A 113,329-nucleotide genomic window follows, 5' to 3' on the forward strand; every position below is an offset into this window, starting at 1 on the left:
GCGCCTGATCGGCTTCGACGGCAACTGGTACACCCTGATCGCGCTGTCGCTGACGCCGTACGCGGTGGTCGCGGGCCTGCTCGCCGGTGGCCTGGCGCTGGCCTTCCGGCGCTGGTGGACCGGTGGGGTCGCGCTGGTGCTGTCGATCGCGCTGGCCGTCCTCGTGGTCCCGCGGCTGTCCGCGAGCGAGCAGCGCGAGGTGCACGGCAAGACGCTGCGCGTGCTCTCGTCGAACCTGCTCTACGGCCAGGCGGACCCGAAGGCCGTCGTCGACCTGGTGCGCGAGCAGCGGATCGACGTGCTGAACCTGGTCGAGATGACGCCACGGGTGGTCGACGGGCTGACCGCGGCCGGGCTGTTCCAGCTGCTGCCGTACCGGGTGCTGCACCCGGCGCCGGGCGCGTTCGGCTCGGGGATCGTGTCGCGCTTCCCGCTCAAGGAGGTCAACCTGACCGGCGATTCGGCGGCCAAGCAGCCGGGCGCGCAGGCCGACCTCGGCGACGGCGTGGTGGCGGAGATCGTCGCCGTGCACCCGATCTCCCCGGACGTCGACACCCCGCAGTGGGAGCGCGAGATGAAGGACCTTTCGCGCGCGGCGGGCGAGCACGGCCTGCGCATCCTGGCGGGCGACTTCAACGCGACGCTGGACCACGCGGCGTTCCGGACCGTGCTGTCCCGCGGCTACAACGACGCGGCCGAGGAGCACGGCTCGGCGCTGACCCCGACGTGGCCCTCGTCGCTGCCGGTGGTGACGATCGACCACGTCGTCGTCGACAACCGCGCGGCGGTGCTGGACTACCGGGTGTTCGACGTCCCGGGCAGCGACCACCGGGCGGTGTTCGCCGAGGTGCGCCTGCCTTAGGCCAGCAAGGCGGTCAACGTCTCCAGCGCGCCGGCCGCGATCGAGACGCCGTGGTTGTGGCGGATCTCGGGTTCGCGCGGGTTGATCCGGATCAGCGCCCCGGTCGCCGCGCTGGCCAGTTCGCTGTAGCGGCGGACCGTCGGGACCGCCCGGCCCGCGCCCAGTTCCACCACCACGAGGTCGCGTGCCGTCCGGCGCCACGCCGTCAGCTCGTCGAGCTGGGCCTGGCTGCGGTGCGGGAGCCAGTCGTAGTCGCCGAACATCAGGATGTTCGGCCGGGCCAGCCCGCCGCAGCGGGGGCACGACGGCAGCGGCGGCACCGCGCGCATGGTCTCTTCGTCGATGTCGACGTCGAGGCCGGCCGCGGGCCAGATGTCCGTGGTGCAGCCGGCGAGGCACTGCAGGTGGTGGATCGAGCCGTGCGCTTCGGCGACGTGCTCGAAGCCCGCCTCCTGGAACTGCCCGTCCACATTGGACGTGAAGACGCGGGTGCCGCCGGGCGGGGCGACGCCGAGCAGCAGCCGGAACCCGTCGTGCGGCACGGTTTTCCGGTACAGCGAAAGCCGGTGCCCGTAGAAACCCCAAGCCAGCTCGGGGTCTTCGGCGAAGTGGCGCGGGTCGGCGAGCTCCTCGAACCGCAGCCCGAGCCGGGCGTACGGCGGGTACTCGCGCCAGAACCCTTCGCCGCCGCGGAAGTCCGGGAGGCCGGAGTCGACGCCCATGCCGGCGCCGGCGCAGATCAGCAGCGCGCCGGCGCCGTCGAGCAGCTCCGCGGCACGAGCGAGGTCACTCACCCGGCTGCGAACCGAGGACGACCTCGAACTCCAGGAGGTTCGCCCCGGTGGACACCGGCTTGGCGCGCTCGCCCGAGTGCGCCGCCGCGGCCGGGCCGCCCTTCGCCCACGCCTGGTAGGCCTCTTCCGTCTCCCACTTCGTGTACACGAAGTAGCGCGTCTCGCCGGAAACCGGGCGCAGCAGCTCGAATCCGAGGAACCCGGGCTGCTGGTCGACCGCGTGCATGCGGGCGGCGAAGCGCTTCTCCAGCTCGGGGCCGGCGCCTTCGGGAACTTCGATCGCGTTGATCTTCACGACACTCATGGGTGACAGCCTAGTTGGCCCCGGCATGTGATCCGTGCCACTGTGAAACCCATGGGGAGCACCGAGCGCGACCTCGCCGCCGACTTGCAGCGCATCATCCGGGCGACCGCCGACTCCGTGGCCGGGAGCGGGGGCAACGAGCTGATCGACCGCGTCACCGGGCACGTCGGGCCGCTGCCCGGCGTGGTGGTCGTGACCCGCAACTGGCCGATGTGGGAGCACGCGAACATCCAGCGCGGCGTCGACGCCTACCTCGCCGAACACGGCACCGACGTCGGCTGGTTCGGCATCGCGGGCGGCCAGCGCACGCACGAGGACCTGATCGGGATGCTCGTGATCGCGCGCAAGCAGGGCACGTTCGAGCTCGGCTCGGTCGACTACACGACGACGGCGACCGGTCCCGAGGAGGCGACTGAGGCCGTGCAGCTCGGGCTCGTCGGCACGCGGGCACCGGGCGGCGAGCCGGTGCTGCTCGCGATCCGCGGCGCGAACCCGCAGTGGGGACAGATGGAGGCGCGGCTCGAGGTGCTGGCGACGTCGCGGGCGATCGCGACGGAGGTGCGCGACCGCGTCGAGCGCGTGATGGCCCGGCACGACGTGCTGCGCGGGCAGGTGCTGGCCTTCGGCGCCAGCGAAAACCGCGGCAACGACCTGCTGACGTTCCTCCCGCGGCCCACGCTGACCGGCGAGGAGGTGGTGCTCCCCGAAGGCGTGCTCGAAGCGATCGAGCGGCACACGGTCGGCATCGCCGAGCACGGCGAGCGGCTGCTGGCCGCCGGGCAGCACCTCAAGCGCGGCCTGCTGCTGCACGGCCCGCCCGGCACCGGCAAGACGCACACCGTCCGGTACCTGATGAGCCGCCTGCCGGACACCACGGTGATCATCCTGACCGGCACGGCGATGCGGTTCGTCGCGAAGGCGGCGGCGCTGGCGCGGCGGCTGCAGCCCAGCGTGGTCGTGGTGGAGGACGTCGACCTCATCGCCCAGGACCGCAGCTACGGCCCGGACGCGCACCCGCTGCTGTTCACCCTGCTCGACGCGATGGACGGCGTGGGCGGCGACGCCGACGTGACGTTCCTGCTCACCACCAACCGCGCGGGCGCGCTGGAACGCGCACTGGCCGACCGCCCGGGCCGCGTCGACCTGGCGGTGGAGATCCCGCTCCCGGACGCGGCGGGCCGGGAGGCGCTGCTGCGCCTGTACGCGCGCGGGCTGAAGCTGACGGCGGACCTGGCCCCGATCGTGGCGGCGACGGAGGGCGTCACGGCGTCGTTCGCGAAGGAACTGCTGCGGCGCGCGTCGTTGCTGGCGCTGGCTTCGCGGCCGGAGGACGAGGTCGTGGTGGGTGACGAGGAGCTGACGGCGGCGCTGCGGGAGATGCAGGACGCGCGGAGTTCCTTGACGCGGTCGTTGCTGGGCAGTTCAGCTGCGCAGTGAGCCGGGGAAGAGGTCGGCGTGACGAACGCACCGGATAGTTGGTCACCTGCGGACAATCCGTACGCGATCGCGGTTTCCGAAGCGTACTGGTGGCTGCAGTGCGTAGAGCTGAACGAAGCTCGAATCCATGAGGATGATGACCCACGGACTGCGTTCAGCTCACGCCAGATCGACGCTCGTCAGCTGGTCGTGGCCTTGTGGGAGCTGTGCATGGCGGAGAAGCTGCAGCAAACGGCCTTGCGGGAATTGAAGATGGAGTTGGCGGTGATCGCCGAGCTGAGCCGTGCCCGGGTGGCGTTCGACGAGGCTGTTCCCGGCCTCCAGCAGATGCGGAACGGTTTGCTGCACTTCGACCAGTGGACCCGCGGCGTCGGCGAAGGACCGCAGAAGAAGGAGGTCAAGGCGGGGGCGGATCCGCGGCTCGTCGCGAGCAAGTACTCGCGCTTTGGCTACGACCCGGCCAACGATGAAGTCGAGTTTGGGCCGTACTCCTTCCGAGTAGCCACTGCGGTCGAAGCCGCGAAGGATCTCGTTCGTGCTATCCATCGTGCGGCGCAAGCGGTCGACTTGCGTGCAGCCGCCGAATTGCGGACTCGGACGATCGCGGCAATGACGGCTTCGTCCATCCAGACGGAAGGAACTATTCGGGTATCGACCGGCGTGGATACCCGAGTTTGGGTATCGCTGGCCGCCACTGCTCCGGAAACCAATCGTGAGGTGCTGGCCGAGCAGGTGATCGGTGTGCTCGTGGAGGCCGGATTGCGACTTGTGTCGTCTATGGAACCGCAAAGCGACAATCCGGCGGAGCGCTTGCGGAGCGGCGAGTCCCTCTGCGTTGAGTCGGTCGATTCGACGCCACGACCCGAGATCGCCAAGTAGTTCAGCTGCGCAGTGAGCCCGGGTAGAGGTCGGCGTCCGCGGGGAGCGTCGTGCCGTGGAACCACGCGGCGAAGAACTCCTTCAGGTTCTTGCCGCTGACCTGTGTCGCCATCGTCTCGAAGTCCGCCCAGGCCGCGTTGGCGTGCCGGTACCGGGACGGCCATTCCTTCAACAGCCGGTCGAACGCCGGGTCGCCGATCTCGCGGCGCAGCGCGTGCAGCGCCAGGATTCCCTTGTTGTAGACGCCTTCGAACTCGTGGCCCTGCCCCATCGCGACGAGCTTCTGCGCCCAGAAGTCCGTGCTGCCATGGGTGATTTCGATCGCCGCGCGGTAGCGGTCGTCCAGGTTCTGGCCCTCGCGCTCGGCCCACAGCCACTGCGCGTACGACGCGAAGCACTCGTTCAGGCAGATGTCGGACCAATCGCGCAGCGAGACCGAGTCGCCGAACCACTCGTGGGCGTTCTCGTGCACCAGTGTCGGCAGGTCGGCCCACTTCGCGTACGTCGGGCGGGTCTGCGTCTCGAGCGAGAAGTGGACGTCCTCGTTCAGGAAGATGCCGCCGGCCGCCGATTGCGGGTACGGGCCGAACTTGCCGCTCAGGAAGCCGAGGACCTCGGGCAGGCGCTCGCCGATCGCGCGGTGGCCTTCGGCGCCGGGGGCGTACGCCGAGACCACCGGGGTGCCGTCCGGCAGTGTCGACTTGTCGACGCTGAACTTGCCGATCGCGATCGTCGTCAGGTAGCTCGCCACCGGGTTCGGCTCGGTCCACGTGCCCGGCGGGCCTTCCCGGCCGTTCGAAATGACCGTCCACCCGGCCGGGACATGCGCGGTGAGCGTGAAGGTGGCCTTGTCGCGCGGGGTTTCGTTCACGGGGTACCAGAACGCGGCCGAGTGCGGCTCGCCGACCATGAACGCGCCGCCGTCGGCCGAGTGCTGCCAGCCGTTCTCGCTGCCGCCTTCGTGCGGGGTCTTCGCTGGGTCGCCGCCGTAGCGCACCCGCGTGCGGAACGTCGTCCCGGCGCGGATCGGCGACGACGGCGTGATCACCAGCTCGTGCGCCTTCTCCCGGCTGAAGCGCGCCGGCCGCCCGTCGACGTCGACGCCGCGCACGTCCAGCCCGCGCAGGTCGAGGTCGAAGCGGCTCAGGTCCTGGGTCGCCTGAGCGGTGATCGTCGTGTCGCCGTCGAGGTGGCCGCTCGGCGGGTCGTAGGTGACGCCGACCTGGTAGCCGAGGGCGTCGTAGCCGCCATTGCCGTCGTCCGGGTAGTACGCGTCACCGCCGCCGGACGCTCCCGGCGTGGCGTGCAGGGGCGGGGGCTGGGGCACGCCGGAGACGGCGTCACCGCTGCAGGCCGCGGCGAGGATCACCGCGGCGCAGACGGCGAGGGCAGCGAGTCGGCGGCGCATACGACCACCATAGGTGATGGATTGCGATCACTTGGTCACGTTCCGCACCTGCGGTTTTGTGGTTAGGTGGCCGCGTGCTCTGTTTCGGCGGCACGGGCGTGCCGATCGTTCTGCTCCACGGCCTGATGGGCCGCGCGCGGACGTGGTGGCGGGTCGCGGAGTGGCTCCGGCCCTACGGCGCGGTGTACGGCTTCGACGCGCGCGGCCACGGGAGCGCCCCGCGGGTCGGGCCGTGGACGACCGAGCGGTTCGCCGACGACGTCGCCGAAGCGCTCCGGACCCTGGACGCGGGCCCGGCCGTGCTCATCGGCCACTCGATGGGCGGGCTGCACGCGTGGGCGACCGCCGCGCGGTACCCGGAGCTGGTGCGCGCGGTCGTGTCCGAGGACTTCGCGCCGGACCAGCGCGGCCGGACCGTCGAAACCTGGCGCGGGTACTTCGAGAGCTGGCCGGTGCCGTTCAAGTCCCTCGACCGCGTCCGTGAGTTCTTCGGCGACGCGGGCGAGTACTTCGCGGACTGCGTCGAGGAACGCGAATACGGCTACCACCTGGTCTCGGACCTCGAAGACCTCTACGTCATCGCGGCCGAATGGGGCCGGCGCGACTACTGGGACCTCGTCGACGCCATCCGCTGCCCGCTGCTGCTGATCGAGGGCGAGCACACGGCGATGCCGCCCGGCCAGCAGGCCGCCGTCGCCGCGCGGGTGCCGGGCGCGAAACACCTCGTGGTGCCGGGTTCGGCGCACCTGCCCCACGACGAAGCCCCGGAGACCTACCGCGGCGCGGTGGAAGCCTTCCTGTCCGACGTCTTACTGCGCTAACCCGCATCTTTCTCGGCGAAAGATGCGGGTTTGGCACCCAAGTGGGGGAGGCTAGATTTGGGAAAGGTCGGATCGCCAAGCGGCGGCCGAGCGGCCGGCCGGGACGATCAGCGGCCAGACGTCGGCGCCGAGGAAGCCGGTTTCGCCGGCCGCCGCGGTGCACGTGTCCCGCTGGAGACCGGCCCGGGCCGAGAGCGCCGCGACTGCGTCCTTTGTGGACTGCCCGAAGACGCCGTCGGTCGGCACGTCGAAGCCGGCCGAGCGCAGGAACTCCTGCGCCAGCTGGACCTTCCTGCCGGTGGCGCCGGGCTTGAGCAACGGCCATTCCGCCTCGCTGCGCGCGACCGAGACGCCGAGTACGCGGCCCACCGCCGTCCGTAGTTCCGGCAGCCGGTCGTAGAGCACCTGGCCGGGGCATTCGGTCGAGTTGAAGTCGCGGTGGCCCTTGATGAACTCGGGCGAAATGCCGTACTGGTGGGCGATGTAGGCGACCAGGCCGACCAGCGAGTCCCACAGCGCCTGCGGCACGTCGACCGTGCTGTAGAGGCCCTCGTTCTCGATGCCGATGACCTCGCTGTTGTGGTTGGCGACGTTCGCGCCCTGGACGTGCTGGGTGCCGCCGCGCAGGATTTCCAGGCTGCGGTGCCTGCCCTCGGTGACGAACCCGCCGCGGCTGTTCGTGAACTGCTGGCCGCTGTCGATCCAGCCGTTCTTGTCCATGTGCAGGTTCTGGATGTACCGCGCGACGTAGAACGCGCGCGCCAGCGAGAAGTCGTCGTTCATCGGCGGATCGACGGCGTGGTGCACGACGATGTAGGTCGGCTTGTGGTTCTCCACCACGATCGTGCCCGAGGGGGGCCGCGCGCCCCACTCGGAGCAGCCGTGGATCGTCGGTGTCGGCACGGCCGCGGCGGCCGTCCCCGTGGTCGTCATCCCCAGTGCGCCGGCCGCCGTAGCGGTCACCCCCGCTTTGAACAGGGTCCGGCGGTCAACAGTGACCATGCGGAGAACGGTAACTCCGGAACGCGTCGACGACAACTATTGACCAACTTTGGTCGTAGTGCGTCAGTGTTCACCCGGCAGCGCGAAGAGACCGTCGCGGGTCTGTTCGAGGAGGCCGTCGACCAGCAGTGAGTCCAGGCAGCGGTCGCGCTGCCCGGCGTCGTGCCAGACGAGGTCCAGCTTCGCCTTCTCGACCGGCCCTTCGCTGCCGCGCAGGACGTCCAGCAGCCGCCCGCGGACCTGCCGGTCGGTGCCGGCGAACTTCTGCACCGGCTTGGCCGGGCCGGCGTACTCCGGACGGCCGGCCAGCTGCCACGCACATTCGTCGTAGACCGGGCAGTCCGCGCACTTCGGCGCGCGAGCGGTGCAGATCAGCGCGCCGAGCTCCATGATCGCGGCGGAGAACTTCGCGGCGGGCGCGTCTTCGACCGGCAGCAGCGCTTCGACGTCGGCCATGTCCCGGGTGTTCGACGCGGGCCCGGCGTCCCCGGCCCCGTGCACCGCCCGCGCGACGACCCGCCGCACGTTGGTGTCGACGACGGGCGCGCGCCGCCCGTAGGCGAACGCGGCGACGGCGCGCGCGGTGTAGGCGCCGATCCCGGGCAGCGCGAGCAGGGTGTCCACATCGGACGGCACGACGTCTCCGTGGTCGCGGGCGATCACCCCGGCGGCTTCGTGGAGCCGCAGCGCGCGGCGCGGGTAGCCGAGCTTCCCCCAGGCGCGGACGACCTCGCCCTGCGTCGACGCGGCCAGCGCCGAGGGCACCGGCCAGCGCGCCATCCACTCGTGCCAGATCGGCTGCACGCGGGCGACCGGCGTCTGCTGCAGCATGATCTCGCTGACCAGCACACCCCACGCCGAGCAGTCCGGTTCGCGCCAGGGCAGGTCCCGGCCGTGCGCGGAGAACCAGTCGAGCAGTACGTCAGCGTCCACAGCCACGCCGGGAGGCTACTTCGCGTGCTCCGGCAGCTCGCGAGCGACCTCGTCGGGCGACGGCATGGCGGCGATCTCCGCGGCGATCGCGCGGGCCGCGTCGCGGCAGGAGGACGCCTTCCGAGCTTGTTCGGCGACGGCGTCCGCGCTCAGCTCGCCCGGCAGGAGACGCAGCGCGGCACCGGCGTCGACGAGCGCCGCGGCGTTGGCGAACTGGTCGGCGCCCTGGGGCAGGACCAGCTGCGGGACGCCGGCGGCGAGCGCGCCGAGCGTCGTGCCGCTGCCGCCGTGGTGCACGACGAGGTCGGCACGTGGCAGCAGTTCGGCCTGGTTCACCCACGCCCGGGCCGTGACGTTGCCCGGCAGGCCGCCGAGTTCCTCCGGGCGCACCCGGCCGGTGGCGACGACGACGTGCGTGCCGAGGGCGGCCATGCCGCGGATCGCCGTGGTGAGGACTTGCGGGGTGCCGAACGCGGTGCCGAGGGTCAGGTAGACCAGCGGGCCGCCGGCCACCGGTGGCGCCGGTTCCGAGAAGGGGACCGGGCGCAGGGCGATCCGGTCGGCGGTCGCGAGGAAGTCCGCGTCCTGCAGGGACGGCGGGCAGATGTCCAGGTGGCGCCCGCCGTCCGGCCGCGTGAGCCCGATGCCTTCGGGGAAGAGCCTGCCGAAACCGTGCCAGAGGACGGGGATCCCGGCGCGCCGCCCGGCTGCGGCGACCTCCGGGACACCCCACCCGGCCACGACCAGGTCCGGCCGCAGCCGAGCCAGGTCGGGTACGTGTGACCGGCCGACGCGAGGGCCGCGAAGAGGACGCGCAAGGCTTACTGGACCTCGGTGAGCCGCCCGGTCTTCACGTCGTAGACGAAGCCGCGCACGGTCTCCGTGTGCGGCAGGTAAGCGCTGCGGCGCACCCGCTCCACCGACGTCCGGACGCTGTTCTCGACGTTGCGGAACGCCTCGACCGACCAGGTCGGGCGCAGGCCGGTGTCGCTCTCCAGCTCGTCCTTGAAGTCGTCCTCGGTGACCATCGACAGGCCGCACTCGGTGTGCTGCACGATCAGCACCTCGCGGGTGCCGAGCTTGCGCTGCGAGAGGGCCAGCGAACGGATCATGTCGTCGGTCACGACGCCGCCCGCGTTGCGGAGGACGTGCGATTCGCCCTGCAGGAGGCCGAACAGCTCGAACACCCGGATCCGGGCGTCCATGCAGGTCAGGATGGCCACCTGGAGCGACGGCTTCGGGGACGACCGGTCGCCGGGCGTGACCTCGCCGAGTTCCTGGTTGCGCTTGAGCAGTACGTCGATCGAGGTCATCGGTCACCTTCCGGCCAGTGGCCCCGCGGCGCGGGCTTGTCCCCTCCATTGGACCGGCCGGCGCGCGATCGAGCAATGCACTACGAGCAATGTCACGGCGTTTTCAGCCGCCGAACCAGGGCTCCTCGACCGTCCGCGGCGGCGCCGACGTGCGCCCGACGCGCAGTTCGGTGGGCAGCGTGATCACCTTCGGCGCGCTGCGCTCGGCCGAGCCGAGCAGCAGGCGACCGGCCATCTTGCCCTTTTCGAGCACCGGCTGGTGGACCGTGGTGAGCCCGATCCGCTCGGCTTCGGCGATGCCGTCGAAGCCGGTGACGGTCAGGTCCTGCGGCACGCGCAGGCCCCGCCGCTCGGCCTCGGCCATGGCGCCGAGCGCGAGGATGTCGGAGGTGCAGATCACGGCCGTGATCTGCGGGTACGCGTCCAGCAGCTGGCGGGCGGCGGACGCGCCGTCGTCCACGGTGTGGTCGAAGCGCTCGACCACCGGGACGCCCGCCCAGTCGACGCCGGCCGCCGAGAACGCCACGGCCAGTGCTTCCAGGCGGGTGCGCTGCACGTGGAAGTGCGCGCCGCTCTGCCGGGTCGCGGACACGAAGTCGTCGTTGCGCTCGCGGGCGAGCCGCATGCAGATGACGCCGACCTGCCGGTGGCCGAGTGAGACGAGGTGCTCGGCGATCTTGCCGACGGCCGCCGCGTCGTCCGGGCCGACGCGGTCGATGCCCTCGATGCTCGGCTGGTCGATGATCACCGTCGGCACCGGGCGCTCCAGCACGGCGGCCAGGTGCGGGTCGTCGTCCGGCACGGAGTAGACGACGAAGCCGTCGACCCCCGCGCGGTGCACCGCGGCGACGTCCTCGCGGCCCGGGCTGGCCGGCACCAGGTGCAGGCCGACGCCGGCGTCTTCGCAGGCCAGGGCCAGTCCTTCGAGCACGCCGACGGCGGCGGGGTCGCGGAAGGCGTAGGAGAGGTTCTCGGTGAGCAGCAGCCCGACCGCGCCCGCCTTGCGCGTGCGCAGGGAGCGGGCGACCGGGTCGGGTCCGGGGTAGCCGAGCCGCCGCGCGGTCTCGAGGACGCGGCGGCGCAGTTCGGGGGACAGCTGGTCCGGCCGGTTGTAGGCGTTGGACACCGTGGTCCTGGACACACCGAGCTCCGCCGCGAGCGACGCCAGCGTCGCCTGCCTCCGGGTGCGAATAGGACGTCCCATCAGCAAACCGTAACGGTTCAGATCGTTTTGTTGAAGAGACACCCCGGGTGGTCGATGTCTCGATCCGCATGCATGAAGTCGCATACACCAAAACCGGATCGGATGGCCAGGAAGTCATCCGGATGGGGTAAGCTGAATCTGACAACGGTTTCCATTAGCGTCTGCAGGAGAGTTCTCGATGAGTTCCCGCCGCACCAGGAGCGCGCTCGCCGCCGCTTCGGCCCTGTCCGTGCTCGCCCTGGCCGCGTGCTCCGGTGGCACCGCCGCCGAGGGCGGTGGGCAGTCCGGCGGCGCCGACAAGATCAAGGTCGTGGCCTCGACGGACGTCTGGGGCAGCGTCGTGAACGCCGTCGGCGGCGACAAGGTCGAGGTCAAGTCGGTCATCCACGACCCGTCGGCCGACCCGCACTCGTACGAGACCACCGCCGACGACGCCCTCGCGGCGAAGGACGCGAAGCTGCTCCTGTCCAACGGCGGCGGGTACGACGAGTTCTTCGACAAGCTCACCGGCCAGGCCGGGGACGCGAAGAAGCTCGTCGCCTACGACATCGCCGCGACCGGCGACGAGAACGAGCACGTCTGGTACGACCTGCCCGGCGTCGGCAAGGTCGCCGACCAGGTCGCGGCGCAGCTCGGCGAGCTGCAGCCCGCGTCGAAGCAGGCGTTCAACGACAACGCGGCCGCGTTCAAGGCGAAGGTCGGCGAGCTGGAGAAGCGCCTCGGCGAGCTGGGCACCACGCACCCGGGCACGAAGGTCGTCGTCACCGAGCCGGTCGCGCACTACCTGCTCCAGAGCGCGAAGCTGACGGACGCGACGCCCAAGGCGTTCTCGGACGCGGTGGAGAACGACACCGACGTCCCGGCCGGCGCGGTGAACGAGTACCAGCAGCTCATCGCCACCAAGCAGGTCAAGGCGCTGATCAACAACGCGCAGACGGTGACCCCGCTGACCCAGGACGTCGTCGGGCAGGCGAAGGCCGCCGGCATCGGCGTCGTGGACGTGACCGAGACGCTGCCGCAGGGTGTGACGGACTACATTGTCTGGATGACCGGGGAAGTCGACGAGCTGGCGGGGGCGTTGAAGTAGTCATGTCTCCCGTCTCCGACGACGTACGCCCCGCGGTCCGGGTCCGCGGGGCGGGTTTGGCCTTCGGTTCCCGGACCCTCTGGTCGGGGCTGGACCTGGTCGTCGAGCCGGGCGAGTTCCTCGCCGTCCTCGGCCCGAACGGGTCCGGCAAGAGCAGCCTGCTGAAGGCGCTGCTCGGCATGCAGGGCCTCTCGGCAGGCACGGTCGAGATCGCGGGCGGGCGCCCGGGCGGCGCGAACCGCAAGATCGGCTACATCCCGCAGCAGCGCGCGATCGACGAGTCGCTGACGCTGCGGGGCGTCGACCTGGTCGGGCTGGGCCTCGACGGCCACCGCTGGGGCCCCGGCCTGTTCGGCATGGCGGCCCGGCGCCGTCTCGTCGCTTCGGCGATCGACGCGGTGGGCGCGACCCGGTACGCGAAGCAGCCGGTCGGGCGGTTGTCCGGTGGCGAGCAGCAGCGGCTGCGGGTGGCGCAGGCCCTGGTCGGCGACCCCGAGGTGCTGCTCTGCGACGAGCCGCTGCTGTCCCTCGACCTGGCGCACCAGCGCGCGATCAGCGAGCTGATCGACCGGCGCCGGCGCACGGCGGAGACCGCGGTGCTGTTCGTGACGCACGAGATCAACCCGGTGCTGCCGTTCGTCGACCGGGTGCTGTACCTGGTCAACGGCCAGTTCCGGATCGGCAAGCCGGACGAGGTCATGACCACGGCGACCCTGTCCGAGCTGTACGGGACCCGCGTCGAGGTGCTGAAGGTGGGCGGGCAGATCCACATCGCGGGCGCGCAGAGCGCGTTGTGCGAGGAGGAGCCGCACCACCACGAACACGACGTCGAAGAGCAAGTGGGCTGAGTCTTGGATCTGTTCGACTTCGGCAAGACGTGGGAGCTGATCACGGAGCTCTCCGGCGTGCAGACCGCCCTGCTGGCGGCGTTGATCCTCGGTCTGGTGGCCGGGATGCTCGGCCCGCTGATCGTGATGCGGCGGATGTCGTTCGCGGTGCACGGCACGTCCGAGCTGGCGTTCACCGGCGGCGCGGCAGCCCTGCTGCTGGGGATCGGCGTCGAGTACGGCGCGCTGATCGGCGCGGTGGTGGCGGCGCTGCTGCTGGGCATCCTGGGCGCGCGCGACGCGGACCGCGACTCGGTGATCGGCGTGATCCTCTCGTTCGGCCTCGGCATGGGCGTGCTGTTCCTGTCCTTCTACAAAGGACGGTCCGGGAACAAGTTCGGGATCCTGACCGGGCAGATCATCACGATCGACTCGACGAACCTGACGTTGTTCGTGGTGTCGTCGGTGGTCGTGCTGGCGGTGCTGGCGGTGGTCTACCGGCCGCTGCTGTTCGCCTCGGTGGACCGGAACGTGGCGGTCGCGCGCGGGGTCCCGGTGAAGACGCTGACGGTGGTGTTCGCGCTGCTGGTGGGCGTCTCGACGGCGTTGAGCGTGAAGGTCGTCGGGTCGCTGCTGGTGGTCGCGTTGATGGTGACGCCCGCCGCGGCGGCGGCCCGCGTGACCGCGTCGCCGTGGAAGGCCACGGTGCTGTCGGTGGTCTTCGCGGAGGTGTCGGCGATCGGCGGGATCGTGCTGTCCCTGGCGCCCGGCCTGCCGGTGAGCGCGTTCGTGACGGCGATTTCGTTCTTGATCTACGTCGTGTGCCGGGTGATCGCCTGGCAGCGCGACCGACGGACGCGGGTCCGGGCGGTCGACCCGGCCCCGGACCTCGTCGCGGCAGCTTGATTGCGCGGCTTGCCCGCCATGGAGCGGTCGAGTTAGGTAACCCGAGCGGGGGACGACGCGACACGCCACCCCTTGGGTCCCGCGCGCGCGCCGACCCCTACATGTAGTCTCTGGGTATCGGCGGCTCGATCATATGGTCGAGCTGCCGCTGGCGGTCTTCGACGCACAGCTCGATCCGTCGCGTTACCGGCAGTGCGCCACCCCTGGGGCACTGCCGGGATTCGTACCCAAACAAAAAGTCCGAACCCCCGGCCAGGGGTTCGGACTTACCGGTGAGCGCGCTCAGCCAGTAGCTTTCGAACTAGACACTTGAAAGCTAGTCTCCCGCTTGGAGAGAGTCAAACCGGAGCTATCCGGATGTGACTGGTTACACGACACAAGCTCGTGCACGGCGCGCTCCTCCCCAAGGAGAAGCGATATGACCAACAACGCCGCCGAAGTCGGCGGGTTTCAGTTCCTTGACTTCATCGTGGCAGGACCGCGACAGTCGACGCGCGTGGTGACCGACCAGAAGGAGCGTTATCTCGGCCAGCAGGGGCCGGGGTGGATTTACTACGGGGACCTCTACGCCGGGCTGCGGGTTGCAATGGGCTCAGTCAACCCCCGAGCCAAGCTCGAGCAAGTGGTTCGGCACGCCGCGGCTGCGGACGAGAGTCGGGGACGTGCGTACGAGGAGGCGGTGGCCGGATTTTTCCGGCTCCTGCCGAAGGCGTCGACTGGCATTCCGGTCAAGCTGGAACGGTGGCAGGACGACGACCTCACCGTCGTGATGCGGCGAATGATCGGTATCCGGCAGGCAGGCGGAAAGCAGCTATTTGTCGCCCCTTACGTGAAGGCGACTGCTCTCGATCAGAATGGTGCCGACGTGCTGTTGTACCTGATGGAGAGCGTCCTCGATCAAGCGTTGCCTGGCGCTACTCCAGTGGTGTGGGATCTGCGACAGGGGCGAGAGTTCAAGCTTCGACGCAACACCAACCGGACGGCGTTGGAACAGCACGTTCGTGCTCAGGCCAAGGCGTACATGTACGTCTGGAACACCGCCGCGTAGTGCTCGAGCCTTGTGGGCCGGCAGCGCGCTGCCGGCCCACAAGGGGTCAGCCGAGCATCAGCAGGACCTGCAGCTCACCCACGACGAACCCGATCACACCGCCGACGGCGATGAGCTTCCACTCGTCCTGCCGGAACGCGGGCCGCAGGAGCCCCTCGAATTCGAGGGGCGTCAGCGCCAGCATCCGCTGCTCGATGACCTTCGCGACGTCCATCGCCTCGGTCAGGTAGCCCTCGGCGTACCGGGCCGTGTCGGGCAGCTGCTCCAGCGCCTTCAACGCCGCCGCGTGCTTCATCTCCTTCAGCCGCGTGCCGCCGACCGTCCAGGAGAGGGGCATCTGCTTGTCGACCGCGTCGGAAACGAGGTGCTCGACCAGCGCGGCCAGGCGGTCGGCGCGGGGGCCGCGCAGCACGGCGTCCAGCAGGTTCTGGACCGTCAGGACCTCGGTCGCGATCAGCTCGCCGTACTGCCGCGCCACCTCCGCGCGCCGCCGCTGGAACTTGCCCTGGAAGATCACCCGCCCGACGCGGACCGGCTCGCGCGGGACGAAGATCAGCTTGATCGCCAGCCAGTCGGTGAACAGCCCGATCGCGCCGCCGAAGATCGGGAGCACCCACGGCTCGCGCGTGAACGCCCAGACGATCGTCTGCACCAGGCCCAGCCCGAAGCCGAAGTAGATGCCCATCCGCGCGATGAACGCCATCTCCGGGCGGGACGTCTCGCGGATCAGCCGCACCAGCAGGGCCTTGTCGCGGGTCAGGCGCTGGACCGTCATGTGCTGGACGTCGAGAACCTCGTCGAGGTGCTCGCGGACGTCGTCGAGGAACTCCCGCACCAGCTTCGGCGCCGACGCCTGGACCTGCTTGATCAGCATTTCCTGGGCCAGCGTCGGCATGACCTCCCACAGCCGCGGGTGGTGCTCGGCGAGCACCTCGCGCGCGATGTGGTCGACCGCGCGCAGCAGCGGCTGCTCCAGCTCGGTCGTGATGATCACCGGGTCGATCCGGTCGAGCACTTCGCGCAGGTCGAGGAGGTTCTCGGTCAGCAGCTCGGTGGCGACCGCCGCCATCCGGCCGCCGTGTTTCGGGACGACGCCCTGCCAGCCGAGCAGCGGCGGGATCCCGATGAACTCCAGGGGCCGGAACATCATCTCGATGGCCACGCGCTTGGTGACGTAGCCGATCAGCGCCGCGATGAACGGCATCGCCGCGTACACCGGCCAGTGCCGGGCGAGGTCGTGCAGGACAGCGTCCACCCCGACCTCCCTCGCAGTCCCGAGAGCGAAACCGTACCGGCTAGCCCAGCAGCGCGAGCACCTGCAGTTCGCCAACGAGCCCGCCGATCACCGCGCCGACCGCGATCAGCTTCCACTCGTCCTGCCGGAACGCCGGCCGCAGCAGCTGCTCGAACTCGAGCGCGCTCAGCTTCCGCATCCGCTCGACGATCGTGTTGCGCACGTCGAGGGCGTTGATCGCGTAGTTCTCCGCGTACCGGATCGTCTCCGGGACGCGCTCCGCGGCCTTCGCCGCCGCCGTCTGCTTCATCTCCTGGAACTTCTTCGTGCCCACGGCGATGGCGACGAACGGCTTGACCACGCTGGCCTGCGCGTCGATCGTCTTCTGCACCTCGCGGGTGATCATCGCGAACAGCTTGTCGGACTTCGGCCCGCGCAGCACGGCCTCCAGCAGGTTGGGAATGGTGATGATCTCGCGCGCGATCATGTCGCCGTAGTCGGCGGCCACCTGGTCGCGGCGCTTCTGGAAGACGCCCTGCCAGGTGTAGACGCCGAAGAACCGGCGCGGCTCGCGGGGCAGGAAGATCATCTTGAGGGCCAGCCAGTCGGTGAGCCAGCCGATGCCGAGGCCGAACAGCGGGAGCACGATCGGCGACTTCGTCAGCGCCCACACGACCAGCTGCACGCAGCCGAGGCTGAACCCGAACCAGATCCCGGAGCGGGCGATGAACCGCATCTCCGGCCGGGAGATGTCGCGGATCAGCCGGTTCAGCAGCGCTTTGTCGCGGACGAGGTTCGTCACGACCATGTGCTTGAGGTCGAGGACGTCCTCGATGTTGTCGGCGATCTCCCGCATGATCTTGGTGATCGCCTTCGGCGCTTCGGCCTGGACGCGCTTGAGCAGCAGCTGCTGAGCGCCGTTCGGCAGGACCTCCCACAGCCGGGGTTGGTAGGTCTCCATCACCTCGCGGGTGACGTCCTCGACGACGCGCAGCAGCGGCTGCTCGATCTCCTTCGCCACCTGCGCCGGGTCGAGCCGGGCGAAGATCTCCTTGGGGTCGACGAGGTTGGTGGTCAGCATCTCGGTGGCGGTGGCCGCCATGCGCTCGGCGTTGGCCGGCAGCACCCCCTGCCAGCCGAAGGGTTTGACGCCGACGAACTCGAGGGGCCGGAACATCATCTCGATGGCGACGCGCTTGGTGACGTACCCGATCAGCGCCGCGATGAACGGCATGGTGACGTACACCTGCCAGTGCGTGCCGAAGTCCACCCGCGCACGCTATCGGCCCGTGATCAGTGCAGCAGGAGCAGCACCTGGAGTTCACCCACCAGGCCACCGATGACCGCCCCGACGGCGATGAGCTTCCATTCGTCCTGCTTGAAGGCCGGCCGCAGGATCCCCTCGAACTCGATGGGCGTCAGCTGCTGCATCTTCTCGACGATCGTGTTCCGGACGTCGAGGGCGCCGGTGGCGTAGCTCTCGACGTGCTTCACCGTTTCGGGGAGGTACGCGATGACCTTCTCCGCCGCCGCGCGCTTCATCTCCTGGTACTGCCGGCCGCCGATGGTGAGCGCGACGAGCGGCTTGGCGATGCTCGCCTGCTGGTCGACGGTGCGCTGGACCTCGCGGGTGATCATCGCGAACAGCTTGTCGGCGCGCGGCCCGGTGAGCACGGCCTCCAGCACGTTCCGCACGGTGAGCACCTCGTCGGCGATCAGCGCGCCGTAGTCGGCGGCGACCTCCTGGCGGCGCTTCTGGAACATGCCCTGCCAGCGGAAGAAGCCGAACCCGCGCGGCTCGCGCGGGTAGAAGATCATCTTGAGCGCGAGCCAGTCCGTGACGAACCCCGTGACGAAACCGAAGATCGGCATGATGAGCGGCTGTTTGGTCAGCGCCCACGCGACGAACTGGACGAGCCCGATCACGAACCCGAACCAGATCCCGGACCGCGCGATGAACTTGAACTCGGGCGCGGCGACCTCGCGGATCAGCCGGCAGGTCAGCGACTTGTCGCGGACCATCGCCCCGATGAGCATGTCGTTGACGTCGAGGACGTCGTCGATGTTGGCCGAGACCTCCCGCATCAGCCGCTTGACGACGGCCGGCGCCTGCGCCTGTACCTGCTCGACGAGCAGCCGCTGCGCCCGCGCCGGCAGCAGTTCCCAGAGGCGCGGCTGGTAGGTCTCCATGACTTCGCGGGTGACTTCTTCGACGGCCTTGAGCAGCGGCGGTTCGAGCTCTTTGACCATTTCCTCCGGATCGAGCCTGCTGAAGATCTCCTGCGGGTCGACGAGGTTTCGGGTCAGCAGGTCGACGGCGGTGGTGGCCATCCGCCGCGCGTTCGCCGGGATGACGCCCTGCCAGCCGAGGAACGGCCGGATCCCGACGAAGTCGAGGGGCCGGAACATCATCTCGATCGCCACCCGTTTGGTCAGGTAGCCGATCAGGGCGGCGATGAGCGGCATGGTGGCGTAGACGTGCCAGTGCGCGCCGATGTCCGCGAGGATCGCCTGGATGTCCACAGTGGCCTCCTCGCGTCAACCGCTGGTCAACAACGGTCAGGATGCCATGCGTCACCGGGGGTTCCAAAATCCGTGATGCATCCGTTTGGCGGTACGTGCGGACGGTCCCCGGCTCACTAAGGTGTGCCGATGGTCGCGCCTGAGAAGCCCCAGTCCGCCCCGAAGACCACCCAGTTCGCGGTCGGTGTCCGCGGCTACAACCAGCGCCAGGTCGACGAGCGTCTCGCCGAACTGACCAAGGAGATGCGCGAAACGTCGCGCAGCCGCGACGAAGCCGTCGCGACGTCCTCGGACCTCTCGAAAGCCCTCGCGTACGCGCAGAAGGAGCTGGCCGAGACGAAGGCCGCCCTCGCGCGGATGAGCTCGAGCCCGTCCGGCGCCGGCGCGATGGCCGAGCGCGTCCGCATGATGATGCAGCTCGCCGAGGAGGAGATCGCCGACCTGCGCGCGGCCGCCGAAGCCGACGCGGCGTCGACCCGCGACCAGGCCGACAAGTACGCGCACGAAACCCGCCGCACGGCCGACAAGCTCGCGAAGGACGCGGAGGAAGAGCGCGCCCGGCTGCTGTCGGAGGCGAAGGGCGAGATCGAGAAGCTGAACGCGGCGGCGGGCGCGAAGCGCGTCGAGCAGGCCGCGGCGGCGGAGCGGGCCCGCAAGGAAGCGGACGCGAAGGCCGAAGCGGCGGCGGCTGCGGCCCGCCAGGAAGCCGACCGGGTGGCTTCGGAGGAGCTGGCGCGGAAGAAGAAGGCGTTCGAGGACGAGGTCGCGCGGAAGCAGCAGGAGACGGAGTCGGCGTTGCGGTCGGCGCGGGCTCAGCAGGCGGAAGCCGATCAGAACCGGAAACTCGCGCTCGATCTGCGCAAGAAGGTCGCCGAGCGGATCGCGGCTACGGATGTCGCGGTCCAGGAAGCCATGCGGCTGCTGGCTCCGGTGGAGGAGGCTTCGGGGAACGGGGACCGCAAGCCCAGCCCGGCTCCTTCTGCTGCTCCGGCTCCGGCTCCCGCGGCGAAGACGCCTACCTCGGCTCCGGCGGCCAAGGGCTGAGCAGCGGACGCGACCCGCGGAGTTTTCCTGGCCCGGCTCGGCGTCTCGTCGAGGCGCCGGGCCCACTCCGTTTCCGGGGCTCGCCGAGGTCGCGAATGACTCATTGGCGACACTGCAAAGCCCACCTCAGCTCCGACGGCGCAGGCCAGCCGGAGTTGTCCACAGTTCCCGCGGACCCCGCCGAGTTGTCCACAGATTTCCGGAACCGCCGTTTTGGCAGGTAGGAGCCGATAGACTGGACAAGGGCCGCCCCCCGGAGGAGGGCGGGGGCGTGTCTGGACCAGAGTGGTGTGCATGATCCTCGAGACCGAGCGGGCCACCGTGTGCGCGTACGCCCGCCGGATGGTCGGTGACGGCCTCGTCGTCGGTACTTCCGGGAACGTGTCCGTGCGGGCCGGTGACCTCGTCGCCGTCACGCCGACCGGGGTCGCGTATTCGAGCATGACGCCGGCGGACGTCGCCGTCGTCGATCTCGGCGGGCAGGTCGTCGACGGCACGCTCAAGCCGACCAGTGAGCTGCCGATGCACCTGTCGGTCTACTGGGACGTGCGCGACCCGGACGGCGAGCCCGTGACCGCGGTCGTCCACACGCACGCGCCGCACGCCACCGCCGCGTCGACGCTCGTGCGCGAGCTGCCGCCGATCCACTACATGATCGCCACGATCGGCCCGTCGGTGCGCGTCGCGCGCTACGCGACGTACGGCACCCCCGAGCTGGCCACCGCGGTGCTCGAGGCACTGGACGGCCGCCGGGGGTGCCTGATGGCCAACCACGGCACGCTCACCTACGGCGACGGCCTGGAAGCCGCCTACCACCGCGCGCAACAGCTCGAGTGGGCGTGCCGCGTGTGGCTGCTCGCGCAGAGCGCCGGCCGGCCGAGCCTGCTCCCGCCGCCCGAGGTGGCGAAGGTCGTCGACCGGCTGCGCGGCTACGGGCAGGGTTAGGACGCCAGCGCGTCGACCTCGTGCACCGCGTCCAGCAGCTCCACCACCGTCGGGTCGTCGACCGCCTCCTTGATGCACTGCCACAGCTGGAGGTTCGCCGTCGCCCAGCGCGAGTACGTCGCGGCCGCCTCCGGGTTGTAGAAGTAGTAACCCTCGTCGTGGACGTCGCACTGCTCGCCGACGATCTTGTTCGCCAGCTCGCGCAGGCTCAGCCCGTTCTCGCGCAGGTACCGGTGGGCCAGCACCACCGGCGTCACCGGGAGCGCCTTGAACAACGTGTCCGCGTCGCTCAGCGCCTGCGCCTCCAGCGAAATGTCGCGGCCGCGGGTGGCCATTTCCGCTTCGTCGACGATCTCGTCGATCCACCGCGAAACGTGCGGCGGCACCCCGCATTCGGCGAGGATTTCCAGACGGAGGTTCCGGCCCGCCGACGCGGGTGAGTTCCGGAGCACCAGGTAGTTGACGTCGTGCACGAGCGCGGCCACTTCGACCACGGCGGGGTCGGCCCCGTTGTGGCGGGCGAAGCCACCTGCTTTCGCGCGGACGAAACTGACGTGGTGCCAGCCGTGGAACTGCAGCCGCTCGGCGTACTGGCGGCAAAGCCGGTGGACCCGGTCTTCGACGACGTCGACGATCACGTGGTCGATCGTGCTTTCCTGCGTGCGCATACACCTCTCCCATCCCGGCCGTGGTGTTCAGACGGGTGGAGTAATGGTAAGCGCCGCTGACGCCGGTGTGTAGCTAGATGCGGTCGGCCAATTCCCCCAATCGGCTCTCCACCGGAACGTGACGATGCCCGATTCCGCTGGCCGGATCGAAAGAAAGGCTGAAACTGCTCACGGGCCGTGATTTCACGAGGAAAGTCATCGTCCCGGCGGCCGCTTCGGGGATCCGGTGGAACTCGTCGGCGAGCATGGTGGCGCAGTCGCCGGCCTGGCACAGGGCCCGGCGGCGCAGCCGCGCGGACGCGATCAGCCCGGTGCCGGGGTCGATCGTCGTTTCGTACCTTTCGTGGAAGTAGTCACCACGGAGAATGGTGGTGCAGAAGTGGTACCTGTGGTTGTGCACCGAATCGGCGTAGCCCTCCCGCCAGTCCTCCTGCGCCTTGTATTCGTGCAGCCAGAAGGAAAACGGGTCGGCCGGCGAATCCAGCAGGCACCAGGCGAAGTGCGTGGTCGTTTCTCTGGACGAGCGCAGCACCTTCGTGGCCTGCGCGCCGGACAGCGTGCGCAGCTGGGTCCGCAGTTCGTCGCGCAGGCCGGATTGCGCGGCCCACGGCCGGAACCAGCCGTCGACCGCGCGCCATTCGGTGGCGAGCGGGAACTGGGCGGTGCGCAGGCGCGTGGCCAGTTCGGAGAGGGGGGACAGGCGGGTGAGCAAGGTCAGCTCCCTAGCTCGGCGACTTCGGAGAACTCCGCGCGGAAGGCGTGGAACTTGGCCTCCAGCTCGCGGAACTGCTCCTCGGACAGCGGGGATCCGGTGATCTTTTCGAACAGCGCCAGGAAATCCGTCCGCGTCGTCGCGGACGTGATGCGGAAGTGGCGGCCGGTCCGGGACTGCGAGACGCGCACGAATTCGGCGCGCTCCATGTTGTAGAGGAAGGAACCCTCGGTGAACCGCAGGGACCGCGGGTACAGCTTCGTGGCGCCGCGGACGTCGCTGTAGAGCGACACCCACACGCTGTCGTCGAACAGCTCGAGCCGGTCCAGCGGCGGGTCGGCGACCACGGTGATGTCGACCGACGCGCAGCGGCTGCGCGCCAGGAAGAGGCCGACGAGCCCGATCCGGATCTCTTCGTCGAGCCGGGTCTGGATTTGTTCGGAGTCGACGTCGCCCGCCTCACGGCGCAGCAGGTAGCGGGCGCGCCCGCTGATCGAGCTGGCGTCACGCGGGTCGGCGATGACGGCCCGGAGTTCGCGTTCGGTGCGGGAGAGCAACAGGCGGGCGGCCGCGTGGCGCCCGGAGAAGCCGCGGAAGAAGTACTGCCGGGTCGCGTTGAGGTCGGCCATCAGCAACCGGTTGAAGCCGGGGTCGGGGTCGGTGGTCGCCTCGAACACGTCGGTGGGGAAGAACTCCTTGTTGAGCGCGCGGTATTCGGCGCTGAGGTCTTCCAGCGCGCGCCTGCTTTCCTCGATCACTGGAGTCACCAGCGCTTTCTGCGAAGCGCTGGCGGTGATCAGCGTGGTGCCGAACCCCACGATCGCGGAGATCAGGGTGCCGGTGCCCAGCGACGTCACCAGGTTCTTCCCGGTGCCGGGGTCCATCAGGCCGGCGAGCCACAGGCTGAGGCCGGCGACGACGACGAGCACGGTGAGGAGCAAGCTCGTCCTGGTCCAGAAGATCTCCTGCAGTGGGGTGCGGCGGCGGGGTCCGCCATCCGCGGCCACTTGCTTCACCTCCCTCGAACCACCCGAACGGACGAATGCAAATAGTGTCTGTTCGAGTGCGCGGAGTCACTTTACGCGCCTGAGGGGGCCTGCGAAATAAGAAGTTCGGGGGACAGCGCGGGCCGCGGAACGTCACTCTCGGCAATAATTAACCAGATCTCCCAGTTTCCCGAAAACGCCGGGAAACTGGCGTCAGAGCGTGGCCGGGAGGCCGTTTTCGTACCAGCCGGGGCCCGGTCGGACGGTCATCAGGAACTCGACGACGACCGGCGCGGGTGCCGGGTGGATCTCCCGGAGATCGCGCTCGCCGCGTGCGGTGTCGACCGGCCAGGCCAGTTTCTCCTCGTCGAGCGAAAACTCCCCGCGCGCGCCCGTGCGGTTGCCGCGGGCGTCCAGGCGCGCCCATTTGCCGTGCAGGTACACGGCATTCAGCCCGTGCAGCGCGGAGAGCTCCTGGTAGCAGAATCCGGCCGGAATCCCTTGTGCCCGAAGCAAAGCGGCGAGCAGGTGCGCCTTCGCGTAGCAGATCCCCACGCGCTCGCGGAGCACGTCCGACGCGCGCCAGGTGACACGCGGATCCCGCGCGTCGATGACGTGTTCGACTTCGTCCCGCACGAACCGGAACGCGGCCTCGGCGGGATCTTCGTTCGTGGCCCGCAAAGCGTCCACTCGCGCGCGGATCAGCGGGTGCCGGTGGTCGACGACGTCATCGGCGGCGAGGTAGTCGCTGAGCCGATCGGAGGTGGGCGACGGAACGGGACTCATCCGGCCATCGTGACAGGTACGGCCATTCGGGCGAGACCTGTTTTTCGCCGCGGACACACTCCGCGTCCGGCGATTACGGAACGTAGAAATCGGGCGGGAACCCGGTCCAGCACAGTTCGGCGGGCAGGTGACTCTGGTCGTTGTAGGTCAGCAGCGCGGCGGGCCGCGCCGGCGAGTACCGGATGACGGTGAGGGCGGCGTTGGCGTGGTTGAGCGCGAGCCACCGCCACGGCGGCGCGTCCTGCGACGCGCGGACGAGCCACCCGACGAGGAAGTTGTGCGTGACGAGAACTTCGTACCGCGGCTCGGTTCCCGGCACCGGCCCGCTGAACCGACGTTCGGCCTCGGCGGCGAGTTCTTCGTCGGCGGGCGGGAGGCTGCGGGCGAAGGCCAGGAGGACACCGGCGGCGGTTTCGGGGAGTTCCTCGCGCTTGGGCACGTAGGGAACGAAGTCACCGGCGGCTTTGTGCTCGTGGACGGGGACACCGGGAAGCTGCGTGGCGATGAGCGAGGCGGTCTGGGTGGTGCGCGGGAGCGGACCGTGGTGGATGGCGGTGACGGGAACGTCCCGGAGGCGGCGTCCGAGGAGGACGGCTTGGCGTTGGCCGGCTTCGGTGAGTTCGCCGGACGGGGTCGCTTCGCCGTGCCGGGTGAGGAACAGGTACCGCGTGGTCAGCACGGGCCTCAGGCTTTCACGTCCCGATCTTGCGGCTCAGCGGCGGGTAACGCGCCGCCGTGGCGCGCGACTTCTTAGTGCGCACAACGTGCCGTGAGGTGGTGGTCGGAATGCCCGGACCGGAGCACATCGAGGCAGCCGAGTTGGTGTTCCACGTCGATTCGCCGTTCACAGTCGACCTCGGCCGGTGGCGGCTGACCCTGCCCGAACAGTACGAAGGCAGGTACCGGGACGACCGCTCGGCTCTGCTGATGGAGCCGGGTGGCCTCCGCCTCCTCCAAGACAACCTCAAAGAGGATCTCTCCGGGCTGCTCACCGAAATAGCGGGACCGGAGTTCACGGTGTCGGGCGTTCGCTTCCGCTCGGCGGGCAGCTTCGAGATCGTGGTCGTCGTCGTGGCGGCTTACGAGGTGCTCAAGAACGCGGTGGAGGTCGTGGAGACCCTGGGGAAGGTCGTGGCCATCGGGCGCCGGCTGGTGCGCGGTGCGCTCACCAGCTTTGGCCTGCAATACGGCCGCGTGGAGACCAGAATGCGGCTCACCGCGCCGGCCTCACCGCAGACCGGCCTGGTCCGGCAGCGGGCGAGCCTGGAAATGCGGCTCCTCGTCGCCCTGGTCGCTTCGAACTTCCTGGCCGTGGCGGCCGTGCTCGCCGTCCTCATTCTGCGCTGACCACGCGGCTCACATCACGGGGACGAGGGTGCCTTCGGGGCCGTGGGTGGGGACGAACTGGGCCTTCAGCCTGATCGGGGCCGGGTGCGGGACCAGGACCATCGAGGCGAACGGCGTGATCGTGTGCTCGTAGCCGCTGTTCGTGTGGAGGTGGGCGCTCACGTGGACGTTGCGGTCCGCCGGGATCTCGAACGTGACCGAGCCCCAGGAGACGATGTATTGGCGGCCGTCGATGCTGGCGATGGGGGCGTATGCGCGGACTGTGTGGCCGAGGTGGGGGATTTCGAGGGTGAGGAGGCGGCGGGGGCCGGTGTGGTTGTCCACGTACGGGATCACGCCGGGGACTTTGGCCAGGTCGACGGGGTCGGTCATGGGGGGATTGTCCCATCGCGCGAGCCGGCGCGAGGGTCAGAACTGGTAGTACAAGAACGGGCTGAACGTTCCCGTCGCGATCAGGATTGCCGCGTACAGCAGGCCTGCCGTCATCACTCCGATGCGCAACGCCGTTGCCGGGCGGCTGCGGGACGACTCCAGCAGCGGGCCCGTCACCGGGTGGGCCGGGAGCAGGAACACCGACAGGGCCGCCAGCAGCAGCACCAGACGCTGGTTCGTGAACGCCTGCTCCACCCCTGCGCCGAGGCCCTCGAAGTCCGGGATCAGCATGTGGCCGATCATCGACAGCGCGTGGCCCAGGTCCGCCGAGCGGAAGAACACCCAGCCGAACACCACCAGCAACATCGTCAGGGCACGGCGCAGGTGACGCTTCCACGGGACCGCCGGGTCCAGGTCGAGGCCGAAGCGGCGCTCGATCACCAACAGGGCTCCGTGGTAGCAGCCCCACACCAGGAACGTCCACTGGGCGCCGTGCCAGAAGCCCGTCAGGACGAACACGATGCAGAGGTTGCGGTACGTCTGGGCCGCTCCGTTCCGGTTGCCGCCCAGGGGGATGTACACGTAGTCGCGGAACCAGCGGCTGAGGCTCATGTGCCAGCGGCGCCAGAACTCCGTGATCGTCACCGACGAGTACGGCCGGGCGAAGTTCTCCGGGAGGCGGAAGCCCAGCATGCGGCCGAGGCCGATCGCCATGTCCGAGTAGCCCGAGAAGTCGAAGAACAGCTGGAGGGTGTAGCCGATCGCGCCGAGCCAGGCCGTGGCGAACGTCATCTGGTCCGGCGGGACCTTGAAGCACGCTTCCACCAGGGGGCTCAGCGAGTCCGCGATGATCGTCTTCTTGCACAGGCCGAGCGCGAACCTCGGGAAGCCCGCCGCGATGTCGTCGAGGCGGTGCGAGCGCGGCTGCGGGAGCTGGTCGGCGATCTCGCGATATCGGACGATCGGGCCCGCCACCAGCTGCGGGAACATCGCGATGTACGCGGCGAACGACACCGGGTTGCGCAGCGCCTGCCGCTCACCTCGGTAGATGTCGACCACGTACGAGATGTGGTGGAACGTGTAGAACGAGATGCCGATCGGGACGACCAGGCTCGCGACCGGCACGCTGCCGCCGAACCAGTGCGCCACCGCCGCGATCTGCTGGGTCGCGAAGCCCGCGTACTTCCAGACCAGCAGCACCGCGACGTCCAGCGACACCACCGCGATCAGGATGCGGCGCCGCCGGACGCCCTGGACGTCCCACGGGCTCGGGGCCAGCAGCGGGCCGGCCATGAAGTTCACGACCATGCAGCCGAGCAGCAGGAACACGAACCCGCCGGCGCCGATCGTGTAGAACAGCAGGCTGCCGACCGCGATGATGCCGTTGCGCCAGCTCCGCGGGCACACCAGGACGGCGATGAGTACCGCCGGCATGAAATACCACAGGAAAAGTGGCGATACGAACGACATCGGGTCCCCTCGGTTTTATCCGACGGAGACCTTAACCCGACCGGGTGGTGGTGTCAGACCCGACCGGCGACACGGCGGCGCCGCGCCACCTCGGCGAGCAGCACGCCGGCCGCCACCGAGGCGTTCAGGGACTCCACGCCCGCCGCCATCGGGATCGACACCGTCGCGTCGCACGTCTCCCGGACCAGCCTCGACAGGCCGCGGCCCTCCGAGCCCAGCACGATGACCAGCGGGTCCGCCGCCAGCTCGAGCTCGTCGATGTCGACCGAGCCGTCCGCGTCCAGGCCGACGAGCATCAAGCCCTCGTTCGCCCACGCCTTGAGCTGCCGGGTGAGGTTCGTCGCCACCGCGATCGGGAGCTTCGCCGCCGTGCCGGCGCTCGTGCGCCACGCCACCGCCGTCATGCCCGCGCTGCGCCGCTCCGGGAGCAGCACGCCGTGGGCGCCGAACGCCGCCGCCGAGCGGATCACCGCGCCCAGGTTGCGCGGGTCGGTGACGCCGTCGAGCGCGACGAACAGGGGCACCTCGCCCGAGTTGCGGGCCGCCGCCATCAGCTCGTCCGGGTGGGCGTACTCGAACGGCGGGACCTGCAGGCCCAGGCCCTGGTGCACGGCCCGGTTCGTCTTGCGGTCCAGCTCCTCGCGCGGGATCTCCAGGATCGAGATGCCCTTGTCGCCGGCCAGCCGGACGGCGTCGTTCACGCGGTCGTCGATCTCGATGTTCAGCGCGACGTACAGCGCGGTCGCGGGGACGCCCGCGCGCAGCGCCTCGACCACCGGGTTGCGCCCGGCGATCAGCTCCGGCTTGTCGGCCTTCTTCTGCCGGGCCTGGTCGCGCTTGGTCGCGGCGTTGGCCTGGCGGTAGGCCTTGTGCCCGGGGCGGTCCTCCGCCTTCGGGGTCGGCCCCTTGCCTTCGAGGGCCTTGCGGCGCTGACCGCCCGAGCCGACGACGGCGCCCTTCTTGGTGCCCGTCTTGCGGATCGCGCCCTGGCGCCGCGAATTGCCTGCCATGGTGAAAGTTTCCTTGCGTTGCTTCAGTCGGACTTGACTGTCCACTGCGGACCGTTGGGGGTGTCCTCCACCACGATGCCCGCCTGCTGGAGGCGGTCACGGGCGGCGTCCGCGCGGGCGAAGTCCTTCTCGGCCCTGGCCTGCTGGCGCTCGGCCAGCAACCCTTCGACGAGGAAGCCCAGCGCCTCCTTGGTGGGCGTGTCGGAACCGCCCGCCTCGGACCAGCGCGCGGACAGCGGGTCGAGGCCGAGCACGTCGGTCATCGCGCGGACGGCCGCGGCGAGTTCGAGTGCCTTCGGTGTGTCGCCCGCGTCGAGAGCGGCGTTACCGTCGCGGACCGTGTTGTGCACCACGGCGAACGCCTGCGGGGTGGCCAGGTCGTCGTCGAGCGCGTTCGCGAACTCGGCGGGCAGCGTGCCGATGGTGACCTCGCCGGACCCGGCCGCGCGGCGCAGGAACGTCTCGATCCGCCGGTAGCCCTGCGCGGCCTCGGAGACCGCGCCGTCGGAGTACTCGACGTTCGACCGGTAGTGCGGCTGCACCAGGTAGTAGCGCAGCTCCGGCGCGCGGTAGCGCTCCAGCATCGCCGGGATGGACACGGTGTTGCCCAGCGACTTGGCCATCTTCTCGCCGGACATCGTCACCCAGGCGTTGTGCAGCCAGTAGCGGGCGAACGGGTCGCCGGCGGCGTTCGACTGGGCGCGCTCGTTCTCGTGGTGCGGGAAGATCAGGTCGATCCCGCCGCCGTGGATGTCGAACTCGCGGCCGAGGTAGGCGGTGGCCATCGCCGAGCACTCCAGGTGCCAGCCGGGCCGGCCGGGGCCCCACGGCGTCGGCCACGACGGTTCGCCCGGCTTGGCGCTCTTCCACAGCGTGAAGTCGCGCGGGTCCTGCTTGCCGCGGGTCGGCGTCTCGCCCTGCTGGACGTCGTCGAGGCCCTGGCGCGACAGCTCGCCGTAGTGGTCGAACGACTTCACCGAGAAGTAGACGTCGCCTTCGGTCGCGTACGCGTGCCCCTGGTCGATCAGGCGCTGCATCAGCTCGACCATCTGGGTGATGTGCCCGGTCGCGCGCGGGTTGATCGACGGCGGCAGGCAGCCGAGCTGGTCGTAGGCCTGCTCGAAGGCGCGCTCGTGCGTCGCCGCCCACTCCCACCAGGGCCGGTCCGCGTCGGCGGCCTTGGCCAGGATCTTGTCGTCGATGTCGGTGACGTTGCGGACCAGCAGCACGTCGAGTCCACTGTGGACCAGCCAGCGGCGCAGGACGTCGTAGTTCAGCGCGCCGCGGATGTGCCCGATGTGCGGCACGCCCTGCACGGTGGCACCACACACGTAGATCGACGCCGTTCCGCTACGGACGGGGTGGAACTCCCGTACGCTCCGGGTCGCTGTGTCGAAAAGGTGAAGGGCCACCCTGGAAGGGTACGGGGTCGGGGTGAGCCGCGTCGCAGGCCCTCAGGCGACGCCGAAGCCGCGCAACGCCGTGAGCAGGGCATCCGGCCGGTCGGCGGTCGGCAGCGGGTCGACCAGCGCGAACTCGCAGCCCAGCGCGCGGGCGCCGCCGTCGGCCTCCTCGCTGTCGCCGACCATCAGCGTCTCGGTGGCCGGCACGCCGAGGCCCTCGACCGCCTTGCGGAAGATCTCCAGCTCCGGCTTGACCGCGCCGACCTCGAAGGACAGCACGAATTCGTCGACGTAGGCGTCCCACCCGCGGGCGGTGAACGCGGGCCGGATGTCGAAGGCGATGTTGCTGAGCACACCCACCTTGAGCCCCCGTTCGGACACGGCCTTCAGCGCGGCCTCGGTGTCCGGGTACGGCGTCCACTGGCTGGGATCGATGAGCCGCTCGTACAGCGCGACGGCCTCCTCGGGCCGCGGGACGCCCGACTTGCCGAGCACCTCGAGGTACACCTTCCGGTGCAGCACGGGGTCGCGGTCGCGGTGCTGCCAGGCGTGCAGGTGCTCGGCGTCGAGTTCGACGACCTGACCGACCGGGGCGGTCATCCGGCGCATCAGCTCGGCCTGCGCCTCGATGTCCAGCGGCGAGCCGGCGTGGTCGGTGAGGTCGGCCAGCCAGGTCTCGTCCTGTTCCAGCCGGAACAGCGTGCCGGAGTAGTCGAACAGCACCGCCTTGATCGTCATGGTTTCAGCCTAACGAAAGCATCAGGACGAATGCCCTGTGACGTGTTCGGGCACCACGCGCACCAGCACGCGCACGACCTCGGGCGGCTCGGGCGGGAAGACCCCGCCGGTGTACTTGCGGGCCAGCTCGTCGTTCAGCTCCGGACCGCCCTCGGCGGTGACCTCGGCGCGGCCGCGGATCTCGACGTAGTTCTCGGGATCGGCCAGGTCGAAGACGGACAGCGACACCCGCGGGTCGCGGCGGATGTTGCGCTCCTTGCGCCGCCCCCGGACGGTCACGAAGAGCACGGTGTCGCCGTCGCGGCGCGCCCAGACGACGGAGCTCTGCGGCGAGCCGTCGGCGTTGGTGGTGGCCACGACCGGGTAGTTGCGGCCGTCGAGCAGGGCCTTGGTGGCCTCGTTGAATGTCACACCCATGGTCTGGACCCTATTTGACGTTCCCGGCGACCTTCTCGACTTTCAGCCGCACGACGACGCGCTCGGTTTCCGGGCCTTCGGGCGGCGGGTCCTGACCGAGGTACTTGTGGCTCAGCACCTTGGGGAGCGCCTTGCCGGGGTCGGGGGTGATCTCGGCGGTGCCGCGCAGCTGCGTGTGCCGGTAGGGGTTTTCGGCGTCGGTGAGCGAAACGCTGAGGCGGGGGTCGCGCCGCAGGTTGCGGACCTTGCGCCGGTCCTCGGTCGCGCTGAAGACGAGGTCGCCGTCGTCGAGGCCGACCCAGACGACCGAGGTCTGCGGACCGCCGTCGGCGTCGAGGGTGGCGACGGTGGCGAAGTTCTTCCCGTCGATCAGCGCGCGGACGGCGTCCAGGAGGGTGAGGGACATATCACGCCGAACCCGCCCCGGCGGGGCGCTATTCCGCGTCCGTTCCGCCTGTGCCCAAGCGCCCCAATGTGGCGTTGGTTGCGTCCAGCGCACCCAATGTGGCGTTCGGTGCGTCTGACGCACCGAACGCCACATTGGGGCGCTAGTCCGCGGCCAGCAGCAGGGCTGTCGCGAAGGCCGCGATGCCCTCGCCGCGGCCGGTCAGGCCCAGGCCGTCCGAAGTGGTGCCGGACACGCTAACCGGGCCACCGACCGCCTCCGACAGGACCTTCTGCGCCTCCTCGCGCCGCTTGCCCACCCGGGGCGCGTTGCCGACGATCTGGACCGTGGCGTTGCCCACGCGCCAGCCCGCCGCCTCGATCAGGCCCCTGACCTCGGCGAGCATGTCCGCGCCGTGGGCGCCGTCCATGCGGGGGTCACCGGTGCCGAACACCGCGCCGAGGTCGCCGAGGCCCGCCGCGGAGAGCAGGGCGTCGCACAGTGCGTGGGAGGCGACGTCGCCGTCCGAGTGGCCGGCGCAGCCGTCGGCCTCCGGCCAGCGCAGGCCCGCCATCCAGCACTCGCGGCCCGGTTCGATCGGGTGCACGTCGACCCCGTTGCCGATCCTCACAGCGTCTCCTCGTTCTTCGGTGCCGCCGCGATCGCCTCGGCCAGTGAAAGTTCGAAATCGGTGGTGACGCGCATCGCGTCCGGGTGGCCCGGCACGGTCGCCGCGCCGGCCGGGACCGCCGTCGTGAAGCCGGCCGCGAGGAACGCCTCGAGCGTGAAGCCGATCGGCGTCTGGGCCGTGCGCAGGCGGGAGCGGTCCTCCGTGCCGACGATGAGCGACGCGTCGTCGGTCACCTTCACCGTGTCGGCCATCGGCAGCACGGGGACGACGACGTCGGCGTCACCGACGGCGTTGATCACGTCACGCACGGTTTGCGCAGGAATGAAGGCACGCAGAGCGTCATGGAGGAGTACAACTGAGTTACGGGGAACTTCGGGCTCGACGACGGCGAAGGCCTGCCGGAGCGAGCCGGGGACGACCCGGCACGGAAGCCCCTCGAGGGCTTCGGAATACGACTTCGCACACCGCTGGGGGGCCGCCACGAGCACCGAAGAGATTTCCGGTACGTCGAGCAGCCCCCGCACGGTGTGCGTGAGTAGCGCCTCACCATGGACCGGCGTGAGAGCGAGCTCCCAGTCGGAGGCATGATGTGCGACGGTCACGATCACGACGACGTTCATCGGTTCGCGATCGTAGAGGCAGCCGCCCGCCGGGCGAGCGAGCTGCCCTGGGCTCAGACCGTCGCGGTTTCCAGAACTTCGTCGAGGAGGACCTCAGCCTTGTCCTCGTCGGTGCCCTCCGCGAGCGCGAGCTCGCTGACCAGAATTTGCCGCGCCTTCGCCAGCATGCGCTTCTCGCCGGCTGAAAGTCCGCGGTCCTTCTCTCGCCGCCAGAGGTCGCGCACCACTTCGGCCACCTTGTTCACATCGCCGGAGGCGAGCTTCTCGAGGTTGGCCTTGTACCGACGAGACCAGTTCGTTGGCTCTTCGGTGTGGGGAGCACGCAGAACGTCGAAGACCTTGTCCAGTCCTTCTTGCCCGACGACATCGCGCACGCCTACGATCTCGGCGTTGTCAGCGGGCACGCGAACCGTGAGATCCCCTTGCGCGACCTTGAGGACGAGGTACTTCTTTTCCTCGCCCTTGATCACGCGGGTCTCGATGGCTTCGATGAGTGCGGCACCGTGGTGCGGGTAGACGACGGTCTCTCCGACCTTGAAAACCATGTGTCCTCTGCCCCTTTCGCTGACTCCATCCTAGCACGGGCCGCCAGTGCCCACCTAGCGGGCCGGACTCGTCCTCGCAGGTCAGCGGCCTGAGCGGGGGTTGACAAACGTCGGACCCCCGTGCTCACGCAGGTAGCGGGGAAGCGTTTCGGGGGGCGCCGCGAAATCCTTTTTGGACGGTTGATCTTGGGCGCAACGCGGACCGGTTCGGTGCCGGAGATCGACCCCGGCTAGTCTTCGCGGGGACGAGGCCGTGAAAAGGGAAGGACTGCGACGTGAGGCTGCAGAATCGTCGCGTGCTCGGCGCGGGCGTGCTGGCGCTCGGTGCCGCGCTCGTGCTCGCCGGGTGCGGGGCCGGCCAGATCACCCAGACCGACTCGCAGCAGCCTGCGGTCAACGGCACGTACGCCCAGGTCAAGACCATTGTCCTGCGCAACGCCGCGGTGCAGTACCCGACGTCCGGTCCCGGTTACCCGGTGGGCGCGACCCCGGCGCTGACGCTGACGATCGTGAACCAGGGCGCCCAGGACGACTCGCTCGTCTCGGTCACGACCGAGGACGGCACGCAGGCCACCATCGGCGGCTCGAAGGAGGTCGTCGCGGCGCACTCGCTCGTGGTCGGCCCGGACGACGCCGTCGAATCGACCAACGAGGTGCAGACCTCGGCCCCGGCCGCGCCGTCGTCTTCGGCCTCTTCGACGCCGACCGCGACCAGCAGCTCGGCCACCGCGAGCTCGGGCACTTCGACCGCGACGGCCACCGCCGAGGTCCCGTCCTCCGGCCCGGCGGCGACGCCGACCGCGCCCGAGAAGGTCGGCCAGGCCACCGTGACGCTGCCGGCGCTGAAGCAGCCGCTGTGGCCGGGTCAGGTCCTGAAGGTCACGTTCGTCTTCAAGAACGCCGGACCGGTCACCGTCGAGCTGCCGGTCGCGGCGCCGGCGCACGCCAAGGAGTAGGTCCCCGGTTTTGTCGGTGGTCGCCGCTAGCCTCGCGGGGTGAAGAAAGGGACCACCTACCGCTGCGGCAGCTGCGGGTACGAAGCGGCCAAGTGGCTGGGCCGGTGTCCGGAGTGCCAGGAATGGGGCTCGTTCGAGGAGCGCGGGGTGCCGGCCAGGCCGGCCATCCAGCGCGTCGCGGCCGGGGCGCCCAGCGCTCCGGCGCGGCCGATCGGCGAAGTCGACGTCGAAGCGGCGCGAGCCAGGAAAACCGGCGTCTCGGAGCTGGACCGCGTGCTCGGCGGCGGTCTCGTGCCGGGCGCGGTGGTGCTGCTCGCGGGTGAGCCGGGCGTCGGCAAGTCGACGTTGCTCCTCGAAGTCGCGTACCAGTGGGCGAAGACGGTCGACCGCTCCTTGTACGTCACGGGCGAGGAGTCCGCGGGGCAGGTCCGGTTGCGCGCGGAGCGCACGGGCAACGTCCACGACCGGATGTACCTCGCCGCCGAAAGCGATCTATCGGCCATCCTCGGGCACGTCGACGACGTCAAGCCGGGGGTGCTGATCGTCGACTCGGTGCAGACGATGGCGTCCCCGCAGGTGGACGGCTCGCCGGGCGGGGTGACGCAGGTCCGCGCGGTGACGTCCGGGCTGGTCGCGCTGGCCAAGGAGCGCGGGCTGCCGGTGGTGCTGGTGGGGCACGTCACGAAAGACGGCTCGGTGGCCGGCCCGCGCGTGCTGGAGCACCTGGTGGACGTGGTGCTGCAGTTCGAGGGCGACAAGCATTCGACGCTGCGGATGCTCCGCGGCATCAAGAACCGCTTCGGCGCGTCCGACGAGATCGGCTGCTTCGAGCTGCAGGAAGAAGGCATCGTCGGCGTCCCGGACCCGTCCGGGCTGTTCCTCAGCCACACGGCGGAGCCGGTCGCGGGCACGGCGATCACGGTGTCGATGGAGGGAAAGCGGCCCCTGCTGGGCGAGGTCCAGGCGCTGGTGTCGGCGACATCGGCGCCCCAGCCGCGGCGCGCGGTCAGCGGCCTCGATTCGGCGCGGGTGGCGATGGTGCTGGCGGTGCTGGAGAAGCGCGGCGGGTTGAAGCTGGGCGACAAAGACGTGTACACGGCGACGGTCGGCGGCATGAAGATCACCGAGCCGGGTATCGATCTGGCGGTGGTGCTGGCGCTGACGTCTTCGTTCGGCGATGTGGCTTTGTCGCCACGGCTGGTTTCGGTGGGGGAGGTCGGGCTGGCGGGGGAGATCCGGCGGGTGCCGAGCGTGAGCCGCCGGCTGGCGGAGGCGGCACGGCTGGGGTTCACGCATGCGTTGGTGCCGCCGGATTCGGGCAAGCCGCCGGCGGGGATCCGGGTGCTGGAGGTGGCGAACGTCGCGGACGCGTTGAACGCGGCCAGCCACGCCCGCTGACCTGGGCCCCGGCACGCTGCCGGGGCCCAGGTGCTCAGCCCGACGTGCGGGTGATCGCGTACGAGTACACCGTCTCCGGCGTTGTCTTCAGCTCCGGCGGAAGCGGCGCCTCCCGGCTCGTCGTGGCCACCGGCGGCGGGATGTCCGAACTCGACGTTGTCCGGGGTGTGCTCATCGGCGTGATCGCCGTCGGGGTACCCGGGGGGAAGTCCCAGGCCAGGAGCTGGGCCGTGGTCGGGTCGAGGTAGAGGTGCTGGCCCGTGTCCTTGGCGCCGATCACCGTGGCCGGGCGGCCGTCCGGGGTCTGGCCCGGGGCCTCGAAGATCGCGTCGACGGTGGTGAGCGCGTCGCGCAGGGCGAAACGGACGTCCTTGGGGGCCAGGCCGAGCTCGAGGACCATCCGCACCATCGTGAGCGACTCCGTGCCGCTGTGCTTGCGGCCGTCGTCGGTGGTGTCGATGGTGTCGTACCGCAGGCGCTTGGCCAGCGTCCCCCGGTCCGGGACCAGGGAGGCGACCAGCGCGGCGTCGGGGCTCAGCCAGTTCTGGAACGGCGTGTTCCAGTGCGGCAGCATCGTCCCGGGCACGGCCGGCTCGCCGGGGAACCGGCCGCCCGGGCCGTATTCGTCGGTCGGGACCTGCTTGACCCGGATCACCTCGCCGGGGTGGAGTCCCCGTACCGCGCCCGTCGACGACGTGCGGCGGTGCCACAGTCCCTTCGGGTCCGCCGGGATCCACAGCTCCACCTTGCGCTGGATCTGGAGGTGCTGCCCGCCGGTCGTTTCCGGGACCCAGCTGAGCTTCTGCGCGTAGCGGAACTCGCCCGGCTCCAGCGGGCGGTCCAGGTCGGGGAGGGTCGCCGCCGGGCGGGACGGCTCGGGGTCCGATGGCAGCAGCGAAGTCACCACCGCCAAGCTGCCCGCCAGCAGGACGACGGCCGCGGCCACCGCGAGCCACCGCCAGGGTGCCTTGCGGGTCTCGCGCGGCGGGGCCTCGGTGCCGCCGGCCGCCGCCATCAGGGACGCGCGCGCGAACGCGAGCCCGTCCTCGTCGTCGACGTCGCCGTGGAGGTCGGACAAGGCCGCGTCGAGCTCGGCTTCGGACCAGATCTTCCGGACGTTGTCTTCACGCAAGGTCCTGCACCTCCTCTTGGGCCGGGGCGTTCGTCCTGAGCCAGCGTCTGATCCGGTGCAACCGGGAGCGGACCGTACCCGGCGGGATGCCGAGGGCTTCGGCCACCTCCGCCGGTTCGAGCCCGGCCCACGACACCAGCAGCAGCGTGTCGCGGTCGGCCGGGCTGAGCCGCGCCAGCGCGCCGGCCAGCTGGGCCGCCCGGACCTGGGCGTCGACGCGCTCGGCGACGCGGCCGTCGTGGCCCGCGTGGCTCGTTTCGCCGGTGCGGGCCAGCCGCGCCGTGGCCTGCAGCCCGCGCAGCTCGGACCGCACGTGGTGGCGGAGCAGGTTGGTCGCGATGCCGTACAGCCACGACCGGGCCGTGCCCAGCTCCGGCCGGTAGGTCTCGCGGCGGCGCAACGCCACCAGGAACGTCTCGGCGACGAGGTCGTTCGCCGGTTCGGGCCCGACCCGCCGGGCGAGGTAGCGGCGCAGCTGCGGGGCGTGGGCGTCGAAGAGCCGGCCGAACGCCGGCCCGGGCTCGGCTCCGCCCAGGTCAGGGCGGTCGTGCCCCCAGAGCTCCGATCCCTCGTGGATCACCTGCATGCCCCCAGTTGCCCGCAGCGCGCGCGAGCGTTCACGGGCGAACCTACCTTCGTCGTGAGCCGTCCGGGGTGTGTGAGGGACAAACGTCGGACCTTGCCGAGATCATCCACCGGTAAGGCGTTGGCCAACCGGCGCCGAAACTGGGGAAGGAACGTCATGCGCAGATTCCGCCTGGGGTTCGTCACGCTCATCGCCGCGATGGGGCTTGTCTCGCTGCCCGCGGTCGCCGAGGCGAGCACCGAAGCCGTGCTGAACATCCAGTACCAGGTCCAGGAGACCGGCTACTGGTGCGGCCCGGCCGCCACCCGCATCGCCATGTCCGCGCGCACCGGCAACCTGCCGAGCCAGGCGACGCTCGCCGCCCAGCTCGGCACGACCACCAACGGCACGGACTGGATCGGCCAGGTCACCGGCGTCCTCAACGCCGACCTCGGCACGACCTGGTACGAGACCAAGGAGATGCCGGACGACCCGCCGACGCAGGCCCAGCGCGACCTGCTGTGGCGGGACATCACGCTCGACATCAACAACGGCTACCCGATCGTCGCGAACATCGTCGCCCCCGCGAACAACCACCCGCCGGGCTACCCGAACTACACGATCTACCACTACTTCACCGTGATCGGCTACGACAGCTCCGACATGACGGTCAAGATCGCCGACCCGGCGAGCTTCGGCGGGAACCAGATCTACTGGCTGAGCTTCGACCAGCTCGCGACGCTGATCCCGCCGAAGGGGTACTCCGCCTAGATCCCCAGCAGTCCCCAGTACACCGCCCAGGGGACGAACACGACGCCGCCGGCGAGCGGCACGCCGAGGCGCGGGCTCCGGTGCCGCCACCACGCCACCGCCGTGCCGATGGCCGCGGCCACCACGCCCAGCGAGAGCAGCTGCAACGCCAGCCACGGCAGCGGGCGGCCGGCGACGACCGGACCCAGCCCCCTGCCCATGGTGACCTGGATCAGCACGTCGAAGGCCAGGAAACCGAGCACGGCGAGCAGCCCGGTCGCCGACAGCCAGCGCGCCGACTTCGCCGCCGGACCCCGCCGGAGGAGCGGGTACCAGGCGAACGCCACGAGCAGGAGCACCAGCACCGCGAGCTGGAGCCAGGTCGGTTCGTACCAGCTCAACGGCGTGATCTGGACGCTCGGCCGGTCCTGCGCGGGCGGCGCGTCGGCGCTCGACGCTGTCGGCGGGTGGTTGATCCACGTGCCCACCAGCTCCAGGTAGCCCGGTGCGTAGCCGGGCAGCTTGTCGAAGCCGTCGGTCGTGCGCCGCAGCTGGTGCTGGGCGTCCGGGAACACCCGCAGCGTGTACTTGGCCAGCGACGCCTGGAAGATCCGGACGGCTTCCCCCGGCGGCGTCAGGACGTCCTTCGCGCCCCACAGCCCGAGCACCGGCTGGCGCAGGCTCTTCAGCACCGGCACCGGGTCGTAGTGCGCCTCCGGGAACACGCCGCCGCCGACGAGCTGGCGCATCATCGTCGACGACGCCATCCGCACCATCGAGCCGTCCATCCCCAGGCGCCGCAGCTGGTTCTCGATCGCCCACGCCTGCTGCCGGGACGGCTCGACGCCGTTCGCCCCGAGCGTCACGACGAACGCGACGTCCGCCGATCGCGACGCGGCCAGCGGCGCCACCCAGCCCCCTTCGCTCAACCCCCAGACGCCGACCCGTGCCGGATCGACGTCCGGCCGCTTGCGCAGCGCTTCCACGGCGGCGAGCGCGTCGTCCGCCAGCGTGGAATAGGACCGCGAGAACTGCGAATAGCCCTCGGTGCGCTTGTCGTAGATGAGCGTCGCTATTCCTTGTCGCGCAAAGGCTTCCGCCTGATCGCGGTAGTCCTCCCGGCTGTGCGCCCCCGAGCCGTGGACCATCACCAGGCCCGGCAGCTTCGTCCCGCCGGGCGGTGCGACGACGGTGCCGTGCAAGGTCACCCCGCCGTTCGTGAACGTCACGTCCGAGCCGTCCGCGGCCGAAGCCGGCGGCGCCGTGATCGCCAGGATCACCCCGGCCAGTAGTAGTGCCCCTCTTCGCATGCGAGATCCCCTGTCATGGTCATTCCCCTGGTTCCGGGAACGCGAGCAGGCGCACGAGCACGCGCCGCGCTTCCGGTGACCGGTCGTCCTCGGCTCGCCAGTACCGGCGGAACAGCTCCATGTAGTCGTGCCAGAACCGCTGCAGCTCCTCGGCGGTGAGCCAGGTGCCGCCGCGGGCGTAGAACAGCGCGTCCGGCCAGTCGCCGGGCAGCTCTTCGCGCGTTTCCGCGAACCGGTTCAGCTTTTCGAGGTCTTCCTCGAACCCCTGGCGCTGCATGTCGTCGAACAGCACCCGGGATTCGGCGCTCTGCTCGCTGCGGCGCGGCCAGCGGATGTCCCGCGGCCGCGTCCGCCACCACCGTTCCTTGCCCCGCGCGAGCTCCGGGGCGTCTTCGACGAACCCGAACCGGGCCAGTTCCCGCAGGTGGTAGCTGGTCGCGCCGGTGTTCTCGCCGAGTTCCTTGGCGAGTTTCGTGGCCGTCGCCGGCCCCGCGGACAGCACGCCGAGTATCCGGCGGCGCAGTGGGTGCGTGACGGCTTTGAGGGCGTCCGGGTCGAGCTCTTCCGGTGGTGGAGCGCTGGTCATGACCCCAAGGTAGCCGTGCAGAGGAAATTGTGCAAAGAAATCTCTGCAACTCGGCGAGGGCGCTGCGGCGAAGTCGCCGGGGGTGCGTCCGCGACCGGATCACCGGGACCCGGCAGCCACATCGGTCACCCGGCCTGCGGCTCGGCCGGCCGATCGGGCGCGACTTTGCCGGGCCTCTGATCTCGGAGGTCCTGAATGACTCATTCAGGTCGTGGGAGGTCCTGAATGAGTCATTCAAGACCCCGCGGCACCCGCCGGCCCCCGGAAGTGGGTGTCTACTGTGGACTCACCAGATGGGGTGGTCGCTGAACTTCCTGAGCGTCTGCACGCTCGGCCGCACGTAGAACATGCCTGCCAGGAAACCCGTGGTGGCGAAGGCCAGCGTCGTGAACACCGTGAGCAGGTCCGGGGCCCGCAGGTCCGGGGTGTCGCGCCACACCCGGAACACGATCGGCACCGCGAAGGACCCGAGGATCAGCACCAGCGTCAGCAGGTAGGTGAACAGCAGCGCGTGGCGGGCCGACGCGGCGCTCGCCACGACCAGGTAGTCACCCCGCAGGCAGCGCCGGGTCGAAAGCACCAGCACCGCGATCGCCAGCACGCCCAGCGGCGGCAGCACCGCCGCGGCCTTGCCGAGCAGCGTGTCCGGGAAGGCGTGGCCGTGGACGATGCCCTGCAGGAACGTCGTGAGCCCGAACAGCAGCACCATCCCGGCGATCATCGAGGACCCGACGACCACCGAGCCCCACCGCACCCGGGCGGCGAACCGGGGCGGCAGCGGTACGAACTCGACCTGCCCGAACGTCCCCTGCACCCAGCTCACCTCCGAATGCCGTGAAGGCCACCATAAGGAACTTGTGCTTCCTCAAGGTGGCCTTCACGGAGATTCGGACCGAAAGGGCTAACTCGCCGCCAGCAAGTTGGCGCACCGGATGAGCCCGATGTGGGAATAGGCCTGCGGGTGGTTGCCGAGGGACCGTTCCGCGATCGGGTCGTACTGCTCCGGCAGCAGGCCCGTCGGGCCGGCCGCCGCGACGATCTGGTCGAACAGCTCCTGGGCTTCGGTGCGCCGCCCGGTGAGCAGGTACGCCTCGATCAGCCACGCCGCGCAGATGTGGAAACCGCCCTCACCACCCGGGAGACCGTCGTCGCGGCGGTAACGGTACACAGTGGACCCACTGCGCAGCTCCGCCTCGATCGCGGTCACCGTGTGCTGGAAGCGCTCGTCGGCCGGGTCGATCAGCCCGGTGAGCCCGACGAACAGCGACGCCGCGTCCAGGTCCGTGCCGTCGTAGGCGGTGGTGAACGCCTGGACCTCGTCGTTCCAGCCGTGCTCGAGGACGTCGTTCTTGATCTCGTCGCGCAAGGTGGGCCACGCGCCGGGCACGCCCCGGCCGTACTGCTCGCCCAGCTTGACCGCGCGGTCGATCGTCACCCAGCACATGACCCGCGAGTAGACCCGGTGGCGCGGCACGTGCCGCTCCTCCCAGATCCCGTGATCCGGCTCGTTCCAGCGCCGCGTCACGGCTTCCGCCATCGCGCGGACCAGCTGCCAGTCCTCGTCGCGCAGGTCACCGCGCGCCGCGGCCAGGGTGCCGACCAGCTCGACGACCGGGCCGAAGACGTCCAGCTGGACCTGGTGGTTCGCCAGGTTGCCGACACGGACCGGGCGGGAACCGGCGTACCCGGGCAGCGACTCGATCACCGCTTCGGCGCCGATCACGCTGCCCGCCAAGGTGTAGAGCGGGTGCAGCCGCTCCGGGCCGGCCAGCGTCGCGAGCACGCCGTGCAGCCAGCGCAGGTAGCCCTCGGCCTCCTCGATCGAGCCCAGGTGCACGAGCTCCCGCACGGTCATCGCCGCGTCGCGGATCCAGCAGTAGCGGTAGTCCCAGTTGCGGACGCCGCCGATCTCCTCCGGCAGTGACGACGTCGCCGCCGCGAGCACTCCGCCGGTGTCGGTGTTGACCAGGCCGCGCAGCGTCAGCGCCGAGCGCAGCACCAGATCGGTCTGGACCTTCGGCAGCTGCAGCTTCGACGTCCACTCGCTCCAGTAGCGGCCGGCGCGGTCGCGTCGCTCCACTTCGGACAGTTCGTGCGGGCCGAGGTCCGTGGTGCCGCACCGCAGTTCGAGCACGACCGGCTGGGTCGGCGTCGGCTGCACCAGCGCGGTCGCGGTGTCGTGCAGGCCGTCGGAGGTGATGGTCCACTCGACGCCCGGCGAATAGAGCACGAACGGCTCCGACGTGCCGAGCACGCGGACCCCGCCGTCGGTGACCTCCAGCTTCACCGGCACCCCGCCGAACTCGGGGCGCGGCGCGAACTTGACGCTCGCCGCGGCCTCGCCCGAGATCACGCGGACCAGGTCCGTGCGGTGCTGCGGGCTCTCCGGCTCGAGGTAGTCGGTGACGAGCAGGCGCGACCAGCGCGTCTCCACCGTCATCGTGTTCGGCAGGTAGCGCTGGCCGAGCGGCAGGCCGTTGCGGTGCGGCTTGATGGAGAAGTGGCCGGCCCCTTCGCCGCCGAGCAGGTCGGCGAACACGGCGGGCGCGTCCGGCCCGGGGTGGCACAGCCAGGTCAGCTTCGCGTCCGGCGTGACCAGCGCGACCGACCGCTCGTTGGCCAGCATCGACAGCCGCTCGATCGGCGGGGCGGACTCGCCGTACAACCAGTTCCGGCGCTCCTCCAGCATGAACGCCAGCACCAGGGCGACGTCCACGGTGTCCGGGACGCGGTAGCCGGCCAAGGTCTCGCCGTCACCGACCTTGATGCCCAGGTCCGGGCCGGAGAGCCGGGCGAAGGCCTTCTCGTCGGTGACGTCGTCGCCGAGGAAGATCGCCGCGGTCGCCCCCACCTGGTGGCGCAGGATGTCCAGCGCGCGGCCCTTGTCCGTCTGGACGACCGCGAGCTCGACGACCTCCTTGCCGTCGGTGGTGGACACGCCTTCCCACGTGGACGGTCCGGAGTGGACGGCGGCCAGCACGCGGCGCCCGGCCTCGTGCTCGGCGCGGCGCACGTGCACCGCGATGCTCGCCGGCTTGACCTCCAGCGACACGCCCGGGACGTCCAGCACCAGCTGCTCGAGCTCGGCTTCGAGCCGCCGGTGCAGCTCACGCGCCTTCTCGTCGAGGGCGTGGATGAAGCCGATGTCGAACTCCGAGCCGTGGCTGCCGACGAGGTTCACCTCGGACGGGAGCCGCGACAGCGTGGCGAGGTCGCGCAGCGCCCGGCCCGAGATGACCGCGGTGGTGGTCTCGTGCAGACCGGCGAGCGATCTGAGGGCGCCCACGGACTCGGGCAGCGGGCGTGCCTCGTCCGGGTTGAGGGTGATGGGTGCCAGCGTGCCGTCGTAGTCGCAAGCGACCAGCAGGCGCGGCGTGCGGGCGATCTGGACGATCGCACGCCGCAGCTCGGCGGGCAGGGCCTCGGCAGTCAACACTCCTCCTCAGGAGCTCGTGCGTGGTCGTTCGGGTCAATCGACCGCTTCGGCACCCAAAGCCTGTAGGAAAGAGCGCGCCCAACGATCGACATCGTGCGTGAGGACCTGGCGACGCATGGCGCGCATCCGGCGACGGCCCTCTGCCGGGTCGAGGGTAATGGCAGCCACTAGCGCGTCCTTCACCCCGTCCAGGTCGTGGGGGTTCACGAGGAATGCGCTAGAGAGCTCGGCGGCCGCGCCGGCGAACTCGGACAGCACGAGCGCCCCGCCCAGGTCGTGGCGGGCGGCGACGTATTCCTTGCACACGAGGTTCATGCCGTCACGCAGCGGCGTCACGACCATGACGTCCGCGGCGGAGAAGAACGCGGCCAGCTCGGTGCGGTCCACGGATTGGTGCAAATAGTGCACGACCGGGTGGCCCACGCGGGCGAACTCGCCGTTGATCCGGCCGACCATCTGCTCGATCTCGCCGCGCATCCGCTGGTAGTGCTCGACGCGCTCGCGGCTCGGGGTGGCCAGCTGGACGAACGTGACGTCGTCCGGCTGCAGCCTGCCCTCGTGCAGCAGCTCGTGCAGCGCCTGCAGCCGCAGGTCGATGCCCTTGGTGTAGTCGAGGCGGTCGACGCCGAGGATCACCGTCTTGGGGTTGCCGAGGTCGCGCCGCAGCTGCGCGGCCCGCTCCTGGACGCCCTTCGTGCGGGCGAGGTTGTCGAGGCCGGCGGCGTCGATCGAGATGGGGAAGGCGCCGACGCGGACGGTCCGGTCGCCGACCTGCATGGTGCCCGGCCGCGACCGGACGCCGACCGCGCCGCGCGTCGACTCGAGGCCGATCAGCTGGCGGCACAACCAGAGGAAGTTCTGCGCCCCGCCGGGGCGGTGGAAGCCGACGAGGTCCGCGCCGGTCAGGCCGCGGATGATCGCGGCGCGCCACGGCATCTGCATGAACAGCTCGACCGGCGGGAACGGGATGTGCAGGAAGAAGCCGATGCGCAGGTCCGGTCTCAGCTCGCGCAGCATCGCCGGCACCAGCTGCAGCTGGTAGTCCTGAATCCACACGGTCGCGCCCGGGGCGGCGACGTCGGCGCTGGCCTGGGCGAAGCGGCGGTTCACCTTGACGTAGCTGTTCCACCACACGCGGTCGAACACCGGGCGCTCGACGACGTCGTGGTAGAGCGGCCAGAGGGTCGCGTTGGAGAAACCTTCGTAGTAGTCGCGGACTTCGTCGGCGCTCAACGAAACCGGGTGGAGCACGAGCCCGTCGTCGTCGAACTCCTCGACGTCGACGTCCGGTACCCCGGGCCAGCCGACCCAGGCGCCCTTGCGGGACCGCAGGAACGGCTCCAGCGCGGAGACGAGCCCGCCCGGGCTGGCCGTCCAGCGGCGTTCGCCGTCCGTCGTGCGTTCCAGGTCCACCGGTAGCCGGTTCGCCACCACGACGAAATCGGCCTGGTTCCCGTGCTCCTTCGGTTCACCCACGTCGACTGCTCCTCGCGTTCTGGGTCGCGGCCCCAGAGTGAAACCCTATCGCGTGAGCGATGAACAGCCGGTGACCGCTGAGTTACTCCAAGCTTCGCTCGGTCGGTTCGAGCGGACCAGCCATGCGTGGTCCGGCGAACCGCCGCTCCAGCCTGCCCAGGCCGGTGCGGACCGGCTGGGCGAGCCATTCGCCGAGTACCACGCCCGCTGCCAGCGCAAGCCCGATTGCGACGGCCGTCATGAGCGTCGAGATGTTGCCGCCCGGCTGGACCCCGATCTGGTACAGACCACGGTAGGTGGAGAGGCCCGGAAGCAGCGGAGTGATCCCGGACACGGCGACCACCAGTGGCGTAACGCCGAGCCGTCGCGCGAGCACGCCACCGCAGAACCCGACCAGCGTGGCGGCGATCGCGGACGAGCTGACGCCGTCCAGCTGGGCCACCATGAGCGAGCCGTAGACGGCGGCGCCGATGCCCCCGGCGGCCGCCGCGACCAGCATCGCGCGCATCTTGGAGTAGCTCGCGAGCGCGAAGCAGGCGGCGGCACCGGCCCCGCCGATGACGACCATCGGCAGCTGCAGCGCGGTCGACGTCGGCACGTCGGGCAGCGGCGTCCGCGGCAGCCCGAGCATGACGGCGATCCGCAGCGCCAGCACGACCCCGGCGATCAGGCCGGCCGACATCAGCGCGGTCTCCATCGTCCGGCCGGCAGCGGTGACGTTATAGCCGGTGATGGCGTCCTGCACCGCGGAGACGGTGGACAGCCCGGACAGCAGCACGGTGACGGCGGCGGCGACCACGAGCGTCGGCCGGTCGGTGGTCAGGATGTTGCTGCTCACGATGGCCATCGCGGACAGCGTCGCGACCAGGCCGCCGATCACCTGCTGGAAGAAGAACGGCAGCGAGTACCGGTTCACGAACCGGCCGATCCGGTCGATGACCCCGCTGATGACGAAGGCGACGAGGGCGATGTCGAGCCCGCCGCCGAGCAGGATGGTGATGAAGGCGGCGACCCCGCCCCAGGCCAGCGTCGCGGTCCAGCGCGGGTAGGGGTGCGGCGCCGACGTGATCCGCTCGAGCTCGGTCTGCGCCTGCTCGGCCCCCATGTGCCCGCGCACGATCTTCCGGACGAGCTTCTCGGTCTCGGTCAGCCGCGTGTAGTCGAGGCTCCGGCTCCGCACCACGCGCAGCGCGGTGACCGGCGCGAGCTCGGTCCCGCGGTGGCAGGTCACGGTGATCGACGTGAAGATGACGTCGACCTCGCAGTGCGGCAGCCCGAGCGCCCCGGCGATGGCGAGGATGGTCGCGGTGACGTCCGAGGCACCGGCCCCGCTCGCCATCTGGACCTCCCCGATGCGCAGGGAGAGGTCGAGCACGAAGTTGACGGTGGTCTCGTCGGGCAGCTGCGGCCCCATGGCCGCTTCGGCCTCGACGGCGGGCAGCTCCCCGGTGGGCGCCTCGAGCACGTGCCACGGCCGGTGCTTGAGCAGGTTCGGCCGGTGGACCTTCGGTCGCTGTTCGGGCGGCTCGAGCAGGGGCCATCTGGCCGCCCTGCCCCCGTTGGTGCGCTCGCTGATCTTCATGATCCATCCACCTCCTCGCTCTGCTCCTCCCGGACCATCGACCCCGGTGTGGTGATCGTTGCAGTGGCGTTGACCACGTTCCTCCATAGTGGCCTGGAGCTGGGGATCATGCCTCTCGGGCGGATCTTGGGAGCGGGCCGATACACTGTGGCTGGCGCTCCGGTGCCAGGCCGCTATAGCTCAGCTGGTAGAGCATCTGTCTTGTAAACAGAAGGTCAGGGGTTCGAGCCCCCTTGGCGGCTCCTTTTCCTTTCCCGCACGGTGGTCCATCCGGGTGATCACCGTGGCGGCCGCTAAACCGGCGGTTCCTTCCCGGTGTGGTGGCGGTGGTTTCGATGCATCCACTCACCGCGAAGGAAGTTTTCATGCGAGGGATTTCTCGATTCGGTACCGCCGTGGGAATCGCGGAGGCGCCGGCGCGACCGCCGTGTCCGCCACGGGGAACCTGGCCTGGTCCTTGTCCCTGAAGACCGTCACCCTGACCAACGTCAAGCTCTTCGTCAACGGCGGCGAGTCCGGCCACCTGCTGATCTTCGGCAATCAGGATTCGTCCGTGGTGACTGTGCCCGGCGGCCGACAGGACCTATTCGATCGGCACCGTCAGCCAGACCGCCGGGGTCGCGGGTGGGATCCAGGACATCGAAGCCTTCGCGATCGACGACAGCCACGACGTCACCGGGTACGCCGACTGCTACCAGGTCTCGTCCGCCTGCTTGACCGGGCAGTTCTGATCCCGGCATCCGCCGAACGGCCGCTACCCGTCCTCCCGGAACCGGCATAGAGTCCCGCCAGGTCTTTCTGGGGGTTCTTGGGGGAAATCATGGCCGTGTCACGTCCGCTCGCGCTCGTCGTCGCCCTGGTGGCGGCGCTCGTCCCGGGCGTCATCGGGGTGAGCGGGGCCGCTGCGGCCGTCACGTCGCCCGCCTCCAGCTTCACCGCCGTGCAGCCGACGCGGTTCCTCGACACCGTTCGCGGGGTCGGGGTTCCCGTCGGGCCGGTGGGGGCGAAGACCACCGTGACCGGCAGCGCGGCCTCGGTCGCGCCCGCCAACACCACCGCCGTGGTCGTCAACCTCTGGGCCGAGAGCCCGACCGCCGACTCCGCCATCACCGCCTTCACGCACGGGCAGGCGCGGCCCTCCTTGCCCAGCCTGCGGGTGCAGGCCGGGAAGCGGCGGTCCAACCAGGTCACCGTGCAGGTCGGGGCCGATCGGACCGTCGACTTCTACAACGAGGCCGGGTCCGTCCACCTCATCGCCAGCATCGTCGGCTACTACACGACCGACGCGGGCTCGCGGTACACGCCGGTCAGCCCCTCGCGGCTGCTGATCGACTGGCTCGGGAACGGCACCACGACCAAGCTGAGCCTGGCCCACGAGGTGCCCGCGACCGCCACCGCCGTGACGTTCGCCCTGACGCTGACCAACCCGTCCGCGGCCACCTACGCCACGGTGTTCCCGCACAACACGCCGCGGCCGACCATGGCCAACGTCGCCGCCTACCCCGGTGGGCAGGGGACGAACCTGGTCACCGTGAAGATCGGCGCGGACCGGTCGATCGACTTCTACAACCTGGCCGGCCAGGTCGAGTCGTACGCCGACCTCGTCGGCTTCTACGCCACCGACTACGGCGCCTACTTCACCCCGGTCGCCCCGGAGCGGGTGCTGGACAGCCGCACCGGGCTCGGAACCTGGGACGGCGCGCCCCGGAAGATCGGCGCGAACAGCGACATCGCGTACCGGCTGCAGCCGTCGATCCCCTCGAACGCACTCGCCGTCGCCCTGAACGTGACCGGCTACTCGGCCACCGCGACCACCGCCGTCACGGCGTGGGACCTGCCGTCGAGCAGCCAGCCCGACCCCGGCCTGTCCCTCGCGCCGGGGCAGACCATCTCGGTGGCGGCCGCGCCCGTCGTGTCCCAAGTCGGGCCGGCGGTCAGCGCCTCCTACGACACGGACCGGGCGGTCTACGTCCACAACCGAGCCGGCACGGTCGACGTGACGGCCGACCTCTACGGCTACTTCACCCTGCCGCTCGCCGACTGCTTCAACCAGTGCGTCTCGACGTGGAGCAGCTACTCCTGGCAGCAGGGCACCGGGTACATCGGGACGCCGAAGACGATGGCCGGGCTGAGCGACGTCGTCGCCATCGCCGGCGACATCTCGCACGGGTACGCGCTGCGCATCGACGGCACCGTCCGGGCCTGGGGCCACAACTGGACCGGTGAACTGGGCAACGGCTGGTTCAGCGGCGCCTCGCGCGCGCCGGTCCCGGTCGTCGGGCTCACCTCGGTCACGGCGATCGCGGCCGGCGACGCCGAAGGGTTCGCCCGGCGCTCCGACGGCACCGTGTGGCAGTGGGGGCAGACCGTCGACGCGCCCGTGCAGGTCGCCGGCCTCACCGGGGTCACCGCCATCGCCGCCGCGCGAGACACCGCGTACGCGCTGAAGTCCGACGGCACCGTCTGGGCCTGGGGCAGCAACACCCGCGGCGAGCTGGGCAACGGCTCCACCGCGGCGAGCTCCGCCACGCCGGTGCGCGTCTCCGGCCTGACCGGCGTCCAGGCGATCAGCAGCGGCGACGGCTACAGCGCCTACGCCGTCAAGACCGACGGCACGGTCTGGGCGTGGGGCGACAACACCCACAACGAGCTCGGCACCGGCGTCGCGTGCACGGCCTCGAGCTGCCTGTCCCGCACCCCGGTGCCGGTGAGCGGCCTGACCGGGGTCACCGCCGTGACCGGCAACGGGTCGGCCGCGTACGCGCTGAAGTCCGACGGCACCGTCGTCGCGTGGGGCGCCAACGACCGCGGCCGGCTCGGCACCGGCGTGAGCTGCGAATCGACGGACACCGGGCCGAACTGCACGTCGGCGGTGCCGGTCCCGGTGCGCGACCTCACCGGTGCCAAGGCGATCGGGACCTTCAACGGCGGTGCGTACGCCGTCAAGACCGACGGCACCGTCTGGGGCTGGGGCGACAACCACGAGCTCGAGCTCGGGCAAGGGGTCACGGCGTACCCGTGGTGGGCCACGGTTCCGGTCCAGGTGCCCGGGCTCAGCCGGGTGAAGGCCATCGCCAGCGGCCTGGCTCTGGGAGAGTGACTCGATGACTTCGACGCACACCCTGGAAACGCCGGAAGCCGCCATCGTCTACGACGTCCACGGCCCGGCGGCCGCCGGACGGCCGCTGCTCCTGGTCGGGCAGCCCATGGCCGCCGACGGCTTCGGCACGCTGGCCTCGCACTTCCCCGACCGGACCGTGGTCACCTACGACCCGCGCGGGATCGGGCGCAGCGTCCGCAAGGACGGCCGCGTGGACCACGTGCCCGACGTCCAGGCCGGCGACCTCCACGCCGTGATCCAGGCGCTCGGCGGTGGTCCGGTCGACGTGTTCGGCAGCAGCGGGGGTGCGGTCGCCGCGCTCGCGCTCGTCACGGCGCACCCGGAAGACGTCGTCACACTCGTCGCCCACGAACCGCCGCTGACCGGGTTGCTGCCCGACGCGGCCGCGGCCGAGCGCGCCGGGGAGCTGATGCGGGAGGCCTACCAGGCCAACGGTTTCGGTGCCGGGATGGCGGCCTTCATGGTGCTGGCGTCGTGGAAGGGCGAGTTCACCGACGACTACTTCGCGCTCCCGCCGGCGGACCCCGCCCAGTTCGGCATGCCTGCCGAAGACGACGGCCGCCGCGACGACCCGCTGCTGTCCGAGCGCTCCCTGGCGGTCACGACCTACCGGCCGGACTTCGCCGCGCTGACGGCGGCCCCGACGCGGATCGTCATCGGCGTCGGCGAGGAGTCCATCGAGGAGATGACCGGCCGCGCCGCCCTCGCCACGGCCGCGGCGCTGGGGCAGGAAGCGACCGTCTTCCCCAGTCACCACGGCGGTTTCCTGGGCGGGGAGCACGGTTACGCCGGGAAGCCGGAGGCTTTCGCCGCGAAGCTGCGCGAGGTGCTGGCGGGCTAGGCCCCGAGGTGTTCGACCAGCTTCGCGAGCTGATCGGCGTACTGCCGCACGAATTCCGGGGACGCCGGGTCCGTCCCGGTCAGTCCCTCGGCCACGTGCGGCAGCGTCACCGGGGCCATCGCGGCCGACATCAGCAGCACCGTGAGGCAGGCCGGGTCGATCCACTCCGGCAGGCGGCCCGCTTCCTTCAGCTCCGCGATCCGCGCCACCGTCGGAGTCAGGCGCTGGGTCCGGGGGCCGTGGTCGGGGTCGGACTCGGCGCCTTCGTATTCCAGCCCGGACCACGCCACCAGCCGCATGCCGTCGCGGCCCGTCGTGGCCTCGAGCGCGAGCCGCCGGACCTGTTCCGACAGTGGCATGTCCGGCGAGACCAGCTCGCCCTGCCGCTGCGTCCACTGCTCCGACAGCGCCCGGTAGAGGCCTTCCTTGCCGTCGAAGTAGTACGAGATCAGCTGCTGGTTCACCCCGGCCCGCGCCGCGATCGCCGCGATCCGCGCGCCCGCGTAGCCCTTCGCCGCGAATTCCGCACCCGCCGCCTCGAGGATCAGGCGCCGGGTGCGTTCCGGATCCCGTTGCCGCTCTTGGGGCTTCGGCGATCGGCGGGGCTTCGAGGCGGTCACGCCCCGACTATACGTCAGCCGGCTGCTTGACTCTGTTCACCAGAAGGATGAGGGAGAGCACCAGCACAGCCGCGCTGACCACGAGCGCGCCCGCCGTCGCCGGGCCCGACCCGCCGTCGAGCCGGGCGAAGAACACCGTGCCGGACAAGGCGATCCCGGTCGCCGTGCCGAGCTGGACGGTCGTGTTGACGACGCCGGACGCCGCACCCGCGCGCTCGGGCGGGACTTCCGCCATCGCCGCGGCGAACAGCGCGTTCAGCACCGCGCCCATCCCCAGCCCGACCGCGATCACCGGGGCCAGCAGTTCCCAGCCGCGCAACGCGGGATCGCCGACCAGGAAAGCGATCGCCACCAGCCCGGCGAGCAGGACGCCGACGGCGCCCGCGGTGAACGCCCGGCCGAAGCGGGGCGCGAGGCGCATGGCGAGGACGTTGCCCGCGACGATGCCGAGCGTCGACGGCGCGAACGTCAACGCCGCTTCCCACGGCGTGAACCCGAGTCCCAGCTGCAGGTGCAGGGTCAGGACGAAGAACACGCCGGTCGCCGTGGTGACGCAGAACAGCACCGCCTGCCCGCCGGCGAGGTGCCGCAGCAGGTCCGGCGGGACCAGGGGTTCGCCGCCGCGGCGGAACTGGAACCGCTGGTGCAGCGCGAAAACCCCGAAGAGCGGGACGGCCGCCACCAGCAGTGCGACCGTCCACATCGGCCAGCCCAGCTCGCGGCCCTGCACCAGGGGGTAGAAGACGGCGGCCGACGCGGCGGTCAGCAGCGCGAGCCCCACCGGGTCCATGCGGTGCCGGAGGAATCCCGGCCGGTCGGCCATGGTGGCCAGCGCGCCGAGCAGCGCGAGCACGCCGATGGGGACGTTCACCAGGAAGATCGCCCGCCAGCCGGTGCCGAACAGGTCCGCCTCGGTCAGCGCGCCACCCAGCAGCGGCCCGGCGAGCCCGCCGACCGGGAACGCGGCCGCGTACCAGCTCATCGCCTTCGGCCGCTCGCGCTCGTCGAATTCCGCGTGGATGAACGACAACACCTGCGGCACCATCAGGCCGGAGCCGACGCCCTGCACAACGCGCGCGGCGATCAGCACACCGACGTGCCCGGCGAGGCCGGCGGCCAGCGACGCGCCGGTGAACACGAGCATGCCCGCCACGAACAGCTTCTTCGTCCCGTGCCGGTCGCCGAGGCGGCCGCCGGTGATCAGCGTGAGCGCGAAGCCCAGCGCGTAACCGGCCGAAACCCACTGCAGGGCGGACTCGCCGGTGCCGAGCTCGCGCCGGATCGTCGGCAGGGCCACCGCCACGATCTGGTTGTCGATCATGTCCACCAGAACGGCGAGCACGGCGACCGCCAGCGCCCACCACCTGAGTGCGTGCTTTTCCACTTCGTCCCCCATTCGTCTCGGTCGCACCCATAGTCATTCAGACAGTCGACTGTGTCAACCATCTGTTTGATTAGCTGCGTCGGCTCGGACAGCGTGACCGAAGTGACGGCTTCGGGACGGCGGTGCGCGGCACCGGCGTCTTGAATGACTCATTCAGGTCTTGGGAGGTCAGGGCTCCGGCAAAGTCGCGCGGCTCGGCCACTTCGCCGCCGGTGACCGGCCCGCCTGACGTCTTGAATGAGTCATTCAGGTCTTCGGAGGTCCTGAATGACTCATTCAAGACGTTGGCGGAGCGCTGCGGATCCGCACCGGCTCGACTTTGCCGGGACGCTGTCTTCGGAGGTCTTGAATGAGTCATTCAAGACGCCCGGGTCGCTGCGTAGGGTGGCCACTGCCGGGCCGCCGGAACACCGTTCCCCTCACGACCGGCCGCACCCGTGGTGAAGCGGCTGATCGGGCGGGTGCGTGCCATGATCGGGCATGGCCACCCTTCGCGACGCCCGCGAGCCGGAGCTCAACAGCGGGATCCTGCCCGGGAACGTGCGTGCCGACGACTGGATCATGCTCATCCTCGCCGCCGGGTCGGTCGGGTTGCTGGGGTTCATGGTGCTCAGCCCGCCGGCGCGGGACGTCGGGCTGGTGATCTTCTACGTCGACTGCGCGATCTGCGGGGTGTTCTTCCTCGAGTTCCTGTGGCGGTGGCGGAAACGCCGGTGGGCCAAGAAGTTCCTGGTGCGCAACTGGTACGAGCTGTTCGCGATGATCCCGGTCGCGCACCCCGCGATGGTCGCGCACAAGTTCGTCAGCGTCGTGCTGCTGCTGGTCCGGATCGGGCGGGCCGCGGACCGGGCCGTCGGGGAGCAGTTCACCTACCGGCTCGTCGACAAGCTGTCCGAGCCGATCGTGAAGGCCATCAAGCAGCCGGTGACCATCGCCGTGCTCGACGAGGTCGTCAAGGTGCTGGAAACCGGGAACTACCCGGAAAACCTCGCCAAGTCGCTCGACGCCAACAAGGACGAACTGCGCACGATCATCGCCGAGAAGATCGCCGAGGACCCGCAGCTCGGGAAGCTGAAGCGGCTCCCGTTCCACGACGAGATCGTGCGGACCGTCGTGGACACGTCGTTCCGCGTGCTGCTCGAGGTCCTCGTCGACCCGCGGATCGACGACTTCTTCTCCGCCGTCGTGCGCGACAACCGCGAGCAGATCCGGCTGGCCGTGCAGCTCGGCCTGCACGACACCGACGACGAGGACAAGGAAAAGTCCCTGCCCGTGCGCACCCAGCACGCGGCCGCGCTCGAGTACGACCGCCTGCACCCGAAGTCACGGCCGTAGCTTCACGTACTCCCCGAGCCGGGCGGCGGCGTCGAGCATGGCCAGGCCCCGCCGCGTGAGCCGTTCCCGCCAGCCCGCCAGCGCGCGGGCCAGCGATTCGGTGCCGCCCGCGGTGCGGACCTGCTCGACGACCGTCGCGATGTGCGCCAGCGGGTAGCCGCCACGGCGCAGGAGGTGGGCCAGCTCGGCGTCGCGGACGTCGGTGGCCCGGAAGACCCGGTACCCGGTCGCCCGGTTCCGCTCCGGGACGAGGATCCCGGCGCGCTCCCACGCCCGCACGGTTGCCGCGGTGACGTCGAGCCGGTGCGCCAGCTCGCCGATCGACCACTCGTCCCCGGCGGGTGTCGGGGCGGGCTCGCTCGTCAGGTCGCCGATCGCCGTGCGTACCGCGTTGAGGGTTTCGCGGTCGCGGGCCAGTTGCGCGTGGCCGCGGTCGACGAGGGTCAGCGCGCGGTCGAGGTCGTCGTCGTTGACGGCGGTCATGATCCCGCCGGCCGTCGCGTGCCCGTACGCCGCGACCAGAGCGAGGAACGCACGCAAGGCTGTCGCGTGCAGCTCGGTGTAGACCCGGTAGCCGCTTTCCGTGCGTGACGCGGGCGGCAGGAAGCCGTCGCGCTCGTAGTTGCGGACCGCCTGGGTGGACAGGCCGTGCTCACGGGCCAGGTCGGCAGGTCTCAATCGGCTGTTCAAGGATACGATTCAACCACATGGACGTCACGGACTTCACGGCCGAACTGCTCGCGTTCGGCGAGCCGACCCACTTCGAACCGGCCTTCGCGCGGATCCGCAACGAGCTCTTCGCGCGGCTGACCGCGTGCGGCTTCCGCTCGATCGCGCTGGAGACCGACCGCGTCGCCGCGCTCGACGGCGGGTTCTCGCACGGCTTCGGCGAGGTGGCCGCCAACCGGCAGCTGCTCGACTGGCTTCGCGAGTACAACGAGACCGCCGAAGAGCCGCTTGCCTTCCACGGCTTCGACGCCCCGACCGAGACGTTCAGCGCGCCCAGCCCGCGCGGCTACCTCGAGCACGTCCGCGACTACCTGGGACTCGACGTCGACATCGCGGCCCTGGCCGGCGACGACGAGCGGTGGAGCCGCGCCGAAGCGATCCTCGACCCGGCCGCTTCACCGGGTGCGTCACCCGAGGCCCGCGAGCTGCGCGTCATCGCGGACGACCTCCTCACGGCCCTCGACGCCCGCACCGAGACCGCCGGCTGGGAGCGCGCGCGGATCCACGCCACCGCCGGGCTCGACCTGCTGCGCTACCACGCGGCGTCGGCCCTGCCCGGCGACCGGGACACGAGGATCGCGCGGCTCGCGGGCGCCCGCGCGGTGATCATGGCCCGGAACCTCCTGGACATCCACGCTTCGGCGCCCGGCCGGACCCTGGTGTTCGCGCACAACGGCCACCTGGGATCCGGCGCCGGCGCGATCGTCGCGTCGCGGCTCGGCGACCGGTACGCCTTCATCGCCGGCAGCCTCGGCCACAGCGAGGCCCTCGGCCTCGGCGAGCCGGCCGCGGAGACCTATGAAGGCCGGCTGCAACGCGGAACGAAGACTTGGCGGCTGACCGCCGAGATCCCGGCCGGGCGCACCCGGGACGACGCCGACCGGCGGTACGCACCGCTGACCAGGGAGCTGCTCGAGCGGGCCGACGCGGTGCTGCACGTCGCCTGAACGCACGGCGGCCCCCGCACCCGGGCCGGGGTGCGGGGGCCGCCGATCACCCGTGCTTACGGGTAGCTGACCACGTTGACCGGCACCGTGCCCGAAGGCGTGACGCCGCCGGCGTCGTTGATGACGTGCGTGATCGTGCCGCGGTAGTTGAGCGAAACCGTCAGCAGGCTGTGGAACTTCACGCCGCTGGTGTTCGGCACCTCGAACGCGTGGTAGCTGGACACCGCCGGGTTCGTGTCGAAGAAGCAGTAACTCCCGAGACCCCAGGCCTCGTGGGAAGTCACGTTCGCCCCGACCTTGTACGCGGCGTACCCGGCGACGCCCGAAGGCGCGTTCCACGACGCCTGGTTCGGGACGTCGTAGGGCATTTCGTTCTGGAAGAAGATGGTCCGGCCGCCCTGGCCGTTCCAGATCACCTGGTATTTCTGGTAGTGCTCGACGAACAGGCCGGTGGCCAGCACGTTCGCGCCGTTCACCACGAGCCCGGTGTCGGCGGTGTTCGTGGTCCAGCCGTACGTGCCCGCGTTGCCGTGGTCGGCCCGCCACGCCCAGATGTGGTCGATGATCGTGTCGGCGCTGTTGACGATCAGGCTGTTCGTCGCCTTGCCGGCGATCGCGCCGCCGATCCGGAAGAAGACGTCCTGGATCGTCGTCGGGTTCGCCGCGTGGCTCGCGGACGACCCGGACTGCCCGACGGTCAGCAGGGCCTGCGAGTTCGTGGTGCCCGCGTCGAAGAGCAGGCCCTTGAGCCGCACGCCGTCCACATCGGACACCTGCATCGCGTTGACGCCGTTGTCCGGCACCAGTGTCGGGTAGCCGATGCCGAGGATCGTCGTGTTCGCCTTGGTCACGTTGAGCGTCTGGTTGAGGTGGTAGACGCCCGGCGTGAAGAACAGGTTGCAGCCCGCGGCGAGCGCGTTGTTGATCGACGAGGCCGTGTCGCCGGACTTGACGACGTAGAACTGGCTCATCGGCGCCGACGTGCCCGGCGTGCTGCCGTTGGCCCAGCTCGGGCCGGAAGCGTTGGTGCGCAGGGAAGGAAGGAACACGCGGTACTTGCCAGTGCCGTCGATGTAGAGGTAGGGCACGTCGCGCGAGACCGGCGTCGTGGCCAGCGTGGTCTCCGGCGGGTTCGGGAACGTGTTCGCCGGCGCGCCGCTGGTGCCGGAGAAGACCATGTTCCAGACACCACCGTTCCAGCTGCCGAGCTGGGAGTCGCGGGTGTACCACTGCTGCTGCGACACCGATGCGGCCTGGCCGGCCACCTTCGTGTCGGCGATGTAGCCGCCGCTGGCGTAGCCGTAGCTCGCCGGGTACAGCTGCAGCCCGCCGCGGACGTCCATCCGGCGGAACGGCGCGGCCTGCGCGACCGCCCACCGCTCGTTGCCGCCGGAGGGGTTGACCGCCATGTTCTCCGCCGAGCGCCAGAAGTTCTGCAGCGCGACGCCGTTGTCGGAGGCGTTGAAGGCGTCCACGGTGACGTCACCGTTGATCAGCACGTCCCCGGGGTTCTGGCCGAGGCCGGCCACCGAGGTGTAGAAGCCGACGTTGTCGTGCACGTCGTTGTACGTGCCCGGCTTGAACAGGTGGGCGACGCGCCGGTCGGCCATCTGCGCGGTCAGCGTGTCCTTCTGGTTGTTGAAGTCGGTGTCGAGCTGCGCCTGGATCGTCGCTGCGGACATGCCCGGGTCGAAGATCCGCACGTTGGACCCGAAGTTGGGGGTGTCGGACTGCGTGGGGCAGCCGGCTTGGGTGCCGATCGTGTAGGTCGCGCTCGACACGGGCGAGTTCGCCGAGCCGGACTTGAGCGCGATCGCGTTGACCGTGCGGGAGTTCGGCACGCTGATCGGTCCGCTGTAGAGCGTCGAGGACGCGGTCGGCGTCGAACCGTCCACTGTGTACCGGATGGTCGCGCCGGAGGTGGCGCTGGTGATCGTCACCGTCTGGGCGGCGGAGTACGTGCCACCGGGCGGGCTGAACGTCGGCGCCGCGACCGTCGTCGTGCCGCCGCCGACGGTGTAGGAGAAGTGCGGGGTGTCGTACTGCGGCCCGCTCTTCTCGTAGGTGAACCAGTAGTCCAGCGTGTTCCCGGTGCTCAGGCCGCCGACGGTGGTCCGCCAGGTGCCGGAGCCGTTGACCATCCGCACGTTCTGCTGGCCGAGGCCGGGCACGCCGGTGTAGTGGACGTCCACGTACAGCGCGGGGGTCGTCGGGGTGAAGTTGAGCTGCACCTGCGTCGAGCTGAGCTGGCTGACGCTCTGCGTGTAGTCGTCCGCGGCGAGGGCGGCGGGGGCGCTCAGCCCGGCCGCCACCAGCAGTGCGGATGCGACGAGCGCGAGCCTCGGGCCGCGTCGTCGTAGCTTGTCCAGGGTCCGGGTCACGCCGTGACACCTCCGCCGTTGGGGATCCACGAGCATTCGTTGTGAGTCACAACAAATTAGCTCCCGGTTACCGGTACTTCGATCACTTTTCGGTAACACTTGTCTGGACCAATACGCGAACGGGTGAAGCGGTTCGTGGCTCTTCGTCTGATTGGCGCCGCGGTGGGCGAATGACTGAACCGAGAAACATGCTTCTGCCGGGTGACCTCGAACGAGTGACATGCGACGATCCCGTGCCACCTCGTCCCCTACCGAGGAGTAGGCCATGTCGCCCCCACGGCTGTTCCGGTCCCTCGTCGTCCTCTCCCTCATCGCCGCCCCGCTGACCGTGGCCACCTCGACGGCCGAAGCCGCCCCGATGCAAAGCGGCGGCGTCGTCAGCTTCGGTTGTGCCACGTCGGGCAAGCTGCACTGCCTCGGCAAGTCGATCCGGTCCCCGAAGGGCTCCGGCCCGCTGCTCACCTCGACCCCGGTCGGCTACGGCCCGGCCGAGATCCAAGCCGCGTACAACCTCGGCGGGTTGCACGCGAACGGCAAGACAGTGGCCATTGTGGACGCTCAGGACGCGCCGACGGCGGAAGCCGACCTGGCCAAGTTCCGTTCCGCCCGGGGGCTTTCCCCGTGCACCACGGCCAACGGCTGCTTCAAGAAGGTCAACCAGAACGGCGCGGCGAGCCCGCTGCCCGCGCCCGACTACGGCTGGGCGATGGAGATCAGCCTCGACCTCGACGCGGTGTCGGCGACCTGTCCGGACTGCAAGATCCTGCTCGTGGAGGCCAACTCCCCGGACACGGACCCGCTGATGACCGCGGTCGACACGGCCGCGGCGACCCCGGGCGTGGTGGCGATCTCCAACAGCTACGGCGGCACCGAGGACTCGACGATCCTCGCCGCGGACGCCCACCTGAACCACCCGGGCATCGCGGTCACGGCGTCCTCGGGCGACTCCGGCTACGGCGTCAGCTGGCCGGCCTCGTCGCCGTACGTCACCGCGGTGGGCGGCACGACGCTCAAGAAGTCCACGACCGCCGCGCGCGGCTGGACCGAGACGACGTGGAAGGGCAGCGGCAGCGGGTGTTCCGCGCTGGAGGCGAAACCGGCGTGGCAGCACGACACCGGCTGCGCCAAGCGGACGGTCGCGGACGTCTCGGCGGTGGCGGACCCGGCCACCGGGCTCGGCGTCTACGACACGTACAACAGCTGCGGCAGCTCGTCGTTCTGCGACCTGCTGCTGTCGCTGGGCCTCGCCCAGGGCGCGGACGGCTGGATCCAGGTCGGCGGGACGAGCTTGTCGTCGCCGGTGATCGCGAGCGTGTACGCGCTGGCGGGCAACTCGGTGACGTCGGGGTCCTATCCGTACGCGCACACCGACGGGCTGTACGACGTGACGTCGGGCTCGAACGGCAGCTGCGGTGGGACGTACCTCTGCACCGCGGGTGCGGGGTACGACGGGCCGACCGGGCTGGGCACGCCGCACGGGACGTCGGGGTTCTGATCGGGGGTGGCCCCGGCGCGCTCGCCGGGGCCACCGTCGCGCGGTGGCCGGTGCACTGTCCACATGCCACGGACGGGTGACCTTTGCTTGCGGGCTCCCGGTGCGGGGTAAGGATGTCTGCATGCTGGACACCGAGCTGCTGTCGCGGACGCCCTCGAGGGCGCTCGACGTCGTCACCCCGCTCGGGGACGTGCGCTTCGCCGTCCGCGTCGGTGGGTGGGACGTGCCGGCGAGACCGGAACTGACCTGGGGCCTGGACTCCGGCACCCGGCTGTGCCGCTGGCGGCACCGGTCCGTGCGGCTCGACGTGCTCTCCGGCGCCACCGCGCCCGAGCAGCCCGGCGTCACCCGGGAAACCGTCATCTTCCGCGTGCTGGCACGGGAAGCCCTCAGCGAGTTCGTCGTCCAGGCCGAGCTCGCCGATCCGCCGCCGGACGTCCGTGGCGGGGACGGCGCCTTCACCGCCGCGACCGCCGACGCCGTGGTGAGCGTCGGCGGTCCCGGTGCCGAAATGCTGCTGCACTGCTCGCGCACCGGGCAGCACGTGCCGCCCTACTGGTCGGGGCGGCTGGACGACGCCGTCGCACTCGACGGTGCGCGGCTCACCTGGCAGCTGCCCGGTGTCGAGCGCGGGGACTACGCCGAACTGTGGGTCTCCGTCGCCTGGAGCGGGCCGGGCAGGGACCCCGGCCGCGCCGTCGACGTCGATCCGGTCCGGGTGCTACGTGAGCTGACCCAGTGAAATCCGGTCCAGATCCGGAGCCCCGGCGCCGTCGTTGCCGATCCGGATCGTGTTGGCGCCCGCGGTCAGCATCACCGGGACCGAAGTGGTGTACGGGGTGCTGTTCCCCGCGCCGCTGACCCTCACCTCCACCGGCGCGCCTCCGTTCACCGACACGAAGTACGACCGGTCGCCGTTGACCGTGAAGTCCAGGAACAGCCGGTACTGCCCGGCCGACGGCACCACCACGTCCGGGAAGGTCACCGCCGCGCCCGCGCCGCCCCCGATGTTGCGGACCTTCTGCCCGCCCGAGCACAGCGAGCAGTTCGTGACGCCGGCGTCGCCGATGTCGTTGGCCGAATCCTCCGCCTCGCGCATGAACACCCGGTCCGCCGGCCGCGGCTTGACCAGCACCGGCTTGCTCACCGACTTGGCGCGGCCGAGCGTCCGGAACGACGCCGTCACCGGGATGGTCGCGTCCTGGGCCGCGGGTGCGGTCACCGTCCACGATCCACTGAGGACCTGACCGAGCCGCAGGTTCGCCGCCGTCACCGGAGCACCTTCGACGGTCCAGCCCGCCGGCGCGACCGGCGCCAGCGTCACGTCGTCGATCGGGTCGTCGACGTCGAGGCGTAGCGACGCGGTGATCGTCATCGACCGCGGGCCCGGCGAAACCCATTGCATGCCCGCGGGTTCGACCGTCAGCGTCGTCTTCGGCGTGTACGACTCAGGCGGCAGCGGGGCCACCGCGATGCGATCGAGGCCCGTCGTTCCGGAGACCTCGACCGTGTTGGGCCCGGCGGTGAACGGCACGGCGATGGCCGCCGGGGCGTTGACCGTGACGGGTGCCGCGCCGTTCACGCTCACCGAAAGCGTGCCCGGCCCCGTCGTGTCCAGCTGCAGGCGTGAGGGACCCGACGCCTGGACGTTCCGGAAGACGACGGCGCCGCGGTCGAGGCCGGTGACGGCGGAAGTGCCCGAGCACGCCTCGCACCACACCGGGGACGCCTTGCCCTCGAAGCCGTTGCGCCACGATTCCGCCTCCAGCGGCGCCTCGCCGCGCGGGTCCGGGTAGCCGTAGGCGACGTCGACCTCGTCGAGTGCGAGCTGGTGGAAGTACGGCTTGGCCTGCGGGCCGGACCACGTGTTCAGCACTTCGAGCTTGAGGTAGCGCGCGTGCACCTCGCCGACGTCGACGAACTGCACACCGCGGGTGCTGGGCAGGGCGCCGGTCCGGACCGGGGCACCCCAGTGCGTCCCGTCGTCGCTCGCGTAGACGCGATAGTCCTTGATCCGCGCGGAATCCTCGGCCCGCCCGAACGATTCCCGCGCGTACGTCGGCGACGACTCGCGCTCGTGCACCGCCAGGTAGGCCGTCGACCGCTTGCGGCCGAGGTCCAGCGTCACGGACACCGGGAGCTGACCGCCGGCGTCCCAGTAGTTCAGGTAGCTGCCGTCGACGAGGTTCGCCGCCGAAGCCGCGTTGGCGGACGCGGTCGCCTTGATCGTGCTCTTGTCGTAGAAGTACTGCTGCCCCGCGGTGTCCACTTTGAACACGGTGTCGTAGATGTCCCAGTCCTTGATGTCCAGAATGGACAGATAGCCGCCGGACTGGGCGAACCGCATCGGCTTCCCGGTGCGCAGGTCCGACACGCCGGTGACGCGGTAACCGTTGTCCCGCAGGCGGACGAGGTTCGTCGACGGCCGCGTGACGACGTGCACGTACTGCGTGCCGCCCCTGATGGTGAGCACGCCGTGGGCGCCGTCGTTCCAGAAGCCGGGCTGCATGCCGCCGTACATGTACCCGCCGCCTTCGGTGCCCTGCAACGACTCCTTGATCGGCTGTGTCCACGACGCCATGAAGTCGTTGAACGCCTCCTGCTGCGGCGGGAACTTTCCGTTCAGCATGGCGGTTTCGGCCATCAGCGACTTGATCGACGAACCCGCGTTCGTGATGTACCGGCCGGTGGAGAGCCGGAAGTCGACGGCCTGGTCGCCGCCGCTGTACCACCAGTCGCCGTTGGTCGGCAGCTTGTAGTCGGCTTCGGTGAGCCGCGGCATCGGCGTGTAGACCGCCTGCGGGTAGTCGTACGACGGCGTCATCCCGGTCTTCTGCTCGTTGCTGACCGTGTCCATGATCGGCGTGTCCTCGTTGTTGTTGCTCAGCAACCAGGATGGCCGCTTCTCGCGGACGCGCTCGTAGAGCCCGTGCTGCTCCCAGTACTCGTTGTCGTTGTCGATCCAGAACCCGGCGAGGCCGTCGTAGCGGTCCATGACCTCGTCGAAGAGGTCGTAGCCGAATTCGCCGAACCCGGCGCGGGTGGTCAGGTCGACCGGCTTGCCCTTGTACGCCGAGTAAGCGGCCGAATCGAGCGACTCGTGGCCGGTTTCGTTGTGCCACTGCGGATCGTCGGTCATGTACAGCAGCACGCGGACACCCTTGGCCTGGCCCGCGGCGATCAGTTCGCCGAGGAAGTCGCGCTCGGTCGAGCAGCTGCCCGGGATCTTCGACGGCCACGGCCGCGCGTAACCCAGCCGGCTGTGGAACGTGGCGAGCACGACGTAGGACGCGCCCAGCTTCTTCGCCTCGTCGATCCAGTAGCCCGGCGTCCAGCCGCCGGCGGTGACGTCGTGCTCCCAGGCGGCGCAGTCGGTGTGCCGCGGCGCGGTGAACATGCCCCAGTGCAGGAACAACCCGGCGGTCGAGGCGCGCAGCCAGTCCTGGCGCGGGTGCCGCAGTTCGGCGTTCGCCGGGGTGATCAGGGTCGCCAGCAGCACGATGACCGCGGCGAGGCAGGCTCGGACTCTCATGGCCGCTCCTTCGTCGGAGAGGTCCGATGATTGCCAGGTGATATATCGTACGTCAAGGGTAGATGTCGCTGAGCGGGATCGAATCATCAGACGTGTCACATCTTCGCGGCGCGGTACGTCAAGGTGGTGACGCATGCGAAAGGACCACCCGTGAACGACGACTTCCTGGCCGAGAGCTTCGAGAGCCACCGCGACCACCTGCGGGCCGTCGCCTACCGGATGCTGGGCTCGCTGAGCGAGGCCGAAGACGCCGTCCAGGAGTCCTGGCTGCGGCTGAGCCGGAGCGACAGCGCCGCCGTCGAGAACCTGGGCGGCTGGCTGACGACGGTCGTCGGCCGGGTCTGCCTCGACATGCTGCGGTCGCGCAAGGCGCGGCGCGAGGAGCCGTGGGACGCGCTGGTGCCGGACCCGATCATCAGCCGCGAGGACGACGGCCCCGAGCACGAGGTGCTGATGGCGGATTCGGTCGGGCTGGCGCTGCTGGTCGTGCTGGACACGCTCACGCCGGGCGAGCGGCTGGCGTTCGTGCTGCGGGACATGTTCGCGATGCCGTTCGAGGAGATCGCCCCGATCGTCGGCCGCTCCGAAGCGGCGACCAGGCAGCTCGCGAGCCGCGCCCGCCGACGGGTGCAGGGCGCGCCGGTCGCGCCGGACCCGGACCTGGCCCGCCAGCGCGAAGTGGTCGACGCCTTCCTGGCCGCGGCCCGCGGTGGCGACTTCGAAGCACTGGTCTCGGTCCTGGACCCCGACGTGGTGCTGCGCGCCGACCGCGGCGCGGCCCACGGCGGCTCGGACGAGGTCCGCGGCGCGGCGGCGGTGGCGAACCAGGCCCTGACGTTCTCCCGCCTCGGCGCGGGCGGCGGCGTGGTCCACCGGGCCCTGGTCAACGGCGCGGCCGGCGTGGTGGCGACCCGCGACGGGCGGCCGTTCTCGGTGCTCGGCTTCACGGTGGCGGGCGGGCGGATCGTGGAGATCGACATCCTGGCGGACCCCGACCGCCTCGACCGCTTGGACCTGGCGGTGCTCGACTGACACGGAAGCGCCCCAATGTGGCATTGGGTGCGTTGGACGCACCGAACGCCACATTGGGTGCGCTGGACGCACCGAACGCCACATTGGGGCGCTTCCGGAACCGGAACGCCGGACGCGGCGGACGTCGTTCACGGCGTTTCCGGCACCACCGCGCCCGTCTCGTCGGTCACCAGGGCCACCCCGGCCTCGCCGTCGAAGTGCAAGTACCGCTGCCTGCTGTCGGCGTAGCGGCGGACCGCGCCCGCCACCACGGCCACCAGCTCGCCGTCCTCGATGGCGTACAGCTCGTCCGGGGTCAGGGTTTCGTGGATGCCCGTGCCGTCCGTGACCAGGGTGCGGACGCGGCGGCCGGTGTGGTCGTAGCCGTACAGCGCGTTGACGCCGTCGTCGCCGTGGACGCCGCGCAGGCGGTCGAACGCGTCGCGGATTTCGGTGCCGCACAACGGTTCCGGGGGCGCCGCCGCGCCGAGTTCGCGGGTCCAGGTGCCGCCCGGGCCGGTGACGACGTGGCGGCCGCCGGTCCACGCCTCGGTGACGCCGTTCGCGTAGTGCACCGCCGTGCGGTGGCCGCGCAGGTCGTAGTGCACCGCGTCGATGAAGCCGGGCACGCTCACCAGCCTGCCGACCTCGTCGTACTGGTGGTGGACCGTCAGCCGCCCGTCGCCGGCGTCCGGGTAGACCACCTTCGCCGGCCGCCCGTCCGCGCGGCGCGTCACGTCCAAGCGGTACTCGACGGCGACGTGCGCCGGCCGCCAGCGCTTCTCGGCCGGATGGCCGAGCGCGTCGTAGCCGAACAGCGTCACGCCCGATTCGTCGGACACGCGCACCAGCCGTCCGCAGCTGTGCGGCCCGGCGCCGGGCGGCACGGGCAGCCCGCCGTCGTGGTGGGTGAACGTCGTGACCGGGCTGCCGTGCGGGTCGTCGACCAGCACCGCCGCCGGCCGGCCGACGGCGTCGTGGACCCGGTACACCGTGTGCCCGTCCGGTGTCCGCGCCTCGACCGGGTTGCCCGCCGCGTCCCGCACCAGCACGACCCCGTCGGCCCCGCGCAGCTCCCGTCCGAGCAGGTCGTGAAGGCCGCCTTCACGAACTACCAGTTGGTCACGAACGTCGGCGGGCCGGCCGAGGGCGTCGTAGTGGAACTCCTCCGGCGGGGGCGGGCGGTCGCCGTCGCGGAAGGCCCGGCTCGTCCGGCGCACGAAGCCGCGGGCGCAATACTCGTGGCGCTCGTCGACGACGTCGCCGAGCAGCTCGGCGTGCCGCCGCTCCAGCAGCCGCCCGGCGCCGTCGCGCACCTCGGTCGTCAGCAGCACCTCGGCCTCGCCGGACACCGCGCGCTGCTCGGTCGTCACCCGCACCGGACTGCCGAAGTCGTAGCGGTACCGGATCGTCGGCAGCTCCGCCGTGTCGCCGGGCCGGACGACGGTTTCGGTCCGGCCCAGCGGGTCGTGGGTCACCGTGGTCACCGCGCCCGCCGGGTCGATCAGCTCGCGCACCCGCGCGGTCCGGACGTCGTGGCGCGTGATCGTCACGTTCCCGAGCGGATCCGTGGCCACCTCGGGGAAGCAGCGGTCCGGCGAATACCGCACCTCGGTGGTGTGCCCGAGCGGATCGGTCGTGGTGGTGCGCAACCCGGTGACGGTGTCGAGCCGCCCGTGGAACGTCGTGATCCACCAGCCGTCCTCGCCGGGACGGCGGTGGTAGCCGTGGTGGCGCAGGTCCGGCGGGACCGGGCCGTAGCCGTCGGCGACGAGCGCGTCGGTGAGCACCAGCTCCTCCCGCGCGGTGCACAGCCCGTGCGCGCCGGCCCGGCCGTCGGGGGTCTCGTCGTAGCGGAACAGGCAGTCGGACAGCACTTTCCCGCCGCCGTCCACCGTGCGGATCCGCGCGGGCAGCGCCGCGAACCGGCCGTCGGGGTCGGTCGCGTACGTCGTGCGGGTGTCGCGCACGACGAGCCCGCGGCCGGGCCGCTCGGTCGTTTCCACCACCCGCGCCGGGTTCCCGGCGGCGTCGAGGTCCGTCTCCGTCGTGGTGACCGAGACCGGGGCCGGCCGCCGGTCGAACTCGGTCACGACCGAACGAGTCCACTGTGGACGGTGCAGGTGCGTCACCCGGCGGTACGGCCGCTCCTGCGCGGCGGAGCCGTCGAGGCCGTAGGTCTCCTCCTTGGTCAGCCGCCCGTCGTCGCCGAACCAGCGCACGGTGCGCAGCGTCGGCGCGTGCTCGTCGCCGACGTCGTCCTGGACGACGCGGCCGAAGATCGGCGCCCGGCTGTCGTGGTAGTCGAACTCGGTCACGCCCACGTGGCCGGTGGCCGCTTCGCGGCGCGAGACGCGCCGGACCACCGGGATCGCCTCGACGGTCGTGTACTCGATCTCCGTGCGCAGCCCGATGCCGTTGTCGATCCCGCTCAGCCGCCCGGCGCGGGGGAGGTCTTCGAAGGAGAAGTACGGCACGGTGTCGTCGGCGTCGAGCAGCGTGACGCCGCCGCCGGACCGGGCCTTCGCGGCGAGCTGGACCCGCCTCGCGACCGGGGTTTCCACCTGGGTGTAGGCCAGCCGCAGCACCGGGGCGGCGGCTTCGGCGCCGCGCGCGTCGAACCCGGTGAGCGCCACCGACGTCAGCAGGGAAGCGCCGGTGACGTCGTCGGGGTCGTAGCCGAGGGTCCACCGCCGGACGAGCGGCCGCGCGTCGGCGGGCACCCGCAGGTCGATCCGCGCGCACCGCAGCGCCGTCGTGACGAGGGTGCCGCCGCGGCCCCAGCGCAGCACGTCCGGCCGCGGCTCGTAGGCGAAGTCCACTTCGTACGGTCCGTAGGCGACGCGGACGAGGTACGCCTGGCCGCTGTGGTGCGCCCAGCCGAACGTCGCCGTCGCGCCCAGCGGGTCCTCGGTCCGGTCGAGGTACCAGCCGTCGCCGTCGGCGGGGCCGAGGAAGTGCCGGGTGCCCGACCGGGTGGTCAGCACGTAGCCGTCGCCGTGGCGGGTGAGCCGGCCCGCCGTCCCGGACCGGGCGGGGCCGTCGGTCTTCCGGACGTGCGGCAGCGGCAGCGCGAACCCGCCGCCGAACGGGCCGTTGGGCGCGCCGGTCGTGTAGCGCAGCGCCAGCGCCGGGGCGCCGCCGCCGGGACCGGGTGGCAGGTCGAGCGGGACCGCGAACCGCCCGCCGCCGGTGGCCGGGTCCGGGGTGAACACCCCGCCCTGTCCCCGGACCGGCGCCGGCCGGGTCGCCTCCCGCGTGCTCGACCGGAGCACAACCATGGTGATCTCCCCGCATGGATTCGTGACTTCCGGAGGCCAGGTGGGTGAGTCGATGGCGCCAGATACCTCTTCACCCGTTTGCCATCGCCGTTACCCATTCGAGACGTCGGTGTCGTATCCCGGTGGCGGCCCGCGGGTCTTTCCCGGGTGCCATCAGTGATCAATGGCGGAGGGTGGACCCGATGGTCGTCAAGTTCGTCCGGGACGAGGGCGCGGAAGTTGCGGCGGAGGACGCGAGCACGCTGAACGAGCTCCCGACCCCGCCGAGGCAGTTGCTCGACCGGCACGGCGCACGCGTGCTCGACCCGGCGACCGCGGTCGTCGTCGCCGGCCAGCCGGTGCCGCGCACGACGGTGTACCGCCCGGGCACGTTCCTGCTGCCCGGCCGGTACCTGCGCGACCCGGAGACCCTGGCCGCGATCAACCGCGTGCTCGCGCGCATCGGCATCTACGCGACCCCGGCCGACCGCGGCGACGACGGCCAGGGGTACGGGCGCGTCCGCGAACTCCCCGACGTGCCCGTCCGCGCCCTGCTGCGGGTCCGCGAGGACTCCGACCCGGTCGTCGTCGACTGCTGGAAGGCACTGCAGCTGCTGCGGGCCGCCGCTTCGGGCGAGAAGCCCGAGCTCGACCCGGAGCTCGTCAAGGAGATGTCCGTCGAGCACCTGCTCTTCACCTCGCCGGTGTTCGGCGGGGTCCCGTGGGAGACCAGCGGCCTCGGCGGCACGCCGTGGGAGACCAGCGGGTTCGGCCCGGGCAGCTCGTACGGGCGCACCCACGGCGCGAACCGGATCCCGGTGACGCTGGCCGCCGAACCGCCGTACCGCAGCCGGAAGCCCGCGCACCGGCGGCCGGTGATCGCCGTGCTCGACACCGGCATCGGCCCGCACCCGTGGTTCGGCATGGCCGACCGCTCCGCCCCGCCGGCCCCCGGCTCCGGGCTCGCCGTGGCGCCGGACATCCAGGCGGCGATCCTGCAGGCCGAGATCGACTCCGGGAACACCGTCCCGACGCAGCTGCTCGCCGACTACTGGGACGCGCCGACGACCGGCCAGCCGCTGATCGGCGACATCGACACCGACACCGGGCACGGCCTGTTCATCGCGGGCATCATCCGGCAGGCCTGCCCCGAAGCCGACACGCTCGCGATCCGCGTCGTGCACAGCGACGGCGTCGCGTACGAGGGCGACGTGCTGCTCGCGCTGCACCTGCTCGCGGACCGCGTCCGCAACGCGCAGGCGAACAACCGGCCGCAGGACCTGGTCGACATCGTCTCGATCTCGATGGGCTACTACGTCGAGGACCCGGCGGACGTCGTGTTCACCGGCCAGTTCGGCACGGTCATCGCCGAGCTGCTCGGCCTCGGCGTGCTGGTCGTCGCGGCCGCGGGCAACGACGCCACGACCCGCCGCTTCTACCCGGCGGCCTTCGCCGACCAGCCGCTCGGCCCCGGCTGCGGGCCGCAGGTGATCAGCGTGGGCGCGCTCAACCCCGACGTCACCACGAGCAAGGCGCTGTTCTCCAACGAAGGCCCGTGGGTGCGGTGCTGGGCGACCGGCGCCGGCGTGGTCAGCACCTACCCGACCGACGTCCGCGGCACCGCGTCCGCCGACCACCAGGTGCCCGACCACGGCCGCAACTCCTTCGACCCCGACGACTACAGCGCCGGCTTCGCGGTCTGGGACGGCACGTCGTTCGCCGCCCCGCTCGCCGCGGCCGAGATCGGCAAGGCACTGCTGCACCACGCCGGGGACCTGGCCACGGTCGACCGCGAAACGGTCGTCAAGCGGGCCTGGTCCGCGCTGGGTTCGCTGTGAACGTGGCCAAGACCGACCACAGCCGGGTAGCGGCACTGTTCGACGCGGCGCGGGAAGGTGACCGCGCGGCGCTGGACGAACTGGTTTCCCTGCTCACGCCGCTGCTCTGGCAGGTGGCGCGCGATCAGGGTCTGGACGCCGATCAGGCGGGCGACGTCGTGCAAACGGCGTGGCTGCGCCTGCTCGGTTCGTTCGCGGAGATCCGCTCGCCGGTCGCGCTGACCGGCTGGCTGATCACCGTGACCAAACGGGAGGCCTGGCGGACTGGGGAAAAACGCCAGGTCGAACGGCCGCTGCCGGAGCTTCCGGAGCGGCTGACCGAAGCGTCACCGGCACCCGAGGAGGGGGTGCTGCGCGACGACCAGCGCGTGCGGCTTTGGCGCGCGGTCGACAACCTGCCCGAACGCTGCCGCAGCCTGCTGCGGATCGTGGCGTTCGTGCACCGGCCGGACTACGCCGAAGTGGGCGCCCGGCTGGGAATGCCGAGGGGGAGTATCGGCCCGACCAGGGGACGCTGCCTCGCGCGCCTGCGCGAGCAGCTACTCGCCAACGGCGAAGGAGATTGGCTGTGACCACCGTCGAACCACCAGGCGCGAACGAGCCGCTGGACGAGCTCGACTTCCGGCTCCTCGCCGGCGTGCGCGAGCTGTGGGAAGACGCCGACCCGATGCCCGCCACGCTGGTGGAGCAGATCCGCTTCGCCATCGCGCTGGAGGACGTCGACCTGGAAGTGATGCGCATCCGCGAGCAGGAGGGCCTCGCCGTCACGCGAAGCGCCGCCGAGCAGGGACGGCTCATCACTTTCGACAGCGAAAGCCTGACGATCATGGTGAACGTGAGTCCCGAAGCGACGGGGACGATCCGCCTGGACGGGTGGCTGACCCCGCCCGCCGAGCACCCGATCGAGGTACGCACGGCGAACGGCCCCTTGACGACCACGTCGGACGCCGAGGGGCGCTTCGCGGTCAACGGGGTGCCGCACGGGATGGTGCAGGTGCTGGTGCGCACCCTCGGACGGTCGAGGACGGTCAGCACGCCGGCCATCGAACTGTGAGGGCGGCCGGGGCGCGGCTTGCGGTGTCTTGAATGACTCATTCAGGTCTTCGGCGGTCTTGAATGACTCATTCAGGACCTCTGGGGAGCTGGGCTCGGGCGACACAGCCCGAACCGCGCCGCACGTCATGAACGACCCGTTCCTGTCATCCGCGCCCCGGATACCGCGCTGCCACGTGAAAATCCGCCTCCCGGCGAGAACTCCCGGACCGCCCGGACCCGGAGGTACGATCCGGGTCGTCCTTCTCGGCCGAGGGGGACGGCTCCGGCCGGGAGGGCAGCCTGTGGTCGCGTCGCCGAGGGCGGAAGACCGGGTGCGCGACCTGCATCGGCGTGCGGTCGCGGCGACCAACAACGGCCAGCCCGTGGTCGGCGGGCGCCTGATCCGTTCCGCCGCACGGCTTCTGGGGCTGCCCGCGACCGCGCCGCCGCCCGGATGGCCGGCCTGGCCCGATCTCGCCACGCGCGTGCTCGGCACTTACGCGGCCGTCGAAACCGCGCTGGGCAACAGCACTCGCGGGCTCGCCCTGCTCGACGAGGCCGACGTCCTCGTCTCCGACGCCGGGCGCGGGATCCTGCGGCAGCAGCGCGGTCTCGTGCTGATCCTCATCGGACGGATGGACGAAGCCCTCGCGTGCTTCGACGAGGCGATTCCGCTGCTGCGGCAGGCCGGCGAGTTCGTCGTGCTCGCCCGGACGCTGCTCAACCGCGCGATGCTGCACCAGTACGCCGGCCGCGTGCGGCTCGCGCTCGCCGATCTCGACCAGTGCGAGCAGATCGGGGCCGGCCAGCCCGAAGAAGACGGCCTGGCCCGGATTTTCGCGAAAGCCGCGCACGGGCGCGGGCAGGCGCGGGTGCTGACCGGTGACATCCCGGGCGCGCTGCGGGACTTCGACGCGGCGAGCGGGTTCTACGCCGAGCAGAGCGTCGGGATGCTGCCGGTGCTGGCCGTCGACAAGGCGCGGGCGCTGCTCGCCGCCGGGCTGCCGCAGGAAGCCGCCGCCGAACTGGACGCGGCGCTGGAGCAGTTCCCGCGGCTGCGGATGAACCAGGAACACGCCGAAGCCGAACTCACGCGCGCACTCGCCGCGCTCGCGAGCGGTGACCCGGCGACCGCGCGCAGCTGGGCCGGGCGCGCGGAACGGCGGTTTCGCCGCCGGGGCAACGAAACCTGGGCCGCGGTCGCGCAGCTGACCGCGTTGCGCGCGGACTTCGCGGCCGGACGGCGGATCGCCCGCGTCGCCACCGAGGCGGCCGCGCTGGCCGGCCGGCTCACCGGGCTGGGCCTGCGCAACGACGCCGAAATCGCGGCGCTGCTGGCCGCGCGGGCCCGGATCGCGCTCGGCGACCCGGACGGCGCCCGGGCCGGCATCGCCCCGCGCGACCGCCGGACCGCGCCGCTGGAAAACCGCCTGGTGCGGCGGCTCGCGCTGGCCGAACTCGGCGCCGCGACCGGCCACCGGCGCATGACGTTCGCGAACGCGCGCGCCGGGCTCGCCCAGCTGCAGCGCCACCGCAGCCGGTTCGGCAGTGTCGACCTGCAGACCGCGACGACGTCGCTGGGCAAGGAACTCGCGGACGCCGGCCTCGCCGCCGCGCTCGCCCAGCGTTCGCCGGGGGTGGTGTTCCGCTGGCTCGACCGTTCTCGCGCGCAGGCGTTCCGGTTCCGGCCGGTGCGCCCGCCCGCGCACCCCGAGATCGTCGACGCCGTCGCCGAGCTGCGGTACCTCTCGATGCAGATCCGCGCCGGCGAGCTGTCCGGGAAGCCGGACGCCCAGGCCGTGAAGCGTTGTGCCGCGCTGGAACGGGAAATCCGCGCCAAGGGCTGGCAAGCGGAAGGCACCGACGAGGACCACCCCGAAGCGAAGCTGCGCGAGATCGGCGACGAGCTCGCCGACAGCGGCAGCGCGATGGTCTGCTTCCTCGCCGACCACGGCGCGTTGTGCGCGCAGGTGATCGCGAACCACCGGGTGGCGCTGATCGAGCTCGGGCCGGCGTCGGCCGTCGCCGAGCCGGTCGCGCGGCTGCACAGCGACCTCGACGCGTTGTGCGGGCGCCAGCTCCCCGCCCAGCTGGACCAGGTCATCCGCCGGTCGGTGCGGACGCAGGTCACCGCGCTGGACGCGATCCTGCTGGCGCCGCTGGCGGCCCGGCTGGGCGACCTCGACGTCGTCGTCGTGCCGACCGGCGCGCTGTCGGCGATCCCGTGGGGGCTGCTGCCGACGGTGCGCGGGCGTCCGGTGACGGTCACGCCGTCGTCGTCGGCCTGGCTCGACGCGGGCCGCCGTCCCCGCCGCGCGAGCGGGGCGCCGCTGCTGGTCGCGGGCTCGGACCTGACCCACGCGGAAACCGAGATCTCGTTGCTGGCGCCGCTGTACCCGGAGGCGGAGGTGCTGACCGGCCCGGACGCGACGGTCGCGGCGACGCTCAAGGCGTTCGACGGCTGCCGGCTGGCCCACTTCGCCGCGCACGGTCACCACGAGCGGGAAAACGTGCTGTTCTCCCGGCTCAACCTCGCCGACGGCCCGCTGATGGCCTACGACGTCCAGCAGCTCGCGACGGCGCCGGAGCAGGTGGTGCTGTCGTCGTGCGACGTCGGCCAGACCGTGGTCCGCGCGGGCGACGAAGTCCTCGGCTTCACGGCGGCGCTGCTCTACGGCGGCAGCCGCACGGTGGTCTCGAGCGTGGCGCGGGTCGACGACCGGACCGCGGGCGGGGTGATGCTGGCGTTCCACCGCGCGCTGGCGGCCGGGACGCCACCGGCGCGAGCGCTGGCCGACGCGGCCACCGCGGAACCGCTGATGCCGTTCGTCTGCTTCGGTCGCAGCTGACACTCTTTTCGACGTCCGGCGATCTTGAAGGTTGCTTTCCGGTGATCGATCGCATCGCGGCGCATCCCCGAGGGGCCGGTGGACATCTCTCCCTGTGAGTCCAGTCGATCACGGAACAAGGGAGGATGACCATGAAGCGAGCTGGTACCGCACTGATCATCGGGGGTCTGGTGGCCGGTGGGCTGCTCGTGGCCGGCGGGGCGGCGAACGCCATGCCGAGCGATCACCCGTGTGGCGCCTCGGACGTCCACGTGACCGTGGCCCGGGACCCGTCGCACGCGGCCGGGCACGAGGCTTACGTGCTCACTTACACGGCGACGTCGCCGAACACGAACTGCAAGCTCGAGGGCGCGCCGACGGCGGTGGGGTTCCTCGCCGGCGGGCAGCGGCTGCCGATCGCGGTCACGACGGACGCGTCCGAGGCGGTCCCGGTGAACCTGCGCGTCGGGCACCCGGCGGTGTCCCGGATCGTCCAGCGCTCGGCCGCCGCGCCCGCGGCCGCCGACTTCGTCACGTTCGACCTGCCGACCGGGCCGTACGGCCAGCCGGTGAGCGTCGCGTGGCCGGCGGGGGCGCCGGTGAAGGGCGACACCGTCCAGGTCACGCCGGTCGGCAACTGAACTTCGGGAGGGGATTTCACGTGAAGCGCATCTTGCTGGGGATCGGCACGGCGGCGGGGGCCTTCGTGCTGGCGGCGTGCGGCACGTCCACGGCGGCTCCGGCACCCGCTCCCGCGGCGGGTTCCGGCTCCGCGAACGGCGCGGCAGCGGGCCCGGCGGGCGGCGGTGTGGCCACGGCGTCGACAGCGACGCCCCGCTGTACGACGGCCGATCTGGAGGTCCTGCTGGGCAAGCCGGCCGAGAAGAACGACGCGCCGGGCCAGTACGACATCCCGCTGACCTACCGGAACACGACGGACCACACGTGCGGGCTGTACGGCGTCCCGGGCGTCGACCTGGTCGGCCCGGACGAGCCGACGTTCGGCCCGGTGTACCACCTGCCGCGCGTCGACAACGGCGTGAAGTACAACGAGGTCACCGCGGGGACGACGGCCTCGGCCACGATCACGGTGGTGAAGCCGGCGGCCGGTGAGCCGACGTGGACGCCGTCGAAGCTGAACACGATCCCGCCGGGGTCGACGAAGGCGCTGTCCGCGGCCTGGCCGCCCGACCTCCCGGTCCTGCGCCAGGACGCGGCGACCCACCCGGGCTCGTACGTCAACGGCATCCTGGCCGACCCGGCCTGACGCCGCTTCTTGTCACTCGATCGGGTGAAGGCTGGGGCCGCGCGTCATTCCTGGCGTGCGGTCCCCTCTTCCTCACTGCGGCGGTAACCGGCCGGCACGCCCCCCGACTGGCCGGTTACCGCTGCGAGTTTCCTACTGACAGTGGAACCGCACCTTCGGAGATCCGGCAGGTGCTCCGGCGCCTTACCGTCGAAAGCTGTGACGGACGAACAGTGGGAGTCGGTGCGCGCGGTCCTGCCGCAGGTCGGCGGCCGGTTCGCGGACCTGGTGGCGAGCGTGCCGGACGCGCACGCGAAGTCGCTGGGCGAGTGGTCGATCGCCGAAACGGCGTCGCACGTCGGCATGATCGCCTTGATGTACACGGCGATGATCCGCGGCGACGGCGGCCCGCTCCCGTTGCCGGGCCTCGAAGAGCCGATCGACTCGGCCAGCGTCGACACGATCTCCCGGATGAACGCGCTCGCCCTCGAGCTCTACCCGGAACGCGACCCGGTCCGCCTGGCCGAGCGGCTGCGCGCGGACATCGCCGAAGTCCTGCTGGTCAGCGCGGACCTCGACCCGGGCAAACCGGTCTGGTGGCTGGGCGGCTCGCGCGTCCCGGTGGCCGGCGTCCTCGCGCACCTGGTCAACGAGATGCTGCTGCACGGCCTCGACATCGCCCGCGCGCTCGGGCGGCCGTGGCCCATCCCGGCGCGGTACGAGGCGATGTTCCTGGAGCTGTTCCTGTTCGGCATGGTCCGGAACGACATGGGCAGCCTGCTCGACGACGCGACGCCGTCACCCCGGCGGATCGCGGTCGAGTTCCGCTCGGCGTACACGAAGCCGGGGGTGCTGGCGCTGCAACACGGCCGGCTGCGCTTCGAGGAACCGGACGGCACGGCGGACGTGCGCCTGCGCTTCGACCCGGCGGTCCTGGTCCCGATGATGTTCGGCCGGATTTCGAAGGCCCGCGCGGTGCTGACCGGCGGCGTCCGCATCAGCGGGCGGCGGCCGTGGCTGCTCCCGGCGTTCCTGCGGACCGTGCGGATGCCTTAGCGGAGCACGCGGAAGGTCAGGTGGGTCGCGTTCGGCGTCTCCGTCACGGCGGTGCGCTCCAGCCGGACGTGCTCCGGTCCGTCGAAGAGCCGGACGCCGTGGCCGAAGAGCAGCGGGACCACGTGCAGGCGGAGTTCGTCGACCAGCCCGGCGCTCAGGAACTGCCGGAGGGTGGTGCCCCCGCCCATGACGACGACGTTGTCCTCGCCGGCCGCGGCTTTCGCTTGCGCCAAGGCGCTTTCGATGCCTTCGGTGACGAAGGTGAACGTCGTCGGGCCCTTCACGACCGGTTCGTGCGGCCGGTTCGTGACGACGAAGACCGGCTTCCCGAAGGTGCCGTCGTCGCCCCAGACGCCGATGCCGACGTCGAACATCGTCCGGCCGAGGACGAACGCACCGGTGTCCTCGAACAGCTTCGCCGCGACTTCGCCGTCGGCTTCGGTGCCTTCGAACAGCCACTCGTGCAGCAGGTCGCCGTCCTTGCCGAGCCGGTGCTCGGTGCTGGTGTCCGGCCCGGCCACGATCCCGTCGGCCGACACGCTGATCTCCGCGATGACCTTCACCAGCTGTCGCCCCATTCCGCGTCGCGGGCCGCGCGGTACCGCGGGCCCTGCTTCTTCGAAACCGCGACGCCCGGCTTCAACCCGTCCCCGGTGCACAGGTCGAGCGCGACCCAGCCCTTGTGCTTCTTCGGGTGCCGGATGATCCGTGCCTCCGGCCGCTCCGGCTCGAACCGTCCCGCGACGACGTACGCGAACTTCTCGTCCTCGAAGCCGAGCGTGCCCGCCTTCAGCCGCCGGTGCAGGCCCGACCGCGGGAGGCGCGCGGCGAAGTGGCACCAGTCCTCGCCGGGCACGATCGGGCACGCGGCGTCGTGCGGGCAGGGCGCGACGACGTGCAGGCCGAGCTCGATCAGCTGGGCGCGGGCGGCGCGGATCCGCTCGTAGCCCGCCGGCGTGCCCGGCTCGATCAGCGCGACCGCCCCGGCCTTCGCCGCCAGCCAGCGCACGACGTGGGCGCGGCCGGCTTCCGGCAGTTCGCCCAGCACGTAGGAGAGCGTGACGAGATCGGCTTCGGGCGCCGGGGCGGCCGGGTCGACGAACCCGCGTCGCCACTCCGCCTCCCGCACCGGCGCCTGGAGTGCGTTGGCGGCCAGCCGCTTCCCGAGCCCGATCGCGCCGGCGACCTGCTCCAGCACGGTGCACTTCGCGAGCGACGGCCACACCGCCGCGGCCGCCCACACCGCCGCCCCGGTACCCCCGCCGACGTCGACCTGCGTGCGCGGCTCGAAGCCAGGAGCCCGCGAAGCCGCTTCGGCGAGCACCGCGTGCACGGCGGCGTAGGTGGCTGGCATCCGGTAGCCCGCGTACGCGGCGACGTCGGCTTCGGAGGTCAGGATCGGCGAGGTCGCGGCGTCACCTTGGCGGTAGCGCGCGCTGAGCCGGTCGACGGACTGGGCCAGCCGGGCCACCGGGTGCCTGGCCAGCTCTTCGTCGAGCGCGGAGGAGAGGTCGTCGGGGAGTACCGCCACGACGGCAGGTTAGCCGGGCTCTCACCAGGGTTTGGCGTCGCGGTCGCGCGCCCAGCCCGCTCGGTCGCGGCACCCGCTGCAACGAACTTCAGACGCCCGGCACGCGTGTCCGAATTGCCCAACCGGAGCGACCCTGAGCTGCTAGTTTTCCGGCGCGAAAACTTTTTCGCCGGAGCTGTCGATCCGGGGCGGGGCCGTTCGACGCGTTGGCGAGACCGAACGAGAGGAGACCGCGGTGCGGTTCATGGTGATCGTCAAGCAGAACGAAGACTCCGAGGCCGGGAAGGGCCCGAGCGCCGAGCTGCTGGCCGAGATGGGCAAGTTCAACGAGGAGATGGTCAAGGCCGGCATCCTGCTCGCCGGCGAGGGGCTCACGCCGAGCTCGCAGGGCGCGCGGGTGGTGTTCTCCGGCAGCGAGGAACCCAAGGTCGTCGACGGTCCGTTCGCCGAGACCAAGGAGCTCGTCGGCGGCTTCTGGATCCTGCAGTGCCGCGACCGCGAAGAGTGCATCGAGTGGATCAAGCGGATGCCCAACCCCGAGGGCCAGGCCGGCGAGGTCGAGATCCGGCGGGTCGCCGAGGCGTCCGACTTCGAGAACATGACGCCCGAGGTCGCGGAGCTGGAAGGGCGGCTGCGCGCGCAGAGCGCCGGGGAGGCGTGATGCGGTTCCTCGTGATGGTCAAGGCGACGCCCGAGTCCGAGGCGGCCGGGTTCCAGCCCACGGCCGAGGAGCTCGCCGAAATGACGAAGTTCAACGCCCGGCTGGTGGACGAAGGCCGGCTCGAACTCGCCGAGGGGCTCACGTCCAGCGCGGAGGGCGTCCGCGTCGTCTTCGAGGGGAACGCCGAGCCGAAGGTCATCGACGGGCCGTTCGCGGAGACGAAGGAGCTGATCGCCGGGTTCTGGGTGCTGAACGGCGAGTCGCTCGAGGAAATCGTCGCGCTGATGAAGCAGGCGCCGAACCCGAACCCCGAGGTGACGAGCGGCGTGGTGGAGATCCGCACGATCGCCGGGTAGTGGGTTGCACCGCGGCCGATCACCCTGTCTGATGGCCGGGTGACGGTTGCGGACGCCCGGAGCACGGTCGAAACGGTCTGGCGCATCGAGTCGCCGCGGCTCATCGCGGGCCTGGCCCGGATGGCCCGTGGCGACGTCGGTCTCGCCGAAGAGCTGGCGCAGGACGCGCTGGTCGCGGCGCTGGAGCAGTGGCCGGAGTCCGGCGTGCCGCGCAACCCCGGCGCGTGGCTGATGACCATCGCCAAGCGCCGCGCGGTCGACCAGTTCCGCCGCAACGAGCGGTACGCGGAGAAGCTCGAGGAGGTCGGCCGCGGCCAGCAGCTCGGCGAGGGCGTGCTGCCGGACTTCGACGCGGCCCTCGACGACCACATCGAGGACGACGTCCTGCGCCTGCTGTTCGTCGCGTGCCACCCGGTGCTGAACACGCAGGCCAGGGTCGCGCTGACGCTGCGCATGCTCGGCGGCCTGACGACCGACGAGATCGCGCGCGCGTTCCTGGTCCGCGAATCGACGATCGCCCAGCGGATCGTCCGGGCGAAGAAGGCGCTGGCGGCGGCGAAGGTCCCGTTCGAGGTCCCGGAGGGCGACGAGCGCGTCGCCCGGCTGTCGTCCGTGCTCGAGGTCCTCTACCTGGTGTTCAACGAGGGCTATTCGGCCACCCGTGGCGACGACTGGATGCGCCCGGCGCTGTGTGAGGAGGCGATGCGCCTCGGCCGCGTGCTCGCCGCGCTGATGCCGGGCGAGTCCGAGGTCCACGGCCTGGTCGCGCTGATGGAGCTGCAGGCGTCCCGCGCGAAGGCCCGCACCAAGCCGGACGGCGAGCCGGTGCTGCTGCTGGACCAGGACCGCTCCCGCTGGGACCGCCTCCTGATCCAGCACGGCCTGGCGGCGCTGGCGCTTTCGGAGCAGATCGCCGAAGGGGCGTACGGCCCGTACTCCGCGCAGGCGGCGATCGCGGCCTGCCACGCCCGCGCCCGCACCCCGGAGGAGACGGACTGGGCGCGGATCGCCGCGTTGTACGAAGGCCTCGGCAAGCTCCAGCCGTCCCCGGTGATCGAGCTGAACCGCGGCGTCGCGGTGGCGATGGCGTACGGCCCGGAAGCGGGCCTGGCGGTGGTGGACGCGGTGGCGTCGGACGCGGCGCTGAAGGATTACCACTTGCTGCCGAGCGTCCGGGGCGACTTGCTGGAGAAGCTCGGCCGGCTGGAGGAGGCGGAGCGGGAGTTCCGGCGCGCGGCGGAGATGACGGAGAACGCCCGCGAGCGGGAGCTGCTCCTGAACCGCGCGAAGGCCGTCGGCGTGCCGTGAACGCGGGGGACAGGGCGCGCAAGGTCTTCATCTCGTACGCGCACGAGTCGGAGGCGCACGTCGAGCGGGTCCGCGAGCTGTGGATCGCGCTCAGAAGCCACGGGATCGACGCACAGCTGGACCTGCCGGCCGCCGGGCAACGGCAGGATTGGGCGCTGTGGATGGGGCACCGGGTCCGCGAGGCCGACTTCGTCCTGGTGGTGGCCTCCGCGACCTATCGGCGCAGAGCGGAAGGCCGCGCGGCGGCCGACGACGGCCGCGGGGTGCAGTGGGAGGCCCGGTTGATCCGGGACGCGTTCTACTCCCACCAGGACCGGCTTGACCGGTTCGTGCCCGTGGTGCTTCCCGGCGCCACGCTCGGCGACGTCCCCGACTTCCTCGCCCCGGCCACCACGACGGTGTACCAGGTGGACGACTTCACCCCGGCAGGTCTGGAGCCGCTGCTCCGGGTGCTGCTCGAGCAGCCGCTGGAGGTGGAGCCCCCGCTGGGACAGGTGCCGGTACTGCCTCCGCGTGGCCACGGCCGGCCGCTCGCGCCACGGGTGCGGGAATGGGATCCGATCCACCTCGGCGTCCAGCGGCCGATGACCGTCGACGACACCGACCTGCCCACCGCACTGCCGCTGTACGTGCCGCGAGACCACGACCGGCGGCTGCGCGACCTGCTCGGCCAGGCACACCGGAGTCTCATGGTCGTGCTGACCGGCGGGTCCTCGACGGGCAAGACGCGTGCCCTGTGGGAGGCGGCGGCCACCGTGCTGCCCGACTGGACGTTGGCGCGGCCACGCACCGCGGACGAGCTGCTGGGCACGGGCGCGACGCTGCCACCGCGCACCCTGCTGTGGCTCGACGAGACCCAGCGCTTCTTCCAGGACGCCACCGAGCAGGTCGCGGCGCTGCTGCTCGATCTGCTGCAGACACCGGGACCCGTGGTCGTGCTGGGCACGATGTGGCCGCGCTACTGGGAAGCCATCACCTCAGGACCCGCGTCGGACCCGTACCCCGTCACCCGGAGGCTGCTGGTCGACCACGCCGTCGAGATCACCGTCCCGGACACGTTCGCGGGCGACCGGAACGCGTTGCGGCACCTCGGCGAGCTCGCCGCGCAGGACCGTCGCCTGGCCACGGCGTACCGCAGTGCCGGCGCGGACGGCAAGGTCGTCCAGGTGCTGTCCGGCGGCACGCTTCTCGTCCAACGCTACGAACGCGGTGGCAACAAGCACGGCACGGCGTTGATCTCGGCCGCGATGGACGCGCGGGGCATCGGATACCTGTCCCCGTTGCCCGCCGAATTCCTCAAGGCGGCGGCTCCCGCGTATCTGACCGCGACCGAACGAGCCGCGGACTCGGGCTGGTTCGCCGATGCGGTGGCGTACGCGACCGAGGAGATCCGTGGTGTCGCGGCCCTGTTCCCCGTGCAGGTGCCCGGCGGCATCGGGCCCTCGGAGCTGTACGGAATCCACGACTACCTCAGCCAGTACGGCTCGCTCCGCAGAGGTCTCAACCCGGTGCCGCCCGCGGTGTGGGACGGTCTCGACCCGTACCTCACCGAGCCGATGGACTGCCTGCGCGTGGCGGCCGCCGCCCGGCGGAGGATGCTCTACGGCCGCGCTCACCGCTTGTACCAACGCGCTTGGGACAGCGGCTACCTCGCCTGGGAGGACTGGGCGAACATGCTGATGGGCCAGGACCGCAAGGAGGAAGCGGCCGAGATCTGCCGTGCGGCGATGTCCGCCGGCACGTCCCAGCCGGTGCGGATTCTTGCCCGGCTGCTGGAGCGGCTCGGACGGCGGGACGAACTGGCCGAACTCGCCGCCGCGGGGTCCGGTGACGCCGCCGAAGAGCTGGCGCCACTGCTGGCCGAACAAGGACGAGAGCCGGAACTGCGAGCGTTGGCCGAGGCGGGCAACCCCAAGGCCGCCATGCTGTTGGCCGAGTTGCTGACCGGAAGAGGCGACCACGACGGCGCCATCGCGATCTACCGGTCATTGTCCGACTACTCGGCCACGCGGGAGGTCGCCCGGTTATTGGCGCGGCAAGGCATGGAAGACGAGCTGCGCGCACGTGCCGCCACCGGCGACAGCCCGGCAAAGGAAGAACTCGCACGACTCCTCGCCCGGCAAGGAAGGAAAGCAGAGCTGCATTCCCTCGCGCTCGCGGGTGACTACTACGCGGCAGAGCAACTGGCCCGCGACCGCGAAGAGAGCGGTGACATCGACGGGGCCATCGCGATCTACGACCTCGTGGAGGGAAGCGGCGCGAGGCTGAGGACAGCGCGGCTGCTCGCCCGGCACGGCAGGGAGGACGACCTCCGGGCACTCGCCCAGGCTGGGGAGGCATACGCGATACGCGAGCTCGCCGACCTGTTCTTCGAGGAGGGGCGGGAGCACGAGCTTCGGGCACTCGCTGCCGAGTCCGACAGGTATGAACCTCAGGACCTGCTGGTCAAGCTGCTCGTCCGGGAAGGCCGGCACGACGAGGCCATCTCCGTGTACAGCTCGTTGATCGAGGCCGGCCTCACGTATCGGGGCCGGGACCTGGTGGAGCTGCTCGCCGAGCTCGGTCGCGACCAGGAACTCCTCGACCTGGCCGAGAAAGGGGATGAATGGGCGGAGAAAGCGCTCGCGGAGCTGCTTGCCGCGCAAGGCCGGGAAGACGAGCTCCGCAGGTTGGCGCTCGGCGGTTCCAGGAGCGCGATCAGGGAGCTGTCCTTCTTGGCGTACGACACGGCGAAGCACGGCCTGAACCCGGACGGATCCACGGCCGGCGGCTAGCGGCCCCGCCACGAAAGCGGCGGCAACGTCAACGCCGCCTCCGCGATCTTCTTCGCCGTCTCGGTCTTGAGGCCCTTCCGCGCCGACGCGATCCACTCGTCCACCGGCCGGACGCCGATGTCGCGGTATTCCAACGCCTGCAGCAGCATCTCCAGCTTGTCCGCGTCCTTCGCGCACAACGCCTCCGCCGAAGCGCGGCTCTCGTACTCGTCGACCGCCTCGCGCACCAGCGCGCGGGACCGCGACGGCAGCGCGGCCGTCTGGTCCGCCGTGATCTCCCGCGGTTCCGGCTTGCGCAGGTACTCGACCGCCGTCAGCGGGAGGTCGCCCGTGCGCGTTTCCTGCGTGTCGTGCCACAGCGCCAGGAACGCCGCCCGCTCCGGGGACGCGCCCTCCTCCGCCGCGATCAGCGCTGCCAGCTGGGCCGCGCGGAGGCTGTGCTCGCCGACCGACTCCGGGTCGCGGACGCCCGCGTGCCACCAGCCCGACCGCCGGATCCGTTTCAGGAGGCCGAGCTCGTAGCCGAACGAGGCCAGCGCTTCAGACGTCATGCCGCTCAGCCTAGGGCGACGGGATCATCGCCGTCAGGACCGTCGCCTGCAGGAGGGAAATCACGCCGACCACGGCCGTCAGCAGCAGGGACCACAGGAACGTCTGCCGCAGCAGCGAGCCCTCCTTGCCGCTCTGGCCGATCGCCGTCGCGCCGATCGACAGGTTCTGCGGCGAGATCATCTTGCCCATCACGCCGCCGGAGGTGTTGGTCGCGCCGGCCAGGATCGGGTTCAGGTTCAGCTGCTGGGCCGAGATCACCTGCATCGGGCCGAACAGGCTGTTCGTCGACGCGTCCGAGCCGGTCAGGAACACGCCCAGCCAGCCGATGTACGCCGAGAACAGCGGGAAGACCGCGCCGGTCGTCGCCAGGGCCAGGCCGAGCGTCTGCGTCGCGCCCGAGTAGTTCATCACGAACGCGATGGCCAGGATCATGAAGATCGTCGCGAGTGCCCAGCGCATCTGGACCAGCGTCGACCGGTACGTCTTGAGCAGCAACCCCGGCCGCGCGCCCATCGCGAAGCCGGCGATGACCGCGGCGATCAGCGCCACCGTGCCCGGCGAGAACAGGAAGTCCACCGTGAACGTCGCCGCGTAGGGCGTGTTCTTCGCCGTGATCGGCGGGTGCTGGATCACGTGGTTGTGCAGTCCCGGCCACGCGAAGATCCAGTCCGCCTTGTGCAGCAGCTTCGTCAGGTCCAGCCAGGCGGGGAGGTTCTTGAAGATCGTGCCGATCCGCGACAGGAAGATCGCCAGGATCAGGATGATGTAGGGCAGCCACGCGTAAAGCGCGCGCCGCTCGGATTTCGCGGTGGTCGAGACAGCGCTTTCTTCACCGTCGAACCGCCACACGCTCGCGGGCTGCCAGAACCGCGTCAGCACCCAGAGCGCGGCCATCGCGGTGAGCGCGGCGAGGACGTCGACGAGGCTGGCGCTGATGTAGTTGGACGCGACGAACTGCATGGCCGCGAACGCGAGCCCGGCGGTCAGCACCGCAGGCCACACCGCGAGCATGCGCTTCCAGCCGGCCAGCACCACGACCAGGAACGCCGGAATGATCAACGCCAGTACGGGAACCTGCCGCCCGACCATCGCCGAGAACAGCTCGGTCGCCTGGTCCTGCTTGAGGTGCATGATCGGCGCGGTGAGCCGCCCGAGCACGATCAGCGGGTTGCCGAGCCCGCCGAACGCGACCGGCGCGGTGTTCGCCAGCAGCGCCAGCACGACGGCCTTCACCGGCGGGAACCCGAGCGCGGCCATCATCGCCGCGGTGATCGCGATCGGCGACCCGCCACCCGCGACGCCTTCGAGCAGCGCGCCGAAGGCGAACGCGATCAGCAGCGCCTGGAGCCGCCGGTCTTCGCTGAACCCGGCGAGCACGCGCTTGATGCTGTCGAACCGGCCGGTCGCCACCGTGACGTTGTGGAAGTACACGGCGTGGAACGCGATCCAGGCCACCGACCACACGCCGAAGCACACACCCATGGCTGCGGAGTCGAACGCCAGCGCGGCCGGCATCCGGTACAGCAGAAGGGCGACGCCGAGCGCGGTGACCAGCGCGAGCGCGGCGGAGAGGTGCGCGGAGAAGCGGACAACGCCGAGCGCGACGAGCAGAACGACGATCGGCAGCGCGGCGAGCAGCGCGGAAACCCACAGCCCGCCCGCCGGCTGGTAGTCCTGGATCCAGGTCACGGTCGGCTCCTTCGCCGGGTCGCGGGAACATCGGGGGTGGCGCGGAGGTCTTGAATGAGTCATTCAGGACCACTGGTGACCTGAATGACTCATTCAAGACACTGGGCTGGGCACGGAACGCCGGTCGGGCCGCACCCACCGCCCGAGATCAGGCCGGCCGGCTCCGCACGAAACCGAGCCGCAGCGACAACGCCGCCGCCGTTCCCGCCACCGATGCGCCGAGTTCGTCCAGGCGGCGCAGTACCCGCGGGGCCGGTCCGGCGATGCTGATCGCCGCGATCGGGCGGCCCGAGTGGTCGCGGACCGCGGCCGCGACGCAGCCGACGTCCGGCTCGTTCTCCACCTCGTCGATCGCCCAGCCCCGGCGGCTCGTGCGCGCGAGTTCGTCGAGGAGGCGGTGCGGGTCGATGATCGTCTTGAGGGTCAGCGAATCCAGCTTCATCCGGCGCACGCGCTCGGCGCGGTCGACCTCCGGCAGCGCGGCGAGCCATGCCTTCCCGAGCGACGTCGCGTGCTGCGGTCGTCGCGTGCCGAGGCGGCAGGCGAGCGTCACGGCGCTGGCGCTGCGTTCGGTCGCGACGTAGACCATGGTGTCGTTGTCCGGCACGGCCAGGTAGGTCGTCTCACCCGAGCGCTCCGCGAGCGACGCGAGGTACCGCGGCGCGCAGCGGTGCAGGTCGGTCGCCGCCATCGCGCGGGCGCCGAGCTCGACCAGGCGCGTTCCCAGCCGCACGCGGCCGGTGATCTGGTCGGCTTCGAGGTACTCGAGGTTCTTCAAGGTGCCGACGATCCGGTACGCGGCACTGCGGGAAAGCCCCAGTTGCCGCGCGATCGCATTGGTGGAAATCTCCTGGTGCCGGCCCACGTGCTCCAGCACCGCGAGTCCGCGTTCGAGAGTTCCGCTGTTCTCCAGCCCGCGCTCCGGTCCCACGTTGCCCTCCGTTGGACGTTCCCGGTTTCCGCTCAGCGGCAAGGCTTTCCGCTGGGTGGGTTTGGACGGTAACACCTCCGATGTATGTACGGAAGATCTTGAAACGTCTCAGGAGAAATGCGAGTAGTTGTGGATGCTAATAGGTACAACCTCCGATGGTTAAGTTTCCTACCTATGGCGGTTGCGGGGGTGTGAACAGGCGCGTTCGACGCGTTCGACAACGTTGTCGTTCAGGTCCGTGAATGCGCATTCACGGACCTGAATCAAGTGGGTCAGCGCGAAAATGTCGTGAAAGCCGGAACGGCCGCCAGTACCTCGCCGAGTGCCTGCCGCGCGGATTCCCCGAACTCGCCGCCGTCGCTCCAGCGTTCGTGGGCGAGCTTCATCGCGAGCGCGCCGAGTTCCGCGGCGACGCACGCGGTCAGATCCGGGACGCCGCGCCGCTTGAGGGCGTCGGCCATCGCCGCCGTGAGGGCCAGGCCCTTCAGCGCTTCGCGCTCCCGCAGTTCCGGGTTCGCGTCGATCACCGCCCGCCGGAGGGCGCCGAACTCACGGCGTTCGGGCGTGAACGCCGTGCGGCCGACCGCGTCCATCGCTTCCGCGACGGCTTCGAGCGGGCCCGCCGTTTCCGGCGCCGCGGCGATCGCCCCGGCGAGCAGGCCGGCCATGGTGCCGCCGCCGAAGAGCACTTCGCGCTTGTCCTGGAAGTGCCGGAAGAAGGTGCTCTTCGTCAGCCCGGCGCGCTCCGCGATGTCGATCACCGTCGTGTTCTCGTAGCCGCGCTCGGCGAACAGCTCCAGGGCGGCTTTGCTCAGCCGCTCCGGGGCGTTCGGTTGCCAGCGGGCCATGGGGCCAGTTTACGGCACTTGGTCCCGTCATCGGTGTACGGTGATGGGACCAAGTCTCATCACTGTGTTGGAGGTCCTCATGAGCCGAGCCGTCGTCTACGAGAAGTTCGGTGGTCCCGAAGTCCTGGAGCTGCGTGAGGTGCCGGAACCGCACGCCGGCCCGGGCGAGGTGCGCGTGCGCGTCACCGCGGCCGGGCTGAACCCGATGGACTGGGGTCTCGCCGCCCGGCCCGAGGCGGCCGCGCAGTTCGGGATCACGCTGCCCTCCGGCTTCGGGTACGACTTCGCCGGCGTCGTCGACGAGGTCGGGCCCGGCGTCACGAAGTTCGCCGCGGGCGACCGCGTCCACGGCGGCGCGCTCGGGCGGGCCGTCGCCGACTTCGTCGTCATCCAGGAATCGGACTCGCTCTTCGCCACGCCGGACGAGGTCAGCGACGAGGTGGCGAGCACCCTCCCGGTGGCCGGCTCTTCGGCGGCCGCGGCGCTGGCGGCGATCGGCCTGCGCGCCGGCGACACCGTCCTGATCGGCGGGGCCGCCGGTGGCGTGGGCATCTTCGCCGTCCAGCTCGCGAAGCTCGCCGGCGCCACTGTCATCGGCACCGCGTCGGAGAGCACGTTCGGCTTCCTGCGGGAACTCGGCGCGGAGCCGGTGACCTACGGGCCCGGCCTGGCGGACCGGGTCCGGGACCGCGGCGTGACCGCGGCGACCGACCTGTTCGGCACCGAAACGGCCGAGGCAGCGCTGGCCCTCGGCGTGCCGCCCGAGCGGATCTCGACCATCGCCGCCGGTCCCACCCCGCCCGGCGGCGTGCGCGCCACCGGGGGCGCCGACGCACGACCCGGCGAGCTCGCGCGCATCGCCGCCGCGATCGCCGGCGGCGAGCTGACCGTGCCCGTCGCCGCGGTCTTCCCGGTCGAGAAGATCCGCGACGCGGTCGAGCTGCAGGCCGGGCGGCACGTGCACGGCAAGGTCGTCGTCACGCTCTGAGGCGAGACGCGGGCCACGGACTCAGGGAACTCACAGCGCCCGCGAGGCACCATCCGCACCGATGAGCGCCCGAAACCCCTTCCGCACCCGCGCGTCCGTGGCCGCCGGCCGGCTGACCGCCTGGCTGTCCCGCAGTTCGGGGCTCGGCCGCGGCGGCATGATCGGCGGCCGCGTCACGCTCGCCCTCGACCCGCGGGCGCTGCGCCGGCTCGGGCGGGAGCGGACCGTCGTGCTGGTCACCGGCACCAACGGCAAGACGACGACGTCGCTCATGCTCACCCGCGCGCTCGAGGCGCTGGCCGAGGTCGCCGCCAACAGCGACGGCTCGAACATGCCCGACGGCGTCCTCGCCGCGCTGGCCGCCCGTCCGGACGCGCCTTACGCGGTCCTCGAAGTCGACGAGGCCCACGTGCCGTGGGTGGCCGGGCAGCTCCAGCCCGCCGTGGTGGTGCTGCTGAACCTCAGCCGCGACCAGCTCGACCGCGTCGGCGAGGTCCGCGCCACCGAACGCGACCTGCGTGCCACGCTGGCCGCGCTGCCGGCCACGGTGGTCGTCGCGAACTGCGACGACGTCCTCGTGACGTCCGCCGCGACGGCGGCCGAGCGGCCGGTGTGGGTGAGCACCGGACGGCGCTGGACCGGCGACTCGACGGCGTGCCCGCGGTGCGACGGCCTCGTCGGGTTCCACGGCAAGGACTGGAGCTGCGGCTGCGGGCTGGCCCGCCCGGAGCCCGGCTGGACCCTCGAGGGCGACCTCGTCCGCACCCCCGGTGGCCGCCAGGTCGACCTCGACCTGCGGCTGCCGGGGGACGCGAACCGGGCCAACGCGGCGCTCGCGCTGGCCGCCGCGCACCGGCTCGGCGTGCCGCCGCACACCGCGGCCGCCCGGCTGCGCACCATCACCGACATCGGCGGCCGCTACCGCACGATCCGCCGGTCCCGGCACTCCGTGCGGCTGATGCTGGCGAAGAACCCGGCCGGCTGGGTCGAAACGCTGCGCGTGCTGGACGAGGACACGCCGGTGATCGTCGCGGTGAACGCGCAGGAAGCCGACGGGCGGGACCTGTCCTGGCTCTGGGACGTGCACTTCGAGCGGCTGCGCGGGCGCCAGGTGGTCGTCACCGGCGAGCGCGGCGCCGATCTCTCCGTCCGGCTCTGCTACGCCGAAGTCGCGCACTGGACCGAGCCGGACCCGGTCGCCGCGATCGACGGCCTTCCGCCCGGCGGCGTCGAGCTGGTCGCCAACTACACCGCCTTCCGCGACCTGGTCGGGCGGCTGCCCGGTGGCTGAGTCGGTCGTCCACATCGGACTGTTGCTGCCGGAGGTGCTGGGCACGTACGGCGACACCGGCAACGCGCAGGTGCTCTGCCGCCGGCTGCGCTGGCGTGGGCTCGACGCCGAGGTGGTGCCGGTCGGGCTGGGCGAGCCGGTACCGTCCACTTTGGACCTGTACCTGCTCGGCGGCGGTGAGGACGGCGCACAGGCGCTGGCCGCCGCCCACCTGCGCAAGCACTGGCGGTCGCGCTCGCGCGGCGCGGTGATCTTCGGCGTCTGCGCGGGCCTGCAGGTGCTCGGCACCCGCTTCCGCGGCCTCGACGGCGTCGAGCACGACGGTCTGGGCCTGCTCGACGTCACCACGGAACCCGGCGAGCGGCGCGCGGTGGCCGAGCTGGTGGCGACGTCGTCCGGGCTGCTCCCGGAACCGCTCACCGGCTTCGAGAACCACCTGGGCGTCAGCAAGCTCGGCGCGGACAGTGAGCCGCTCGGGACGGTCGTGCGCGGCACGGGCAACGGGGACGGCACGGAAGGCGCGGTGACGGACCGGGTCATCGGCACGTACCTGCACGGCCCGGCGCTGGCCCGCAACCCGGTGCTGGCGGACCTGCTGCTGAGCTGGGTGGCGGGGCACCCGCTGCCGCCGCTGGAGGTGCCCGAGGTCGACCGCCTGCGCGCCGAGCGGCTCACCGCGACCCGGCGCCGGCGGTGACCCGGTGCCCGTAGCCCCGCCCACCGCCGCCACCCGCGGCAAGCGCCCCAATGTGGCGTTCGGTGCGTCCAGCGCACCGAACGCCACATTGGGTGCGCTGGACGCACCCAACGCCACATTGGGGTGGTCGGGTGGACCGGCGCCGGCGGTGACCCGGTGGACGTAACCGCGGCGGAACCGCGGGTGGCGGCGGTTCGCGGTTACGCTGCGTTGGTGAAGCTGGGCAGGGTGATCGCCGCGACCGGCGTCCGGATGCGCACCACCGCCGTGGCGGTGCTGGCGCTCGCGCTGGCCATCGCCGCCGCCGGGGTGGTCGTCGTGCTGCTGCTCGAGGAGTCGCTCGACCGCAGCGTCACCGAGAGTGCCCGCAGCACCGGCCGCCAGGTCGCCATCCAGCTCGTCCGCGAAGGCGCGCGCGACCTCAGCGCGAGCGACGTCGCCAGCACCGGTGACACCGAAGCCGTCACGCAGGTGCTGGACGCGCGGGGCGTGCCGATCGCGAGCGACCCGGCGATCGTCGGGCACCCGCCGCTGACCGCCGCGCGGCCGGTCGTCGGGCACGAGACCATCGAGACGCTGCCGCTCGGCCTGAACGGCGACAGCGACGACTACCGCGTGGTGTCGCAGGAGGTGAACGGGCCCGGCGGGCCGTTCACGGTGATCTCCGCGCGCTCGCTGGAGCCGGTGACCGAGGCGTCGACCCGGCTGACGTTGCTGTTCGGCCTGATCGCCGTGCCGCTGCTCGCGATCTCCGGCCTCGCCGTGTACCGCGCGGTCGGCTCGGCGCTGCGGCCGGTCGAGCGGATGCGGCGGACCGTCGCGGAGATCTCGACGCGCGACCTCGCCGCGCGCGTGCCGCTGCCGCCAGGTGGGGACGAGGTACACCGGCTGGCCGTCACGCTCAACGAAATGCTGTCCCGGCTGGCGTCCGCGCAGGCCGCGCAACGCCGGTTCGTCGCCGACGCCAGCCACGAGCTGCGCTCGCCGCTCTCGACCATCAGCACCGCGATCGACGTCTCCGGGCGGCACCCGGAAAGCACCCGCGACCTGGTGCCGGTGATCGCCCGCGAAACCGCGCGGCTGCGCGAGCTCGTCGACGACCTGCTCATGCTGGCCCGCACCGACGACGCCACCGACCGGCCGCAGCGCACCGAGGTCGACCTCGACGACATCGTCCGCGCCGAAGCCGAGCGGGTCCGCGGCGAAGGCGCGCTGGACGTCGAGGTCCGGGCCGGGCCGGCGAAGGTCCGCGGCAGCGAGGCCCAGCTGCGGCGGGCGGTGCGGAACCTGGTCGACAACGCCCGCGGGCACGCGCGGTCGCGCATCCGAGTCAGCAGCGCGGTGCGCGGCGACCTCGCCGTGGTCGAGGTGACCGACGACGGGCCCGGCGTCGGGGAAGCCGACCGGGAACGGATCTTCGAGCGGTTCGTCCGGCTCGACGCGTCGCGGCAGCGCGGGCACGGCGGCACCGGGCTGGGCCTGCCGATCGTGGCCGGCATCGCGGCCCGCCACGGCGGCCGGGCGCGCTGCGCGGACCCCGGGGAGCCGGGCGCGCGGTTCGTGATCGAGCTGCCGGTGATCGCCGTGCCGAAGGAGGAGTAGTGCGCCTGCTGATCGTGGAGGACGAGCGCGAGTTCGCGGAGACGCTGCGGCGCGGGCTGGTCGCCGAGGGCTTCACCACCGACGTCGCCCACACCGGCCGCGAAGGGCTCTGGCGGGCGACCGAGCACGAGTACGACGTCGTCGTGCTCGACATCATGCTGCCCGAGCTGTCCGGCTACGAGGTGCTGAAACGCTTGCGGGCGGCGGAAAACTGGACGCCGGTGCTGATGCTCACGGCCAAGGACGGCGAGTACGACGAAGCCGACGCGTTCGACCTCGGCGCCGACGACTACCTCTCGAAGCCGTTCTCGTTCGTCGTGCTCATCGCCCGGCTGCGCGCGCTGCTGCGCCGGGGCGCGCCGGCCCGCCCGGCCGTGCTGGAGTCGGGCGACCTGCGGCTCGACCCGTCCGCGCGAACCGTCCACAGAGGACAAAAGCGGATCGAGCTGACCGCGCGGGAGTTCGGGTTGCTGGAGTTCCTGCTGCGGCGGCCGGGTACCGCGCTGACGAAGAACGAGATCCTCAACCACGTCTGGGACGCGCACTACGACGGCGACGAGAACGTCGTCGAGGTCTACATCGGGTACCTCCGGCGCAAGATCGACACGCCGTTCGGCACCCGCACCATCGAGACGGTCCGGGGTGTCGGATACCGGCTGGTGGACGTTACTCGATCGTAATCTACCGGGCGAATCCGGCGCATTGGTTCCGCCGGGTGTCCCGGCACTGCGCCGTTTGCCGCCGCCGGTTGCCGCATTGCGCCCATTCATTACCGCGAACCGGTGAAAAATACCGTCCCGCACCGCTACCTCGGGGAGTTGTGCCCGTTGCTACGGTGGGCACCCACCCGCGACCCAGGAAAGCGATGAGTGAATCGCCAGAGCCGTTCCTTGCGTCAAACAACGATATTCCGGACCGCGCCGGGAAATCCGTTCCCCGGTTGCGTGCTGCCGACGCCATTGGCGCCGCGAAGGAGCAGTTCGGTGTGGTGACCGGGCTGGTCCCGCACGCCGTGACGGGCGTCCGCAGCCGCGCCGACGGCGGCTGGTCCGTGCTCGTCGACGTTGTCGAGCTGGCCCGGATCCCGGATTCCACCAGCGTGATGGCCACCTACCGGGTGGACGTCGACGGGACCGGCGAACTCGGTGCGTGCGAGCGGCTGCGGCGCTTCACCCGCGGCGCCACCGATTTGTGAAAGGAGAGGTGACACGATTGGCCGCTTCGTCCGATTCGTTGGCGGACGTTCTGGAACGCGTACTCGACAAGGGGGTCGTGATAGCCGGTGACATCGGGGTCAGCGTCGTCGACGTCGAATTGCTGACCCTGCGGATCCGGCTCTTCATCGCTTCCGCGCAGACCGCGAAGGAAATGGGGATGGACTGGTGGACCGGCGACCCGTTCTTCGCCCCCAACGCCGTCCGTCCCGAACTCGAAAACGCCGGACCGGAGCCGGTGCTGCCGGAAGGGGAAAGACCGCGGTGAGCACCAAGAACTGGCTCTGCGCGTACGCGATCACGCGCAACCGGCCCGCGCTGGACATCGGGGAGTCGCCACGGCTGATCGGCTACCGCGACCTCGGGGTCGTCGTCGCCGAGGCGTCCCCGGCCCGCTTCGACCGCATCGACACGCTCGACCCGGTCGACGGCGCGCTCGCCGAGCTGGCCCGCGAGCACGACGCGGTGGTGCGCGCGGTGTTCCGCCACGAACCCGTGCTGCCGCTGCGGTTCGGCACGGTCCTGGACGGGGAGGCCGCCGCGGTCCGGCTCCTCGAAGCGGGGTACGAGCAGGCGCGCACGTGCCTCGACGAGGTCGACGGGCACCGCGAGTGGGGCGTCCGAATCCGCCACACCGAGCCCGCCGCGACCAGCCGCCCGGACGCGACGGGCCTGACGGGCACGCAGTACCTCGTCCGGCGCCGCGAACGCCTGAAGGCGATCCAGCGTGGCCGCGAAGAAGTGCTGGCGGCCGCCGGCCGGCTCGAGGAAGCACTGCGCCGCCACGCCACCGACAGCATCGGCCGGGCGCGGCCGCACGGGGTGCTGCTCAACACGGCGTTCCTGGTGGAAACCGGCCGGGAAGCGGCGTTCCACGCGGAGTTCGAGTGGTTCGCCCGCGAGCTGCGCGCGGCGGGCGCGACGGTGGAGACCTCGGGGCCGTGGCCGCCCTACTCGTTCACCGACGTGGAGCTGGGTGCGGCGGATGGCTGACGCGGAAGTGGTGCGCTTGACCACGGACTCGCCCGCCGAAGCCGTCGCCGACCTGCTCGACCGGGTCGTGCACCGCGGCGCCGTCGTCACCGGGGACGTGATCATCTCGCTCGCCGGCATCGACCTCGTCCGGCTCGACCTGCGGCTGCTGCTGCTCGGGCTCGAGGAGGCGCCGGGATGACCGAGCCCGTCCGGCTGCCCGCCGACGCCGGGCGCGGGCTGGGGCACCTCGTCGTCACCGTGCTCGACATCCTCCGCGAGGTGCTCGAACGGCAGGCGCTGCGGCGCCTGGACAGCCTCACACCCGCCCAGGTCGAAGACCTCGGGCAGGCCCTGATCGACCTGGATCGCCGGTTCGCCGAGATCCGGGCCGCCCTCGACGAAAGGACCTGAGTTGACCAGACCGGGGCAGACCGGCGGCGGGCTCGCCGACACGCTGGACATCCTGCTGGACAAGGGACTCGTGATCGACGCGTCGGTGCGGGTGTCGGTGATCGGGATCGAGCTGCTGGCCATCGAGGCCCGGATCGTGATCGCCAGCGTCGACACCTACATCCGCTACCTCGAAGCGATGCAGCGCCTGCAGAGCACGCCCGTGCCCGGTCAGATCTCGCAAGGCCTCGGCCAGACGACCGGGCTGATCCCACCCCCGCCGCCCACCCCCGCCGTGGCGGTGCCCGTCGAACCGGCCGTTCCCGTCGAACAGCCGTGACGCTGCAGCTCTACGGCGTCGTGCGCGCCGGGCACCCGCGGGCGCCGCGCACCGTGTGCTGGGACGACCTGGCCATGGTCGTCGGCGACCCCGAGCCCGACCCGGCGGTGCACCTCGCGGTGGTGTCCGCGCTCGTCGAGGGCGGCCCGGTATTGCCGGTCCGGTTCGGCACGGCGGCGGAGGACGAGGAGGCCGTCCGCGCCGAGGTGCTCGCCCCGGCCGCCGACACCTACCGCGCCGACCTCGACCGGCTGGACGGGCTGGCCGAGGTGCACGTCTGCCTGCGGTTCACCGAGCCCGGGTCGGCGTGGCGCTCGGCGCGTTCGGACGGGCTGCTGTCGGAGGTCGCCGAACGGGCCCGCGACTCGGTGGCGCTGCCGGCGGGCGAGTCCGCCGACGAGCGGTGGGCGTTCCTGGTCGGGCTGGGTGACCTGCTCGTCGTCCGGGACGCCGTCGCCGGGCTCGGGCACGGCGGCGGCGTCCAGGCTGACTGGCTCGGGCCGCTGCCCGCGTACAGCTTCCTCGAGCGCCGGACGTGCTCCCGCTGGAGCTGGTGAGCGCGGGCGGAACAGCTGTTGAACACTCTTTTCGGTACTGGTCGTGACCGCCCGCGATCGGCGATCCTGGCGCCGTGACCACCAGTGAGCTCGCCGCCATCGGCGGGCCCGGCTCCGGGCCGGGCCGGTTCCGCGCGCCGTCGGGGATCGCGGTCGACGCGCGCGGGCGGGTGTGGGTGGCCGACACCGGCAACGACCGCGTGCAGGCCTTCACCCGCGGCGGTGCGCTCGTGCGCGTCATCGCCGGGCGGCTCAAGGCGCCCGAGGGGATCGCGGTCGACGCCGCGGGCAACGTCTACGTCGCCGACACCGGCAACCGCCGGGTCGTGCAGTACACGTGGTGGGGCGGGTTCGTGCGCGGGTTCGGCGAATTCGGCAGGCCCCGCGCGGTCGCGGTGGACCCGGCCGGACGGCTGCTGGTGGACGACGGCGGCCGCGTCGCGCGGTTCGACACCCGGACCGGCGCGGCGCTGCCCGACGCCATCGAGTGGGTCAGCTCACCGCGCGACAGTGCCGGCGACGGCGCGGGCGGCGTCTGGGTCGCCGACACCGGCAACCACCGGATCGTCCACTTCGGAGTGCCGGCCTAGTTCCGGGAGATCGCGGCGGTCGCGCGGACCACGGCGGTGCAGCGGTTCTCGACGTAGGCGAGCTCGCCTTCTTCGGCGATGCGGCGCGCTTCGGCGGAGACGATGCCCTGCTGCAGCCACAGTGCCTTCGCGCCGATCTCGACGGTCTCGCGCGCGATGCCGGGTGCCTCGGGCGACGGGCGGAAGACGTCGACCAGGTCGACCGGCTCCGGGATGTCCTTCAGCGACCGGTAGACCTTTTCCCCGAGCAGCTCGGTCGCGCTCGGGTGCACCGGGATGATCCGGAAGCCGTGCGCCTGCAGGACCGCCGGGACGCCGTGGGCGGCTTTGGCCGGGTCGCGGCTCAGCCCGACCACGGCGATGGTCTTCGCGCCGGCGAGGATTTCCTCTGCGTTCATGCCGGGAGAACGCCCGGCGGGCGTCAAAGCTTCCAGAGCCGCAGGCCGCGCACGCGGTAAACCGGCCAGAGCACGTGCCACGGCTTCCGGCGGGCGAAGGTGGCGGCGCAGGTCAGGATGTTGCGGGCGGACGTCGTCGCCACCTCGTGGCGGTCCGGCCACAATTCGCCCTTGGCGCCGACGGCGATGCGGAACACCGTCAGCAGGCCCCGGCCCTGCAGGTCGTACTTCGCGCCGGTGTCCCCCGAGTCCGGCGCGAGTTCGGCGATCTCGGCCCCGAAGGCGCGGGCGGCCTGCGGCGCGATCTCGGCGGGCACTACGCCGACGCTGCGCGTGATCGCCTTGCCGTGCATCCGCCGCGCGTACCGGAACAGCAGCGAGCGCTCCCACCACGGCAGCAGCCGGTGGTGGGCCAGCAGCGCGGCGCACTCGCCGTGCCCGATGGCGAAGATGCTGGTCAGCTCGTCGTAGCTGCCGTTCGTGGCCGGCTCGTTCAGGTGCAGCCGCACCTCGAACCGGGTGCGCGCGGTGAGCTCGTCGAGCTGCTCACGGCGATCGAGCCGCGCCTTCGCGCGGGACAGGGACCAGTCGGACATCGAACCTCCAGACGTCGCGCACAGGGTATGCGGCGCGCGACGCCCGGAACACGCTTTCAGCCGATCTTCTCGCCGTACATCTCGCCAAGCGGGTCGGAGATCAGCTCGACGCGGGCACCGTCCGGATCGGACAGGTAGATGGACGTCTCGCTCTCCAGCAGGTACTGCACGCCGGCCTCGTCGAGCTTGTCCTTGATCGCGCTCCACCGATCGGGGGTGACGGAGAGGGCCAGGTGGTGCAGTCCACCGAGGACTTCCGCGTACGGGCCGAGGTCCAGGCCGGGCAGGTCGAAGAAGGCGACCGCGTTGCCGTTGCCGACGTCGAAGAAGAAGTGGCTGGAGCCAGGGTAGTCGCGGTTCTCGATCAGCTCGGTGAGCGGGAAGCCGAGGACGTCCTGGTAGAACTCGATGGTCCGCTCGACGTCGCTGGAGATCAGCGCGGTGTGGTGGATGCCGCGCCCGTTCGTCGCCGGGCGGTCGGCGGCCGGGCGCAGGTGGCGCTCGCGCAGCTCGTCCCGGATTTCGGCGAGCTTGGCGACCTCGGCCTGGGTCGGTGCCATGTCCCTCACGTCCCTTCCTGGTGGTGCTTCGAACGGTACGCCCAGATTATCTTGCGCGCAAGAGGTTGCCTGGCGAGAGTTCCGTTGGGTGGAACACCGAGGGTTGTGCGCGGGGTGCGCGCCGGGCAGAGTCCGGTGCGTGGACGTCAGCAAGGTGCAGGAGGCCGCCGCCGTACTGGCGCGGGCCTACGCGACGCGCGAGCCGGCCGAGCCGCTGATCAAGCTGTTCCCGGAGGCGACCGTCGAGGACGCGTACCGGATCCAGCAGGAGCAGGTGCGGCACTGGACGTCGGACGGCGACGCCGTCCGCGGGCACAAGGTCGGCCTCGCCTCGGCGGCGATGCAGCGGCAGATGGGCGTCGACCAGCCCGACTACGGGCACCTGACCGGCAGCATGTTCCACCTGGAGCACCAGCCGATCCCGACGTCGGCGTTCTTGCAGCCCCGCATCGAGCCGGAGATCGCGTTCGTGCTCGGCTCGGCGCTGCGCGGCCCCGGCGTGACGGTGGCGGACGCGGTGCGCGCGGTCGACTTCGTGCTGCCGTCGCTGGAGATCGTCGACTCCCGCATCCGCGACTGGAAGATCTCCCTCTTCGACACGATCGCCGACAACGCCTCGTCCGGCGGCGTGGTCCTGGGCAGCAGCCCGACCGCGCTGGGTGCGGTGGATCTGCGCCTGGCCGGCTGCGTGCTCTACCAGAACGGGTCGGTGGCGGCGACGGGCGCGGGCGGCGCGGTGCTCGGCTCGCCGCTGAACTCGCTGGTGTGGCTGGCGAACACGGTCGGGCCGCTGGGGGTCACGCTGGAGCCGGGGCACGTCGTGCTGCCGGGGTCGATGACCCGGGCGATCCCGGTGTCGCCGGGCGACACGATCGTCGCGACCATCGCCGGCCTCGGCAGCGTCACCGCGGTCTTCTCGGAGGAATCATGAACGTGCGCGAGGCGGCCGCGGCGCTGCTCGGAACGGTTGCGGAGCGTTCGCCGCTGTCGGAGGAGTGGCCGGACCTCGACGTCGACACGGCGTACGCGATCCAAGACGAGGCCCTGCGGCAGCGACGTGCCCGCGGCGAAACGCTGATCGGCGTGAAGCTGGGCCTGACGTCACGGGCGAAGCAGCAGCGGATGGGCATCGATTCGCCGCTGCTGGCCTGGCTCACCGACGCGATGGTGCTGCCCGCGGGGGTGCCGGTGCCTTCGCTGATCCACCCGCGTGCCGAGCCGGAGCTGGTCTTCGTGCTGGGCCGCCGGTTGGCCGGTCCCGGCGTGACCGCGGCAACGGCGCTGGCCGCGGTCGACCGGGTGTACGGCGGCATCGAGGTCATCGACAGCCGCTACGCGGACTACCGCTTCACGTTGCCGGACGCGGTGGCGGACAACGGCTCGTCGGCGTACTTCGGCGTCGGCCCGGTGGGATTGCCGCCCGCCTCGCTGGACTTGTCGTTGGAGGCGGCGCTGTTGGAGGTCGACGGCCAGATCGTCGACACGGCCACCGGCGCGGCGGTCCAGGGCCATCCGGCGGAGGCTCTGGCGTTGGCCGCGAATTCTTTGGCGGCGCGGGGTTTGGCGCTGGAGCCGGGGTGGCTGGTGCTGACCGGCGGGATGACGGACGCGGTGCCGCTCCGCCGCGGATCTCGGGTGGCGGCGCACTTCTCGCACCTGGGGTCGATCACGCTGTCCGCTTGACCGCGATCCGCTCGATGCCCCGGATGATGCGAGGCCACACGGCCCGAGGCAGGTCGTGGCCCATCCCCGGTACGACGTCGAGGGCGGCGCCCGGGATGGCGCGCGCGGTGGCGCGGCCGCCGGAAACATGGACCAGTGGGTCGCGGGCGCCGTGGACGACCAAGGTGGGGGTGGTTAGCTTCCGCAACTTCGGCGCGCGGTCGCGGTCGGCCATGATCGCGGCGAGCTGGCGGACCGCGCCGCCCGGGTGGACGCCGCGGTCGTAGGTGCGTTCGGCGCGGTCTCGCATGCGGGCTTCGTCGAAGGGGTAGCCGGGGGAGCCGATCAGGCGGAACGTGCGCAGGAGCATTTCGACGTAGGCGTCGCGATCGCGTGGCGGCGCGGCGAGCAGCATCGACATCGCGCGGGCGCTCGGCCGGCCGACGAACCGGCCGCCGGTGCTGGACATGATCGACGTCAGTGAGAGGACCCGCGACGGGTGCCGGATCGCGAGGGTCTGCGCGATCATTCCGCCCATGGACGCGCCGACGACGTGAGCGGCTGGAATCTCGAGCGCCGTGAGCAGGCCGACGGCGTCGTCGGCCATGTCGGCGAGGGAGTACGGCGCGGTGCGGAGCAGGTAGGCCTGCGCCAGGTTGGCCCGGCCGCGTAGGCGGGTCGAGCGTCCGGCGTCCCGGTTGTCGAAGCGGATCACGTGGAAGCCTTGGGCGGCCAGGGTTTCGCAGAACTCTTCGTCCCACCAGATCATCGGTGCGGCCAGGCCCATGACGAGCAGGAGGGGGCGATCGCCCGGGTCACCGAAGGATTCGTGGCAGAGCTCGATGCCGTTGACGCTGGTCAGCTGCTCGGTCATCGGGCCTCCGCCGCTTCGGTGCCGTTGCGGTACGCGCGGGCCTGGATCTCGTACAGCTCGTGGTAGACCCCGCCCGCGCGGATCAGGTCGGCGTGGGTGCCCTCCTCGATCAGCCTGCCCTTCTCCAGGACCAGGATGCGGTCCGCCGAGCGGATGTTGGCCAGGCGGTGGGTGACCAGGACCGTGGTGCGGCGGCCGCGGTGGGACGTGCTCGCGTGCTGGAGGCCGGCGAACACCCGGGCTTCGGCGCGGGCGTCGAGTGCCGCGGTCGGTTCGTCGGCCACCAGGATCGAGGCGTCGCGGTAGATGCCGCGGGCGATGCCCATGCGTTGCCACTGGCCGCCGGACAGGTCGTGGCCTTCGTCGAACTTCTTCGACAGCATCGTGTTCTCCTTCGCGGGCAGGGAAGCGATCACCTCGTCCGCGCCCGAGTGGTCCACCGCTTCCCGCCACGCCCGGCGGTCCAGGTCCGCGCGGCCGAGGCGGCCGACCGTGATGTTGTTCGCCGCCGTCATCGGCCACTCCGCCGGTTCCTGGGCGATCACCGCGATGTTCGCGTGCACCGAGGCCGGGTCGGCCCGGGCCAGGTCGATGTCGTCCCAGTGGACGGTGCCCTCGTCCGGTGGGTAGAGCCCGGTGAGCAGCTTGCCCAGCGTGGTCTTGCCGGAGCCGTTCTCGCCGACCAGTGCCACGACCTCGCCGCGCCGGATGGTCAGCGAAACGTCCCGCAGGGCCGGGGTTTCGCGGCCCGGGTAGGTGAACGTGACGCCCGTCAGCCGGATCTCTTCCGGGTCGGGTGGCGCGGTCAGCGACGTCTCCGGTGGCCGGCGCTTCAGCGATTCCGCGAGCAGCTGGTTGTAGAACCCGATGTAGAAGGAGTCCTCGTACAGCGAGTTGATCGCGCGCATGGTGTTGGACAGCGCTGTCGACGCCGTGCGCATCGCCAGCACCGCCGTGCCGGCCAGCGCCAGCTCCATCGCGCCGGTGTAGAGCAGCCAGCCGAGCACCAGGTACGCCACCGCCGTGCCCAGCCCCGCCGCCGCCCGGCCGGTCGTGCGCACCAGGTTGCTGCGGTGCGCCAGCCGGATCTCCTCCAGCGCGAGGCTGCGCGAGATGCGCCGGTACTCGCCGAGCAGCGGCTCCTGCAGCGTCAACGCGTGCCGTTCGAGGGCCATCGACCGCCAGGTGGCGACCTCCTCGACGACCGACTTGCGGATGTTGCGCCCGACCGTGTCGAGGAAGTGCCGGTAGTTCAGCTTCGCGACGCGCGCGGCGGCCCAGCCGTCGGCCGCCGCGGCGAGCAGGAGCACCGGCGCGAGCCACGGGTTCAGCAGGCCGGCCGTGATCATCGCCGCCGCGAGCGAGATCGCCGACGACGTCAGGTCGGCCAGCCGGCGCAGGCTCGTCTCGATGGCCCGGACGCCGAACCGGGCGCCCTGCCGCGCCAGTTCGCGGAAGTCCGCGTCCTCGAACGCGATCAGCCCGACGTGCACCACCGACGCCGTCACGGCATCGTCCGCCGCCGCGGTGACGCGCGGCCGCAGCGCGCCCTCGACGGCGGCCACCGCCGCGTCCAGCGTCGCGCGCGCCGCGTAAGAGCCCATGACGACCGCGAGCGCGGGCAGCGACTGCAGCACCCGGTCCGGCGTCGGGCCCTGTTCGAGCAGCGCGGTGAAGACGTTCGCGGTGGCGAGCAGCCCGAACGCCGTGACGCAGCCGGAAACGACGTGCACGAAACCGGCCAGCAAGGTCAGCCGCGGCGAAGTGCGCCACGCCAGCCGCAGCACGACGGAGATCGCGGTGGGCAGCGCGCGCACGGCCTCGCCGAAGCCCGCGGCGGCCACGCGCTCGTCGACGCGGGCCCATTCGGGCATCTTCACGTTCTCGACCCCGATCAGCGGGGGCGAGTCCGTGGGCTTCGGTTCTGCGGGTCTGGCCACGTGTTCATCTGTACTCCGGGGGTACGACAATTCCGGGAGTCCGTTGCGTGCGGGGCCGGGTGCGGGCGGTGATCGGAGCTAGGCCGTTCGAGTGAAAGTAATCGTTTTCCCTAGGCCTCCGGCACTACCGGGAGACACACTCGCTGCACAGCTCGAAAGTGCGCAACACTGAATAACTAATCATTGTTGTGAAATAGCGCGCCCTCTGCGGATGCGCTGGTAGAGACCGGAAACGGGTGACGTCCTCGGTTCAGGGGGGAGGGGCGTCACCCGTTTCCCCTACTGCTCGGTGCGCGTGTACCGCGCTCGCAGGAATGGGCTGAATTCGCGGTCTTCACCCATCTTGACGTCGATTTCGTGCGTCAGCGTGTCCCCGTCCGGGGTGAGCCGGTGCCGGGCCACCCCGCGGGCGGTCTTCTTCTCCAGGGTCAGTGTGACGCCGGTCCAGCCGCCGCGGGCGGGGGAATCGGGTGGGAAGCCGTAGCTGTCGAAGCCGTACCAGAGCGTCTCGCCGGTGTTCGGGTCGGCGGTGAAGACGTTGTGGCCGAGGAACTCCGCCCCGTCTTCGCGGCGCTGGCGGTAGTCCTGGACCAGCGCGAACCCGTTGAGGGTCAAGCGGTATCCGCATTCGGCGTGCGCGGTCGACGCCGGCGCCCACGGCGAGGCGGCGAGTTCCTCGGTGCCGGTCCAGTCGCCGACGAAGGCCTTCAGCGCGTCGTGTGCGGGGCCCAGTGCGGGCATGTCCATGGTCGTCTCCATTTCGACAGGTGCCTGTCGATATGCGAGACTAGCACGCATGCGGTCCCATCGAGCCGAGACGTTCACCCGGGTGATCGACGCGGTGTTCGCGTGCAACGGCGGCTTCCTCGCGGCGGGCGACGCCCTGACCGAACCGGTCGGCCTGACGGCGGCGCAGTGGCAGGTGCTCGGCTTCCTGGAGGACGGCCCGGCGACGGCCGCGGAGGTCGCGCGACGGCGGGGGCTGCGGCGGCAGAGCGTGCAGGAGACGGTGAACCGGTTGCTGCGCAACGGGATGCTCGACCGGCTGCCGAACCCGGGTGACGCGCGGGCGCCGCTGTTGTCGCTGACGCGGCGGGCGAAGGACGCGATGCGGGAGCTGGGGCGGTCGCAGGTCGAGTGGGCGGAGGGGGTGGCGGCGGAGGTGTCGCAGGAGGATTTGGAGACGACGTTGCGCACGCTGCGGCGCCTGCGGGAGCTGACGGCCCAGCCGCGGTTGTTGTGAGGGGGCTTGCGGCAAAGCAACCAGGGCGTCACCGGGGGAATGCCGGTGCGGGCGGGAGCTTGCCGAACGTCGTGAACGACTCTTTCCTGGCGCCGGACGACAGGGCCCCGGCAAAGTCAGGCCGAGGCGGCTAGCGGATGTGCCCCAATGTGGCGTTGGGTGCGTTGGACGCACCGAACGCCACATTGGGGGCATCCGGGACCAGAACGCCAGACCCAGCAGCCACATCGGTCACCGCCCGCAAGGTCATGGCATCCGGCGGCGCGGGAGGGTCAGTCCGGCTTGATGCCCAGCATTGTCAGGAACGTGCGGAAGCCGGTGGACATGTCGACCTCGTCCGGGTCGAGCAGCCACTGCAGTTGCAAGCCGTCGAGGACGGCGATGGCGATCGGGGCCAGTTGCTCCGGCGTCGTTCCCGGGGGGAGTTCGTCGCGGTGGCGTTCCAGCATCTGGGTCATGCCCGCCCGGACGCGGGCGTAGCGGTCGTGGAAGTACTCGCGGGCCGGGTGGTCTTCGGTGACGCTGTCCGCTGACAGGACCGTGTACGTCTGGACGATGCCCGGCCGGGTGGCGTTGTAGTCGACCAGGTCGGCCAGCTGGTTGACCGTCATCGACGACTCGTCGCCCGGTGGGGCGTGGCCGAAGTGGAGGAGGTCCCACTCGTCCCGGGTCTCCAAGACGGCCGTGAGCAGGTCTTCCTTCGTCGGGAAGTAGTGCATCAGCCCTTGCTGGGTCAGGCCGACGCGCTCGGCGACCGCGGCCAGTGAGGTGCCGCGGTAGCCGCGTTCGGCGATCACTTCGAAGGCCGCTCGGACGATGCTCGCGCGGCGGTCGGCGCCCCTGGCCCGGGTCATGATCCCGAGCCTACGGGACTCACCGTCACGAAACCATAACTTTCACTACTCGCCGCCAGGTAGAGTGTGCCCATGAGCTTCGACGTCGACGCGCTGCTGGCCGAGCTCGACCTGGACGCCAAGGCGAGCCTGCTCGCCGGGCAGGACGTCTGGAGCCTGCCCGCCCTGCCGGACATCGGCCTGGACTCCATCGTTCTCTCCGACGGCCCGGTCGGCGTCCGCGGGGTCCGCTGGAGCCAGGACGACCCCTCCGTGACGCTCCCCAGCCCGACGGCGCTCGCCGCGAGCTGGGACCCGCGGCTCGCCGTGCGCGCCGGGCGCCTGCTCGCGCAGGAAGCCCGCCGCAAGGGTGTGCACGTGCTGCTCGCGCCGACGGTCAACCTCCAGCGCTCACCGCTGGGCGGCCGCCACTTCGAGTGCTACTCGGAAGATCCCCTCCTCACCGGGATGATCGGCGCCGGCTACGTCACCGGCGTGCAGGACGGCGGGGTCGGTGTCACGGTCAAGCACTTCGTCGCCAACGACTTCGAGACCGAACGCTTCACCGCCGACGTCCACGTCGGCGAACGCGCGCTGCGCGAGCTCTACCTCGCGCCCTTCGAACTCATCGTGAGGCGCGCGAAGCCGTGGGGGATCATGGCCGCCTACAACAGCGTCAACGGCACCACGATGACCCAGCACACCGAACTGCTCAACGGCGTGCTGCGCGGCGAATGGGGCTTCGACGGCTTCGTCGTTTCCGACTGGCTGGCCGCGCGCGACACCGTCGCCTCCGCCAACGGCGGCCTTGACGTCGCGATGCCCGGCCCCCGCACGGTTTTCGGCGCGCGGCTCGCCGAAGCCGTTCGTGGCGGCGAAGTCGACGAGAGCGTCGTCGACGACATGGTCCGCCGCGTACTCCTGCTCGCCCACCGGACCGGCGCGCTCGAAGGCAGTCCGGCCGCCCGGCAGTCCGAAATGGACGGTGACGCGATCGCGCGCGAGATCGCGCACCGGTCTTTCGTGTTGCTCAGCAACGAAACCGGCGTGCTGCCGCTCAAGCAGCCGCGGAGCATCGCTCTCATCGGCGCGCTGGCCGAAGATCCGAAGATCCTCGGCGGCGGCAGTGCCACGGTGTTCCCCGCTCACGTCGTCTCCCCTCTCGACGGCCTTCGTAAGGCCGTTCCCCCTGGCACCGAACTGGCTTTCGCCACCGGTGCCGATCCGCGCACGACGCTACCGCCGGCCACCGACAATTTCCGGCTCCGCGCGATCGCCAAAGCCGCCGATGGCACCCGATTGGCTGAATTTCCGCTCCGGGAAGCCAAAATCACGTGGATCGGCGAACTGCCGCCCGGGCTCGACCTCAACACCCTGGCTTCGGTGGAGATCGAAGGCACCTACCTGCCGGAGCGGACCGGCACGCACACCTTCGCCGTCACCGGGCCCGGCGACCTCCGCCTCACCGTCGCCGGCCGGACCCTCTTCGACGGCGTGAACCTGCCGCCCGGCGGGGACGTCTTCACCTCGGTCATGCAGGTGAACGAGCAGCGCCGGGAGATCGACCTGACCGCGGGCGAACTCGTCGACGTCAGCCTGACGTACTGGATCCCGTCGGAGATGGCGGAGTTCGCCAGGGGCAGCTTCGCCTGGGTGACGTTCGCGCTCGGCCACCGCGGCCCGGTCCTGGACCCGGACGCCGCGCTCGAAGAGGCCGTTGCCCTGGCGGCTAAGTCGGACGTCGCGGTCGTCGTGGCCGGCACCACCGCCGAGGTCGAGAGCGAGGGCTTCGACCGGACTTCCCTCGCGCTGCCGGGCCGGCAGGACGAGCTGGTCGCCAGGGTCGCGGCCGTCAACCCGAACACCGTGGTCGTCGTCAACGCCGGTTCCCCGGTCGAGCTGCCGTGGCGCCACGACGTCGCCGCGGTGCTGCTCACCTGGTTCCCCGGCCAGGCCGGCGGCGACGCGCTCGCCGACGTCCTCTTCGGCCGCGAAGAACCCGGCGGCCGCCTGCCGACGACCTGGCCGGCGAAGCTCGAAGACGCGCCCGTCACCGACGTGACTCCCAACGAAGGCGTACTCGAATACGGCGAAGGCGTCCACATCGGCTACAGCGCCTGGGCCCGCTCCGACCGGCCGCCCGCCTACTGGTTCGGCCACGGCCAGGGCTACACGACCTGGGCGTACGAGGAACTCGACGGCTACCCGGACGAGGAAGGTGGCGCCCGCGTCCGGGTCCGCGTGCGCAACACCGGGAAGCGGCGGGGCCGCGAGGTCGTCCAGCTCTACCTGGCCCCGACCGAGCGCGGCGACCGGCCGGACCGCTGGCTCGCGGGGTTCGCCAGCGTCGAAGCGGGGCCCGGCGAAGCGGTCGAGACCGACATCGTCATCACGCCGAGGTCCGCCGAAACCTGGCGGGACGGCTGGCGGCACATCGCGGGCGAGTACGTCCTGGAGGCTTCGCACTCCTACGCCGAGCCGCGGCTGAGCACGCGGATCGTCCTCCAGAAAATCCGTTGACGCGCGGCGAGAAGGCCTCTAAGTTCACGCAGGCACCCATGATCGACGAAAGGAGGTGGGACCGATGATCACGCAACCGATCACGCGCTCCCACCCCGGATCGAGGGTGCCGGGTCTGTAGACCGGGAGCGCGAACTCCTGGAAGGACCTCCATGACCGAACTGGTCGTGCGCCCGCTCGAAGCGGGCGAAGAAACACTCTTCACCTCCCTGCCCGACCGCGGCCTCGTCGGCCGCACGCTGCTCGGCAACGACTTCATCGAGATGGCGAAGCAGGGCGAATACCGGCCCGAATGGACCTGGGTGGCACTGCGCGACGACGTCGTCGTGGCGCGGGCCGCCTGGTGGGCCAAGCCCGGCGACGAGGAACCGATCGCACTGGACTGGTTCGACTTCACCGACTTCGACGCGGGCGTCCACCTGCTGAAGACGGCGCCGCTGCGCGCGGAGTACGCGCTGACCACGCCGCCCACGTGGCAGGACGACCCGGACGTCGCCCACGAAGTGACCACGCGGGTCGAGGCGGCGGAGCGGGCGGGTTACCGCAAGCTCGTCGAGCGCTACCGGTTCTGCTGGACGCCGGAAAACGGCCTCCCCGAAAAGCCGGGCCGGCTCGAGTTCCGGCCCGAGCCGGACGACGACGTCATCCTCGAGGTCTTCAAGCGCGTGCACGTCGGCAGCCTCGACGCGCACGTCCGGAAGACGGTCGAGGAGCACGGGCTCGACGTCGCCGCCCAGGAAGACCTCGACATCATGAAATGGATGCCGGCCCCGCGGGACTGGTGGCGGCTGGCGTACACGCCCGAAGGTGAGCTCGTCGGGCTCAGCCTGCCGACCCGCAACGTCTACGACCCGGTGGTCGGCTACATCGCCGTCGTGCCGGAGCACCGGGGCCACGGCTACGCGTACGACCTGCTGGTCGAGGCCACGCACGAACTGGCCGGGCGCGGCGCCGACCGGATCGTCGCGGGCACCGACGTCGGCAACGTCCCGATGGCCAAGGCCTTCGCGAAGGCGGGCTACCCGGTGACGCAGCACCGCATCGACCTGGTCTGAGGCGGAACTTTCACAGGGAAAGTGCCGCCCGGCACTTTCCCTGTGAAAGAGGCGGCGGTAGCGTCGCTAGAGCGATCTATCAAATCCAGGGGGCTGGGATGGACGTGCTGCGAGAAAAGGGGCTGACGCCGCTCCGCGTGATCCTCGGCTTCTCACTGCTCACGACCACGTTGCACTACGCGCACAACGTCGTCCGGGCGGCGGACTACCCGCCGCTCCCGGGCGTCCCGCTGCTGGTCACGCAGGTCGTGGTCGCCTTCGGCTGGGTGCTGTTCACGGCGTTCGGCTGGCTCGGCTACCGCGCCTACGTGCGCGAAAACCACCCACGGTCGCTGGCGTTCCTGCTGGTCTACTCGCTGTCCGGGGTGGCAAGCGCGGGCCACTTCCTGGTCGGCGAGCTGCACATCCCGGCGTTCTGGTTCGCCACGATCTTCACCGACTCGGCGGCAGCGCTCGCACTGTGGGTGTTCGTAACGTGGGCGTGGGCGGTACTCAACCGGGTGACCCCGCGAGATCAAGTTTCTACACAACATTGACGTTCGTCGGAACCATGTAGACACTCGGGTGAGTGACCACCACCACACCGGTGACCTTCGACCGCCGTCCGGACGAGTACCGCCACTGGCGGCTCCGCGTCGACGGGGAGGTGGCCTGGCTGGAGCTGGACGTCGACGAGCAAGGCGGGCTCGTCCCCGGGTACGAGCTCAAGCTCAACTCCTACGACCTCGGCGTCGACATCGAGCTGTACGACGCCACCCAGCGGCTGCGGTTCGAGCACCCCGAGGTCCGCGTGGTGGTCGTGACGAGCGCCAAGGACAAGGTGTTCTGCGCCGGCGCCAACATCCGCATGCTCGCCGCGTCCGAGCACCACTGGAAGGTGAACTTCTGCAAGTTCACCAACGAGACCCGCAACGGCATGGAGGACGCCACCGCGCACTCCGGCCAGACGTACGTCGCCGCGGTGAACGGGACCTGCGCCGGCGGCGGCTACGAGATCGCGCTGGCCTGCGACAAGATCCTGCTGATCGACGACAACTCCTCGACCGTCGCGCTGCCGGAGGTGCCGCTGCTCGGCGTGCTGCCCGGCACCGGCGGGCTGACCCGCGTCGTCGACAAGCGGCGCGTGCGCAAGGACCTCGCCGACGTCTTCGCCACGCGCCCGGACGGCGTCAAGGGCAAGACCGCGGTCGACTGGCGGCTGGTCGACGAACTGGTCCCGCGCCAGGGATTCCGCGAAGCCGTGGAAAAGCGGGCCCGGGAGATCGCGCGCGAATCCGACCGGACCGGCGAAGGCGGCATCGAGCTGACGCCGCTCGAACATCGCTATGTCGACATCGAAGTGGCCAAGGACCAGGTCACGATCACCGTCAAGGGCCCCGAAAACGACCCTGGTGACCTGCACGAAGAGGGCGCGAACGGCTGGTTCCTCGCGATGACCCGCGAGCTGGACGACGCCATCCTGCGGCTGCGCACCAACGAAGTCGAAGCCGGCACGTGGATCCTGAAGACCCAGGGCGACCCGGAGAAGGTGCTCGCGCACGAACAGGCCGTCTTCGGCGCGAAGGACTGGCTGGGCAACGAGATCACGCACTACTTCAAGCGCACGCTCAAGCGGCTCGACGTCACCAGCCGCACGCTGATCGCGCTGATCGAGCCCGGTAGCTGCTTCGCCGGATCGCTGCTGGAACTCGCGCTCGCCGCCGACCGCCAGTACATCCTCGACGGACCCCCGATCGACGACGAAGACAGCGACGAACGCGCCACGATCCGCCTGTCCGAAGCCAACTTCGGCCCGTTCCCGATGGGCAATGGCCTGACCCGCCTGCAGACGCGCTTCTACGGCGACGAGGACCACCTCGCCTGGCTCGCGCGCGAGAAGAACCACGAGCTGAGCGCGGCCGAAGCCGTCGAACTCGGCCTGGTCACCGACGCCCCGGACGACCTCGACTGGGAGGACGAGATCCGGATCGCGCTCGAAGGCCGCGCGTCGCTGAGCCCGGACGCGCTCACCGGGATGGAGGCCAACCACCGGTTCGTCGGTCCCGAGACCATCGAGACCAAGATCTTCGGCCGGCTGGCGGCTTGGCAGAACTGGATTTTCACCCGGCCCAACGCAGCCGGACCGGAGGGCGCGCTGCGCCGATACGGTACGGGGCAGAAGGCCGTCTTCGACAGGAAGCGGGTCTAGCGCAGATGCCCGAGAAGATCGACTACGACGCCAAGATCCCCAACAACGTCAACCTCTCGGAGGACCGGCGGCTCCAGCGCGCGCTGGAGGGCTGGCAGCCGAAGTTCATGCACTGGTGGGGCGAGATGGGCCCGACGCTGGAGACCCAGGGCGTCTACCTGCGCACCGCCGTCAGTGTCGGGCGCGAGGGCTGGGCGCACTTCGACCACGTCAACGTGCCCGACTACCGCTGGGGCATCTTCCTCGCCGAGCGCGACCCGGACCGGCGGATCGCCTTCGGGGAGCACCAGGGCGAGCCGGTCTGGCAGCAGGTGCCCGGCGAATACCGCGCCGACCTGCAGCGGCTGATCGTCATCCAGGGCGACACCGAACCCGCGTCGGTCGAGCAGCAGAAGCTCCTCGGGCTGACCGCGCCGAGCCTCTACGACCTGCGCAACCTGTTCCAGGTCAACGTCGAAGAGGGCAGGCACCTGTGGGCGATGGTGTACCTGCTGCACGCCTACTTCGGCCGCGAAGGCCGCGACGAGGCCGAAGGGCTGCTGCTGCGCAACTCCGGCAGCCCGGACGCGCCCCGCATCCTCGGCGCGTTCAACGAGGAGACCGCCGACTGGCTGGCCTTCTACATGTTCACCTACTTCACCGACCGGGACGGGAAGTACCAGCTCGGCACGCTCAAGGAGTCCTCCTTCGACCCGCTCTCGCGCACCTGCGAGTTCATGCTGAAGGAGGAAGCGCACCACATGATGGTCGGCACCACCGGCGTCGACCGCGTGGTGACCCGCAGCGCCGAGCTGATCCGCGAGCACGACACGCTCGACATCGGCCCGCACGGCGGAATCCCGCTGGAGCTGATCCAGAAGTACATCAACTTCCACTACACCGTTTCGCTCGACCTGTTCGGCAGCGAGACGTCGACGAACGCGGCGAACTACTACACCGCCGGGCTCAAGGGCCGCTGGCAGGAGACCCGCCGCCGCGACGACCACAAGCTCACCGACGACGCCCGCACGCTGGAGAGGCCGGCCGCCGACGGTACCTGGACGACCGAGGAGCTGCAGGCGATCCTGCTGCTCAACCTCGACCTGCGCAGCGAGTACGTGGCCGACTGCCAGACCGGCGTGAAGCGCTGGAACAAGATCCTCTCCGACGCCGGCATCGACTTCGCGTTCCGCCTGCCGCACCCTGGCTTCAACCGCGAAGTCGGCATAAACTCCGGCCACCACGTCACTCCCGACGGCACCATCGTCGACGAGGCGACCTGGGAGGCCGGCAAACGCAAGTGGCTGCCCACCACCGAGGACCTGACGTTCGTCCGCTCGCTGATGCACCCGGTGTACGAGCGGGGGAAGATCGCGAGCTGGGTCGCGCCACCGCGGCAGGGCATCAACGGGAAGCCCTTCGACTACGAGTACGTGTACCTCACGTAGGAGGTCTGGTGGCGACAGCGTTCAACGCGGCGGAGTACCTGCTCTCGGCCGGGCACCCGGACGCGACCGCGGTCGTGTCGCCCCGCCGTTCGCTGACCTACGCCGAGCTGGCGGCGGAGTCCCGCCGGGTCGCCGCCGGGCTCGTGGAGCTGGGCGTCCGGCCCGAAGAGCGGGTCATGTTCTGCATGGTCGACGACGTCGAGCTGCTCACCGGCATCCTCGGCGCGATGCTGGCCGGCGCGGTCGCGGTGCCGGTGTCCACCATGGTCACCGGGCTCGAGCTGGGCAAGGTGCTGGCCGACTCGCGGGCCCGCGTGCTCGGCGTGTCCGGGGAGTTCGCCGAGCAGGCCGCCACCGCGCTCGGCTTCGCCCCCGAGGTCACCGACGTGCTGCTCGACCGGGCCGACGCGGCGGAGTTCGGCGTCCGGACGCACGAGTGGGCGTCACTGGGCGGGACGTTCCGAAGTGGACGGACGTGGGAGGACTCGCCCGCGCTGTGGCTGTACACGTCGGGGACGACCGGGCAGCCGAAGGGCGCGATGCACCGGCACGCGAGCATCCGCGCGGTCTGCGAGACGTACGCCCGTTCGGTGCTGGCGACCACGCCTTCGGACCGGTTCCTGTCCGTGCCGAAGCTCTTCTTCGCCTACGGGCTGGGCAATTCCTGCTTCTTCCCGCTCGGCGCGGGCGGCACCGTGCTGCTCGAGCCCTCGCGGCCGACGCCCGCGCTGTTCGCCCGGCGCGCGCGTGAGGAGCGGCCTTCGCTGTTCTTCGCGGTGCCGACGTTCTACGCGGCGCTGCTCGCCAGCGACGTCCCGGACGACTCGTTCACGTCGGTGCGGCAGGCGGTTTCGGCCGGGGAACCGCTGCCCGCGTCGCTGTTCGAACGGTTCCGCGCCCGCTTCGGGCTGGAGATCCTCGACGGCATCGGGTCGACCGAGGCCCTGCACATCTTCCTGTCGAACCAGCCCGGTTCGGTGCGGCCGGGCAGCACCGGCGTCGCCGTGCCCGGGTACTCCCTGCAGATCCGCGACGAAGCCGGCGCGGTGATCGACGCCGCCGGCAAGCCCGGCGAGCTGTTCGTCGCCGGGCCGTCGACGGCGACCGGCTACTGGGCCCGCTACGACGCGACCAAGCTCGTCTTCCAAGGCGAGTGGCTGCGGACCGGCGACAGCTACGTCCGCAATGAGGACGGCACGTACACCTGCCTCGGCCGGTTCGGCGACATGCTGAAGGCGGGCGGGATCTGGGTGTCACCGTCCGAAGTGGAGGAACGGCTGCGGCAGCACCCGGCGGTGGCCGAGGTCGCCGTCGTCGCCGCGCCGGACGCCGACGGCCTCGACAAGCCGGTCGCGTGCGTGGTGGCCGCGCCCGGCTTCGCGGTGGACCCGGGGGAGCTGATCGAGTTCTGCCGCGAGGGGCTCGCGGCGTTCAAGCGGCCGCGCGGGGTGGTCGAGCTGGCCGAGCTGCCGAAGACGGCGACCGGCAAGATCCGCCGCAACGTGATCCGCGAGCAGGTCCGCGACGTGCTGCGGGTGGTGCCCAGTCCGTGATCGACGGGTACTTCGTGGTGGACGCGCACGTCCACACGCCGCGGCTGCCGACGCTGAAACCCGCCTGGCTGCAGTGGGCGCACGATTTCGCGGGCTCGTACCCGTGGCGTTCGGTGTACGACGCCGAAGGGACGGTGATCCCGTCGGCGATGGACGAATTGATGGACTCCGAAGGCGTCGACCGGGTGCTGCTGTTCTGCGAGTACAGCCCGCGGGCCACCGGGATCCAGCCCATCGAGGACAACCTGCCGCTGGTCGAGCACAACCCCACGCGGTTCCGGCTGGTGGCCAACGTCAACCCGTACCTGCACCATCCGGCCGCGGCGGAGGTCGAGCGGCAGCTGGACCTGGGCGCGGTGGCGCTGAAGATCCACCCGGTGCACGGCGCGTTTTCCCCGGCGGAGAAGGAGCTTTACCCGGTCTACCAGCTGTGTGCCGAGCGCGGTGTGCCGGTGATCTTCCACTCCGGGACGTCGAGCTTCCCGGGTTCCCGCGCCAGTTTCGGGAACCCGGAGCTGCTGTCCGATGTGGTCGAGGACTTCCCTTCGCTGCAGTTCGTCTTCGCCCACGGCGGCCGCGGGTGGTGGTACGACGTGGCCGCGTTCCTGGCCCTGGCCCGCGACAACGTCTGGCTCGACCTCGCCGGGCTGCCGCCGAAGAAGCTGAAGGAGTACTACCAGCGCTTCGACTTCACCCGGCTCGCCGGGAAGTTCGTCTTCGGGACGGACTGGCCCGGCGTGCCGTCGGTGGCGAAGAACGTGCGGACGCTGATCGGCCTCGGCCTGCCGGAGGACGTGCTGACCGGAGTCCTGTCGGGCAACGCGGTCAAGCTGATGCCGGGCCTAGCCTAGAACCTGGTGCAGGCACAGCACGTTGCCTTCGGAGTCGTTGAACCACGCCGCCCGCTCGTTGCCCAGCTCCGCGATGTGGGCCACGGTCTTCAGGCCTTCCATCTCGAAGTCCTGGAACCGCACCCCGCGGCTCTCCAGTGCCTTGATCTCGCTTTCCAGGTCGGTGACCTCGAAGCTCAGCGCCGTGCTCTCGCTCTGCGCGCCCGCCGGCATGGCGCGGAGGCCGATCGAGCCCGCGCCCGCCTCGAAGTACAGCGTTCCGTCTTCGCCCTTCCCCGACTGCTTCAAGCCGAGGGAGTCCGCGTAGAAGTGGCCGGCGCGTTCGCTGTCGGTCACCGGGAGCATCGTCGTGATCGTCGATTCGGTCAGCATGGGTCCATGGTGCGCCCCCGGACGCACCGCCGTGACCTCGACTTTTTCAACGATCGGTGTTGAACGCTCGCAGTGTCCGCATCGCTTCCGCCAGTGCCGGCGCGTCGTCACCGAGCGGGGTCAGCACGATCCGGCGCAGGATGTCCGCGGCCGCCTCACGGGCCTTGTTCGCCACTTCGAGGCCGTGCTCGGTCAGGGATGCGAAGGTGACGCGGCGGTCGTCCGGGCTCGGGATCCGGCAGATCAGGTCCGCCGCCACCAGCCGGTCGGCCACCTTCGTGAAGCCGCCACTGGACAGCGCCGCTTCGGTCGCCAGCTTCGTCATCGGCATCCGGTGCTCGGGCGAGCGGACCAGCCGCACCAGGATGTCGAACGACGCGGGCGCGAGCCCGAACCGGTCGGCGATCTCGCCCATCAGCTTGTCCTGCGTGGCCAGGTAGCCCTCGATCACCAGGCCCCACCAGGTGACGATCTCGTCGTCGTCGGTCGCTTCCACGGAGCCCACCTTACCTCGCTGGAATATATCTTGCGCGCGAGAGGTTATCGGGATACCTTGAGCCCAGGAGGCAACCATGTCGATCAAGACGTCCGGCCTGCACCACGTGACGGCCATCGGCGGCGACCCGCAGCGCAACGCCGACTTCTACCTGCGGACCCTCGGTCTGCGGCTGGTCAAGACGACGGTCAACTTCGACGACCCGGGCACCTACCACCTCTACTACGGCGACAGCTCGGGCAAGCCCGGCTCGCTGATGACGTTCTTCCCGTGGCCCGACGCGCCGAGCGGCCGCCACGGCACCGGCCAGGCGACGACCACGTCGTTCTCCGTGCCCGAAGCCTCGATCGGCTGGTGGAAGCAGCACCTTGCCGCGCAGCAGATCGAGACCGGCGAGGTCCGCACCGCCGACGGCGAGGACACGCTGACCTTCCGCGACCCCGACGGCCTGAAACTCGCCCTGGTCGCGCACCCGCAGGGCGACCCGCGCGACCCGTGGGACACCGAACTCGTCCCGGCCGAGCACGCCATCCGCGGCCTGCACTCGGTGACGCTCTCGGTGACCCAGGAGGACGCCACCGCGGGCATGCTCACCGACGGGCTCGGCCTCAGCTTCGCCAGTCAGGACAGCAATCGCTTGCGCTTCGCGGCCGGCGAGGGCGGGCCGGGCGCGCTGGTCGACGTCCTCGTGACGCCGGACGCGCCGCGCGGGCTGGTCGCCGCGGGCACCGTGCACCACGTCGCCTGGCGCGCGCCCGACGAAGAAACCCAGAAGACCTGGCGCGAGGAGCTGGTCGACCAGGGCGTGCACGTGACGTCCATTTTGGACCGGCAGTACTTCCGCTCGATCTACTTCCGCGAGCCGGGTGGGACGCTGCTGGAGGTCGCCACCGACGAACCGGGCTTCGCGATCGACGAGCCGCTGCTGGAGCTCGGCCGCGCGCTCAAGCTGCCGC

Annotated in this window: 110 protein-coding genes, 1 tRNA gene and 1 pseudogene (2 of these 112 cut by a window edge); 57 read left to right on the forward strand and 55 right to left on the reverse strand. The window is 71.0% G+C overall.

Annotated features, from left to right (window positions below; genetic code table 11):
• A protein-coding gene (locus tag H4696_RS37160; RefSeq protein WP_086862167.1) for an endonuclease/exonuclease/phosphatase family protein crosses the window boundary here: on the forward strand, positions 1-862 show its 3' portion. 98 nt of this gene lie to the left of the window's left edge; the window shows 862 of its 960 coding nt (coding positions 99-960); its start codon lies beyond the left edge, outside the window; it ends in the stop codon at positions 860-862.
• Here H4696_RS37160 and H4696_RS37165 read toward each other — a convergent pair.
• Together H4696_RS37165 and H4696_RS37170 are read right to left on the reverse strand one after the other, a co-directional pair.
• Positions 859-1,656, reverse strand: a complete 798-nt coding sequence (locus H4696_RS37165; protein WP_086862155.1) for an SIR2 family NAD-dependent protein deacylase — start codon at positions 1,654-1,656, stop codon at positions 859-861. The two genes, H4696_RS37160 and H4696_RS37165, sit on opposite strands and share 4 nt — an antisense overlap.
• Positions 1,649-1,960: an antibiotic biosynthesis monooxygenase family protein gene (locus tag H4696_RS37170; RefSeq protein ID WP_086862154.1), complete on the reverse strand. Its 312-nt coding sequence runs from the start codon at positions 1,958-1,960 to the stop codon at positions 1,649-1,651. Before H4696_RS37170 ends, H4696_RS37165 begins: the two co-directional genes overlap by 8 nt.
• 51 nt (positions 1,961-2,011) lie before the next feature.
• On the opposite strand from H4696_RS37170, the gene H4696_RS37175 reads away from it, so the two are divergent.
• Both H4696_RS37175 and H4696_RS37180 read left to right on the forward strand, forming a co-directional pair.
• On the forward strand, positions 2,012-3,397 hold the full coding sequence (locus H4696_RS37175) for an AAA family ATPase (RefSeq protein ID WP_086862153.1): 1,386 nt from the start codon (positions 2,012-2,014) through the stop codon (positions 3,395-3,397).
• An 18-nt stretch (positions 3,398-3,415) separates the two neighbouring features.
• Complete coding sequence (locus H4696_RS37180) at positions 3,416-4,276, forward strand: hypothetical protein (protein WP_143265194.1); 861 nt, start codon at positions 3,416-3,418, stop codon at positions 4,274-4,276.
• Between the two features lies 1 nt (position 4,277).
• Here the strand turns inward: H4696_RS37180 and H4696_RS37185 are convergent, their stop codons facing one another.
• Entirely contained in the window at positions 4,278-5,684 is a 1,407-nt protein-coding gene (locus tag H4696_RS37185; protein WP_192782743.1) for a M1 family metallopeptidase, read from the reverse strand.
• A 74-nt stretch (positions 5,685-5,758) separates the two neighbouring features.
• On the opposite strand from H4696_RS37185, the gene H4696_RS37190 reads away from it, so the two are divergent.
• Entirely contained in the window at positions 5,759-6,505 is a 747-nt protein-coding gene (locus H4696_RS37190) for an alpha/beta fold hydrolase (RefSeq protein WP_086863373.1), read from the forward strand.
• A gap of 51 nt (positions 6,506-6,556) precedes the next feature.
• Here the strand turns inward: H4696_RS37190 and H4696_RS37195 are convergent, their stop codons facing one another.
• From H4696_RS37195 to H4696_RS37215, 5 genes and pseudogenes are all read right to left on the reverse strand, one after another.
• A complete protein-coding gene (locus H4696_RS37195) occupies positions 6,557-7,507 on the reverse strand; it encodes a peptidoglycan recognition protein family protein (protein WP_086863374.1) in 951 nt (316 codons plus the stop codon).
• Between the two features lie 63 nt (positions 7,508-7,570).
• Positions 7,571-8,446 carry an HhH-GPD family protein gene (locus tag H4696_RS37200; RefSeq protein WP_086863375.1) on the reverse strand — a complete coding sequence of 292 codons (876 nt, stop codon included), beginning with the start codon at positions 8,444-8,446 and terminating at the stop codon, positions 7,571-7,573.
• A 9-nt stretch (positions 8,447-8,455) separates the two neighbouring features.
• Positions 8,456-9,214 (reverse strand): annotated as a pseudogene (locus tag H4696_RS51340) (glycosyltransferase); the annotation flags it as partial.
• A 47-nt stretch (positions 9,215-9,261) separates the two neighbouring features.
• On the reverse strand, positions 9,262-9,753 hold the full coding sequence (locus H4696_RS37210) for a beta-class carbonic anhydrase (protein WP_086863376.1): 492 nt from the start codon (positions 9,751-9,753) through the stop codon (positions 9,262-9,264).
• A 103-nt stretch (positions 9,754-9,856) separates the two neighbouring features.
• Complete coding sequence (locus tag H4696_RS37215) at positions 9,857-10,957, reverse strand: LacI family DNA-binding transcriptional regulator (RefSeq protein WP_192782744.1); 1,101 nt, start codon at positions 10,955-10,957, stop codon at positions 9,857-9,859.
• Positions 10,958-11,135: 178 nt separating this feature from the next.
• Here H4696_RS37215 and H4696_RS37220 point away from each other — a divergent pair, with 178 nt between their 5' ends.
• The 4 genes from H4696_RS37220 (at position 11,136) to H4696_RS37235 (ending at position 14,825) form a co-directional block, all read left to right on the forward strand.
• A complete protein-coding gene (locus H4696_RS37220; RefSeq protein ID WP_086858713.1) occupies positions 11,136-12,044 on the forward strand; it encodes a metal ABC transporter solute-binding protein, Zn/Mn family in 909 nt (302 codons plus the stop codon).
• Between the two features lie 2 nt (positions 12,045-12,046).
• The gene (locus tag H4696_RS37225; RefSeq protein ID WP_086858712.1) at positions 12,047-12,892 is read left to right on the forward strand and encodes a metal ABC transporter ATP-binding protein; all 846 of its coding nucleotides are present in this window, start codon (positions 12,047-12,049) and stop codon (positions 12,890-12,892) included.
• Positions 12,893-12,895: 3 nt separating this feature from the next.
• A complete protein-coding gene (locus H4696_RS37230) occupies positions 12,896-13,777 on the forward strand; it encodes a metal ABC transporter permease (protein ID WP_086858711.1) in 882 nt (293 codons plus the stop codon).
• Positions 13,778-14,195: 418 nt separating this feature from the next.
• Positions 14,196-14,825: a hypothetical protein gene (locus tag H4696_RS37235; RefSeq protein ID WP_086858710.1), complete on the forward strand. Its 630-nt coding sequence runs from the start codon at positions 14,196-14,198 to the stop codon at positions 14,823-14,825.
• Positions 14,826-14,871: 46 nt separating this feature from the next.
• Here H4696_RS37235 and H4696_RS37240 read toward each other — a convergent pair whose 3' ends face one another.
• The 3 genes from H4696_RS37240 to H4696_RS37250 are packed head-to-tail and all read right to left on the reverse strand — an operon-like array spanning position 14,872 to position 18,582.
• Positions 14,872-16,080 carry a DUF445 domain-containing protein gene (locus H4696_RS37240; protein WP_086858709.1) on the reverse strand — a complete coding sequence of 403 codons (1,209 nt, stop codon included), beginning with the start codon at positions 16,078-16,080 and terminating at the stop codon, positions 14,872-14,874.
• A 40-nt stretch (positions 16,081-16,120) separates the two neighbouring features.
• Positions 16,121-17,293, reverse strand: coding sequence for a DUF445 domain-containing protein (locus H4696_RS37245; protein WP_086858716.1), 1,173 nt, complete (start codon positions 17,291-17,293; stop codon positions 16,121-16,123).
• A gap of 59 nt (positions 17,294-17,352) precedes the next feature.
• Positions 17,353-18,582 (reverse strand): DUF445 family protein, encoded by a 1,230-nt coding sequence (locus H4696_RS37250; protein WP_086858708.1) that lies wholly within the window; start codon positions 18,580-18,582, stop codon positions 17,353-17,355.
• A 129-nt stretch (positions 18,583-18,711) separates the two neighbouring features.
• On the opposite strand from H4696_RS37250, the gene H4696_RS37255 reads away from it, so the two are divergent.
• Positions 18,712-19,626 carry a coiled-coil domain-containing protein gene (locus tag H4696_RS37255; protein ID WP_086858707.1) on the forward strand — a complete coding sequence of 305 codons (915 nt, stop codon included), beginning with the start codon at positions 18,712-18,714 and terminating at the stop codon, positions 19,624-19,626.
• A 294-nt stretch (positions 19,627-19,920) separates the two neighbouring features.
• The gene (locus H4696_RS37260) at positions 19,921-20,571 is read left to right on the forward strand and encodes a class II aldolase/adducin family protein (RefSeq protein ID WP_086858706.1); all 651 of its coding nucleotides are present in this window, start codon (positions 19,921-19,923) and stop codon (positions 20,569-20,571) included.
• On the opposite strand, the gene H4696_RS37265 is transcribed toward H4696_RS37260, so the two are convergent.
• The 5 genes from H4696_RS37265 to H4696_RS37285 form a co-directional block, all read right to left on the reverse strand.
• Positions 20,568-21,239, reverse strand: a complete 672-nt coding sequence (locus tag H4696_RS37265; RefSeq protein ID WP_086858705.1) for an HD domain-containing protein — start codon at positions 21,237-21,239, stop codon at positions 20,568-20,570. The genes H4696_RS37260 and H4696_RS37265 overlap by 4 nt on opposite strands.
• 73 nt (positions 21,240-21,312) lie before the next feature.
• Positions 21,313-21,951, reverse strand: a complete 639-nt coding sequence (locus H4696_RS37270; protein ID WP_086858704.1) for a hypothetical protein — start codon at positions 21,949-21,951, stop codon at positions 21,313-21,315.
• Between the two features lie 2 nt (positions 21,952-21,953).
• On the reverse strand, positions 21,954-22,967 hold the full coding sequence (locus tag H4696_RS37275; protein WP_169734935.1) for a hypothetical protein: 1,014 nt from the start codon (positions 22,965-22,967) through the stop codon (positions 21,954-21,956).
• A 183-nt stretch (positions 22,968-23,150) separates the two neighbouring features.
• The gene (locus H4696_RS37280) at positions 23,151-23,723 is read right to left on the reverse strand and encodes a transglutaminase domain-containing protein (protein WP_086858703.1); all 573 of its coding nucleotides are present in this window, start codon (positions 23,721-23,723) and stop codon (positions 23,151-23,153) included.
• Positions 23,724-23,796: 73 nt separating this feature from the next.
• Positions 23,797-24,402 (reverse strand): histidine phosphatase family protein, encoded by a 606-nt coding sequence (locus H4696_RS37285; protein WP_086858702.1) that lies wholly within the window; start codon positions 24,400-24,402, stop codon positions 23,797-23,799.
• 56 nt (positions 24,403-24,458) lie between these two features.
• On the opposite strand from H4696_RS37285, the gene H4696_RS37290 reads away from it, so the two are divergent.
• Positions 24,459-25,070, forward strand: a complete 612-nt coding sequence (locus H4696_RS37290) for a hypothetical protein (RefSeq protein ID WP_143265029.1) — start codon at positions 24,459-24,461, stop codon at positions 25,068-25,070.
• A gap of 9 nt (positions 25,071-25,079) precedes the next feature.
• On the opposite strand, the gene H4696_RS37295 is transcribed toward H4696_RS37290, so the two are convergent.
• The 10 genes from H4696_RS37295 to H4696_RS37340 all read right to left on the reverse strand — a co-directional run bounded on the left by H4696_RS37295 (position 25,080) and on the right by H4696_RS37340 (position 32,661).
• The gene (locus H4696_RS37295) at positions 25,080-25,442 is read right to left on the reverse strand and encodes a hypothetical protein (RefSeq protein ID WP_086858700.1); all 363 of its coding nucleotides are present in this window, start codon (positions 25,440-25,442) and stop codon (positions 25,080-25,082) included.
• A gap of 36 nt (positions 25,443-25,478) precedes the next feature.
• Positions 25,479-26,912, reverse strand: a complete 1,434-nt coding sequence (locus H4696_RS37300) for an MBOAT family O-acyltransferase (RefSeq protein ID WP_086858699.1) — start codon at positions 26,910-26,912, stop codon at positions 25,479-25,481.
• A gap of 53 nt (positions 26,913-26,965) precedes the next feature.
• Positions 26,966-27,922, reverse strand: a complete 957-nt coding sequence (gene rlmB / locus H4696_RS37305) for a 23S rRNA (guanosine(2251)-2'-O)-methyltransferase RlmB (protein ID WP_086858698.1) — start codon at positions 27,920-27,922, stop codon at positions 26,966-26,968.
• 23 nt (positions 27,923-27,945) lie between these two features.
• Positions 27,946-29,334: a cysteine--tRNA ligase gene (cysS, locus tag H4696_RS37310; RefSeq protein ID WP_086858697.1), complete on the reverse strand. Its 1,389-nt coding sequence runs from the start codon at positions 29,332-29,334 to the stop codon at positions 27,946-27,948.
• Between the two features lie 42 nt (positions 29,335-29,376).
• Positions 29,377-30,063, reverse strand: coding sequence for an HAD family hydrolase (locus tag H4696_RS37315; RefSeq protein ID WP_086858696.1), 687 nt, complete (start codon positions 30,061-30,063; stop codon positions 29,377-29,379).
• A gap of 21 nt (positions 30,064-30,084) precedes the next feature.
• Positions 30,085-30,480 carry a PPOX class F420-dependent oxidoreductase gene (locus H4696_RS37320; RefSeq protein ID WP_086858695.1) on the reverse strand — a complete coding sequence of 132 codons (396 nt, stop codon included), beginning with the start codon at positions 30,478-30,480 and terminating at the stop codon, positions 30,085-30,087.
• A gap of 10 nt (positions 30,481-30,490) precedes the next feature.
• Positions 30,491-30,886 carry a PPOX class F420-dependent oxidoreductase gene (locus H4696_RS37325; RefSeq protein WP_086858694.1) on the reverse strand — a complete coding sequence of 132 codons (396 nt, stop codon included), beginning with the start codon at positions 30,884-30,886 and terminating at the stop codon, positions 30,491-30,493.
• Between the two features lie 142 nt (positions 30,887-31,028).
• The gene (ispF, locus tag H4696_RS37330) at positions 31,029-31,496 is read right to left on the reverse strand and encodes a 2-C-methyl-D-erythritol 2,4-cyclodiphosphate synthase (protein WP_086858693.1); all 468 of its coding nucleotides are present in this window, start codon (positions 31,494-31,496) and stop codon (positions 31,029-31,031) included.
• On the reverse strand, positions 31,493-32,116 hold the full coding sequence (locus tag H4696_RS37335; RefSeq protein WP_086858692.1) for an IspD/TarI family cytidylyltransferase: 624 nt from the start codon (positions 32,114-32,116) through the stop codon (positions 31,493-31,495). Before H4696_RS37335 ends, ispF begins: the two co-directional genes overlap by 4 nt.
• 53 nt (positions 32,117-32,169) lie before the next feature.
• Positions 32,170-32,661 carry a CarD family transcriptional regulator gene (locus H4696_RS37340; protein ID WP_004559016.1) on the reverse strand — a complete coding sequence of 164 codons (492 nt, stop codon included), beginning with the start codon at positions 32,659-32,661 and terminating at the stop codon, positions 32,170-32,172.
• A gap of 275 nt (positions 32,662-32,936) precedes the next feature.
• Here H4696_RS37340 and H4696_RS37345 point away from each other — a divergent pair, with 275 nt between their 5' ends.
• Together H4696_RS37345 and radA are read left to right on the forward strand one after the other, a co-directional pair.
• A complete protein-coding gene (locus H4696_RS37345) occupies positions 32,937-33,617 on the forward strand; it encodes a copper chaperone PCu(A)C domain-containing protein (RefSeq protein ID WP_086858691.1) in 681 nt (226 codons plus the stop codon).
• 39 nt (positions 33,618-33,656) lie between these two features.
• Positions 33,657-35,015 (forward strand): DNA repair protein RadA, encoded by a 1,359-nt coding sequence (gene radA / locus H4696_RS37350; RefSeq protein WP_086858690.1) that lies wholly within the window; start codon positions 33,657-33,659, stop codon positions 35,013-35,015.
• Positions 35,016-35,049: 34 nt separating this feature from the next.
• Here radA and H4696_RS37355 read toward each other — a convergent pair whose 3' ends face one another.
• A complete protein-coding gene (locus H4696_RS37355) occupies positions 35,050-36,147 on the reverse strand; it encodes a hypothetical protein (RefSeq protein WP_086858689.1) in 1,098 nt (365 codons plus the stop codon).
• The gene (locus tag H4696_RS37360; RefSeq protein ID WP_086858688.1) at positions 36,140-36,733 is read right to left on the reverse strand and encodes an RNA polymerase sigma factor; all 594 of its coding nucleotides are present in this window, start codon (positions 36,731-36,733) and stop codon (positions 36,140-36,142) included. Before H4696_RS37360 ends, H4696_RS37355 begins: the two co-directional genes overlap by 8 nt.
• 156 nt (positions 36,734-36,889) lie before the next feature.
• Here H4696_RS37360 and H4696_RS37365 point away from each other — a divergent pair, with 156 nt between their 5' ends.
• Entirely contained in the window at positions 36,890-37,483 is a 594-nt protein-coding gene (locus tag H4696_RS37365) for a C39 family peptidase (RefSeq protein ID WP_086858687.1), read from the forward strand.
• Here H4696_RS37365 and H4696_RS37370 read toward each other — a convergent pair.
• The 6 genes from H4696_RS37370 to H4696_RS37395 all read right to left on the reverse strand — a co-directional run bounded on the left by H4696_RS37370 (position 37,480) and on the right by H4696_RS37395 (position 45,852).
• The gene (locus tag H4696_RS37370; RefSeq protein ID WP_192782745.1) at positions 37,480-38,772 is read right to left on the reverse strand and encodes an alpha/beta hydrolase family protein; all 1,293 of its coding nucleotides are present in this window, start codon (positions 38,770-38,772) and stop codon (positions 37,480-37,482) included. The two genes, H4696_RS37365 and H4696_RS37370, sit on opposite strands and share 4 nt — an antisense overlap.
• 19 nt (positions 38,773-38,791) lie before the next feature.
• Positions 38,792-39,358, reverse strand: a complete 567-nt coding sequence (locus H4696_RS37375; RefSeq protein ID WP_086858685.1) for an ArsR/SmtB family transcription factor — start codon at positions 39,356-39,358, stop codon at positions 38,792-38,794.
• Between the two features lie 286 nt (positions 39,359-39,644).
• The gene (locus H4696_RS37380) at positions 39,645-40,172 is read right to left on the reverse strand and encodes a hypothetical protein (protein ID WP_086858684.1); all 528 of its coding nucleotides are present in this window, start codon (positions 40,170-40,172) and stop codon (positions 39,645-39,647) included.
• An 87-nt stretch (positions 40,173-40,259) separates the two neighbouring features.
• A complete protein-coding gene (gene otsB / locus H4696_RS37385; protein ID WP_169734934.1) occupies positions 40,260-42,791 on the reverse strand; it encodes a trehalose-phosphatase in 2,532 nt (843 codons plus the stop codon).
• 36 nt (positions 42,792-42,827) lie between these two features.
• Entirely contained in the window at positions 42,828-44,270 is a 1,443-nt protein-coding gene (locus H4696_RS37390; protein WP_086858682.1) for an alpha,alpha-trehalose-phosphate synthase (UDP-forming), read from the reverse strand.
• A gap of 82 nt (positions 44,271-44,352) precedes the next feature.
• Positions 44,353-45,852: a threonine/serine exporter family protein gene (locus tag H4696_RS37395; RefSeq protein ID WP_086858681.1), complete on the reverse strand. Its 1,500-nt coding sequence runs from the start codon at positions 45,850-45,852 to the stop codon at positions 44,353-44,355.
• A gap of 169 nt (positions 45,853-46,021) precedes the next feature.
• Between H4696_RS37395 and H4696_RS37400 the strand changes: the two genes are divergently transcribed.
• The 3 genes from H4696_RS37400 (at position 46,022) to H4696_RS37410 (ending at position 49,814) form a co-directional block, all read left to right on the forward strand.
• Positions 46,022-46,094: transfer RNA gene (locus tag H4696_RS37400), tRNA-Thr, on the forward strand.
• Between the two features lie 578 nt (positions 46,095-46,672).
• Positions 46,673-48,952 carry an RCC1 domain-containing protein gene (locus H4696_RS37405; RefSeq protein WP_086858680.1) on the forward strand — a complete coding sequence of 760 codons (2,280 nt, stop codon included), beginning with the start codon at positions 46,673-46,675 and terminating at the stop codon, positions 48,950-48,952.
• 4 nt (positions 48,953-48,956) lie between these two features.
• Complete coding sequence (locus H4696_RS37410) at positions 48,957-49,814, forward strand: alpha/beta fold hydrolase (protein WP_086858679.1); 858 nt, start codon at positions 48,957-48,959, stop codon at positions 49,812-49,814.
• On the opposite strand, the gene H4696_RS37415 is transcribed toward H4696_RS37410, so the two are convergent.
• The gene (locus H4696_RS37415; protein ID WP_086858678.1) at positions 49,811-50,434 is read right to left on the reverse strand and encodes a TetR/AcrR family transcriptional regulator; all 624 of its coding nucleotides are present in this window, start codon (positions 50,432-50,434) and stop codon (positions 49,811-49,813) included. The two genes, H4696_RS37410 and H4696_RS37415, sit on opposite strands and share 4 nt — an antisense overlap.
• A 7-nt stretch (positions 50,435-50,441) precedes the next feature.
• A complete protein-coding gene (locus tag H4696_RS37420; protein ID WP_158104294.1) occupies positions 50,442-51,818 on the reverse strand; it encodes an MFS transporter in 1,377 nt (458 codons plus the stop codon).
• A 480-nt stretch (positions 51,819-52,298) separates the two neighbouring features.
• Here H4696_RS37420 and H4696_RS37425 point away from each other — a divergent pair, with 480 nt between their 5' ends.
• Positions 52,299-53,153 (forward strand): ion transporter, encoded by an 855-nt coding sequence (locus tag H4696_RS37425; protein ID WP_086858676.1) that lies wholly within the window; start codon positions 52,299-52,301, stop codon positions 53,151-53,153.
• On the opposite strand, the gene H4696_RS37430 is transcribed toward H4696_RS37425, so the two are convergent.
• Positions 53,142-53,831 (reverse strand): TioE family transcriptional regulator, encoded by a 690-nt coding sequence (locus H4696_RS37430; RefSeq protein WP_192782746.1) that lies wholly within the window; start codon positions 53,829-53,831, stop codon positions 53,142-53,144. The two genes, H4696_RS37425 and H4696_RS37430, sit on opposite strands and share 12 nt — an antisense overlap.
• Positions 53,832-53,860: 29 nt before the next feature.
• Here H4696_RS37430 and H4696_RS37435 point away from each other — a divergent pair, with 29 nt between their 5' ends.
• The gene (locus H4696_RS37435) at positions 53,861-54,829 is read left to right on the forward strand and encodes an erythromycin esterase family protein (RefSeq protein WP_086858674.1); all 969 of its coding nucleotides are present in this window, start codon (positions 53,861-53,863) and stop codon (positions 54,827-54,829) included.
• Between the two features lie 56 nt (positions 54,830-54,885).
• Here H4696_RS37435 and H4696_RS37440 read toward each other — a convergent pair whose 3' ends face one another.
• The gene (locus H4696_RS37440) at positions 54,886-57,210 is read right to left on the reverse strand and encodes a chitobiase/beta-hexosaminidase C-terminal domain-containing protein (protein ID WP_086858673.1); all 2,325 of its coding nucleotides are present in this window, start codon (positions 57,208-57,210) and stop codon (positions 54,886-54,888) included.
• A gap of 265 nt (positions 57,211-57,475) precedes the next feature.
• Here H4696_RS37440 and H4696_RS37445 point away from each other — a divergent pair, with 265 nt between their 5' ends.
• Together H4696_RS37445 and H4696_RS37450 are read left to right on the forward strand one after the other, a co-directional pair.
• Entirely contained in the window at positions 57,476-58,705 is a 1,230-nt protein-coding gene (locus H4696_RS37445) for a S53 family peptidase (RefSeq protein ID WP_086858672.1), read from the forward strand.
• A 121-nt stretch (positions 58,706-58,826) separates the two neighbouring features.
• Positions 58,827-59,447 (forward strand): hypothetical protein, encoded by a 621-nt coding sequence (locus H4696_RS37450; RefSeq protein ID WP_086858671.1) that lies wholly within the window; start codon positions 58,827-58,829, stop codon positions 59,445-59,447.
• Here the strand turns inward: H4696_RS37450 and H4696_RS37455 are convergent.
• Positions 59,427-62,237, reverse strand: coding sequence for an alpha-L-fucosidase (locus H4696_RS37455; protein WP_086858670.1), 2,811 nt, complete (start codon positions 62,235-62,237; stop codon positions 59,427-59,429). The genes H4696_RS37450 and H4696_RS37455 overlap by 21 nt on opposite strands.
• A 150-nt stretch (positions 62,238-62,387) precedes the next feature.
• On the opposite strand from H4696_RS37455, the gene sigJ reads away from it, so the two are divergent.
• A complete protein-coding gene (gene sigJ / locus H4696_RS37460) occupies positions 62,388-63,269 on the forward strand; it encodes an RNA polymerase sigma factor SigJ (protein WP_086858669.1) in 882 nt (293 codons plus the stop codon).
• Positions 63,270-63,397: 128 nt separating this feature from the next.
• On the opposite strand, the gene H4696_RS37465 is transcribed toward sigJ, so the two are convergent.
• The gene (locus H4696_RS37465) at positions 63,398-66,529 is read right to left on the reverse strand and encodes a SpvB/TcaC N-terminal domain-containing protein (RefSeq protein ID WP_086858668.1); all 3,132 of its coding nucleotides are present in this window, start codon (positions 66,527-66,529) and stop codon (positions 63,398-63,400) included.
• 182 nt (positions 66,530-66,711) lie between these two features.
• Between H4696_RS37465 and H4696_RS37470 the strand changes: the two genes are divergently transcribed.
• The 7 genes from H4696_RS37470 to H4696_RS37500 all read left to right on the forward strand — a co-directional run bounded on the left by H4696_RS37470 (position 66,712) and on the right by H4696_RS37500 (position 74,511).
• The gene (locus H4696_RS37470) at positions 66,712-68,346 is read left to right on the forward strand and encodes a S8 family serine peptidase (RefSeq protein ID WP_086858714.1); all 1,635 of its coding nucleotides are present in this window, start codon (positions 66,712-66,714) and stop codon (positions 68,344-68,346) included.
• On the forward strand, positions 68,343-68,918 hold the full coding sequence (locus tag H4696_RS37475; RefSeq protein ID WP_086858667.1) for a sigma-70 family RNA polymerase sigma factor: 576 nt from the start codon (positions 68,343-68,345) through the stop codon (positions 68,916-68,918). Before H4696_RS37470 ends, H4696_RS37475 begins: the two co-directional genes overlap by 4 nt.
• On the forward strand, positions 68,915-69,400 hold the full coding sequence (locus tag H4696_RS37480; RefSeq protein ID WP_086858666.1) for a hypothetical protein: 486 nt from the start codon (positions 68,915-68,917) through the stop codon (positions 69,398-69,400). Before H4696_RS37475 ends, H4696_RS37480 begins: the two co-directional genes overlap by 4 nt.
• 313 nt (positions 69,401-69,713) lie before the next feature.
• Positions 69,714-72,230, forward strand: a complete 2,517-nt coding sequence (locus H4696_RS37485) for a CHAT domain-containing protein (RefSeq protein WP_338078711.1) — start codon at positions 69,714-69,716, stop codon at positions 72,228-72,230.
• 131 nt (positions 72,231-72,361) lie between these two features.
• Complete coding sequence (locus H4696_RS37490; protein WP_192782748.1) at positions 72,362-72,850, forward strand: DUF4232 domain-containing protein; 489 nt, start codon at positions 72,362-72,364, stop codon at positions 72,848-72,850.
• 20 nt (positions 72,851-72,870) lie between these two features.
• Positions 72,871-73,476, forward strand: a complete 606-nt coding sequence (locus H4696_RS37495) for a DUF4232 domain-containing protein (RefSeq protein WP_086860432.1) — start codon at positions 72,871-72,873, stop codon at positions 73,474-73,476.
• A gap of 198 nt (positions 73,477-73,674) precedes the next feature.
• Positions 73,675-74,511, forward strand: coding sequence for a maleylpyruvate isomerase family mycothiol-dependent enzyme (locus H4696_RS37500; protein WP_086860430.1), 837 nt, complete (start codon positions 73,675-73,677; stop codon positions 74,509-74,511).
• Here H4696_RS37500 and H4696_RS37505 read toward each other — a convergent pair.
• A complete protein-coding gene (locus tag H4696_RS37505) occupies positions 74,508-75,074 on the reverse strand; it encodes a dihydrofolate reductase family protein (protein WP_211299682.1) in 567 nt (188 codons plus the stop codon). The genes H4696_RS37500 and H4696_RS37505 overlap by 4 nt on opposite strands.
• On the reverse strand, positions 75,071-76,042 hold the full coding sequence (locus H4696_RS37510; RefSeq protein WP_086860429.1) for a small ribosomal subunit Rsm22 family protein: 972 nt from the start codon (positions 76,040-76,042) through the stop codon (positions 75,071-75,073). Before H4696_RS37510 ends, H4696_RS37505 begins: the two co-directional genes overlap by 4 nt.
• Before the next feature lie 235 nt (positions 76,043-76,277).
• Between H4696_RS37510 and H4696_RS37515 the strand changes: the two genes are divergently transcribed.
• From H4696_RS37515 to H4696_RS37530, 4 genes are read left to right on the forward strand one after another with little or no spacing between them, the layout of a single operon-like run.
• Positions 76,278-76,703 (forward strand): YciI family protein, encoded by a 426-nt coding sequence (locus H4696_RS37515; protein ID WP_086860427.1) that lies wholly within the window; start codon positions 76,278-76,280, stop codon positions 76,701-76,703.
• Entirely contained in the window at positions 76,703-77,059 is a 357-nt protein-coding gene (locus H4696_RS37520) for a YciI family protein (protein WP_086860425.1), read from the forward strand. The genes H4696_RS37515 and H4696_RS37520 overlap by 1 nt, the downstream gene beginning before the upstream one ends.
• A gap of 39 nt (positions 77,060-77,098) precedes the next feature.
• On the forward strand, positions 77,099-78,367 hold the full coding sequence (locus H4696_RS37525; protein WP_086860420.1) for an RNA polymerase sigma factor: 1,269 nt from the start codon (positions 77,099-77,101) through the stop codon (positions 78,365-78,367).
• Positions 78,364-81,141: an SEFIR domain-containing protein gene (locus H4696_RS37530; protein ID WP_086860418.1), complete on the forward strand. Its 2,778-nt coding sequence runs from the start codon at positions 78,364-78,366 to the stop codon at positions 81,139-81,141. The genes H4696_RS37525 and H4696_RS37530 overlap by 4 nt, the downstream gene beginning before the upstream one ends.
• On the opposite strand, the gene H4696_RS37535 is transcribed toward H4696_RS37530, so the two are convergent.
• The 4 genes from H4696_RS37535 to H4696_RS37550 form a co-directional block, all read right to left on the reverse strand.
• The gene (locus H4696_RS37535; protein ID WP_086860416.1) at positions 81,138-81,692 is read right to left on the reverse strand and encodes an HD domain-containing protein; all 555 of its coding nucleotides are present in this window, start codon (positions 81,690-81,692) and stop codon (positions 81,138-81,140) included. The two genes, H4696_RS37530 and H4696_RS37535, sit on opposite strands and share 4 nt — an antisense overlap.
• Before the next feature lie 10 nt (positions 81,693-81,702).
• Positions 81,703-83,382: an L-lactate permease gene (locus H4696_RS37540; RefSeq protein WP_086860414.1), complete on the reverse strand. Its 1,680-nt coding sequence runs from the start codon at positions 83,380-83,382 to the stop codon at positions 81,703-81,705.
• 148 nt (positions 83,383-83,530) lie between these two features.
• On the reverse strand, positions 83,531-84,313 hold the full coding sequence (locus H4696_RS37545) for an IclR family transcriptional regulator (protein ID WP_086860412.1): 783 nt from the start codon (positions 84,311-84,313) through the stop codon (positions 83,531-83,533).
• 272 nt (positions 84,314-84,585) lie between these two features.
• Positions 84,586-85,161 (reverse strand): TetR/AcrR family transcriptional regulator, encoded by a 576-nt coding sequence (locus tag H4696_RS37550; RefSeq protein WP_086860410.1) that lies wholly within the window; start codon positions 85,159-85,161, stop codon positions 84,586-84,588.
• Between the two features lie 79 nt (positions 85,162-85,240).
• Here H4696_RS37550 and H4696_RS37555 point away from each other — a divergent pair, with 79 nt between their 5' ends.
• The 13 genes from H4696_RS37555 to H4696_RS51345 all read left to right on the forward strand — a co-directional run bounded on the left by H4696_RS37555 (position 85,241) and on the right by H4696_RS51345 (position 93,805).
• Positions 85,241-86,149, forward strand: coding sequence for an NADP-dependent oxidoreductase (locus H4696_RS37555; RefSeq protein ID WP_086860408.1), 909 nt, complete (start codon positions 85,241-85,243; stop codon positions 86,147-86,149).
• Positions 86,150-86,210: 61 nt separating this feature from the next.
• The gene (locus tag H4696_RS37560) at positions 86,211-87,440 is read left to right on the forward strand and encodes a MurT ligase domain-containing protein (RefSeq protein ID WP_192782749.1); all 1,230 of its coding nucleotides are present in this window, start codon (positions 86,211-86,213) and stop codon (positions 87,438-87,440) included.
• Positions 87,433-88,137, forward strand: coding sequence for a type 1 glutamine amidotransferase (locus tag H4696_RS37565; protein ID WP_086860406.1), 705 nt, complete (start codon positions 87,433-87,435; stop codon positions 88,135-88,137). Before H4696_RS37560 ends, H4696_RS37565 begins: the two co-directional genes overlap by 8 nt.
• 213 nt (positions 88,138-88,350) lie before the next feature.
• Positions 88,351-89,739 carry a sensor histidine kinase gene (locus tag H4696_RS37570; RefSeq protein WP_249027288.1) on the forward strand — a complete coding sequence of 463 codons (1,389 nt, stop codon included), beginning with the start codon at positions 88,351-88,353 and terminating at the stop codon, positions 89,737-89,739.
• Positions 89,739-90,419: a response regulator transcription factor gene (locus H4696_RS37575; protein WP_086865501.1), complete on the forward strand. Its 681-nt coding sequence runs from the start codon at positions 89,739-89,741 to the stop codon at positions 90,417-90,419. Before H4696_RS37570 ends, H4696_RS37575 begins: the two co-directional genes overlap by 1 nt.
• Positions 90,420-90,604: 185 nt before the next feature.
• A complete protein-coding gene (gene gvpO, locus H4696_RS37580; protein ID WP_211299851.1) occupies positions 90,605-90,934 on the forward strand; it encodes a gas vesicle protein GvpO in 330 nt (109 codons plus the stop codon).
• An 8-nt stretch (positions 90,935-90,942) separates the two neighbouring features.
• Positions 90,943-91,221 carry a gas vesicle protein gene (locus H4696_RS37585; protein ID WP_476693083.1) on the forward strand — a complete coding sequence of 93 codons (279 nt, stop codon included), beginning with the start codon at positions 90,943-90,945 and terminating at the stop codon, positions 91,219-91,221.
• Positions 91,218-91,946, forward strand: a complete 729-nt coding sequence (locus tag H4696_RS37590) for a GvpL/GvpF family gas vesicle protein (RefSeq protein ID WP_192782750.1) — start codon at positions 91,218-91,220, stop codon at positions 91,944-91,946. Before H4696_RS37585 ends, H4696_RS37590 begins: the two co-directional genes overlap by 4 nt.
• Complete coding sequence (gene gvpJ, locus H4696_RS37595; RefSeq protein ID WP_192782751.1) at positions 91,939-92,127, forward strand: gas vesicle protein GvpJ; 189 nt, start codon at positions 91,939-91,941, stop codon at positions 92,125-92,127. The genes H4696_RS37590 and gvpJ (H4696_RS37595) overlap by 8 nt, the downstream gene beginning before the upstream one ends.
• Positions 92,124-92,339: a gas vesicle protein GvpK gene (gene gvpK / locus H4696_RS37600; protein ID WP_192782752.1), complete on the forward strand. Its 216-nt coding sequence runs from the start codon at positions 92,124-92,126 to the stop codon at positions 92,337-92,339. The genes gvpJ (H4696_RS37595) and gvpK overlap by 4 nt, the downstream gene beginning before the upstream one ends.
• Before the next feature lies 1 nt (position 92,340).
• On the forward strand, positions 92,341-92,658 hold the full coding sequence (gvpJ, locus tag H4696_RS37605) for a gas vesicle protein GvpJ (RefSeq protein WP_192782753.1): 318 nt from the start codon (positions 92,341-92,343) through the stop codon (positions 92,656-92,658).
• Positions 92,655-93,215 (forward strand): GvpL/GvpF family gas vesicle protein, encoded by a 561-nt coding sequence (locus H4696_RS37610; RefSeq protein ID WP_192782754.1) that lies wholly within the window; start codon positions 92,655-92,657, stop codon positions 93,213-93,215. Before gvpJ (H4696_RS37605) ends, H4696_RS37610 begins: the two co-directional genes overlap by 4 nt.
• A 74-nt stretch (positions 93,216-93,289) precedes the next feature.
• Positions 93,290-93,805 carry an NHL repeat-containing protein gene (locus tag H4696_RS51345; RefSeq protein ID WP_192782755.1) on the forward strand — a complete coding sequence of 172 codons (516 nt, stop codon included), beginning with the start codon at positions 93,290-93,292 and terminating at the stop codon, positions 93,803-93,805.
• On the opposite strand, the gene H4696_RS37620 is transcribed toward H4696_RS51345, so the two are convergent.
• The 3 genes from H4696_RS37620 to H4696_RS37630 are packed head-to-tail and all read right to left on the reverse strand — an operon-like array spanning position 93,802 to position 95,359.
• Positions 93,802-94,203: a CoA-binding protein gene (locus H4696_RS37620; RefSeq protein WP_086863905.1), complete on the reverse strand. Its 402-nt coding sequence runs from the start codon at positions 94,201-94,203 to the stop codon at positions 93,802-93,804. The two genes, H4696_RS51345 and H4696_RS37620, sit on opposite strands and share 4 nt — an antisense overlap.
• A gap of 23 nt (positions 94,204-94,226) precedes the next feature.
• Positions 94,227-94,799, reverse strand: a complete 573-nt coding sequence (locus tag H4696_RS37625) for a hypothetical protein (RefSeq protein ID WP_086863906.1) — start codon at positions 94,797-94,799, stop codon at positions 94,227-94,229.
• Positions 94,800-94,855: 56 nt separating this feature from the next.
• Entirely contained in the window at positions 94,856-95,359 is a 504-nt protein-coding gene (locus H4696_RS37630; protein WP_169735135.1) for a VOC family protein, read from the reverse strand.
• A gap of 139 nt (positions 95,360-95,498) precedes the next feature.
• Between H4696_RS37630 and H4696_RS37635 the strand changes: the two genes are divergently transcribed.
• Both H4696_RS37635 and H4696_RS37640 read left to right on the forward strand, forming a co-directional pair.
• Entirely contained in the window at positions 95,499-96,290 is a 792-nt protein-coding gene (locus H4696_RS37635) for a 2-keto-4-pentenoate hydratase (protein ID WP_086863908.1), read from the forward strand.
• The gene (locus H4696_RS37640; protein WP_192782756.1) at positions 96,287-97,042 is read left to right on the forward strand and encodes a 2-keto-4-pentenoate hydratase; all 756 of its coding nucleotides are present in this window, start codon (positions 96,287-96,289) and stop codon (positions 97,040-97,042) included. The genes H4696_RS37635 and H4696_RS37640 overlap by 4 nt, the downstream gene beginning before the upstream one ends.
• Here H4696_RS37640 and H4696_RS37645 read toward each other — a convergent pair.
• The 3 genes from H4696_RS37645 to H4696_RS37655 all read right to left on the reverse strand — a co-directional run bounded on the left by H4696_RS37645 (position 97,026) and on the right by H4696_RS37655 (position 100,582).
• Entirely contained in the window at positions 97,026-97,895 is an 870-nt protein-coding gene (locus H4696_RS37645) for an alpha/beta fold hydrolase (RefSeq protein WP_192782757.1), read from the reverse strand. The two genes, H4696_RS37640 and H4696_RS37645, sit on opposite strands and share 17 nt — an antisense overlap.
• Positions 97,892-99,769 (reverse strand): ABC transporter ATP-binding protein, encoded by a 1,878-nt coding sequence (locus H4696_RS37650; RefSeq protein WP_086858928.1) that lies wholly within the window; start codon positions 99,767-99,769, stop codon positions 97,892-97,894. Before H4696_RS37650 ends, H4696_RS37645 begins: the two co-directional genes overlap by 4 nt.
• Before the next feature lie 345 nt (positions 99,770-100,114).
• On the reverse strand, positions 100,115-100,582 hold the full coding sequence (locus tag H4696_RS37655) for a DUF1579 family protein (RefSeq protein WP_225955909.1): 468 nt from the start codon (positions 100,580-100,582) through the stop codon (positions 100,115-100,117).
• 49 nt (positions 100,583-100,631) lie between these two features.
• On the opposite strand from H4696_RS37655, the gene H4696_RS37660 reads away from it, so the two are divergent.
• A complete protein-coding gene (locus H4696_RS37660) occupies positions 100,632-101,078 on the forward strand; it encodes a MarR family winged helix-turn-helix transcriptional regulator (RefSeq protein WP_086858907.1) in 447 nt (148 codons plus the stop codon).
• A 272-nt stretch (positions 101,079-101,350) separates the two neighbouring features.
• On the opposite strand, the gene H4696_RS37665 is transcribed toward H4696_RS37660, so the two are convergent.
• A complete protein-coding gene (locus H4696_RS37665; protein ID WP_086858908.1) occupies positions 101,351-101,932 on the reverse strand; it encodes a TetR/AcrR family transcriptional regulator in 582 nt (193 codons plus the stop codon).
• A 72-nt stretch (positions 101,933-102,004) separates the two neighbouring features.
• Between H4696_RS37665 and H4696_RS37670 the strand changes: the two genes are divergently transcribed.
• From H4696_RS37670 to H4696_RS37700, 7 genes are all read left to right on the forward strand, one after another.
• Positions 102,005-104,431, forward strand: a complete 2,427-nt coding sequence (locus H4696_RS37670; RefSeq protein ID WP_086858909.1) for a beta-glucosidase H — start codon at positions 102,005-102,007, stop codon at positions 104,429-104,431.
• A gap of 152 nt (positions 104,432-104,583) precedes the next feature.
• A complete protein-coding gene (locus tag H4696_RS37675; RefSeq protein ID WP_086858910.1) occupies positions 104,584-105,486 on the forward strand; it encodes a GNAT family N-acetyltransferase in 903 nt (300 codons plus the stop codon).
• 98 nt (positions 105,487-105,584) lie between these two features.
• Positions 105,585-106,022, forward strand: a complete 438-nt coding sequence (locus H4696_RS37680) for a hypothetical protein (RefSeq protein ID WP_086858911.1) — start codon at positions 105,585-105,587, stop codon at positions 106,020-106,022.
• Between the two features lie 32 nt (positions 106,023-106,054).
• A complete protein-coding gene (gene boxC / locus H4696_RS37685) occupies positions 106,055-107,674 on the forward strand; it encodes a 2,3-epoxybenzoyl-CoA dihydrolase (protein ID WP_086858912.1) in 1,620 nt (539 codons plus the stop codon).
• A gap of 5 nt (positions 107,675-107,679) precedes the next feature.
• Positions 107,680-109,101, forward strand: coding sequence for a benzoyl-CoA 2,3-epoxidase subunit BoxB (gene boxB, locus H4696_RS37690; RefSeq protein WP_086858913.1), 1,422 nt, complete (start codon positions 107,680-107,682; stop codon positions 109,099-109,101).
• A gap of 8 nt (positions 109,102-109,109) precedes the next feature.
• Complete coding sequence (locus tag H4696_RS37695; protein ID WP_086858914.1) at positions 109,110-110,654, forward strand: benzoate-CoA ligase family protein; 1,545 nt, start codon at positions 109,110-109,112, stop codon at positions 110,652-110,654.
• A complete protein-coding gene (locus H4696_RS37700; RefSeq protein WP_086858915.1) occupies positions 110,651-111,505 on the forward strand; it encodes an amidohydrolase family protein in 855 nt (284 codons plus the stop codon). The genes H4696_RS37695 and H4696_RS37700 overlap by 4 nt, the downstream gene beginning before the upstream one ends.
• On the opposite strand, the gene H4696_RS37705 is transcribed toward H4696_RS37700, so the two are convergent.
• The gene (locus tag H4696_RS37705; RefSeq protein WP_086858916.1) at positions 111,497-111,877 is read right to left on the reverse strand and encodes a VOC family protein; all 381 of its coding nucleotides are present in this window, start codon (positions 111,875-111,877) and stop codon (positions 111,497-111,499) included. The genes H4696_RS37700 and H4696_RS37705 overlap by 9 nt on opposite strands.
• 46 nt (positions 111,878-111,923) lie before the next feature.
• Positions 111,924-112,373 (reverse strand): MarR family winged helix-turn-helix transcriptional regulator, encoded by a 450-nt coding sequence (locus tag H4696_RS37710; RefSeq protein ID WP_086858929.1) that lies wholly within the window; start codon positions 112,371-112,373, stop codon positions 111,924-111,926.
• 76 nt (positions 112,374-112,449) lie between these two features.
• Here H4696_RS37710 and H4696_RS37715 point away from each other — a divergent pair, with 76 nt between their 5' ends.
• Positions 112,450-113,329 carry the 5' portion of a ring-cleaving dioxygenase gene (locus H4696_RS37715; RefSeq protein WP_086858917.1) on the forward strand. Its footprint extends 83 nt past the window's final position, so only the first 880 of its 963 coding nucleotides appear in the window; its start codon is at positions 112,450-112,452; the stop codon falls past the right edge of the window.

It is taken from the genome of Amycolatopsis lexingtonensis, assembly GCF_014873755.1.
Classification (GTDB): Bacteria; Actinomycetota; Actinomycetes; order Mycobacteriales; family Pseudonocardiaceae; genus Amycolatopsis; species Amycolatopsis lexingtonensis.

What these genes read in the sequence shown, in the direction of transcription:
- H4696_RS37170 (WP_086862154.1), bottom strand. Translation starts at nt 1,960, where the DNA reads ATGAGTGTCGTGAAGATCAACGCGATCGAAGTTCCCGAAGGCGCCGGC.
- H4696_RS37175 (WP_086862153.1), top strand. Translation starts at nt 2,012, where the DNA reads ATGGGGAGCACCGAGCGCGACCTCGCCGCCGACTTGCAGCGCATCATC.
- H4696_RS37185 (WP_192782743.1), bottom strand. Translation starts at nt 5,684, where the DNA reads ATGCGCCGCCGACTCGCTGCCCTCGCCGTCTGCGCCGCGGTGATCCTC.
- H4696_RS37195 (WP_086863374.1), bottom strand. Translation starts at nt 7,507, where the DNA reads ATGGTCACTGTTGACCGCCGGACCCTGTTCAAAGCGGGGGTGACCGCT.
- H4696_RS37210 (WP_086863376.1), bottom strand. Translation starts at nt 9,753, where the DNA reads ATGACCTCGATCGACGTACTGCTCAAGCGCAACCAGGAACTCGGCGAG.
- H4696_RS37215 (WP_192782744.1), bottom strand. Translation starts at nt 10,957, where the DNA reads ATGGGACGTCCTATTCGCACCCGGAGGCAGGCGACGCTGGCGTCGCTC.
- H4696_RS37220 (WP_086858713.1), top strand. Translation starts at nt 11,136, where the DNA reads ATGAGTTCCCGCCGCACCAGGAGCGCGCTCGCCGCCGCTTCGGCCCTG.
- H4696_RS37225 (WP_086858712.1), top strand. Translation starts at nt 12,047, where the DNA reads ATGTCTCCCGTCTCCGACGACGTACGCCCCGCGGTCCGGGTCCGCGGG.
- H4696_RS37235 (WP_086858710.1), top strand. Translation starts at nt 14,196, where the DNA reads ATGACCAACAACGCCGCCGAAGTCGGCGGGTTTCAGTTCCTTGACTTC.
- H4696_RS37245 (WP_086858716.1), bottom strand. Translation starts at nt 17,293, where the DNA reads ATGCCGTTCATCGCGGCGCTGATCGGGTACGTCACCAAGCGCGTCGCC.
- H4696_RS37255 (WP_086858707.1), top strand. Translation starts at nt 18,712, where the DNA reads ATGGTCGCGCCTGAGAAGCCCCAGTCCGCCCCGAAGACCACCCAGTTC.
- H4696_RS37260 (WP_086858706.1), top strand. Translation starts at nt 19,921, where the DNA reads ATGATCCTCGAGACCGAGCGGGCCACCGTGTGCGCGTACGCCCGCCGG.
- H4696_RS37265 (WP_086858705.1), bottom strand. Translation starts at nt 21,239, where the DNA reads ATGCGCACGCAGGAAAGCACGATCGACCACGTGATCGTCGACGTCGTC.
- H4696_RS37280 (WP_086858703.1), bottom strand. Translation starts at nt 23,723, where the DNA reads ATGAGTCCCGTTCCGTCGCCCACCTCCGATCGGCTCAGCGACTACCTC.
- H4696_RS37295 (WP_086858700.1), bottom strand. Translation starts at nt 25,442, where the DNA reads ATGACCGACCCCGTCGACCTGGCCAAAGTCCCCGGCGTGATCCCGTAC.
- H4696_RS37300 (WP_086858699.1), bottom strand. Translation starts at nt 26,912, where the DNA reads ATGTCGTTCGTATCGCCACTTTTCCTGTGGTATTTCATGCCGGCGGTA.
- rlmB (WP_086858698.1), bottom strand. Translation starts at nt 27,922, where the DNA reads ATGGCAGGCAATTCGCGGCGCCAGGGCGCGATCCGCAAGACGGGCACC.
- H4696_RS37315 (WP_086858696.1), bottom strand. Translation starts at nt 30,063, where the DNA reads ATGACGATCAAGGCGGTGCTGTTCGACTACTCCGGCACGCTGTTCCGG.
- H4696_RS37320 (WP_086858695.1), bottom strand. Translation starts at nt 30,480, where the DNA reads ATGGGTGTGACATTCAACGAGGCCACCAAGGCCCTGCTCGACGGCCGC.
- H4696_RS37325 (WP_086858694.1), bottom strand. Translation starts at nt 30,886, where the DNA reads ATGTCCCTCACCCTCCTGGACGCCGTCCGCGCGCTGATCGACGGGAAG.
- H4696_RS37335 (WP_086858692.1), bottom strand. Translation starts at nt 32,116, where the DNA reads ATGAACGTCGTCGTGATCGTGACCGTCGCACATCATGCCTCCGACTGG.
- H4696_RS37340 (WP_004559016.1), bottom strand. Translation starts at nt 32,661, where the DNA reads ATGGTTTTCAAGGTCGGAGAGACCGTCGTCTACCCGCACCACGGTGCC.
- H4696_RS37360 (WP_086858688.1), bottom strand. Translation starts at nt 36,733, where the DNA reads ATGCAGGTGATCCACGAGGGATCGGAGCTCTGGGGGCACGACCGCCCT.
- H4696_RS37365 (WP_086858687.1), top strand. Translation starts at nt 36,890, where the DNA reads ATGCGCAGATTCCGCCTGGGGTTCGTCACGCTCATCGCCGCGATGGGG.
- H4696_RS37370 (WP_192782745.1), bottom strand. Translation starts at nt 38,772, where the DNA reads ATGCGAAGAGGGGCACTACTACTGGCCGGGGTGATCCTGGCGATCACG.
- H4696_RS37375 (WP_086858685.1), bottom strand. Translation starts at nt 39,358, where the DNA reads ATGACCAGCGCTCCACCACCGGAAGAGCTCGACCCGGACGCCCTCAAA.
- H4696_RS37395 (WP_086858681.1), bottom strand. Translation starts at nt 45,852, where the DNA reads ATGAAGATCAGCGAGCGCACCAACGGGGGCAGGGCGGCCAGATGGCCC.
- H4696_RS37405 (WP_086858680.1), top strand. Translation starts at nt 46,673, where the DNA reads ATGGCCGTGTCACGTCCGCTCGCGCTCGTCGTCGCCCTGGTGGCGGCG.
- H4696_RS37410 (WP_086858679.1), top strand. Translation starts at nt 48,957, where the DNA reads ATGACTTCGACGCACACCCTGGAAACGCCGGAAGCCGCCATCGTCTAC.
- H4696_RS37425 (WP_086858676.1), top strand. Translation starts at nt 52,299, where the DNA reads ATGGCCACCCTTCGCGACGCCCGCGAGCCGGAGCTCAACAGCGGGATC.
- H4696_RS37435 (WP_086858674.1), top strand. Translation starts at nt 53,861, where the DNA reads ATGGACGTCACGGACTTCACGGCCGAACTGCTCGCGTTCGGCGAGCCG.
- H4696_RS37445 (WP_086858672.1), top strand. Translation starts at nt 57,476, where the DNA reads ATGTCGCCCCCACGGCTGTTCCGGTCCCTCGTCGTCCTCTCCCTCATC.
- H4696_RS37450 (WP_086858671.1), top strand. Translation starts at nt 58,827, where the DNA reads ATGCTGGACACCGAGCTGCTGTCGCGGACGCCCTCGAGGGCGCTCGAC.
- H4696_RS37455 (WP_086858670.1), bottom strand. Translation starts at nt 62,237, where the DNA reads ATGAGAGTCCGAGCCTGCCTCGCCGCGGTCATCGTGCTGCTGGCGACC.
- H4696_RS37465 (WP_086858668.1), bottom strand. Translation starts at nt 66,529, where the DNA reads ATGGTTGTGCTCCGGTCGAGCACGCGGGAGGCGACCCGGCCGGCGCCG.
- H4696_RS37470 (WP_086858714.1), top strand. Translation starts at nt 66,712, where the DNA reads ATGGTCGTCAAGTTCGTCCGGGACGAGGGCGCGGAAGTTGCGGCGGAG.
- H4696_RS37490 (WP_192782748.1), top strand. Translation starts at nt 72,362, where the DNA reads ATGAAGCGAGCTGGTACCGCACTGATCATCGGGGGTCTGGTGGCCGGT.
- H4696_RS37520 (WP_086860425.1), top strand. Translation starts at nt 76,703, where the DNA reads ATGCGGTTCCTCGTGATGGTCAAGGCGACGCCCGAGTCCGAGGCGGCC.
- H4696_RS37535 (WP_086860416.1), bottom strand. Translation starts at nt 81,692, where the DNA reads ATGACGTCTGAAGCGCTGGCCTCGTTCGGCTACGAGCTCGGCCTCCTG.
- H4696_RS37550 (WP_086860410.1), bottom strand. Translation starts at nt 85,161, where the DNA reads ATGGCCCGCTGGCAACCGAACGCCCCGGAGCGGCTGAGCAAAGCCGCC.
- H4696_RS37555 (WP_086860408.1), top strand. Translation starts at nt 85,241, where the DNA reads ATGAGCCGAGCCGTCGTCTACGAGAAGTTCGGTGGTCCCGAAGTCCTG.
- H4696_RS37560 (WP_192782749.1), top strand. Translation starts at nt 86,211, where the DNA reads ATGAGCGCCCGAAACCCCTTCCGCACCCGCGCGTCCGTGGCCGCCGGC.
- gvpO (WP_211299851.1), top strand. Translation starts at nt 90,605, where the DNA reads ATGAGTGAATCGCCAGAGCCGTTCCTTGCGTCAAACAACGATATTCCG.
- gvpJ (WP_192782751.1), top strand. Translation starts at nt 91,939, where the DNA reads ATGGCTGACGCGGAAGTGGTGCGCTTGACCACGGACTCGCCCGCCGAA.
- gvpK (WP_192782752.1), top strand. Translation starts at nt 92,124, where the DNA reads ATGACCGAGCCCGTCCGGCTGCCCGCCGACGCCGGGCGCGGGCTGGGG.
- H4696_RS37620 (WP_086863905.1), bottom strand. Translation starts at nt 94,203, where the DNA reads ATGAACGCAGAGGAAATCCTCGCCGGCGCGAAGACCATCGCCGTGGTC.
- H4696_RS37625 (WP_086863906.1), bottom strand. Translation starts at nt 94,799, where the DNA reads ATGTCCGACTGGTCCCTGTCCCGCGCGAAGGCGCGGCTCGATCGCCGT.
- H4696_RS37630 (WP_169735135.1), bottom strand. Translation starts at nt 95,359, where the DNA reads ATGGCACCGACCCAGGCCGAGGTCGCCAAGCTCGCCGAAATCCGGGAC.
- H4696_RS37640 (WP_192782756.1), top strand. Translation starts at nt 96,287, where the DNA reads ATGAACGTGCGCGAGGCGGCCGCGGCGCTGCTCGGAACGGTTGCGGAG.
- H4696_RS37645 (WP_192782757.1), bottom strand. Translation starts at nt 97,895, where the DNA reads ATGACCGAGCAGCTGACCAGCGTCAACGGCATCGAGCTCTGCCACGAA.
- H4696_RS37650 (WP_086858928.1), bottom strand. Translation starts at nt 99,769, where the DNA reads ATGCCCGAATGGGCCCGCGTCGACGAGCGCGTGGCCGCCGCGGGCTTC.
- H4696_RS37655 (WP_225955909.1), bottom strand. Translation starts at nt 100,582, where the DNA reads ATGGACATGCCCGCACTGGGCCCCGCACACGACGCGCTGAAGGCCTTC.
- H4696_RS37660 (WP_086858907.1), top strand. Translation starts at nt 100,632, where the DNA reads ATGCGGTCCCATCGAGCCGAGACGTTCACCCGGGTGATCGACGCGGTG.
- H4696_RS37665 (WP_086858908.1), bottom strand. Translation starts at nt 101,932, where the DNA reads ATGACCCGGGCCAGGGGCGCCGACCGCCGCGCGAGCATCGTCCGAGCG.
- H4696_RS37670 (WP_086858909.1), top strand. Translation starts at nt 102,005, where the DNA reads ATGAGCTTCGACGTCGACGCGCTGCTGGCCGAGCTCGACCTGGACGCC.
- H4696_RS37675 (WP_086858910.1), top strand. Translation starts at nt 104,584, where the DNA reads ATGACCGAACTGGTCGTGCGCCCGCTCGAAGCGGGCGAAGAAACACTC.
- H4696_RS37680 (WP_086858911.1), top strand. Translation starts at nt 105,585, where the DNA reads ATGGACGTGCTGCGAGAAAAGGGGCTGACGCCGCTCCGCGTGATCCTC.
- boxB (WP_086858913.1), top strand. Translation starts at nt 107,680, where the DNA reads ATGCCCGAGAAGATCGACTACGACGCCAAGATCCCCAACAACGTCAAC.
- H4696_RS37705 (WP_086858916.1), bottom strand. Translation starts at nt 111,877, where the DNA reads ATGCTGACCGAATCGACGATCACGACGATGCTCCCGGTGACCGACAGC.